Below are 114432 nucleotides of genomic sequence, written 5' to 3' on the forward strand. Positions count from 1 at the left end.
TGGCGAGCTGATGAAAAACTCCATGAACAAAGACATGGCGGCTGACTGGTTCGGTGCTCCGCCACCGGATCTTACGCTCGAAACCCGTCTGCGTGGCGAAGCGTGGGTATATTCCTACCTCCGCGGTTTCTACAAGGACGAGTCCCGTCCGCTGGGCGTTAATAACGTGGTATTCCCGAATGTCGGTATGCCCCATGTTCTGGTTGGTTTGCAGGGCCTCTGCGCCGTTGAACCGAAAATCGGAACGCCGGCCAGCGTTGAGCCGTTGAGTGGGAATATCAACAACGCGGATGCTTGCCCGGAGTACGCAATCGAAGGCAGCATGTCTGGAGCCGACTTCGACCAGGCGATGTACGACCTGACCAACTTCATGTCGTACATGGCGGATCCGGTCAAGCTCGAGCGTGAGCGTCTGGGGATCTTTGTTCTGATCTTTGTGGCCATCTTCTTCGTGTTCGCTTACCTGCTCAATCGTGAGTACTGGAAGGACGTACACTGAGAAATAGGGTATAATCCCGTCCCCTGAGTTCCAGCGGGCATAACCGGCCCGCTGGATTTTTGCGTTTTTTCAGGATCATTTCGGTTTGTTTACTCGTGAGGTAGTTCTATGGGCGTTGTGACCAAGCGGTCATCAATGACGTTTTTCTCGGATCCGGCCAGCCATTACAGCCACAGGGTGCGTATTGTTCTGGCAGAGAAGGGTGTTACCGTCGATATCGTTGATGTGGATCCGGATAACCCGCCGGCTGAACTGGCGGACCTGAACCCATACAACGCCCTGCCGACGCTGGTAGATCGTGATCTTGTGCTCTATGAGCCCAACATCATGATGGAATACCTCGACGAGCGTTTCCCGCATCCGCCTTTATTGCCGGTGTATCCTGTGGCGCGAGCCAACAGCCGTCTGATGATCCATCGGATCCAGAAAGACTGGTGTGGCCTGGTCGACCAGATTCTGGCTCAGCCGAACGCCAAGGCGTCCGACACAGCTCGCAAAGAGCTGAAGGAAAGTCTGTTGGCAACGGCGCCGCTGTTTGGTGAGATGCCATTTTTCCTGTCTGAAGAGTTCACCATTGTGGACTGTTGCATTGCTCCCATCCTGTGGCGTCTTCCGTCGCTGGGTATTGAGCTGAATGAGAAGCAGGCCAAGCCGCTGCAGAAGTACATGGAGAGCATCTTCAGTCGGGATGGCTTCAAGGCAAGCCTGTCCGATCTGGAAGAAGACATTCGCAGCTGATTTGGTAACGTTCCGCTTGCCGGAGCAGGAGAGTGGCAGTGGCTGAGAGTAAAAACACCATGACGTCCAGCCGTCCGTACCTGGTACGAGCATTCAATGAGTGGATTCTGGACAATGACTGTACCCCCTACATTGTAGTGGACGCAGGCATTCAGGGTGTGCAGGTGCCGACAGAGCATGTCGCGAACGGGCAGATTGTGCTGAATATCAGCCCGGGCGCCGTGCGCGGCCTGGTCATCGGGAATGGAGCGCTGGAATTCAGTGCCCGTTTCGGTGGCGTGCCCATGCAGGTGTTTATTCCGTTGCAGGCGGTGATGGCAATCTACGCCAAGGAAAACGGCGAGGGCATGGTCTTCGGCAGTGAGCCGGGCTCTCCCGATCCTGACGGTACCTCGAAGGAGCGCGATGGTGAGCAGGCGTCACCTGGTCAGGAGGATCGCCCCTCTGGCAGGCCTACCCTCAAGGTTGTGAAATAACGCCAGCGCACTCGTTTTGAAAAAGCCAGCTTACGCTGGCTTTTTTTATCCCCCGAAGATTTTTGCGTCGATAAGCCCGCAAAGGGCATTGATGATGAGCAGTAGCAGAGGTGTAGCCTCCGTGGGACTGAGATCGTTCAGGGCGATTTCGTGGTCCTCCGGATGCAACAAAGAGGTTATGTCCGATTTCTCCCTGGCACTGAGAACCACAACACTCATTTCCCGATCATGGGCAACCTGGATAGCCTGGATAAGATTTGCCTTGTGGCCATCGTCGACGATCACGAACAACAGGTCCCCGGGTTTGCCAATCGCCCGGACCTGACGCGAGAAGGTATCGTTGAAACGGTTATCCCGGCAGATGGCCGAATAGGTCGTTGCGTCGGCGCCGAGATTGATGGCGGGCAGTGCCGGCCTGTCCTGTTCGAAACGGTTCAGAAGCGCGGTACAGAAGTACTGGGCCAGAATGTTGGCATTACCGTTGGCGCAGGTAACTATTTTCCCGTCCTGGAGCAGAGTTTCCACGAAGGCGTTGGCAACCTCCTCGATAGCAGGGCCGGCAGTACTCGCGGCCTGCGCGGTATGCTCCATATGGCTTGCGAACCACTGGTTGATCTGGTGTTCGGTGTCGGTCATTTTCGGTATCACTATCCTGCCAGAATTGCATTCCTGATCCATTGTACCCGGTATTTTTTGACGGTACCCGGGCTGATGGCAACCACATCTATCCGTGAGAGGCTGTTCCAGAGCCCGTGCCTGTGCAGGTAAAACGAGACTGCACGAATCAGGCGTTTCTGTTTGGGGTAATTGATGGAGCTTGCAGGATCTACAAGGCTGCCAGCGCCCCGATAGCGGACCTCGAAGAATACGAGAGTCTCACCTTCCTGTCCGACGAGATCAATCTCGCCGCCGCGATTGTAGACGTTGCGCTCAATAATCCGGACGCCCCGACTGGCGAGGTAGCGGGCTGCAACGCCCTCAAAGTGGTTACCCAGGGTTTTGGTGCCATCCATGGCTACTGCCTTTCTCCTTCGGTGTTATTCGCTGAGAGGTGGGGCTTCCTCTTGAGCGCCTTCCATCTCTCCCTCTTCGGTTACCGGTTCAGGGATGAGTTCAGGAGCGCCGTTGCGGAACTGGGCCCAGAGTTGTTCCCGATGGATGCTGCCCTCGGGTGTCATGGTCAGCACACCTGTTTGGCCTGATATCGAGGCGCTTTCCACCTGTTTCAGCAACGGCAGGCGTTTGCTCAGGTGCCACGTATCGGCGCCCATGGCGAAAAGGCGCCCGGGCTGGCCACGGGTTCCGGACAGATTTTCGGTAGCTCGCGTACGCAGCTCATTGTCGTCGCCCAGTACCCAGGGAATATCAGTGAAAATAACGCCGTTCAGGTCACGGTCCCGTGAAGGTGCGGGTGTGCCCTCATAGATAATGGAAGGCGAGTACACAGGCAGGTCCCCGCCGAAATAGAAGGCGAAAAGCGGTTTGAACTGTCGGGCAACAGTGGGCTCTGCCACCATGACGATGGCGTCGGCATCCTGCCGGCGACGTGGCTCGAATTCGACATTCATGCCAATGGTGCGTTCAACCTGGATGGCCCGGTCGCGCGAAACGGTAATGCCCAGCAGGTCAGCCGTTACCGCCCTGAGGTTGTCTTCCCGATAGAAGCGCTCGATATCCAGGGCAACGCCTTCATGGGACGCCATGCGTTTCAGCAACGCAGCCTCAACGCGATCGCCCCATTCGCCGCCGGGGATAAGCACCAGAACCTGGCGCAGCTGTTCTGCGGCAAGCCGGTCGGCAATTTGCCGGGCCTCGTCCTCTGCCGAGAGACCGAACTGGTAGAGTCCGTCAGCGGGCTTGGTATCCGCCGGCAGGTAATTCAGCCCGAGAGCGGGTACGGGCAGCGTATTCATTGAACCCAGTCCGGCCAGTGCCTCTTTTTCCAGCGGGCCGACAATCAGGTCGATATCCTGTTCCGATAGTTGCTTGTAAAGTTCGCTGAAAGACGTGCCGGCGGTATCAAAGATCCGAATGTCGGTTTTGCCCCGGTCAGCAGTGTCATCCAGGTAGTACGCTGCCAGAAAGCCATCCCGGATGGCCTTGCCCGCCGTTGCCAGCGGGCCTTGGAGAGGCAGGGCAAGAGCGATTTTTTCCGGACGGCTGTCCGCCAGTGTAGCGATCAGTTGGAGTTCCGAGGGCAGAACCTGGGCGGCAGGATGGCCGGGCCAGTTGTTTTGCCAACCCCGGATGAGTCGGCCCTGCTCGTCTATGCCGGTTTCTGCAGTGCGCACCAGGTTTGCCAGCTCCAGCCAGCCCTGGGCCTCATAGCCAATCGCTTCAGCAGAGGCCGAGCTCAGCTCGGTGCCCGGTACCTTCTCCAGCAGGGACCAGATGCGGTTATGAATCTGTTGCGCATCCGCGGTGTTATCCGTCTGGGCCAGGAGGATAAGGGTCATGGCAGCAGGCATCGGCTTGCCCGCCAGGTCATAAGTGTCCGCCTGCAGGTTGGCGGCCCGTGCCATCAGGTCGGCCGGGTAGTCTATAAAGGTCGACGGCGTGAGTTCGGCGGCAAGCGCCTCTGCCCAGGATTCGTCCTCAAGGGCCTTGGCGCTTGCCATGGCTAGCAGGAGTTTCTGGTTGCCAAGGTCCGCAGCCGGTTGCGCCAGCTGCGAACTTTGAAGTAGCGTTCGTGCTGCCACGTGGTTGCCCTGGTCCTGGAACCTGCTGGCGATCCGGAGGAGGTAGGCCTGGGCGGTCTCTATATTATCTTCGTTGCCGGCAAGCTCGAGGGCCTGGTCGGCCGTTTGCGCGACGTGGGTTTCGAGATTGACGGTGGCGCAGCCCGCCGACAAAAGGGCGGCAGTAAACACGCTGGCCAGGGCTCGTTGATGAATACGGATATTTAACATGGCAGGCTCGACATACTCCGGATGATTGGGCTTGTAGCGCCAGACTAACGCTGGCAAGTTTAACAGCTCCGGGGTTAATTCACATGACGTAACTGTCACGCTCCCGGATACCCCATCACAGAGGCACACGCTTTGAAAAACGAGGTCAGCGATTACCCGTCGTCCGATAGCCGCAGGGATGAACCGGGCGGCACTCTTTACGTTGTTGCCACCCCGATTGGCAACCTTGATGATCTATCTCCAAGAGCAACCCGGACCCTCGCCCACGTGGACGTGGTCGCGGCAGAGGATACGCGCCACAGTGGCCGGCTATTGAGCCATCTGGGCATTCAGAAGCGAATGATCGCATTGCATGACCACAACGAAAAAGATCGCGCTGCCGGGATCCTCGCTGAGCTTAAGGCCGGGCGCGATGTGGCGCTGATCTCCGACGCCGGTACACCGCTTATCTCCGATCCCGGATACGTGCTGGTGCGAGACGCCAGGGCTGCGGGGTATCGGGTGAGCCCGATTCCGGGGCCCTGTGCACTGGTAGTGGCTCTGAGCGCGGCCGGCCTGCCGACGGACCGCTTTCTGTACGTGGGGTTTCTGCCTGCCAAGCGCTCGGGTCGCAGGGCCAGTCTTGAGCCGCTGGCCAGCGAGCCGGCCACTCTGGTGTTTTATGAATCGCCGCACAGGATTCTGGAGTCGGTACGGGACATTGCTGAGGTGCTGGGCGAGGATCGTGAGATGGTTCTGGGGCGGGAAATCACCAAGACCTTCGAAACCTTCTATTCCGGTTCGGTTGCGGAGGTTCTGGCAGAGTTGGAGCAGGATCCCCACGGAACCCGTGGGGAGTTCGTGGTCATGGTTCGAGGTGCGATGGCGCAACCTGGCAATGATGACGCGGCTACCATGGATGTGGACCGTGTGCTTCGGGTTTTGCTGGCAGAGCTTCCGGTGAAGAAGGTCGCCAAAATGGCCTCAGAACTGACCGGTCTGTCGAAAAATGAGCTGTACCAGCGCGCACTGGCGCTGAAAGACAGCTGAGTACAGTGGCGTTTTCCCTTGCAAGGCTTTGGGCGCAGGAGTATTGTCTCGCCCGAGCTCGCCAGACAGTCGCCGCCGGTTTTCCGGGGGAGGAAAGTCCGGGCTCCATAGGGCAAGGTGCCAGGTAACGCCTGGGCGGCGCGAGCCGACGGAAAGTGCAACAGAAAGTATACCGCCTAAGCGCCCTCGGGCGCCGGTAAGGGTGAAACGGTGCGGTAAGAGCGCACCGCGTGGCTGGCAACAGTCCACGGCGATGGTAAACCCCACCTGGAGCAAGACCAAATAGGAATCCAATGGCGTGGCCCGCGCTGGATTCGGGTAGGTTGCTTGAGGTCTGTGGTGACGCAGACCCTAGATGAATGACTGTCCAAGACAGAACCCGGCTTATCGGCGAGCTCGCTCTTTTCCCTTCCTGTGACATTCGTCATTCTCAACAGATGTCCTTTATAGCCAAAAAATCTTAAACCTCACTTGCAGTCTTCAGACTTTTTTGCAGGTATTTGATTTTACTTCTTTTCTTTTCCGTAATCTCACCATTTCATCGAATCCGCCTCCGTAACCTCTTGTCATAAAAGGAACTTTTGCAAGTGTGGCGCTGTTTGCGGCGCTTGCATTGTGTATTGCGTGTTTCTATAGTGTGCAGAAGTGGGAAAAAGTGGTTTCTAGTGGTTTTTTGTGGATATTGGGCACCCAGAGACAGCGTGAATGAGTAATTTTCTCGGCAGTCATGCCATCAATATGGATGCGAAGGGTCGCCTGGCGATCCCCTCCAAGGTGCGCGAAGAGCTCGCGCAGGCCTGTGGTGGGCGCATTGTATTGACAGCAAACGCTGACGAGGAGCGGTGTCTGCTGGTCTATCCGGAGCCCGAATGGGAAGTTCTACGGCCTAAAATCGAGGCGCTTCCCAACATGAATAAGGCGGCCCGGCGGCTGCAGCGCCTGATCCTGGGTAATGCTGCGCCCATGGAGCTGGATTCGGCCGGGCGCATTCTGATTCCACCAACTCTTAGAAGCTATGCCCATCTGGAGAAAAAGCTGATGTTGATCGGGCAAGGCAAGAAGCTAGAGCTCTGGAGTGAAGAGCGCTGGTTTGCCTGGCTGGATGAATCCTCTGATGACGAAGACATGCCGCCCGAGATGGAGGCGCTGTCCTTATGACCACCGATCGCAACCAGGAGGCCGGGGCAGCGTACTCGCATCGCTCGGTGCTCCTGGATTCGGCGGTCGACTATCTGGTCAACGACCCCGACGGTTATTACGTGGATGGCACCTTTGGACGGGGTGGTCACAGCCGCCTGATTCTCGGTCGCCTCGGCCCGTCGGCGCGGTTGCTGGGTATCGACAAGGATCCCGAGGCGATACGCGCGGCGAAGGAATTGGAAGCCCAGGATAACCGGTTCCACAGTTTCCACGGTTCGTTTGCGGAGCTGGGCGCTGCGGTGGTCGGTCAGGGTTGGCAGACAGTGAATGGTGTGTTGCTGGATCTCGGCGTGTCATCGCCGCAGCTTGATGATGCCTCCCGTGGATTCAGTTTCATGCGTGATGGTCCACTGGACATGCGCATGAATACCGAACAATCGCCCAGCGCCGCCGAATGGCTTGCAACAGCGGACGAGTCGGATATCGCAAACGTGATTTTCCGTTACGGCGAAGAGAAATTCTCGCGGCGCATTGCCCGGCTACTGGTCGAGCGTCGGCAGGAAGCGCCCGTCGAAACCACTCGCCAGTTGGCAGAGTTGGTCAGCGAGGCGGTCCCGAAAAAGGAAAAGCACAAGCATCCGGCTACCCGGACCTTTCAGGCAATCCGGATTTTTATCAACCGGGAGCTGGAAGATCTCGAAGTGGGTCTTCAGTCTGCTGTTGACCACCTCGCTCCTGGAGGGCGTCTGGTGGTCATCAGTTTTCATTCGCTGGAAGACCGGTTGGTCAAGCGGTTCATGAGGGATCTGGCGCGCGGGCCACAGCTGCCCAAAGGGGTGCCCGTAACCGCGGAACAGGAAGCCTCGGATTTCCGGCTCGTTGGCAAAGCCAGCAAGGCCGGCGCCGAAGAAGTAAGTGACAACGTACGTGCCCGCAGCGCAGTCATGCGGGTGCTCGAACGCACCGATATCAGGAAAAACTCGCAGGGGAGCGCGTAACCATGGGCGCTGTTGCCATTGAAGAGCCGGTAAAAACGGCGAAGCTCAACAAGCAGAAGGTCCGGGACGGTGTTGCAACCGCGGTCCGTATCTCAAGGCAGGTTTTCGCTGCCACGAAGCAGGGCAAGGTGCTTGTCTCGCTTGGTCTGGTCGCCGTGTTGCTGGCTTCCTCTATTGGCGTGGTGGTCAGTGCCCACGAGAACCGGGAGCTTTTCAACACGCTGTCGCAACTTCAGTCCGAGCGCGACCGTTATCAGAGCGAATGGAGCCAGCTTCTGCTCGAGCAGAGTGCGTTAAGCGCTCATGGCCGGGTCGAAAAGCTGGCGGCTGAGCGTTTCGGCATGGTGGTGCCGGGACGTCAGGATATTGTGCTGGTGCCACTGATGTCGCCGGTCACCAGCCGGTAATCAACGAGAACAACAACGATTCAGGGTGATCGACGTGTCCGATCAGGGAAAGAAGACAACATGGGGGCAGCGTTTGGCGTCCGGGCTGGCAGCCTGGCGTTTTGGCTCCGTCGTGGGCGTCTTCCTCCTGGTGGTGGGTGTGCTTGGCTGGCGCCTGGTCGACCTCCACGTCGTGGATAATGATTTCCTGCGCAAGCAGGGTGATGTCCGTACGATCCGGGTTGAGAGTATTGATGCTCATCGTGGTGTTGTCACCGATCGTTATGACGAGCCGCTGGCCGTCAGCACGCCAGTGCAGACCATCTGGGCGAATCCGTCTGAAGCCAATCCCTCCGAGGCGCGACTCACCAACCTTGCGCGGCTGCTCGATATCAATGAAGCCTCTCTCCGGCAGCGTCTCGAAGAATACTCCGGGCGGGAATTCATCTATCTGCGCCGCAAGGTTCAGCCGGATCTGGCCAGAAAGGTTCTCGAATTGGAGATTGACGGGATATACACCCGTCAGGAGTACCGTCGCTATTACCCCGCCGGCGAAGTGACTGCTCACGTTGTGGGCTTCACCGACATCGACGAACGCGGGCAGGAAGGGATCGAACTCGCCTACAACCAGTGGCTGTCCGGTGAAACCGGCCGGAAGCGGGTCCTGAAAGACAACCGCGGCCGGGTTATCAAGGATCTGACCCTGATTCGCGATGCCAGCCCCGGCCAGAACCTCGCCCTCAGCATCGACCTGCGCCTCCAGTACCTGGCCTATCGGGAACTCAAGGCTGTGGTGGCGGCTCATAATGCCAGAGGGGGTACGCTGGTCATGCTCGACGTGGATACCGGTGAGGTCCTGGCGATGGTCAACCAGGGGTCCTATAACCCCAATGACCGCAGTCAGCTCGCAGCGGAAAATCTTCGAAACAAGGCTATCACCGACCTGTTCGAGCCAGGCTCAACCATGAAGCCGATCACCATGGCGGCGGCTCTGGAATCCGGCAGCTACTCGGTTAACAGCACCATTGATACCAACCCGGGTTTTCGCCGTTTCGGTCGTTTCACCATCCGGGATCATCGCAACTATGGCGTCATGGATATGACCGAGATCATCGTCAAGTCCAGCAACGTCGGAATCAGCCGGATTGCTACCGACCTTGGCGGCGATGTGATTCGTGATCTCTACGCCCGTCTGGGACTTGGCCAGCCAACGGGGATCGGTTTTCCCGGCGAAGCCGTGGGCGTATTGCCATCGCCGCCCAAGTGGCGCCCCGTGGAAGAGGCGACACTGTCCTACGGATACGGTATGAGCGTGAACGCTCTTCAACTGGCCCAGGCCTATATGGTGATCGCCAATGGTGGCGTGCGCTATCCCCTGAGCCTGGTCCGGCAGGACAAGAAGCCGGAGGGGCAGCGAGTGCTCTCGGAGCAGGTCACCCTCCAGGTTCGCAATATGCTGCGCGAGGCCGTTTCAAGGGGTACCGGTAAGCGGGCCCAGCCTGGATTCTACTCGGCTGGCGGCAAGACTGGGACTGTTCATCTTGTTGGGGCCCAGGGTTACGAGGATAGCCAGTACAAGGCGATTTTTGCCGGTATGGCGCCTATTGATAACCCGAGGCTGGTTACGGTTGTGGCCGTTGATGCGCCGCAGTCCGGAGAATACTACGGTGGTGAAGTGGCCGCGCCAGTATTCTCACGGGTAATGAGTGACGCACTGCGACTGTTGAATGTGAAGCCTGAACTGGAAGTGGGAGAGGCCGAAATGGCTGCTTCTGCATCCGGAGAGCGAGGGTAGGCCTATGTGCATCACATCTCTCAGCACGTTATTGCAGGGTATCGTAGCGGTTCCGTCGGTGTTCGACGTGACCATCCACGGACTGAAAACCGACAGTCGGGAAGTCGCCTCCGGCGATGCCTTTATCGCCCTCTCGGGCGCCCGAACGCCGGCTGACTTCTATGTCGATAAGGCGATTGCAGCGGGCGCAACGGTCATCCTCCTGGAAGCGCAGCAGGCGGGAGAGTGCACCGAACACCACGGTGCCTTGATCGTACCTGTCGCTGGCCTACGCAGTCTGGTGGGGCGAATCGCTGATCGCTTTTTCGAGCATCCGTCGCAACGGCTTCGCCTGATTGGCGTGACCGGAACCAATGGCAAGACGTCGGTCTGCCAGTATGTCGCACAGCTGCTCAAGGAAACGGGAACGCCCTGCGGCATCCTCGGCACCCTGGGCTATGGCATGCCCGGCGCCCTGCAGCCTGCGACGCATACGACACCGGATGCGGTTCAGGTTAACCGGGTGCTGTCCCGGATCGTGAAACAGGAAGGTCGGGCAGCCGTGATGGAGGTGTCCTCCCATGCCCTTGACCAGGGCCGCGTGGATAACCTCTCGATGACCGGCGCTGTATTCACGAATCTGACCCGGGATCATCTGGATTACCACGGTTCCATGGAAGCCTATGGTGCCGCCAAGGCGCAGCTTTTCCAGCGCGAAGAGCTGCATTTTTCGGTAATCAACTTTGACGATCCATTTGGTCGACAGCTCTTCGAACAGCTGGACGGCAAATGTGATCGGGTGCGCTACAGCCTGCACGAGGCCCAGACCGAGCTCTGGTTACGGGAATTCCGACCAACCGACGAAGGCTTTGAAGCTGAGGTCGATGGCGAGTGGGGCCGGTTTGTTGTCTCGGTTCCGCTGATGGGAAGTTTCAACGCGAGCAATGTGTTGGCGGCTATGGCAACGGTTCTGACGCTTGGCGTGCCGATCGAGCGCGTGCAGCAGGCTGTGGGTCGGCTCACACCGCCACCGGGCAGGCTGGAGCGGTTTGTGGGTGCTAATGGTGTCAGGGTGGTGGTCGATTACGCCCACACCCCGGATGCCCTCGCCAATGCTCTGACAGCACTGCGTCCGCACGTTACCGGTGAACTGGTGTGCGTGTTTGGTTGCGGCGGTGACCGTGATGCCGGTAAACGTCCGGAAATGGCCCGGGAAGCCGAGAGGCTTGCAGATCGGGTGGTCGTTACTGATGACAATCCCCGCAGTGAGGACCCCGAAACAATTGCAGAGCACATCCTCGCCGGTTTCACGGACGCTGCCCGGGTCTCTGTTATCCATGACCGGGCCGAGGCCATTCGGTCGACGATCCGCTCGGCCACGCCGAACGACGTAGTTCTGATCGCAGGGAAAGGCCACGAGGCTTATCAGGAAATCGCCGGCCAGAAATACCCGTTCAGTGATGCGGAGCAGGTTCGCCACGTCTTGAAACTCAATGGGGGTGTGGCATGATGCGCGCCTTTTCGCTGGCGGAAGCCAAGGGTTGGCTGGGCGCCCAGTGCGCTTCGGGCGACCTTGCGTCGGTGAGCTTCGCCGGAGTTTCCACTGATACCCGCACTCTCGAGCCTGGCCAGCTGTTTGTGGCCCTGCGCGGCGAAAATTTCGACGGCCATCGTTTCCTGCAACAGGCCATGGATAAAGGCGCAGTTGGCCTGGTGGTCGATACGCCTGATACCAACCTGGCTCTGCCTCAGTTGGTAGTGAATGAAACGCTGGAGGCCCTTGCCCGGCTAGCGGCCGCCAATCGTGAAGAAAGCACAGCCGCCATCCTCGCGATCACTGGCAGCAGCGGCAAGACAACCGTCAAGGAGATGTGCGCCGCCATTCTCTCGCAGATGGGCAAGACGCTTTCAACGAAAGGCAACCTGAACAATCACATCGGCGTTCCGCTTACGCTGTTCGGCCTTTCTCCCGAACACCAGTACGGCGTGATTGAACTGGGTGCCAGTGGGCTGGGTGAAATTGCCCATACCGTCGCCCTGGCAAAGCCCCGCGTTGCCATTCTCACGAATGCTGGCGAGGCCCATCTGGAAGGGTTTGGCAGCTACGAGAATATTGTCCTGGCCAAGGGCGAAATCATTGACGGCGTCGCGTCAGACGGGCTGATGGTGCTCAACGGTGACGATCCGGCCTTCGCGCAGTGGCGCTCCCGTGCCGGGGCCCGCCGCGTCGCAGGTGTCAGCCGTCTCGGCGCCGAGGCGGATTATCACGCGGTCATTGATGGCCAGGACGCCGGAACCAGAACCTTTCAGGTGAGCGGCCCGGACGGCTGGCTATGCCGGGTCACGCTGGGCCTGGAGGGCGATCACAACATCACCAACATGCTGCTTGCCATCGCGGCCACCCGTGAGTTGGGTGCCAGTGATCAGGCGATTGTTGCAGGGCTGGCCAGTGTTGCGCCGGTGAAAGGGCGGCTTCAGGTCTTGGAGTTGTCGCCGGAAATGACGCTGATTGACGACAGTTACAACGCCAACCCGTCGTCCATGAAAGCTGCGCTCGGGGTGCTGGCCGGCCGTGCAGGTCAGAAGATTGCTGTACTCGGTGCCATGGCAGAGCTTGGCGCCAAGGCAAATGCGTTGCACAGGGAAGTTGGAGTGTGCGCCCGGGAGCATGGTATCGATCGACTGATTACCGTGGGGCCGGGTTGTGAAGGTTATGCCGACGGGTTTGGCGAGTCCACGGAACTCGGGCTGAGCCATGAGCAGGCCGTTGAATCGGCGATTGGGGATAAAAACACACCATTGACAGTGCTGGTCAAGGGTTCTCGCAGTTCCGCCATGGAGCGTGTGGTGGAGGGAATTAAAGAAAAGGTGAATAACTCATGCTGCTCTGGCTGACAGAGGTCCTATCACAGTATTTCTCCGCACTGACGGTGTTTCAGTACCTGACCCTGCGTGGAATTCTGGGCACACTCACCGCGCTGCTGATTTCGCTGATCATCGGCCCCGTGATGATCCGCAAGCTGAGCCAGTACCAGATTGGTCAGGCGGTGAGAGATGACGGTCCGCAAACCCATCTCAGCAAAGCTGGCACCCCGACTATGGGTGGCGCATTGATCCTGGTGGCCATTGGCATCAGTACGCTGCTCTGGGCGGATCTTGGTAACCGCTACGTCTGGGTCACCCTGCTGGTGACGCTCCTGTTCGGCGCAATCGGCTGGGTTGATGACTATCGCAAAGTGGTGGAACGTAACCCGCGGGGCCTGCCGGCCCGCTGGAAGTATTTCTGGCAGTCGGTTATCGGCGCTACGGCGGCCGTTGTGTTGTTCTTCAGTTCCGCCTTGCCCCAGGAGACGTCCCTGTATGTGCCCTTTGTAAAGCAGGTATCCCTCACCCTTGGCCCGGTGCTGTTCATTCTGCTCACCTATTTCGTGATCGTTGGCAGCAGCAATGCCGTCAACCTGACGGACGGCCTTGATGGCCTGGCAATCATGCCGACGGTGATGGTCGCCGGAGCGCTTGGTATCTTCGCTTACCTGTCCGGGCACGCCCAGTTCGCCAATTACCTGTTGATCCCGCATCTCCCGGGCACCGGGGAGCTTATCGTATTCTGCGGCGCACTCGTTGGCGCCGGGCTTGGTTTCCTCTGGTTCAACACCTACCCGGCCCAGGTCTTCATGGGGGATGTGGGTGCCTTGGCCCTAGGTGCCGCCCTGGGTGTGGTCGCGGTGATTGTTCGCCAGGAAATAGTGCTGTTCATCATGGGCGGTGTGTTCGTGATGGAAACCGTGTCGGTGATCCTGCAGGTAGCGTCCTTCCGTCTGACCGGGCGGCGGATATTCCGCATGGCGCCGCTGCATCACCACTTTGAACTGAAAGGCTGGCCGGAGCCACGAGTGATTGTCCGGTTCTGGGTTATCACGGTCGTTCTGGTCCTGATTGGCATTGCCAGTCTGAAACTGAGATAGGAAAGCGCTGCAACTATGAGTGTCATTGTTTCGGATCGTCGCACACTGGTCGTAGGGCTCGGTAAAACCGGGCTTTCCTGCGTGCGCTACCTGTCCGAACAGGGGCGGGACGTTGCTGTGGCCGATAGCCGCACGGCTCCTCCGGGTCTTGATCAGCTGAAGGCCGGTTGGCCGGATATTCCGGTACACCTCGGGACCTTTGACGCAGAGCTGTTTGCCGGTTTCAACGAACTGGTGGTCAGCCCGGGAATCAGCATTGCCGAACCAGCCATTGCAGCTGCCGCCCGCCAGGGAGCAAGAATCCGGGGTGACATTGATCTGTTCGCCGAGGCTGCCGATGCGCCGATCGTCGCGATCACTGGCTCCAATGGCAAAACCACCGTCACCACACTGGTGGGTGAGATGGCCAAAGCGGCGGGCCGGAACGTCGCCGTTGGCGGCAATATCGGTACCCCGGCCCTTGATCTTCTTGGCCAGGGCGCAGACCTGTATGTGCTCGAGCTTTCGAGTTTCCAGCTTGAGACCACGGACGAGCTGAACGCCCTTGCGGCAACGGTGCTCAACCTCAGTGACGACCACATGGACCGTTACCCCAACAAGATGGCGTATTTCCAGGCCAAGCAGCGGATATTCCGGGGTTGCAAGAACGCCATTGTCAATCTGGACGATGCCCTGAGCACCCCCATGGCAAGGGACAACCTGAGGTTCCTGTGTTTCGGCTTCCATCGGGTGAATCCCGAGACGTTCAGCACCCGAGACGATGACCAGGGCACCTGGATTACCTTCGGGTTCGATAACCTCTTGCTGGCCAGCGAGTTGAAGCTGATGGGGCATCACAACATCAGCAACGTGATGGCTGCTCTGGCACTGGGCCATGCCGCCGGGCTGCCCATGGATGTGATGCTCAGGGTAGCGCGGGAATTTCCGGGGCTGCCGCATCGCTGTGAATTCGTGCGCCGGCTGAACGATGTGGACTTCATCAACGATTCCAAGGGAACCAATGTCGGCGCCACGGTAGCCGCTATTGAAAGCCTCGCCCCGGACAAAGGCAAAGTGGTGCTGATTGCCGGTGGTGATGGCAAAGGGGCTGATTTTACCGCCCTGGAAGCGCCCATTGCCCTGCATTGCCGGGCCGTGCTGCTGATCGGACGTGATGCGCCGGCCATCGCCGATGTGCTGGGCAGCGGTATTCCCGTGCACCGGGTAGGTAGCCTTGCCGAGGCGGTTTCCCGCTCTGCCGAACTGGCCATGCCCGGAGACCGGGTGTTGCTCTCGCCGGCATGCGCCAGCTTTGACATGTTCCGCGACTATCTTGATCGCGGTGACCAGTTCCGTTCTCTGGTGGAGGCCCTGTGATGCACGCAGATCTTCCACTCCAGAACCGGAACCCGTGGCTGGGCGAGATACAGCCCCTGCCGATGTTGGTGATCAGCTCCGTGGCATTGCTGGTGATGGGTGTGGTCATGATTTCCTCGGCGTCCATGGATATGGCTGCCGAAACCATGGGTAACAGCTACCACTATGTGATCCGTCAGCTGATGTTTGCCGGTCTTGGTTGTCTGCTGGCCCTGGTAGCGGTGAACGTGCCGGTGGCCTGGTGGGAGCGCAGCGGCTGGCTGCTGCTGGGCATCGGTCTGTTGGTCCTGGTTCTGGTGTTGACGCCCCTGGGCCGTACCGTGAACGGCTCCACCCGCTGGATTCCGTTCGGCCTGTTCAACGTCCAGGTCTCGGAAGTGGCGAAACTCTGCCTGATTGCCTACTTGGCCGGCTACGTGGTCCGTCGCCGGGATGAACTGCTCAATACCTGGCTTGGTTTCCTGAAGCCGTTGGTCGTTCTCGGTTTGGCATCGGTTCTGCTGGTGATTCAGCCGGACTTCGGTGCCACCGTGGTGTTGGTGACGGCAGCGGCGGGGATGATTTTCCTGAGCGGTGTCCGGCTGAGCCGGTTCGTGCCCCTGATCGGCACGCTGGTGGTTCTGGGTGCCATTCTGATCGTTACCCAGCCTTACCGTCTGAAACGGGTTGTCAGCTATCTCGATCCCTGGAAAGACCAGTTCGACAGCGGTTACCAGTTGACCCAGTCCCTGATTGCCTTCGGTCGCGGAGACTGGGGTGGTGTCGGCCTGGGTAACTCCATCCAGAAGCTGTTCTATCTGCCGGAGGCCCACACCGACTTTATCTTCGCCATTATCGCCGAGGAATTCGGTCTCCTGGGATCCTTGCTGGTACTCAGTCTGTTCACCCTGCTGGTGGTGACCGGATTCGTCATTGCCCGCCGGGCCGAGAAGGCGGACATGCCGTTCGGCGCGTGTTTTGCCTATGGGCTGACCCTGCTGATTGGCCTGCAGGCAGGCATCAACATGGCGGTCAGCACCGGGCTTCTGCCAACCAAGGGGCTGACTCTGCCGCTGGTGAGCTACGGTGGATCCAGTCTGATGATTACCTGTATCTGCATTGGCGTTCTTGCCCGTGTGGAAATGGAGCGCCTGGATCAGGAAAAGCTGGCCCGAGAGAAAACCGGTCCGAAGGCGCGGGGAGGTGCGGTGTATGACTGAACAGCGTCGCTTCCTGATGATGGCCGGCGGTACCGGCGGGCACGTGTTCCCGGCCCTGGCAACGGCTCGGGCGCTTGAGGCTCGTGGTCACCAGGTGTACTGGCTCGGAGCCAGTGGCGGAATGGAACAGAGACTGATCGGCGAAACCGATATCCCGCTGTCACTGATTCATATTTCCGGTTTGCGGGGCAAGGGTAAGCTCGCTCTCTTGCTGGCGCCGTTCCGGCTGATGCGGGCGCTGGGTGAAGCCTTCACCATCCTGCGCCGGATTCGCCCGGATTGCGTTGTAGGCATGGGCGGATTTGTTACCGGGCCCGGTGGTGTTGCCGCCTGGCTGAACCGTACGCCGCTGGTGATTCATGAACAGAACGCGATCGCCGGAATGACCAACCGCATCCTGGTCAGGTTTGCAGAAACCGTGCTCGAGGCTTTTCCGGGTAGCTTCGGGCCGAAAGTGGTTACCCGCTGTACCGGCAATCCGGTGCGGGAAGACCTTGCCTCCTTGCCCGTTCCGGAAAAGCGCCTGGCGGACCGTGAAGGTGCTCTCAGGCTGCTGGTGATCGGCGGCAGTCTCGGCGCGCAGGTCTTTAATGAGCAGCTCCCCGAGGCGCTGGCCATGTTGCCGGAAGGTGATCGGCCCGTGGTCCGCCACCAGTGTGGTGAGCGCCATGCCGAGGCGGCGAAGCAGGCCTATGAGGAGCATGGCGTGGCGGCGGCCGTTGAGCCGTTCATCAAGGACATGGCCGAGGCCTATCAGTGGGCCGACCTGGTGCTGTGCCGGGCAGGCGCGTTGACCGTTTCGGAATTGTGCGCCGCGGGTATCGGCGCTGTGCTGGTGCCGTTTCCCCACGCCGTGGATGATCACCAGACGAAAAACGGGCAACAAATGGTGTCGGCGAAGGCAGCCATTCTGATTCCACAGGCAAAAATGACCCCGGCGGTGCTTGCGGAAACCCTGGGTGATCTGGCCCGGAATCGTGACCGGGTAAACGAAATGGCGAAGGCCGCCCGAACATTGGCCCGCCCTGATGCAACGGAGAGAGTCGTGAATTACTGTCTGGAGGCCGCCAATGGCTGATGCAAATAATCCGCCCCTGGTCTATCAGGTGCCTGAAATGCGCCGGATCCGTCACATCCACTTTGTGGGGATTGGTGGTGCGGGGATGAGCGGCATCGCCGAGGTTCTCAAGAATCAGGGCTACGACGTTTCCGGATCGGATCTGAAAGAAGGGGCGGTTACCGATCGTCTCAAGGGTATGGGCGTAGAAGTGCAGATCGGTCACCGGGAAGAGAACAGCGCCAGTGCCGATGTGGTTGTGGTGTCTTCAGCGGTATCTGCGGAAAACCCGGAAGTCGTGGCGGCCCGCAGTCGTCGGGTGCCGATTGTACCCAGGGCAGAAATGCTGGCGGAAATCATGCGCTATCGCCACGGCATCGCCGTTGCTGGAACCCATGGCAAGACCACAACCACCAGCCTGATTGCATCCATTCTGGGTGAGGCGGGCCTGGACCCGACTTTCGTGATTGGCGGCAAGCTGAACAGCGCCGGCACTAACGCTCAGTTGGGCGGTTCCCGCTATCTGGTGGCGGAGGCCGACGAAAGTGATGCGTCCTTCCTGCATCTGACGCCGGTGATTTCAGTGGTGACCAACATCGAAGCGGACCATATGGATACCTATGGCGGCGATGTCGAGAAGCTGAAGCAGACCTTTGTGGACTTTCTGCACAACCTGCCGTTTTACGGTGTTGCGGTGATGTGCGTCGATGACGGTTACGTTCAGGAGATCATCCCCCGGATATCCCGGGCCATCATCACCTACGGAATTGACAACCCGGAGGCGGATTACCGGGCCGAGAGCATCAATTCCGACGGTTTGCGGACCCACTTTGTGGTGAAGCGTCCGGCCGGGCGCAGCGACCTTACGGTCGAGCTGAAAATGCCGGGCCGTCATAACGTGCTGAACGCGCTGGCGGCCATAGCCGTGGCCACAGACGAAGGCGTCGCCGATGATGCGATCTGCCGCGGGCTGGCCGGATTTGCCGGTGTCGGCCGCCGGTTCCAGGTTTACGGCGATTACCAGACCCCCAAGGGCACGGTCACCCTGGTGGACGATTACGGTCACCACCCGACGGAGGTAGAGGCTGTTATCCGGGCTGCACATGATGCCTGGCCCGACCGGCGTCTGGTCATGCTTTACCAGCCGCACCGCTTTACGCGGACCCGCGACCTTTATGAAGACTTTGTCCGGGTGCTTTCGGAAGTGGACGGCCTGCTTTTAATGGACGTGTATTCCGCCGGCGAACCGGCGATTCCGGGGGCCGATGGTCGGGCCCTGTGTCGCAGTATTCGCCAGCGCGGGCAGGTGGAACCGGTATTTGTTGAGGACAACCTGGAAATCGAGTCCCTGCTGGCCAATGTGCTGCAGGACGGTGATCTGCTGATAACCCAGGGCGCCGGCGATATTGGCGGCGTGGCAGCGCGGCTGGCAGCCGCGGGAGTGATAGCTGGTGAGTGACATGCATCATGGGGAACCACAGGCTTATCAGGCCGACCCGGAGCTCGTTCGGTCGCTCGGTCGGGTGGCCGTGTTCATGGGTGGAGATTCCGCTGAACGGGAGGTGTCCCTGAAAAGTGGCAAGGCGGTACTGGCGGCGCTGGTGTCAGCCGGCGTGGATGCGTTTGCCGTGGACGTCCGCGGTTGCCTGCTGAGAACCGTCGACAACCCTGATTTTGACCGGGTGTTCATTGCGCTGCACGGTCGTGGAGGCGAGGACGGTACCTTGCAGGCCATCCTCTCGCAGGCCGGTATTCCCTACACCGGCAGCGATGTGCTGGCCTCGGCACTGGCCATGGACAAGCTGAGAACCAAGTACGTGTTCGAAGGCTGTGGCCTGCCAACGCCGAAGTTCCGCACCATGTCCGGAGCAGATCAGGCCGAACAGATCATTGATGAACTGCGGGCGCCCTTGAGTGTGAAACCTTCCCGGGAAGGCTCCAGCATCGGCATCCGCAAGGTACACACGGCGGCCGAACTGGCTCACGCCTACGAAGCCGCCGCCGCGCTGGACAACCTGGTGCTGGTGGAGGAGTGGATCGAAGGGCCGGAATTCACCGTCAGCCTGTTGCAGGATCGGGCACTTCCGGCCATTGGCCTGAGCGCAAGCACCGAGCACGTTTTTTACGATTACGAGGCCAAGTACCTGGCAGACGATACCCGGTATCGCATTCCCTGTGGTCTGGCGCCTGAAGACGAAGTCCGTCTTCAGCATCTGGCACTGGAGGCCTTCCGGGTTGTTGGCTGTCGGACCTGGGGCCGGGTCGACATCATGCAGGACAGCGACGGCAAGTTCTGGCTGCTGGAGGTCAATACCGTGCCCGGTATGACCGACCACAGTCTTGTGCCCATGGCTGCGAAGGCCGCAGGTATCAGCTTCGAAGAGCTGGTGGTCCGGATACTGAAAGACAGTCTGGAGGACGCCAATGCTTGAAACACTGCTGATCCGGAGCCGGGCGACTCCGTCCGAGCCCCCGCGACGCCGGGGGGCAACGTCCCTCGGTCCCGAGCGGGACCGGTTTGGCGTGTTGAAGGGTGTGCTGGCAGCTGTACCCTGGCTCCAGGTGGGCATGGGCGCGGTGATTGTGCTGTTGGCTGCACTGGTGCCCTGGGGCACTGGCAAGGTGTTGGGTGCTATGGATCAGCAGATCCTTGCCGTCGATGTGAAAGGAGAATTTGTGGGCGATAGCCGGGTCGCCATTGAGCGCGCCGCTGGCGACTGGATTGGCAAGAGCTATTTCGCCACGGATCTTTCGGAAATCAAAGACAGCCTGGAGCGTCGGCCCTGGGTTGAGTCCGCGGCGGTGCGTCGGGTATGGCCGGATCGCCTGGTGATCGATATCAGGGAGAAGAAACCCCTGGCTTACTGGACCGATGGACGTCTCGTAAGCCGCACCGGTGAGCTGTTCGCGCCGGCGAATCCCGAAGTTGCGGGTCGGTTGCCACGACTCGCAGGGCCGGATGAAAGGGTGCGGGATGTGATCGATATGGCGCGGGACATGAGCGACAAGCTGGTCGCCCGGGGGCTTGGATTTTCAGGCCTGACGCTGGAACACCGGGGTGCGTGGACCCTGCAGCTGGCCAACGGCATTGAGGTGGTGCTTGGCCGCGATCAGGTGGCGCAACGGTTTGATCGGTTTATCACGGTTTATGAAAACCGACTGGCAGCAAGGTCGGACGAAGTCAGTCGGGTAGATGCCCGCTACACCAACGGTGTGGCGGTCAAGTGGAAGGCTGTCGAGACAGCCTCCAGCCCAAAATCATAGCAACGCTTAATTCAGACCTACGGTTTGGTGGAACACATGTCATCGGTTGAAACGGAAAACATGATTGTCGGCCTCGATATCGGAACCTCGAAGGTGGTTGCGATTGTCGGCAAGCGCAAGATGGACGGCACCATCGAAGTGGTGGGCATTGGTTCCCATCCTTCCCGGGGCCTCAAGCGTGGAGTGGTGGTGAATATTGAAACCACCGTCCAGGCAATTCAGCGCGCGGTGGAAGAGGCGGAATTGATGGCCGGGTGCCGCATTCACTCGGTGTATGCGGGTATTGCCGGCAGCCACATCAAGAGCCTGAATTCCCACGGCATTGTTGCAATCCGTGACCGTGAGGTCACCCAGGCCGACATCGACCGGGTCATTGACGCCGCCCAGGCGGTTGCGATTCCTGCAGACCAGAAGATTCTCCATATTCTGCCCCAGGAGTTCGTGATCGACAGCCAGGAAGGCATCAAGGAACCCATGGGCATGTCCGGTGTGCGCCTGGAAGCAAAGGTTCATCTGGTGACCTGCGCGGTCAATGCCGCCCAGAACATAGAGAAATGCGTGAAGCGCTGCGGGCTTGAAGTGGATGACATCATCCTGGAGCAGCTGGCATCCAGCCACGCCATTCTCACCGAGGATGAGAAAGAGCTGGGTGTCTGCGTGGTGGATATCGGGGGTGGCACCACGGATATCGCCGTGTTTACCGGCGGTGCTATCAGACACACGGCGGTGATTCCGATCGCCGGCGACCAGGTGACCAACGACATTGCCATGGCGCTGCGCACACCGACCCAGAATGCCGAAGAAATCAAGATCAAGTATGCCTGTGCACTGACCCAGCTGGCCGGTGCGGATGAAACCATCAAGGTGCCCAGTGTTGGCGATCGCGCGCCACGGGACCTTTCCAGGCAGGCCCTGGCCGAGGTGGTGGAACCGCGCTACGAGGAGCTGTTCACCCTGGTTCAGTCAGAGTTGCGCCGGTCCGGATTTGAAGACCTCATTCCGGCAGGCATCGTGATAACCGGCGGTTCCTCCACCATGGAAGGCGTGGTGGAACTGGCCGAAGAGATCTTCCACATGCCGGTAAGGCTGGCCTGTCCGCAGGCGGTTTCCGGCATGACGGAGGTAGTCAACAATCCGATCTACGCCACTGGCGTTGGGTTGTTGATTCATGGTTTCCGCCAGATGGATCTGGGGCGGGCACCGGTGCTCAAGGGTGAAGATGCACCCTCGCTGTTTGAGCGCATGAAAGCCTGGTTTACCGGTCATTTCTGACGGGGCCGGGCGGGTAGTACACGAAGGTATCTCGAAAACACAATCTCGAACAAACAGCCCGGAACAAGGGCTGAAAACAGCACGAAGGAGTAGGGGAAATGTTTGAACTCGTCGATAATGTCCAGCAAAACGCTGTCATTAAAGTCGTCGGTGTAGGCGGTGGTGGCGGCAACGCCGTTCGCCATATGCTTAACAGCGACATCGAAGGTGTGGAATTCATCTGCGCCAACACGGACGCCCAGGCGCTGACCGATATGGACGCGCGTCAGATCATCCAGCTCGGTGGCAACATCACCAAGGGGCTGGGTGCCGGCGCCAATCCAGAAGTCGGTCGACAGTCTGCCCTGGAAGACCGCGATCGTATCGCCGAAGCCATCAAGGGCGCGGATATGGTCTTCATTACCGCGGGCATGGGCGGTGGTACCGGTACCGGTGCCGCGCCGATCGTAGCGGAAGTAGCCCGCGAACTGGGCATCCTGACCGTTGCCGTGGTAACCAAGCCTTTCATGTTCGAAGGCGGCAAGCGCATGAGCGTTGCTGAATCCGGTCTGAAAGAGCTGGAAGAAAGCGTCGACTCCCTGATTACCATTCCCAATGAAAAGCTGCTGGCGGTCATGGGCAAGAAAACCAGCCTGCTGGACGCATTTGCCGCAGCTAACGATGTGCTTCTGGGCGCAGTTCAGGGCATCGCTGATCTGATTACCCGCAACGGTATGATCAACGTCGACTTCGCCGACGTGAAGACGGTCATGTCCGAAATGGGTATGGCGATGATGGGCACCGCCCGTGCCACGGGTGAAAATCGTGCGCGGGAAGCCGCCGAAGCGGCCGTTCGCAGCCCGCTGCTCGAAGACATCAACCTGCAGGGTGCCAAGGGTATTCTGGTCAACATTACCGCGGGCATGGATCTCAACCTGGGCGAATTCTCCGAGGTTGGCGACATTGTGCGTGAGTTTGCTTCTGACTCTGCCACCGTTGTTGTCGGTACCGTTATTGATCCGGAAATGACCGACGAACTGAAGGTAACGGTTGTTGCGACCGGCCTGGGTGGTGATCGTGAGAAGCCGACCAAGGTGGTGGACAATACCCGCACTCTGGATGGAAAAACCGATTACAACCAGCTGGATCGTCCCGCTGTTCTGCGTCGCCGGGCCGTTTCCCATGGAAACGTGGCTATCGACCAGAGCAAGGATAGCGAGGAGCAGGGTGTCGACTATCTCGATATTCCCGCATTCCTCCGTCGCCAGGCTGACTGATAATCTGGTGCAATTGTGATCCGGTTGTGGTTCTTGTGCGAAACATGGAACCCGGTATCCGGTAAATACGTGCACTGATTGCCATGAGTTGGATGCTGGATGAACATTCAGCAACAACGGATTGGTTAAATGGTATTCAGTCTTATTTTCTGATATTCTCCGGGCAGATTTTTGCCTAGAATATCGCCTTTTTGTGACGGAATTATGTACCGATGATCAGACAACGGACACTTAAAAACACCATCCGTGCCACCGGTGTTGGCTTGCACTCGGGTGAGAAGGTCTACCTGACCCTCAAGCCTGCCCCGGTGGACTCCGGTATCATCTTCCGCCGTACCGATCTTGACCCGATGGTTGAGATTCGTGCCTGCGCGGAGAATGTAGGTGAGACCATGCTGTCCACGACGCTGGTAAAAAACGGTGTCCGTGTGGCGACTGTGGAGCATTTGCTCTCGGCCATGGCTGGTCTCGGGATTGATAACTGTTTCGTCGAACTAAGTGCCGCGGAAGTGCCCATCATGGACGGCTCTGCCGGTCCTTTTGTGTTCCTTCTGCAGTCCGCCGGCATTGCCGAGCAGGATGCAGCCAAGCGTTTCATCCGCATCAAGCGTGAGGTAACGGTTGAGGAAGGCGACAAGAAGGCCACCCTGCTGCCTTTCGAAGGCTTCAAGGTGAGCTTCGGTATCGACTTTGATCACCCCGTGTTCAAGGGCCGCGCCCAGACAGCAACCGTCGATTTTTCCAGCACCTCCTTTGTCAAGGAAGTGAGTCGCGCGCGGACTTTCGGGTTCATGCGTGACATCGAAAAATTGCGTGCCATGAACCTTGCTCTCGGCGGCAGTGTGGACAACGCCATCGTTGTTGATGACTACAAGATCCTCAACGAAGACGGTCTGCGCTATGACGACGAATTTGTGAAGCACAAGCTGCTTGATGCCATCGGCGATCTCTATCAGTTGGGCAACAGCCTGATTGGTGAGTTCCGGGGGATCAAATCCGGCCACGATCTGAACAATAAGCTGTTGCGCAAGCTCAGGGCAGAAGAGGATGCCTGGGAAGTGGTTACCTTTGATGACGAGGCCACTGCCCCGATTTCCTATATGAAGCCTGTGCTGGCGGCGGGCTGAAGCAGGACGCTTTAATCCCGGACGTGGCTAGCGAGTTTTTCGAGAACCTCGCGTAATGCTTTATCCTTCGTGTGCCCGGCCTCCTCTTTGAGGAGCCGGGCATTTTCTTTGCTCAAGGGTTCTTTTTTGAACACCGGTTTTTCCCGAAATCTGGGCGGTGCAACCTTGACCTTCAGTTTCCAGACGAACCGGAACAGTTCGTTCTCTCGCAGCTTTTCCATGATTTCGTGCTGGCGGAACCGGATCTGACTGGCTTTACCCGCGGTTTCCGTGGTCAGGACCAGCTCTCCGTCTTTGCAGCTGACAAAGCGTGTCCCGTTGACCAGCTCACTCGGCAGGGCGGCCAGGACTTCTCCTTCCGCATGTCGATGGAGCTCGGCCTTTGCCACAAGATCCTTCAGTACCGGGGTTCTGCCAAGCTTGTCGAAGGTCATTTTTTGCTCGCTTTTGCGTTTCATGGCGGCGTTTTTACTCGACGGCTGCGTTTACGATTGGTTACACTTCGGCACGGTTTATGCGTAGTGCCTGTATTACACTCGTTTTACATTGTGAGAAATGAGTATGTCTACCGGGCGCTGCAATTTTTTCAGTATGTAGCTGTTGCCAAAGGATGGCAGACCCCCTTCGGATTTTTCCGGGGCGCAACACTACAGGATGCGGTTGCGGCTCAACGATGAAACCAGATGATGATATGAACATTATTCTCGTTGGCAAACGCCACGGAAAGTCCCGTGTGCTGTCGATTAACAGCACGCTTGCTGCCGGCTTGCTGTTCCTCGTACTCTCCCTGCTGGTCGCGGCCGGCTGGGCAGGGTATCAAATGGCTGTGCAGCAGGTAGAGGCCAGAGAGCCCACCAACTCCGAGCTGGTCGCCGAGTGGAAGCAGAAGCTGGCAGACCAGAAGGCAGAACTGGCCAGTATCGAGGAGAACGTCCAGCAACAGGTGGATGCGCTGACTCTTCGTCTCGGCGAGATCCAGGGCCGTCTCCTGCGGCTGGATGCGCTGGGCCAGCGGTTTGTGGAATCCGGCCTGGTGGCCAGTGACGAATTCAACTTCGATCAGCCGGCTGCAGTCGGCGGGCCAGAAGATGCCTTGTCCGGGGATTCATTCTCCGCACCTGAGCTGACCCGGATGATTGAGGAAATGGAATGGCGAATCGAAGACCGCGAGCAGCAACTGCGGTTGCTCGATCAGCTGGCCTCCAGCAAGCGGCTCGAAGATGAGCTGTACCTGGAAGGCCGCCCGATCACCTGGGGCTGGCTGTCTTCGAAGTACGGTTACCGGTCCGATCCGTTTACCGGCAAGCGGACCTGGCATGCCGGTGTTGATCTGGCCGGCAAGGATGGCAGCGACATTATTTCGGTCGCCGGCGGTGTCGTTACCTATGCCGGAGAGCGCTATGGCTACGGTAACCTCGTGGAAGTCGACCATGGTGATGGTCTGATAACCCGCTATGCCCACTGCAAGACTATCAAGGTGAAGGTGGGCGATGTTGTCCAGAAAGGCCAGGTAGTCGCGCTGATGGGCAGCACAGGGCGTTCCACCGGGCCTCACGTGCACTTTGAAGTCATCCGGAATGGCAAGTCTGAAAACCCGGAAACCTATATCAAGCGGGCGAGCCGCTAATCCGGTTCCGGTCCGCAAGCCGTTGTCAGCACTTTCCCGCCAGTCGGCCTCCGGCCAGTTTTTATCCGTGAATCCGGTGCCTCATCAGCGACTTATTGCGCCTGTGTGAGACCTACCTTTTGTCCTGTTACAAAATAAGGTTAGAATGCCGGCTTCCTCCGTTTAATCAAAGAAGCAGTGGTCTATGTTCACAAAGCTTGCAACCAAGATGTTCGGCAGTAAAAACGCCAGAGAAATCAAGAGAATGCGCAAGACTGTCATGCGCATTAACGAGCTTGAAGAGCAATATGGCAATCTGTCCGACTCCGAGTTGCAGGGCAAGACCGCGGAGTTCCGTCGTCGGATCGACGAAGGCGAATCCCTGGATGCGCTTCTTGCGGAAGCCTTCGCAACCGTGCGTGAAGCGGGCCGCCGGGTTATGGGCATGCGTCATTACGACGTCCAGCTGATCGGTGGTATCACCCTGCACGAAGGCCGAATCGCGGAAATGAAGACCGGTGAGGGCAAGACGCTGGTTGCTACCGCTTCCGTGTACCTCAACGCGTTGTCCGGCAAGGGTGTCCACGTGGTTACCGTGAACGATTACCTGGCCCGTCGTGATGCCGACTGGATGGGCAAGCTCTATCGGTTCCTGGGCATGCAGGTGGGTGTCGTGGCCTCGGGCCAGCCAGCGGAGGAAAAGCGGGCAGCCTACCAGGCCGATATTACCTACGGTACCAACAACGAATTCGGCTTCGACTACCTGCGCGACAACATGGCGTTCAGTACCGAAGACAAGGTCCAGCGCGGGCTGAACTATGCGATCGTGGACGAGGTGGACTCTATCCTGATCGACGAAGCCAGAACGCCGCTGATTATCTCCGGGGCAGCCGAGGACAGTTCAAAGCTGTACCAGGCCATCAATGAACTGATCCCCAACCTCGAGAAGGGCGAGGTGCCTGAGGAAGGAGAGCCGACCGGTGATTTCACCATCGATGAGAAATCCCGCCAGGTCGAGCTGACAGAAAGCGGTCACGAGAAGGTTGAAGAGCTGCTGCTTGAGCGTGGCCTTCTGAAGGAAGGTGAGAGTCTCTATTCCGCCGCCAACCTCAGCCTGTTGCACCATGTGCACTCAGCATTGCGGGCCCACCACCTGTTCCAGAAAGACGTGGATTATATCGTCCAGGGCGGCCAGGTGGTCATCGTCGACGAGCATACCGGTCGTACCATGCCGGGTCGTCGCTGGAGTGAAGGTCTGCACCAGGCCGTTGAGGCCAAAGAGGGCGTCAAGATTCAGGCCGAAAGCCAGACGCTGGCATCCACCACCTTCCAGAATTATTTCCGGCTGTACGACAAGCTGGCCGGCATGACCGGTACGGCAGATACCGAAGCCTTCGAGTTTCGCCAGATCTACGGCCTCGATGTGGTGGTCATTCCTCCCAACAAGCCGATCCAGCGGACCGATTACAACGACTTGGTCTACCTGACCCAGGAAGAGAAATTCCACGCCATTATTGACGAGATCAAGGATGTCACTGCCGAAGGACGTCCGATCCTCGTCGGTACCGCCTCCATCGAGGCCTCCGAACTGCTCTCCATGCTGCTCAAGAAGGCGCGGATCGAACACAAGATCCTGAACGCCAAGCAGCACGAATCCGAAGCCCATATCATTGCCCAGGCGGGCCGCCCCGGGGCGGTCACCATCGCCACCAACATGGCCGGCCGTGGTACTGATATCGTGCTGGGCGGTAACTGGGAACACGAAGTTGCCGCCATGGACAATCCCTCCGAAGAGGAAATTGCCCGGGCCAAGGCCGAGTGGACCGAGCGTCACAATCAGGTGCTAGAGGCCGGCGGTCTGCACATCATTGGTACCGAGCGTCACGAATCCCGTCGAATTGACAACCAGCTTCGCGGTCGTGCCGGGCGTCAGGGTGATCCTGGCTCCTCAAGGTTCTTCCTGTCTCTGGAAGACAATCTCATGCGCATCTTTGCCCCCGACCGGGTCAAGAGCCTGATGCAGGCTATGGGCATGAAGAAAGGGGAGGCCATCGAGCACCGGATGGTGACCAACGCGATCGAGAAATCCCAGCGCAAGGTGGAAGGTCGCAACTTCGACATGCGTAAGACCCTGCTGGAATACGATGACGTGGCCAACGACCAGCGCACGGTTATCTACGACCAGCGCAACGAAGTCATGTCTTCCGACGACATTTCGGACATGGTGACGACCATTCGGGAAGACGTTGTCGACTCGCTGATCAGTGAATACATTCCGCCCCAGAGTATGCCGGAACAATGGGACGTCGCCGGGCTGGAAGCACAGCTCCAGTCGGAGATGGCGATTGATCTGCCGGTTCAGAAGTGGCTGGAAGAAGACAACAAGCTGTACGAAGAAAACCTGCGCCAGAAGATTCTCGACGAGATCGTGGCTGCCTACCAGGCCAAGGAAGAGATTGCCGGTTCCGAGGCCATGCGCAAGTTCGAGAAGCAGGTGTTCCTGCAGGTGCTCGATACCCTCTGGAAAGAGCATCTTTCCAACATGGACCATCTGCGCCGTGGTATCCATCTGCGGGGTTATGCCCAGAAGAACCCCAAGCAGGAGTACAAACGCGAGGCGTTCAACCTGTTTGAAACCATGCTTGATACCATGAAGCGGGATGTTACCCGGGTACTCTGCCACGTGCGTGTCCAGAGCCGTGAAGAGATGGAAGAAGTCGAGCGCCGTCGCAAACAGGAGCTGGAAGAAGAGCTTGCAAAGGCCCGTCTGCGCCATGACGAAACCAGCGCCACGGCCCAGAGCCAGGGTGAGGGTGAGGCTGACGAAGCCCGGCAGTCGACTCCGGAAACCTTCGTTCGACAGGAGCGCAAGGTGGGTCGAAACGAACCCTGCCCCTGCGGGTCCGGCAAGAAGTACAAGCAGTGTCATGGCAAGGTCAGCTGATTCAGAGCACTGACTGCACCATCGGAACCCGCACTCTGCCAGCCACAACTGGTGGGATGCGGGTTTTTTCGTTTTCAGCGGGTCGTGTGTTACCTCGAACGCACCCCCAGACAAGAGGAGTGGCAGAATGGCGGTAGGTCCGGGAACCTTACCTGAGTTTTATCCGGTAGCCGGAATCAAGGTCGGCATAGCCAGTGCCGGTATAAAGAAGCCGGGACGTAAGGACGTGGTTGTTTTCGAGCTGGCCCCGGAAAGCCGGGTTGCCGGTATCTTCACGAAAAACCAGTTCTGTGCAGCACCGGTTACCCTCAGCCGCCGGCATCTGGCCGAGACCTCGCCCCGGTACCTCTTGATCAACACGGGCAATGCCAACGCCGGTACTGGTGAGCAAGGTATGCGGGATGCTATGGCCTGTTGCCAGGCCCTGGCAAAGCAGGCGGGCGTCACGGAAGCCGAAATTCTGCCGTTTTCCACGGGGGTGATTGGCGAGCCGTTGCCGGTCCAGAAGATCGTTGGCGCGCTTCCGGAGGCTTTGGCGAACACTGCCGAGAATCGCTGGACTGAAGCTGCCAGTGGTATCATGACCACGGACACCCGCCCCAAGGGCGCTTCCTGTCAGGTTGGGCTGGATGGTCACACGGTAACCATCTCGGGCATCAGCAAGGGTGCGGGCATGATTCGTCCCAACATGGCGACGATGCTCGGTTTTATTGCCACCGATGCCCGGATTGCGCCGGAACTGTTGCAGACACTTGCCTCGGAATTGGGGGAGAAGTCCTTCAACCGCATCACTATCGATGGCGACACCTCTACCAATGACGCCTGCATGCTGATGGCCAGCGGCCAGTATTCCGGCCCAGAGATTACGGCCTCCAGCGCGGCGCTGCCGAAGCTGCGGGAGGCCTTGCAGGCAATCTATCTGGAACTGGCCCACGCCATTGTCCGCGACGGCGAAGGAGCAACCAAGTTTGTCACCATCGACGTCAGCGGAGCGGCCGGTCAGCAGGAGGCTCTGGACGTTGCCTATACCGTGGCGCATTCGCCGTTGGTCAAGACCGCACTGTTCGCCTCGGACCCCAATTGGGGCCGGATTCTGGCGGCGGTTGGTCGCGCCGGTGTCGAAGGACTGGACCTCAATGCCCTTGAAATCTATCTGGGCGATGTCTGCCTGGTCCGCAACGGTGGCCGGGCCGAGGATTACTCGGAAGCCCGCGGGCAGGCCGTGATGGACCGGGAAGAGATCACCATTGCCATCGACCTCAAGCGGGGTGATGTTCGGGAAACCGTGTGGACCTGTGATTTCTCCCACGATTACGTGACTATCAACGCCGAGTATCGTACCTGAGCATGTCTGCCAGAGAGACGCCGGTCAAAGAGGTTCACGTTGCTGTGGCGGTCATCGTCCGTGATGGCCGGGTGCTGATCGCCCGACGGCCAGACCACGTCCACCAGGGGGGCTTACTGGAGTTTCCCGGTGGCAAGGTGGAGCCTGGCGAGACGGTTCAGGCGGCGCTTGTGCGCGAAATTGCCGAGGAAACCGGTCTTCACGTGCCGGCGGGTTCCCTGGAGCCTGTTATCGGTATTCGGCACGATTATGGCGACAAGCGGGTTTTCCTGGACGTCTGGGAAACCAGCGCTGCCGAGGGCGAAGCAAGGGGATGTGAGGGGCAGCCCGTGGAATGGCTGACCCCGGAGCAGCTTCGGGATGAGGATTTCCCCGCCGCCAACCGGCCGATCATTCGCGCTCTGCGTCTACCCCGGCAGTTGGCAATCACCGGTTCCGAGAATGGCCTGGAGCCAGCCCTTGCGCACCTTCAGGAGGGGCTGAGCGCCGCTCGACCACCGCTGGTACTGCTCCGGGCTCCGGCGTTGAGTCCGCTGGCCTATCGGGAGTTGGCGGCGAACGCGTTGCCGGTTTGTGAAAAGACCGGAGCTACACTGATTGTGCACGGTGGACCGGAGGTATTCCGCGCCATACCCGGCGCCCATGGGCTGCACCTGCCCTGGCGCGAGGCGGCCAAGCTCTCGGCGAGACCGGTTCCGGAAGATGTCTGGCTGGGGGTTTCCTGCCATGACAGGCAGGAGATCGATCATGCGACGGCTATCGGAGCGGACTACGTGACCCTGGGGCCAGTCCAGCCGACAGAAAGCCATCCGGGTGCGCCGACCCTGGGATGGTCGGTCTTTGCCGACCTGGTGTCGGAAGCGGTGCTTCCGGTATTTGCCCTGGGCGGTTTGTCGCCCGGCGATCTCCGCGAGGCTCGCCAGCGGGGCGGTCAGGGCATCGCCGGTATCCGCTTCTGGTGGCCGCAAAGCTGACACTTGTCAGCGACGCCGTGGCCATGTCTGTTATGCTGTCGTTCCTGCATTTTTCACCATCTTGCACAACCGATTCCGGGAGAGACCGTGAGTAAACTGACCCATCTCGACGACAAGGGCGAAGCCCGCATGGTGGACGTGACCGACAAGGCGGCCACCGAACGCGAGGCCCGCGCTGAAGCTACCATCCGCATGGCGCCGGAAACCCTGAACATGATTATTGAGGGTGAGCATCCCAAAGGGGATGTCCTGGCTGTTGCCCGCATCGCCGGTATCATGGCCGCAAAGAAAACCCATGATCTGATTCCCTTGTGTCATGCGCTGAACCTGACGTCTGTGAAAGTTGAACTGACTCCGGGCGACGACGGGGCATCTGTACATATTCTGACCCGCTGCAAACTTTCCGGCCAGACCGGTGTCGAGATGGAGGCGTTAACCGCGGCAAGCGTGGCGGCACTGACGCTGTACGACATGTGCAAGGCGGTCGATCGTGGCATGGAGATTGATTCCGTGCGTCTGCTGGAGAAGAAAGGCGGCCGCAGTGGCCACTGGGTCGCCGATAAAGCCTGATCTGGCGGACCGCCGCGCTCGTAAGTGTTGGTTACCAAGACCACTCCGGAGGAGCGACAGTGCCGAGACTACGCCAAGCGGGCGGGCCCGTGATAGAATGCGCGGCCCGATTGACTGAACCACGAGGAAACACTGTGGCTGTTCGTTACATCCAGACCTGCCGGTTGCCGACCCCGTTCGGGGTATTTGATATGCACGGCTTTGAAGAACCGGACACCGGAAAGGAACACGTTGCCCTGACTCTGGGCGACCTGGATAGCGACGAACCCATGCTGGCCCGCACGCATTCCGAATGTCTGACCGGCGACGCCCTCTATAGCATGCGGTGTGATTGCGGCTACCAGCTGGAAGAGGCGCTGCGCAGCATTGCCCGGGAAGGTCGGGGTATCCTCATGTATCTGCGTCAGGAGGGTCGGGGAATCGGCCTGTTGAACAAGATCCGCGCCTACCATCTGCAGGATCAGGGCGCTGATACGGTAGAGGCCAATGAGCGCTTGGGTTTCGCGGCCGATCTTCGTGACTACAGCATGTGCAAGGACATGCTGGAGCATCTCGGTATCAGGAGCCTGAGGCTGATGACCAATAATCCCCGCAAGGTCAAAGCGCTCTCCTCCTACGGCATCGACATTACGGAAAGGGTACCTCTGCACGTGGGCCGCAACCCCCACAATGAACACTACCTCGATACCAAGCAGAGCAAGCTCGGCCACTGGCTGGAGACCCATCAGGACGACGATCCCGAAATCTGAGCTGGATTTGTCGCCACATACGAAAAAGCCCGCGAACTCCGCGGGCTTTTTGCATTCTCAGGTTTGTGTTCCGTCTATTTAACGGCTTTCAGGTTCTGGTGGCGCAGGGTCTCGATCCGCGTGCGGATAGACGATTCAATACCTGCGGCGTCCAGACCACATTCGGCCAGCAGCTCGCCGTGCTTGCCGTGGTCCATAAAGGTATCGGGCAGGCCCAGCTGAAGTACCGGCATGGTAACCAGGCGGCTGTTCAGAAATTCGGTCACGGCGCTGCCTGCACCACCGGCAATGGCGTTTTCTTCCAGGGTCACCAGCAGTTCATGCTGCTCGGCCAGCTCCAGCACCAGTTCTTCATCCAGGGGTTTGACGAAACGCATGTCTGCGACCGTCGCGCCGATGGCTTCTGCGGCCTCCAGAGCAGGCGCCAGCAGGGTGCCAAAGTTGAGGATGGCAACACCTTTGCCGTTGCGAATCCGGCGGCCCTTGCCAATCTCAAGCGGCGTCAGTTCCTGCTGAATTTCGGCACCGGGGCCTGTGCCACGCGGGTAGCGCACCGATGCCGGTCCTTCGTAGAGCATGCCGGTCTGGAGCATCTGGCGGGTTTCGTTTTCGTCCGACGGTGTCATCACCACCATGTTCGGCACGCAGCGCAGGTAGCTGATGTCGAAAGCGCCAGCGTGGGTCGGGCCGTCTTCACCGACCAGGCCTGCGCGATCAATCGCGAACAGCACATCCAGGTTCTGGATAGCGACATCGTGAATCAGTTGATCGTAAGCCCGCTGCAGGAACGTCGAGTAGATGGCGACCACCGGCTTGGCGCCGTCACAGGCGAGCCCTGCGGCCAGCGTGACTGCGTGCTGTTCGGCGATGGCGACATCGAAGTAGCGTTCCGGGAAGCGCTGTGAGAATGCCAGCAGATCCGAGCCTTCACACATGGCCGGGGTGATGCCCACCACACGCTCATCCTGTTCGGCGGAATCGCACAGCCATTGCCCGAAGACGTTGGCATATTTGGGCTTCTTCGGTTTCGGCTTGACCGGTTCGGGTTTACTGGGTGGAACCGGCTCGATCTTGTTGATGGCGTGATAGCCGATCGGATCGGCTTCGGCCGGGGCAAAACCCTTGCCTTTGGTCGTTACCACATGCAGGAACTGCGGACCTTCAAGTTCACGGATGTTCTCCAGGGTTTCAACCAGCAGGGGCAGGTCGTGGCCATCGATCGGGCCGATGTAGTTGAACCCCAGTTCCTCGAACAGCGTGCCAGGGGCAATCATGCCCTTGAAGTGTTCCTCGGTCTTCTTGGCCAGCGCCATCAGGTGTGGCGCTCCCTGCAGAACCTTCTTGCTGCTATCGCGAACCTGATTGTAGGTGCGACTGGACAGCAGTTTGGCAAAGTAGTTGGACAGTCCGCCAACGTTCCGGGAAATCGACATGTCATTGTCGTTGAGGATCACCAGCATGTCGGCGTGCAGGTGACCGGCGTGGTTCAGTGCCTCGAACGCCATGCCGGCGGTCATGGCGCCGTCACCAATAACGGCAATGCTCTTTCGACCGGTCTGCTGCAGACGTGCTGCGATCGCCATGCCCAGCGCTGCGCTGATGGAAGTGCTGGAATGGCCGACGCCAAAGGTGTCGTACTCGCTTTCGGCCCGTTTCGGGAAGCCGGCCAGACCGCCTTTGCGGCGGATGCTTCCCATGGACTCTTTCCGTCCGGTCAGGATCTTGTGGGGGTAGGCCTGATGGCCGACGTCCCACACCAGGCGGTCGCTCGGCGTATCAAAGACGTAGTGAAGGGCGACGGTAAGCTCAAGCACGCCCAGGCCGGCCCCGAAATGACCGCCAGTCTGGCCCACTGACCATAACAGAAAGGCCCTGAGCTCCCGGGCCAGCCGGGTCAGCTGTTCCGGGGCCAGCTCTCTGAGCTGGGCCGGTTCGTCAATCCGGTCCAGAAGCGGCGTATTGGGCCGCTGTGACGGGATTTCCTTGAAAATATAAGTGTCCTGCATCTGCTCGGGTCTTTTCCGGTACGTTCAGTAACTGACTGGCATTATAAGGGAACAGGGGAAGCTGTTTCACACAAAGCGGGCCAGTTGTTACGAAAATATTTACGGCCAGTGTGCGCCTTCGGAGCGCCGGGATTCAATGGGTTCTTGCCACCACGTAATCGGCCATTGCCCGCAGGGGGTCTGCTTCGGGACCAAACGCCTGCAAACTTTGCTGGGCCTGTTCCAGCAGATTGGCCAGGTGTTCCCTGGCGCCTTCCAGGCCAAGCAGGGCGGGGTAGGTGGGTTTGGCGCGGGCGGCATCCGAGCCCTGGGGTTTGCCAATGACCGTTGTATCGCCCTCGATGTCCAGAAGGTCATCCTGAACCTGGAAGGCCAGGCCCAGGGCTTTGGCATACTGGGTCAGGGAAGCCAGGGCCTGTTCGTCGACCGACGGCGCCGTCAGGGCGCCAATTCGCACGCTGGTTTCGATAAGGGCGCCAGTCTTGTGGCGGTGCATGGTTTCAAGTTGCGCCAGGGCCAGGGTTTTGCCGACGGACTCCAGATCGATGGCCTGGCCACCAACCATTCCTCCGTGGCCACTGGCCCGGGCCAGTTCCCGGACCATGATCAGGCGTACCGACTCAGACAGTCCCGGCGCTTCGGCAAGCCAGCCAAAAGCCAGTGCCTGCAGGGCATCGCCAGCAAGGATGGCGGTGGCTTCGTCGAAGGCAATGTGGGTAGTGGGCCGTCCGCGGCGCAATTCATCGTCATCCATGGCCGGCAGGTCATCGTGGATCAGCGAGTAGGCGTGGATCAGTTCCACTGAGCAGGCCGGGATCAAGGCCTCGTCACCGGTCTGTCCCATTGCCTTTGCCGCTGCAAGACACAGTGCCGGCCGGATTCGCTTGCCACCGCCCAGCACGCTGTAGCGCATGGCTTCCTGCAGCCGGCCAGAGGCGGAATCACGGGTAATGCACCGGTCCAGTTCCGCATCGACGCGGGCCCGGCAGGTTTCCAGAAAATCAGAGGCAAGCAGGTTCTTTCCGGACATCAGTCAGCATCATCCGGTGAGAACGGGCGGGTTTCCAGGGTGCCGTCGCTGTTCTGGACCAGTTGTTCGACCCGTTGCTCGGCGCTCTTCAACGCCTGCTGGCATTCACGGGTCAGCTTTACACCCCGCTCGAACGCCGTCAGGGACTGTTCCAGGGACAACTCGCCCTGCTCCAGATCGCGAACCAGCTTTTCCAGTTCATCAAGAGACTTCTCAAAATCAGCTATCGATGTGGCGCCTTGTTCACCGGCCATCAGGGGCCCTCCGATCGGGTGGCAGAATTTCGCGGATTATACCAGAGCCAGATCGCTATCGCCGCCAGTGGAAGTGACGTCGTTCACCGGTCCGGGCATCCGGACCCCAGTTCTGTTCCGTCACCTCGATTTCACCGCTGTCTGAAACGGTCACCACGGTGGTTGCCCGGGTGCCGTAGTCCGAACCCACGATGAATGGCGACGACAGAAAGCGTTCCGTCTCCAGGCCAACGCCTGTATCGGGCAGCATATGGTCTGGCGCGGGTGTGCTGTCCTGGAGCAGCGGAATCAGCTCGTTGTGCAGTGTTGCCGCATCCCGTCCGGCGGCGGCAATGGTATCTCCCGCAGCCTGCCGGAGGCGCAGAAGCTTGGGCCAGGGTGTCTGCAAAAGATGATTGCTCAGTCCGTAGACCCCACGGTGGATTTGTCGGCCCGGATGGGCATCCCGATTGCTGAAATACCATCCGTCTGCTGTGGTCAGCTGCACCAGGTTGAAGCCGGAAAACTGGTCGGCGGTGTCGAGCAGATAGCGTTCAAGATGCTCCCGGGAATCAGTGAGTGCCCGCAAAGGCAGTTCACCACGACTGATACGGCCGGTTTCCGGTGCCCCTTCCCGGACGTTGGTCACGGCGCTGACCTCTCCCGCGGTATTAATCGCAAGCCAGGTGCCACCGGAGAGCAGGTCACGGCCGGCAAGCACCCGGGTACCGGATTCGGTGGTCCACCAGTCCATGGCGGCCGTCGGGCGGCGGAAAAATTCATCCCGATTGGCGGCAACCACCAATGGGAAATGAGGGTTCTGGCCAACGGCGAAAGCGATCAGGCACATGGTGTAGGAGTGGGCTCCCGGATTTAATGAAGTTGACTCTTGCGCTGTGTATCATACCAGCCTTGGTTTCCCGGGTGCGGCTCAAACAATGACTCTGTTTTACGTAATAGCTTCTTATCTGGCCCTCGGTGCCCTGGCAGGCACCGTGGCGGGGCTGTTCGGCATTGGTGGCGGGCTGATCATCGTGCCCGTGTTGATGTTCACCTTTGGTCTGCAGGGAATCGACCCGGATATCATTCCCCATCTGGCCGTAGGCACCTCGCTCGCGACCATCGTGTTCACCTCGGTCAGCTCCATTCGCTCCCATAACAAGCACGGTGCGGTGCGCTGGGATCTGTTCCGGCCCATGACGGTCGGGATTATTGGCGGCGCCCTGGTTGGCGCCTGGACGGCATCCCTGATGAGCGGGCGCGCGCTCGAACTGGTCATCGGCATTTTTGTCATTCTGGTGGGGCTGAAAATGTTTTTCCAGGTTGACCCCAAGCCGGGTCGCGACGTTCCCGGGGTGGCAGGCCTCGGCGTCGCCGGTGGTTTTATCGGCTGGGGGTCGGCGATTTTCGGAATCGGCGGGGGAACCCTTACGGTGCCTTACCTGAGCTGGTGTAACGTGCGGATGCAGCAGGCGGTCGGTACATCTGCTGCCTGTGGCCTGCCCATCGCCGTGTCCGGTGCGCTGGGTAACATCTGGACCGGGTGGCATCATCCCGCAGTGCCGGAACTGAGCGCCGGCTTCATTTATCTGCCTGCGCTCATAGGTATCATTCTCACCAGCGTTTTCTTTGCCCGGGTGGGCGCCAATCTGGCCCATCGGCTGAACCCGCAGATTCTCAAGCGTACGTTCTCCATCATGCTCCTGCTGGTGGGTCTCCGTTTTCTCCTGAGCTGAGAGGTAGTTGATGCTGCAGCATCCCCAGATTGATCCGGTGGCAATTGCCATCGGCCCCCTCAAGATCCACTGGTACGGTCTGACTTATCTGTTCGGTTTTCTAGCCGGCTGGTGGCTTGGACGCATTCGCACCCGCAAGCCCTGGTCGCCTATCAACGAAGAGCAGATGGGCGACCTTCTGTTTTACCTGGCCCTGGGGGTCATCCTGGGCGGCCGCTTCGGCTATGTCCTGTTCTACAACTTTGACGCCTTCCTGGCGGACCCGCTCTGGCTGCTGCGGGTCTGGGAAGGGGGCATGTCTTTCCACGGCGGTTTGCTGGGCGTGATGTTCGCCATGTGGTGGTATGGCCGCAAGATGGGCAGCGGATTCTGGCGCCTGGCCGACTTCGTGGCGCCGCTGGTGCCCCTTGGACTCGGCGCAGGGCGGATCGGCAACTTTATAAACGGCGAGTTGTGGGGCAAGCCCACTGACGTTGCCTGGGGTATGGTGTTTCAAACGGCTCCGGATTCTCTAGCCCGTCATCCCTCCCAGCTTTACCAGTTTGCCCTGGAAGGCGTGGCCCTGTTCGTGATCCTGTGGTGGTTCTCATCCCGGCAGCGCCCGACCATGGCGGTTTCCGGTCTGTTCCTCATCTGCTACGGCGTGTTCCGCTTCCTGGTGGAATTCGTGCGTCAGCCGGATCAGCAGCTGGGCTATCTTGCCTTTGACTGGCTTACCATGGGACAGGTACTGTCCTTCCCGATGATCGTTGCCGGCGCCGCCCTGATGTTTATTGCCTACCGGAGACAAGCCCGATGAAAGCCTATCTCGACCTTATGCAAGACGTTGTTGATAACGGATTCGACAAGGGAGACCGCACCGGTGTCGGAACCCGGTCGGTGTTTGGCCGTCAGATTCGCTTCAACCTGCAGGAGGGCTTCCCTCTGGTAACTACCAAAAAGGTCCACCTGCGCAGTATCATCTACGAATTGCTCTGGTTTCTCCGCGGCTCCACTGACAACACCTGGCTTCAGGAGCGCAAAGTCTCGATCTGGAACGAGTGGGCATTGGAAAATGGTGATCTCGGGCCGATCTATGGCAAACAATGGCGCAGCTGGCAGTGCCCCAATGGCGAGGTGGTTGACCAGATCAGCGAAGTGATCGAGCAGATTCGCACCAAACCGAATTCCCGCAGGCTGATCGTGTCCGCCTGGAACCCCGCTGAGCTTCCGGATGAGTCCATCGGTCCCCAGGATAACGTTCGCGAGGGCCGAATGGCGCTGGCGCCCTGTCACTGCCTTTTTCAGTTCTACGTGGTGGACGGCAAGCTCTCCTGCCAGCTTTACCAGCGAAGCGCCGATCTGTTCCTGGGCGTGCCTTTTAATATTGCCTCGTACGCCTTGCTGACGCACATGATTGCCCAGCAGTGTGACCTGGATGTCGGTGAGTTTGTGCATACCTTCGGCGACTGTCACCTCTACCAGAACCATCTGACCGATGACATCGTCTTCGAACAGTTGAAGCGCGAGCCCCGCGCGTTGCCGACGTTGGTGATCAAACGCAAACCCGCGAGTATCTTCGAGTATGAACTGGAAGACTTCGACTTTGAGGGCTATGACCCCTACCCGGGCATCAAGGCGCCGATTGCCATCTGACCGAACCCCGAAGAGGCCAGTACATGAGAAAAGCCCTGATCGTTGCCATGTCCCGTAACCGGGTCATCGGCCGCAATAACAATCTGCCCTGGTATCTGCCGGGTGACCTCCGTTATTTCAAGCAGGCCACCATGGGCAAGCCCATTATCATGGGTCGGAAGACCTGGGATTCCATCGGTCGGCCGCTGCCGGGGCGGATGAACGTGGTGATCTCGCGCAATGAAGCCTGGGAAGCGCCAACCGGAACAGTGGCTGCGAAGTCTTTGCCCGAAGCGCTGGTGAAGGCCGAGGCGCAGGCGGAGCTGGAAGGTGGTGACGAAGTGATGATTATCGGTGGCGGGCAGATCTACGCCGAGGCATTGCCGATGGTTGATCGGATGTACATCACCCAGGTGCACGCTGAGGTGGACGGCGATGCGTTTTTTCCGGAAGTAAACTGGGATGAGTGGGAAGAAATCGGACGGGAGGATTTCTCCGCGTCCGATAACAACCCTTACGACTACAGTTTCGTGGTCTATCAGCGTCAGGCTTAAGCCTGACGAGGCGGGCGCTTGCCTGCGGGCTTGCTGCCGCCCTTGCCGGGCGGTTTGCCTCGACCACCGGGGCCGCCACGACCCTTCGGGCCACCTTTCTTGAAACCGCCTTTCGGGCCCTTGCGATTCTCGCCCGGACGACCGCCGCCACCTTTACGATCACGGCGGGGAGGTGTTGCCGACACGGTTGGCAAGGCCTCTGGTTGCTCGAGGGGCAGGGAGCCTGGCTGAGCTGCTTCCATCCAGCATGCGAGGGCGCCGGCTACCATGGCCATGTCCATGTCATTGCGCTCGGCGATTTCGTCCAGCAGCGACATCGCCTTTGCCAACTTCTTGTCTTCCGCAAAGCCCAGCAGTTGGGACTCGAACTGCTGTTCCCTCATTTTCTTGAGCTCAACGGGAGACGGCAACTCGTAAGCTTCCATCGGCGAGTTTGTTGCGCGTTCAAGCGTTCGCAGCCAACTGCGCTCGCGCGGTGTTACCAGCAGGATCGCCTTCCCTTCGCGACCGGCACGACCAGTGCGGCCAACCCGATGGATGTACGCTTCAGTGTCGTAGGGAACGTCGTAGTTGATGACGTGTGTGATACGGGACACGTCCAGACCGCGTGCTGCCACGTCGGTGGCAATGATAATGTCTTTCTTCCCGCGCTTCAGGTCTTCAACCGTTTGTTCACGCTGGCGTTGGTTCAGGTCACCGCTCAGGGGCGCGACCGCGTGGCCCCGTGCAGAAAGCTTTTCGGCCAGCATGGTGGTTTCCGCTTTGGTGCGCACGAAAATAATGGCGGCATCAATCGGCTCGACTTCCAGAATGCGGGTCAGGGCATCCAGCTTGCGCTCAGCATAGACCGGCAGAACGAACTGGGAGATACGCTCGACCGTGCGGGTTTCGCTTTCAATGCGAACTTCTGTGGCGTTGCGCAGGTAGGTCTGGGCCACTTTCTTGATCTGCGGCGGCATGGTGGCCGAGAACAATGCCCGTTGGCAGTTCTCCGGCGTCTTCGCCAGGATCGCTTCCACGTCGTCGATAAAGCCCATACGCAGCATTTCGTCGGCTTCATCAAGAACCAGCGCTTTCAGGCTGTCCAGTTTCAGGGTGCCTTTGCGCAGGTGGTCGAGCATCCGGCCCGGCGTGCCTACGATCACCTGGGCACCGCGACGCAGACCCTTGATCTGTGGATAAAAGTCCTGGCCACCGTAAATGGGCAAAACGTGGAAATTCCGGAACTTGCTGGCGTAGGTGGTAAACGCTTCCGCCACCTGGATGGCAAGTTCCCGTGTTGGGGCCAGAACCAGAATCTGGGGATCGGTAACAGAGGCGTCAATCCGGCTCAGCAGGGGCAATGCAAATGCCGCGGTCTTACCGGTTCCGGTCTGGGCAACGCCCAGCAGATGGTTACCGGCCAGCAGCGCGGGGATCGCCTGGGCCTGGATGGGTGACGGGGTTTCGTAGCCAACGGCGGACACAGCTTCAAGTACGGCTGGATCCAGCCCCAGTTCGGCAAAGGACAATTCAGACATTGATTCACTCGGAATTCGGGAGGTAGAGCATTGCCGGGCAATGCATGTTGTGTCGACATTATAGCGGCTTTGTTGCTGCTTTAATACGCAAAACCCCGGCGAGGCTATAGGTAGTTGCCGGGGACAGGCCATTGCGTTGCCATCCGATCTTGGGCACTCTTCGTAGCTATCCCGATAGGTTGCTAACAGGAACTCGAAATGACCTTTGACGAATTATTGCGGGCGGCTCGTGGCAGTGAGGAGCTGACCATGCCCGAGAGCTGGTCCCAGGGCAGAGCCACCTTTGGCGGTCTCACGGCAGCGTTGATGTTTGAGCGCATGGAAAAGCTTGTCGCCGAGGGCCGTGCGATGAGGTCATTGCAAGTATCATTCGTGGGGCCGGTGGAGCCGGAAGTCCCCGCCAGTTTCGAGGCCGAGATTCTGCGTGAGGGAAAAGCGGTCAGTCAGGTACAGGGCCGCATTGTCCAGAAGGGTGAAACCCGGCTGGTCTGCCTGGCCAGCTTTGGCGGAGACCGGGACTCGCAGGTGCAGGTGGATGCCCTGCCAGCGCCCGAGGCAAACCCGGTCAGCCAGTGCCCGGGGCTGGACTACATCGAGGGTGTTACCCCGGAATTCATTCGGCAGATTGAGATGCGCTGGGCCTTCGGTAACCTGCCGTTCAGCGGCAAGGGGGGCCGGGAGCTCGGCGGCTGGATGCAGTTCCGGACACCGCCGGAAACGTTCTCTGATGCCCACATTATTGCTCTGGTGGACGCCTGGCCACCGGCGGTTCTGCCCTATGTAAAACAGCGGGTGCGGACCAGTTCCCTGAGCTGGGCGCTGGATATTGTACATCCGAGGCCGGTTATGGAGCCGGGTGACTGGCTCCTGTACAAGGTTTCCATTGATCAGGCGGGTGCCGGTTATGGTCACACCCAGGCCGGAATCTGGACCGCCAGAGGCGAGCTCGTGGCGCTGAGTCGCCAGACGGTAACGGTCTTCGGTTGACGGAAATGGCGGCTCAGGCCGCCATTTCCGATTTCAGAGCATCGATGATGATACGGGCGAAATCTTCCGGTGAATCTTCCTGGAGAAAGTGCCCGCCTCTGAGTGTGATATGAGGTTGTCCGTGGGCACCGGGAATCCGGCGCTGCATGTGCCTGTCGCCGCCCCGGGTAATCGGGTCGCCACTGCTGAAGCAGGTGATGAAGGGCTTCTTCCACTTCTCCAGGACCTGCCAGGCCGCCTTGTTGGCGTCGCTGTCCGGTGTATCCGGTTCCGTCGGAACCAGTTTTGGAAACGCCCTGGCTCCGGCCTTGAACTCTGCTGACGGGAATGGGGCTTCGTAAGCGGCAATTTCAGCTTTGCTCAGGGTGCGATCGGTGCCCAGTTGCACGATACGACCGACCGGGAACCAGGGGCTGTGGGTGGCAAATGCCTTCCACATGGAAAATACCGCTGGAACAGGCGTTTCGCCGGTCGGCAGCATGCCGTTTCCGACGATGATTCGGCTGAATCGCTGACGGTGTTCCGCGGCCAGTCGCAGGCCCAGCAACGATCCCCAGTTCTGGCACACAAGGGTGATATTGGTCAGGTTGAGCTGTTCAAGCCAACTGGCCAGCCACGTGAGATGGCGGCCGTAACTGTAGTCTGTAACCGACGCCGGCTTGTCGGATTTGCCGAAGCCGATCAGATCCGGGGCCAACACCCGGTGACCGGCCTCGGCCACCAGAGGGATCATGTGCCGGTACAGGTAGGACCAGGATGGTTCGCCGTGGAGCATGAGAACCGGCGAGGCGTTTCTAGGGCCTTCGTCAACGTAGTGCATCCGGAGACCCGGTTCTACGTCAAGATGGTTTGGAGCAAAGGGGTAATCCGGAAGACCTGCGAAGCGGGCTTCATCGGTTCTCAGAATACGCATGCCATCGACTGTCCTGACTGATTGGTTGCGTGATTGCCGGGCGGCATCCGGTGCTCATAGTGCCCTACTACAATCGTCGAAGATCAGGATAAAGCAGATGGAAATTTTGTGTGTTTGAGTTGCGTAACAGAGCGTTGTGGCTTTGAATCAGGACGCAATGCCAAACAGGCGTTCGGGGTTGTCAACGCGGGCCAGAGCGTCATCGCAACAATTGACGGCGCCGCAATCGTCGGCTGAGCAAAGGCCAATGGTCTGGCACTCCATGTTCTGGTGCTGGTCGCCCTCATTCCGGAAAATCCGGGCCCTGGAGAGAATCGAGTGGCAGTGGCCACAAAGGAGTGTGGGAACCGCGCTGCCTTCAGCAAGAAGTGCTGTGTATTGATGTTGTTCAGTCATAAATATCCTCCTGATACTGCCCAACATATGGGCCAAGTATGACATTTCAAAGTCGGGATGCCGGTGTTATACGGCTTAACTGTCAGGATCGACCAGTGGCCGACGGTTGGAGCGCTTGTCATCCCAGTCAAGCTCCTTGGGGTCATACCAGCCGATTGCCCCCAGCACTCTCTCCCGAGTCTGTGGCGACAGGGTAGGCCACAGCTCCTGGAAGTCCTCGAGGCCGAGCTCCCTCTGCTTCATCTGCTTGCTCTGGAGCCGGTTGATAATGCGTGGTAGCTGCAGGGCCTCGCCTAGCTGACCCGGCACCATGACTTCCTGACCCATCACTTTGCGCCGGTGCGTTCGGGCGGCCAGAACCTTGCGCAACTCGGTGGCCGCATCCAGGGCTGTTTCGATGGTGAAGGTTTCCAGTTCCAACAACATGACCTGTCTATTAGTTGATCAACAACCGTCCACTATAACCCGAAGACAGCTACAGTGGCCACGCCAGCGTGGTAGGGTAGAATGACTCGTTATATCGCAGAACCAACATCAGGGAACCGCATAATCTATGTACGCAAAACTTGAAACACGGACTTTTCTGGCGTTGCTGGTCGGCGTTTCCCTTGCCTTTGTTTTTCTTATGAAGCCCTTTTTCGGGCCCATATTCTGGGCGGTCGCCATCGCCCTGATTTTCCACCCGGTGCAGCAACTGCTGGAGCGGAAACTCGGGGACAGGCCCAATGTAAATGCACTTATTACCCTGTGTATCTGCATGTTCATCGTGGTTATCCCGGTTCTGGTACTGGTGACCTCATTGGTTGCCGAGGGCGTCGCCCTTTATCAGCAGATCCAGAGTGGTGAAATACGCCCCGGGGAATACATAGATCGGGTCAACCAGTCGTTCCCCGCCATCCAGGCCTTCCTGGCACAGTTTGATATCAGCTTTGCCGAGCTGAGGGACCGAGCCGTGAGTATCTTTGTCGGAGGAAGCCAGTTCCTGGGCAGGCAGGCGCTGGGCGTGGGCCAGAATACCTTCCAGTTTTTCCTGGGCCTGGCCTTGATGGTGTATCTGGCGTTCTTTCTGCTTCGGGATGGCCGTGCGCTGGTCGAGCTGATGATTCGGGCTCTGCCGCTGGGCGATGAGCGGGAGCGGTTGCTGTTTGCCAAGTTTGCGGAGGTGACCCGCGCGACCGTCAAGGGCAACCTGCTGATTGCCATCATCCAGGGGGCTCTGGGCGGGCTGATTTTCTGGATCCTGGGCATCAGCGGTGCGTTGCTCTGGGGTGTGGTTATGGCGATCGTATCGCTGTTGCCGGCTGTGGGTGCGGCGTTGGTCTGGGTGCCGGCAGCCATCTACCTGGCGGCCGTGGGCGATGTTGTCGAAGCGGTGGTGCTGACAGCCTTTGGTGTGGTGGTTATCGGGCTGGCGGACAACCTGCTGCGACCGGTACTGGTTGGTCGTGATACCAAGCTGCCGGACTACATTGTTCTGTTGTCGACCCTTGGGGGCATTGTCATGTTCGGTATCAACGGATTCGTAATGGGACCGCTGGTAGCTGCACTGTTTATGGCGTTCTGGGGCATTTTCATCCGCGAATTCAGCGAAGAAGCCCACCGCCCAGCCGCTTCTGCGGACGAAGAGACCCATGCGCAAAGCAAGAAAACGGGACATGATGTCCCGTAAGGCGACATGCGACAAAAGTATGGTAGTCTTTTAACCGTTTGCCCCAGCCTGTGGAGATAGGCACCACACAACAAGAAAGAAACGGATATCGATGAGATATCAGGAGTTAGCAGGTGAGTACCATGAGAAACGCAACAACCCGATTGGGACGCCTGGCCGCAGCGGCCGGATTGGCGGTCACACTGGGCTTTGCCCCTGCAGCCTTCGCGGATGAGATCGTTGCACTCAAGAACGCGCTCTACGGAGCAGGATACGACATTACCAATGTCAGCCCGCAGATGGATGACTCAACCCGGTCCGCGCTAACCCGGTTCCAGCAGGATAATGGTCTTCAGGCCACGGGAAATCTGGACGATCCGACCAAGGAAGCCTTGGGTATGATATCGGTTCAGGTTGCCGCTTCGGCACCGTCACAGTCCGCCGCAGCCAGCAGCGCGCCGGCTCAGGAGTCGGCTTCTTCCGCGGCAGAAACCTCGGCCCCGGAGCCTGAGCAGGATGACGCCATTGAAGAAGAGGAAGATGGCGGCTGGTCGCTCTGGTAATCGGAGTTTCCTGAACAAAAAAGCCCGGCGAGATGTCCCGCCGGGCTTTTTTGTTGGTTCAGGATCTCAGTGCTCAGTCGAGTTTTTCGAGATCCCGAACGGCGCCCTTATCGGCGCTCGTGGCCAGTAGCGCATAGGCTTTCAGGGCTGCAGACACCTTGCGGTCCCGTGGCAGTTCCGGTTTCCAGCCCTTGGCGTCCCTGGCTTCCCGGCGACGATCCAGTTCGTGCTGATCCAGCTCCACGTTGATGCTCCGGTTCGGAATGTCGATGCGGATTGTGTCGCCATTTTCGATCAGGCCAATGGCTCCGCCGGCGGCCGCTTCCGGCGACGCGTGGCCGATGGACAGGCCCGACGTGCCGCCAGAGAAACGTCCGTCCGTCAGTAGCGCGCAGTCTTTGCCGAGTCCCTTGGATTTCAGGTAGCTGGTCGGATACAGCATTTCCTGCATGCCCGGTCCGCCACGGGGCCCTTCGTAACGGATGATGACAACTTCGCCAGGCTTGACCTCGTCAGAGAGAATTCCGGCAACGGCGGAATCCTGGCTCTCGAATACTCTTGCCTTGCCTTCGAACACGAAGATGCTCTCGTCTACGCCCGCAGTCTTGACCACGCAGCCGTCCAGGGCAATATTGCCATAGAGTACGGCCAGGCCGCCTTCGGAGCTATAGGCATTCTCAACCGAACGGATGCAGCCGGTTTCCCGGTCACCGTCCAGGGTTGGCCAGCGGGTGCTCTGGGAGAAGGCGGTCTGCGTGGGAATGCCGGCGGGACCGGCCTTGTAGAACTCGACCACTTCGGTGGGCGGCGACCTCATGATGTCCCAGGTCTCGAGCGCTTCTCGCATGGTCTTGCTGTGCACGGTGGGAAGGTCGGTATTGATCAGGCCGCCCCGTTCCAGCTCGCCGAGAATGCCCATGATACCGCCGGCCCGGTGCACATCTTCCATGTGATATTTGGGTGAGTTCGGAGCCACCTTGCAGAGTTGCGGAACACGACGTGACAGCTGGTCGATCTCGTTCAGGGTGAACGGAACACCGCCTTCCTGGGCAGCCGCCAGCAAGTGAAGGATGGTGTTCGTTGAGCCGCCCATGGCGATGTCCATGACCATGGCGTTTTCAAAAGCCGCCATTGAAGCAATGCTCAACGGCAGTACGCTGGCGTCATCCTCCTCGTAATAGCGCCGCGCATTCTCCACAATCTGTCGACCGGCTTTGAGGAACAGCTGCTCCCGATCGGCGTGCGTTGCCAGGAGTGAACCGTTGCCCGGCAGCGCCAGACCGATGGCTTCGGTGAGGCAGTTCATGGAGTTGGCGGTGAACATGCCGGAACAGGAGCCACAGGTCGGACAGGCGTTGCGCTCATACTCTTCCACCTGTTCGTCGGAGGCATTGGGATCTGCAGCAATGACCATAGCGTCCACCAGGTCGAGCTTGTGCTCCGACAGTTTGGTCTTGCCTGCTTCCATGGGGCCGCCGGAGACGAAAATCGTGGGGATGTTGAGGCGCATGGCAGCCATCAGCATGCCCGGGGTGATCTTGTCGCAGTTGGAAATACACACAAGCGCATCGGCACAGTGGGCATTGACCATGTACTCTACGGAGTCGGCGATGATTTCCCGGGATGGCAGGGAGTACAGCATGCCGTCATGGCCCATGGCGATGCCGTCGTCGACCGCGATGGTGTTGAATTCCTTGGCAACACCCCCGGCGGACTCGATTTCGCGGCACACCAGTTGCCCGAGGTCCTTAAGGTGCACGTGGCCGGGCACGAACTGGGTGAAAGAGTTGGCAACCGCGATGATCGGTTTGCCGAAGTCGCCGTCTTTCATGCCGGTGGCGCGCCAGAGGGCACGGGCGCCGGCCATGTTGCGGCCTGCGGTGGAGGTCCGCGAACGATACTGAGGCATGGGGTTCTTTTCTCTCTGTTGTTACCTGATGACGTTGATCAAAAAAAACAGAGGATACCAGATTAGACTCCAGGCGCATGGTTGTTTTCAGAGCCTCTGTTTACAATAGTTAACACAGTTGCCAACTTATTTTCCGGTTTGATCCGACAAGGAGTATGCCTATGGCCGGCCAGGAAAGCCTGCCGCTTCGTCGCCTTAAAGAGTTCCAGCCTTTGAACCGGCTGACCGATGACCAGTTGGTTTTGCTTGCCAGCCGGGCCGAGCGTCGTACCCATGGGCCCGGGCAGAGGGTTCTGGAACGCGGTGTCCGTGACGGTCTCGATTTTTTCCTGGTGGCAGGAAAGATTGAGCTTGAGTCCGTGGATGGCCGAAAAACGATCATCGAAGCCGAAACAGAGAAAGCTCAAAACCCGATTGCCAGACTCCAGCCACGGATGTACGACGTTACAGCCGTCAAACCCTCGGAATTCCTGGTCGTTGAGCAGGACATCCTTAACCAGTTGCTGCGATCGGCGCCTGTCGAACAGGTTGAGATGGATTCAGGTGAAGGCAATGGAGGGCTCGAGAGCGAGGAACATCACCTGCTGATGGAATTCCTGTCGGAGCTGAGATCGAACCAGGTGAAGCTTCCCAGTGTGCCGGATGTGGCCTGGAAGGTCCGGCGGGCGGTAGATCGCGAGGAGTCGACGGCGGATCAGGTGGCTCTTGCCGTATCGGCCGACCCGGCGATGGCGGCCAAGCTCGTTCGCGCCTGTAACAGCCCGCTATATCGCGGATTCAGTGATGTCCGGAATGTCCGGGAAGCAGTGGTCCGTTTGGGCATGCGCACTACCCGCCAGCTGGTGACGGTGTTTTCCATGCGTGAGGTGTTCAAGACTCGTCAGGCGTCGCTTCAGAAAGAGATGGAAAAGCTTTGGCGTCACTCTCGTGAAGTGGCTGCGCTTTGCTGGGTGCTGGCGGATCACGCCACCAAACTGAATCCGGAGGAGGCGTTGCTGGCGGGGCTGCTCCATGATATCGGCGTGGTACCGATCCTGGTCCAGGCGGAACATCATGTGAATCTCTTTGCCGATGAGGCCAACCTCAGCCATGCAATCCGCGAACTCAGGGCGGATGTGGGTACGGCGGTTCTGGAGAACTGGTCGTTCCCGCCGGCGTTCGTTGAGGCGGTCCGTCATGCCGAGGACTGGGGCTATGAATGCCGAGAGACATCACCCCAATTGGTGGATGTGGTTATCGTGGCGCAATTGCATTCGATGATCGGTTCCAGCCAGAATGCCGAGCTTCCCCCGTTCGACCAGGTGCCGGCGTATCGGCGTCTGGGCGAGCTTGAACTCAATGCTTCTCGCAGTTTGCAGCTTCTGACGGAGGCCAGGGCCCGGGTCGACGAAGTTCAGCAATTGCTGTCCATCCGGTGATTGTCCGGGCTGTGTAAACTGTGGAGTCTGCTTTCCGGTGACTGTTGCACTTATGAATGTACCTTTATTCCCCCTGAATTCCATCGTCCTGCCCAGGGGGAGGATTCCCTTGCAGCTGTTTGAGCCGCGCTACATCGACATGCTGACCCGTTGTCTCAAGGAGGATCGTGGGTTCGTTGTGGTGCTGTTGCAGGAAGGCGGAGAGGCCGGGCGCACCGCCGCCTTCTACGATATCGGCACCTATGTACGTATTATTGATTTCCAGCAGCTGGAAAACGGCCTTCTGGGGATTACCGTTGAAGGCGAATCCAAGGTCTCCGTGGTCCGCAGCTGGCAGCAGGAAGACGGCCTGAATGTGGGGGACGTCGAGTGCCTGATTGAAGAGGCAGAGAGTGAGGTGCCGGAGCGTTTCAGCGAGTTGCCCTCGGTTCTGAAGGCGTTGTTTCGTCATCCGGTCATCCGGGACCTGAACATGGACATTGACTATGGTGATGCCCGGGATGTTGGCTGGCGGCTCACCGAACTTCTGCCATTGGACAAGCAGGAGAAACAGAAGCTGGTGGAATTGCAGGACCCTCTGGAGCGGCTCACCCGGCTTCAGGGGCTCCTGGAAGCGCTGGAAGAAGGCTAGGTTCCAGCAACCGGCCTGAAGTTCAGAACCGCCTGATCCCAGGACAGCAGGATGTAGGCTCCCGTAAGGATTAACCACACCACCGCTGCACCAACGATGGTGATATCCGGCGCCAACGGAACCTTGTCATAGCGGCTGTAACTGGCCCGCACCGCACCGGTAACGGCCAGGGCAAGCAGTAGTCCTCCAATCACATCGGTGAACCAGTGCACCCCAAGGTAGAGCCGGCTCAAAGCCACGGGCACCAGTGGCAGCGAGAGCAGCACGTAGTATTGCCAACGTCTCCGATGCCTGCTTTCGCCGGCGACGAAACTTGCCAGCAGCGTCACTAGCAGGGTGATGCCCGCCGTGTGGCCACTGGGAAAAGCGCCGGAATTCGGCGGGCCCATGACTTCATCCGGCCGGGGCACGCCCAGCATCGCCTTCAGGCCCCAGACCAGAACCACCGTCACTGCGATAGCCGCCAGAACATGGATGGCCGCGGCGTAATAGCCCCGGAATAGCAGTGCCGCGCAGGCGAGCACACCGGCGGTCATTAACACCGGCGCGTCACCCAGCAGGGTAATGGCAATGAAGGGACCGTCCAGCAGAGGTTGCCGGAGTTGCTCAAACCAGAGAAGGGTGGCCTGATCGAATCCATCCAGGAGGCTGGTGGCGGTAGCCAACTGCCCCCAGATCAGAAGTAGTGCGGAGGCACCCAGCGCCAGCATGAATGAGGCCAGCGGGAATTCGCCCTCCCGGGCCGGTCGTTGATTCGTGTACAAGCGCCAGAAACGGTTCGTAGCCTCGTATTGCGCCATCCACTGCTTCAGCCAGCGGTAGAAACGGCTGTCCTCCCCGAGCCCCAGCTGAAACCTCAACAGCACGAAATAGACCACCGTCAGGGCCGCGAGGCTGATGCCGATGACCGCGTAAAAATGCGCCGGAGGCCTGATATCACTGGCCAGGGCACTGCCCACCAGGAACCCCGGGAAGATGTAGACTGGCGCCCAGGCAACTGCGGAGCCGATGTTGAAAGCCAGAAAGCGTCGCCAGGACATCATCAGGGCCCCGGCCACGAGCGGGATGATCGGTCTGACCGGGCCGACGAAGCGGCCGATGATCACACTCTTGCCGCCGTGACGCTTGAAGAAGCGCTCCCCGGTACCGATGATTTTTGGATAACGGCTCAGTGGCCAGGCGGTTGTCAGGCGCCCCTGCAGCAGTCGCCCCAGGCCAAAACTTGCCGTGTCGCCGGCGATGGCCCCAAGGCCCGCCCAAAGCAGTGCTTCCGCAAGCGGCATACCGGTCTCCCCCGCCAATACGGCGACGGCAAACAGGATGGCGACACCCGGGACAATAATGCCGGCTATAGCGAGTGATTCGATGAAGGCAGTCGAAAACAGGGCTGTTGCCAGCCAGCCGGGATGCAGGCTGAGCCATGCCGACAGATCGTTCAGCCAGGCACTGCTCATGTTTCGATGGTTTCTCCCGGGCTGAACCAGACCGAATCCGTACCGCGTCTGCGAGCTTCTTCCATGGCCTGGTGGGCCCGGTCCCTGAGTGTGTCGGTACGGGTGTCGCCACTGCCGCGGGTGGTGCAGCCGAGGCTTACTGTGGCTTTGCCAACCACCGGCCAGTGGTGTTCGGCAATGGTGCGGCGAATCCGCTCGGCAATCACTCGCACGCCTTCTTCCGGGGTAAACGGCAGGATCAGGAAAAACTCCGAGTCTTTCAGTGTGTACAGGGTATCGCCGGCCCGAATCACGCCGAAGAGGTGCTCGGTCATATCCCTGAACAGGCCCTGAACCTGGTCCCTGCCGTGAAGGTCGGCCACTTCGTCGGCGTAATCAATGCTCAGGTCGATGACGGACAGGCAATGCCCCGTGGCGATGGCACGGCTGATCTCTTTCTGAAGGGTTTCATCCAGAAAGCGGGCATTATGGGCGCCAGTCACCGGATCGGTAATGGCGAGGTCCTCTGCCGACTGGGCCATGTGGTCATAGTGCCAGATGTACAGTGCTGCAACCGCCAGAAGGATGAACAGGCCCCCCGTGATGGCAATGGCGTCAGCCGGTGCCTTTTCGAGGAACAGGATGATCGACATGGGTACCAGCAGCAGAAGCGATAGCCCGACGCCCTGACGCAGGGGCAGGATAAGCAGGTTCAGCACCAGCAGGGGCATGGCCCAGTGGCTGATGCCCGGGGCGTCCATGGTCAGCAGCGCTGCCAGCATGCCACTGTTCAGGCCGGAGAGGATGACCAGGTGCCCGGGGGCCGACAGCTGGTGCCGGCGGCAAATGATGGTGTAAACGGCACCCGCGAGGGTCAGAACCGCCATCCCTGAGGCCAGGTAAAAGAGTTCGTAGAAACCATAGCGGAGGTTCTGCATCGCCAGGGTGAAAATGAACAGGCAGGCGATGCCGTAGCCAAAGGCATGGGTCCAGGTTCTCAGTCGGGTCTCTGTCATGCCACTGGCCCCTCTGCCCGAGGCTGGCTTGGTTGTGCCGGCTGCGACCATGAACTGTAGGCCTGGCTTCGGTTGCCTCCCTGCTGCTGGGCCCGGCGCAGGGCATTCGCGGCACTCTGCTGCAGACTGTTGGCATCGTCACCGATATTCAGGCCGGCGATCCCGGTGCTGACGGTCAGGTTCATGCCGTGGGATTCCAGAAGCGTTGCCAGGCCCTTGCGGATCGTCTCGGCGCGGGCGATCGCGTCGCTGGTGGAAATGCCCGGCAGGATCACCAGAAACTGCAGGTCCGCGACCCGGTAGTAGGTGTCGAAATCACGGATCTGGGAATGCAGGTAGCGACCAATGCGGGGAAGAATCGAGCGGATGTCCTCATCCGGTTCGTCATCGCTCAAATGGGTGTCCAGCCCGATCATGATAATCGACATATCGGTGCCCTCCCGCTCACTGCGCTGGATTTCCTTGTGCAGGTCGGCAGACAGGTATTCCCGGCTGGCCGCCTGGGTCAGTTCGTCGGTACGGCGCAATGGCGCAAGTTGACGGGTCTTGTAGTCCCGCAGGAAGACCAGCAACGCCGAAAGCAGCAGGGTAAGAAGAAAGGCGCTGATCATCTGGTGGCGGTCGGCAAGGCCTACCGCCCATTGTGTCGCGATCATTGCCAATACAGCGATGATCAGTGTTACCACGGCTGCGGCCGCTGGCGGAACCAGGGCGAAAGCAACCAGAGGCAGCGCGTAAAGCCAGTGACTCAGGATCCATGGGCCAGTCCAGAAACTGGCCAGCAGTATCAGCAGAAGCACGACAAAGAAAGCCTGCTGGATTCTCGGCCAGGGCTGGTGGACCCGGTTGGGGTGGAACGTCTTTCCGGCAATGACAATACCTGCCGCGGCAGCCGCGGCTGCGGCAACCATGGGTTCGCCCAGCACGGCGCAAAGGGTCGCAATGGCGATCAGGGCCACGAAGCCCGCTCGCGACAACTTGCTCAACAGGAATTTTTCGGCCATCTGGGCCATGGTGTCCTTCCTTTTCCCGAACTCCCTTGAAAAACCGTCCCCGGGGAACCTTTATAGGTCCGAGTATGGCATATCGCAGCGGTATAATATCTGTTTGGGATGCGTACTTGAAACGGGAAAGGTAAAGTTAGGCCCTGATTCCCGATTCCGCTTGAAAACAGAAAGGTATTTGAATGGATATTGCAGCGTACATGGCTGAGGTTGGGCAGCAGGCCCGTGCAGCGGCAACCGGAGTGGCTCGTTCGACCACCGCCGTGCGTAATCAGGCGCTCCTGGCGACGGCCGAGGCCCTGGATGCAGCCCGGGAAGAACTGGCCCTCGCCAATGGCAAGGATCTGCAGATGGGCCGGGAAAATGGCCTGGATGCGGCGATGCTTGACCGGCTGGAGCTGACACCCCAGCGAATCGATACCATGATTGAGGGCCTGCGCCAGGTGGCCTCCCTGCCAGACCCGATCGGTGCCATCACCGACATGAACTACCGGCCCTCCGGTATCCAGGTGGGCAAGATGCGTGTTCCGTTAGGCGTCATCGGTATTATTTACGAGTCCCGTCCCAACGTGACGGTCGAGGCTGCGAGTCTGTGCCTCAAGTCGGGCAATGCGACCATTCTCCGGGGCGGCTCAGAGTCCATTCATTCCAACCAGGCCATTGCCCGCTGTCTTTCCGCGGGGCTCGCCAAAGCGGGACTGCCCGAGAATGCGGTGCAGGTGATCAAGACAACGGACCGCGCTGCGGTCGGAGAGTTGATCACCATGCCGGACTACGTTGATGTGATTGTGCCCAGGGGCGGCAAGGGGCTGATCGAGCGCATCAGCCGCGATGCCCGGGTGCCTGTCATCAAACACCTTGATGGCGTCTGCCATGTCTACATCGATAGCCATGCCGATCCGGAAAAGGCGCTGAAGGTGGCGATCAACGCCAAAACCCACCGGTACGGAACCTGCAACACCATGGAAACCCTGTTGGTGGATGCAGAAATCGCCGAGGATATCCTGCCTCTGCTGGCCCAGGCTTTTGTTGAAAAAGGCGTGGAATTGCGGGGCTGCGAGCGAACACGGGCCATCGTCGAAGGCGTGGTAGAAGCTACCGAGGCAGACTGGGAAGCCGAATATCTGGCTCCGGTCCTGGCAGTGCGTGTGGTTGACGGCCTGGAAGGCGCCATTGCCCATATCAACCGCTACAGCTCCCAGCATACCGACAGCATCATTACCGAGAACTACACGCGGGCACGGCGCTTCATCACGGAGGTGGATTCCAGTTCGGTGATGGTCAATGCCTCCACGCGCTTCGCCGATGGGTTCGAGTATGGTCTGGGGGCCGAAATCGGCATCTCCACTGACAAGATCCACGCCCGGGGACCGGTGGGGCTGGAAGGCCTCACATCCCAGAAATACGTGGTCTTCGGTGACGGGCACATCCGGACCTGATGCCCATGCATGTCATTTATGGAGGGACCTTCGATCCGGTGCATCATGGCCATCTCAGGCTTGCACTGGAAATCAGCGATCGTCTTGGCGTGGATTACGTCAGCCTGGTGCCCTGTCATATTCCGCCTCACCGGGGGCAAACCGGGGCGTCTTCCAGTCAGCGCCTGGAGTTGTTGAGGCTGGCAGTGGCCGGTGAGCCCCAGTTGCGGATTGACGACCGTGAGCTCTCACGGGAAGGAGCGTCCTACACCGCCGATACCCTTCGCCAACTCCGGGCCGAGCTTGGCCCGGATGAACCCCTGGTGATGGTGGTTGGCACGGACGCATTTGCTGGCTTCGATCGCTGGCGGGAATGGCAGCAGATTCCGGGTCTGGCGCATGTGGTTGTGGTCCGTCGGCCGGGCCCGGCATTGGACCCATCCTCCGAACCGGCCCGATTACTGGCAGAGCGTGGTGTGGAAAGCCCGGAGGCCCTGCATGACAGCCCCTGCGGCTGCGTTCTCGAGCTGGATCCACCCTTGCTGGATGTTTCCGCGACCGGTATTCGGGAGCGTATCGGTGACGGCCGTTCGCCACGCTATCTGGTGCCTGACTCGGTCTGGACAGAAATTCGCCGCCAGGGGCTCTATGGAGCATGCCCTGACGGGAACTTTTAGTGCTACAATCGCGTCTGAATATGACATTTCGGGCGGCCATACCGGCAAACGCCCGTCCAACAGGGTGATTATGCAGGCAGAGCAACTGAAAGATCTGGTAATTAATGCGCTTGAAGATGTGAAAGCACAGGACATCAGCGTGATCGATGTCCGTGACCGCACCAGTGTCACCGACTTCATGGTTCTGGCATCCGGAACGTCCAACCGACATGTAAAATCCCTGGCAGACTCCGTCGTGGTCGAAGCGAAGGAGAAGGGCGTGCGCGCGAGCAATGTTGAAGGTGCCGGCGTCAGCGACTGGATTCTCGTGGATCTGGGCGATGTGGTTGTTCACGTTATGATGCCTGCCACACGAGAATTTTACGATCTGGAGCGCTTCTGGCGTGATGCTCCGGATCTTGGTGTTGCGGGCAGCGAATAATCATGCGGTTACGCCTGATCTGTGTGGGGCAGAAAATGCCCGACTGGGTCAGTACCGGATTCGGAGATTACGCCCGCCGCATGCCGCCGGAGCTACCCGTGGAACTGGTTGAAATCCCCGTCGCCCATCGGGGCAAGAATCCCGATATCCCCAGGCTGATGCAGCGAGAAAGTGACGCCATTCTGGCGGCCACCGGCGCGAAAGACCGGGTCATCGCGCTGGAGGTTGGTGGGCGGCCGTGGTCGACCGAAAAGCTTGCGGCGCAGCTGGAGAACTGGCAACAGGATGGCCGGGACGTCAGCTTTCTGGTGGGCGGCCCGGATGGCCTCGCCGACGATTGCCGCAAACGGGCCGACCAGCAATGGTCGCTGTCGCCCCTGACCCTGCCTCATCCCCTGGTGCGTATTGTTCTGGCAGAGCAGCTCTATCGGGCCTGGTCGATCACCCGCAATCACCCGTACCACCGGGCCTAGGGGGACGTTATGCCATGGGGTGAGTTCAAGGATACGGCAGCGGAACGCCGGCTTTTCCAGCGGCGGAGCCTGGTCATGCTGGTGCTTGTCATGCTCGCTATCGGTGGCCTGATTGCCCGGATGTACCAGCTTCAGGTCGTGGAACATGAGATATACACCACGCTCTCAGACAAGAATCGCGTCCAGGTCCAGTCCGTGCCTCCTCCCCGGGGGCTGGTATACGACCGCAATAACACCCTGCTGGCGGAGAACCGCCCCGTTTTCAGTGTGACGCTTGTGCCCGAGCGGGTACAGGGCATGGACGATACCCTGGCGCAGCTTGACGCGATCCTGGAGATCTCCGAGGAAGACCGCGAACGGTTTCAGCGTCGGCTTCAGGAGCCCCGCCGACCCTTCCAGGAAATCCCCCTTCGCTATGACCTGAATGAGCAGGAGATGGCACGCCTCGCCGTGCATCGCCACGAGCTTCCGGGCGTCGAGGTCAAGGCTGAGCTGGTACGGTATTACCCCCACAGTGAGCTGACGGCCCATGCCCTGGGATTTGTCGGGCGTATCAATCGGGATGAGTTGCAGAGGATCGATCCGGTCAACTACGCAGGCACCAACTACATCGGCAAGTCGGGCATTGAGCGGTTCTACGAGGAAATCCTCCACGGCCAGGTCGGCTACCAGCATGTCGAAACCAATGCCCGTGGCCGGACTCTCAGGGTTCTGGAACGTGAGAACCCGGTTCCCGGGGAGGATCTGCAGCTGCATCTGGATCTCAGGCTGCAACAGCGTGCCCACGAGCTTCTTGATGGTCGTCGGGGCGCCATCATTGCCATAGAACCGGATACCGGCGGCATTCTCGCGCTGGCCAGCGTGCCGGGGTTTGACGCCAACAAATTCGTCACCGGTATCAGCGTCAACGATTATCGGGAATTGAGCGACAGCAAAGACAAGCCCCTGTTCAACCGTGCCTTGCGCGGTCAGTACCCGCCAGGCTCAACCCTCAAGCCCATGCTTGCGGTCGCCGCCCTAGACAGTGGCGCGACCACCCGGGATTACACCATCTGGGATCCGGGGCATTTCCGGCTGAATCAGGGTGGCCGGGTCTGGCGCGACTGGAAGCGGACGGGGCACGGCTGGGTCGATCTCAAGGACGCTGTGGCCGAATCCTGTGACGTCTACTTCTACGAGGCGGCGGTCGAAATGGGCGTGGATACCATGCACAGCTACCTGTCTCATTTTGGCTTCGGGGAAGACGCGACGCTTGATGTCTCCGGGGCCCTGAGCGGCTTGCTTCCCTCCAGAGACTGGAAAAGGGCAGTGCGCAATGAACCCTGGTATCCGGGAGATTCCGTGAACCTGGGTATTGGCCAGGGCTTCATGTTGGCAACACCGTTGCAACTGGCGACAGCGACCGCCCTAATCGCCAATCGAGGCGAGTGGGTCGAGCCGAGGTTACTGAAAGATATCAAGGGGGATCGCCCGGTCGAGGAGTTCCTGCCGGCCGAAACCCACGAGCCGCTCAAGTTGAAGAACCCGGACGACTGGGAGTATGTGGTGGAAACCATGGTTGAAGTCATGCACGGAGCGAAGGGCACTGCCCGGGGTGCTGGCCGTGGTGCCCCCTACAAGATGGCAGGCAAGACAGGAACTGCCCAGGTCTTCAGTCTGGCCGAGGATGAAGAATACGATGAGGAAGAAATCCGCGAGCGGCTTCGGGATCATGCGCTTTTCGTGGGTTTTGCGCCGGTAGATAACCCGAAAATTGCCGTCGCCGTTATTGTCGAGAACGGCGGCAGCGGCAGTGGCACCGCGGCACCGGTCGCGCGGGCGCTGTTTGACTCCTGGTTGCTGGATTATGGCCAGGGGGATAGCGCATTGGTCAGTGGTGTCGGCGAGGTGGCTGACTGATGGCGTTCAAGGCGTTACTGGATTCAACCGCAAGCAATCCTCTTGGCCGGCATCGGAGCATCTGGACAGCGCTGCATCTGGATCCAATCCTGTTGCTGCTGTTACTCCTGCTGGTTTCCGGCGGGCTGTTCGTGCTCTACAGCGGTGCAGACCGGAACCTCGAGGTCGTCAAGGCTCAGGGCATCCGGCTGGGCGTGGCGTTTGTCGTGATGCTGGTATTTGCCCAGCTGGATCCCTCGGTGTTTCGCCGTTGGGCGCCGTGGCTTTACGGCGCCGGTATTGTGGCCCTGATTGCGGTTCTGCTGGTGGGCGTTGGTGCCAAGGGTGCGCAACGATGGCTGGCGATCCCGGGACTCCCACGTTTCCAGCCATCGGAATTGATGAAGCTGGTGGTTCCCATGATGGCGGCCTGGTATCTGTCCAGGCATTTCCTGCCGCCCAGATTCCGGCATGTGACCGTCGGGCTGGCGATCGTTCTGGTGCCCATGGTCATGATCATGCAGCAGCCGGACCTGGGGACCTCGCTGCTGGTCGGCATGGCCGGTATCTTCGTGGTGTTTTTTGCGGGCATCAGCTGGAAACTGATCACGGCGTTCGTGGCCATGGTGTCCGTTTCGGCCCCGCTGATGTGGTTCTTCGTCATGAGGGAATACCAGAAACAGCGTGTGTTGACGCTTCTGGACCCTCAAAGTGACCCCCTTGGCGCCGGCTGGAACATCATCCAGTCCAAGACCGCCATCGGTTCCGGTGGCGTGGATGGCAAGGGCTGGCTTCAGGGAACCCAGTCGCACCTGGAGTTTCTGCCAGAGAGCCATACCGACTTCATCGTCGCAGTGCTGGCTGAAGAGTTCGGGTTCGTGGGCATGCTGATCCTGATGACAGTGTATTTCCTGATCATACTGCGGTGTCTGTATATTGCCGCGACGGCCCAGGATTCGTTCAGCCGCCTTCTCGCGGGTGCGCTCACCATGACGTTCTTCATCTACATCTTCGTAAATGTCGGGATGGTAAGTGGACTTTTGCCAATCGTTGGTGTGCCATTGCCCCTGATCAGCTACGGTGGGACATCGGGGGTCACCCTGATGGCAGCCTTTGGTGTTTTGATGTCGATTCATACCCATCGGCGAATGATTGGCGCCTGATTCGGTCAATCAAACCATGGCCACAGGGTAATGGTGATTCCGTCGGAGAACCCGTTACAATGAAGGCTGGACCACCGGGAACCTGATACTGGTGGCCAGTGTAGTCAAGAGGAATTCCGGACAGTGAACTGCAAGCCCTCATTCTCCCTCCTGCTGTCGGTGGTTGTGTCGCTGGTACTCGGCGGCTGCGCGTCGGCCCCGGAAACGGACCATTCGTCCCGCTATACCCTGGCAACCGACAGGGCCCCTTCGGGTAACTTCGATGTGTCCGGTCTTGACGATGCGATTCCGGTTTACGAGGCCCCCAGGAGGGCGGGCAATAAATCGCCCTACCAGGTCTGGGGCAAGCAGTACCACGTGCTCGACAGCAACGACGGTTATGTCGCCCGGGGTACGGCGAGCTGGTACGGCGAGAAATTTCATGGCCACAAGACCTCCAACGGCGAAACCTTTAACATGTACACCATGTCCGCCGCGCACAAATCCCTGCGGATCCCCGGCTATGCACGTGTAACGAACCTTGATAACGGTCGCTCGGTGATTGTCCGTGTCAACGACCGCGGTCCCTTTCACAGCGACAGGATCATCGACCTGTCATACGCCGCTGCCAAGAAGCTGGGGTACCAGGCCAGGGGCACGGCCCGTGTGGAGGTGGCTGCGATCACCGTCAGGCCGGATGGCGCCATGTTCATTGCCGGCGAGCCTTATTCCCCGGGAGATCCGGCCGGCTACGCTGAAAGCCGGGTGGAGGCAAGCGGTGACATGGCCATGACCAACCGGTCATTGTTTGTGCAGCTGGGGTCCTTCAGCAGCCGGGATCCGGCTGAAAAACTGCTCAGCCAGGTGAGGGCGGTGCTGGAGAATCCGATGCGCGTTCGGGCAGTGGATACCTCCGCGGGGCGCTTTCATCGGGTTCAGGTGGGCCCCTTCAATGACGAAGACAGCGCCAGGCGTACCCAAAGCCTGCTGGAAGCCCGTGGTTTCGATCAGTCCATCCTGCTGACCGATACGCACTGAATAAACCGAACACGACATATTTAAAAAAATACACTTAACGACGAATGAATGGACCCATGGCCTTAAACTCTGCTTTTCGAACTCTCTCCGTTGTCCTTGTGCTGATGCTTGCCCTGACAGGCAAGGCAATGTCCCAGTCGGTGCTGATTCCGTCGCCGCCGCAGATTGCCGGCAGCTCCTACGTGTTGATGGATCCCAAGAGCGGACGGATCATCATGGAGGAGAACAGCCACGAGCGTTTGCCTCCGGCCAGTCTGACCAAAATGATGACGGCCTATATTGTCGAGCGTGAGCTTGATGAGGGCCGCATTGCCATGTCCGACATGGTTCCCATCAGCGTCAATGCCTGGAAGACCGAAGGTTCGCGCACCTTTGTTCGGGAAGGCACCCAGGTTTCGGTCGAAGATCTGCTCAGGGGAGTCATCATTCAGTCGGGCAACGACGCCTCTGTTGCCCTGGCGGAATTTGTTGCAGGCAGTGAAGGAGCCTTCGTTGACATCATGAACCAGCAGGCCCAGCTGCTGGGAATGAAAGACACCAATTTTGTGAACGCGACCGGCCTGCCCTCGCCGGAGCATTTCTCAACAGCGTATGACCTGGCGATGCTGGCCCGCGCGATCATCAACGATTACCCGGAGAACTATCCGCTCTACGCTGAAAAACATTTCACCTACAACAACATTCGCCAGCCGAACCGGAACAGTCTGCTCTGGCGCGATGACAGTGTCGACGGCCTGAAAACAGGCCATACCGAGGAGGCGGGTTATTGCCTTGTTGCCTCTGCCAAACGCAACGACACCCGTTTTATTGCCGTGGTTATGGGCACCAACAGTTCAGAAGCACGGGCCCAGGAAATCCAGAAAATGCTGAACTACGGCTTCCGCTACTATGAGAGCGAACGCCTGTTCCGGTCGGGCCAGGAGCTCATCGAAGCCCGTGTCTGGGGCGGTCAGGCTGATCAGCTCTCCGTTGGCATGACTGAGGATGTCTACGTGACCATTCCACGGGGTTCCCGAAACGATCTTGAATCGACGGTCGACCTTGATTCTGTGATCAAGGCACCCATTAAAGTCGGGGACGAGCTGGGACGGGTCAAGGTCTCCTATAACGGCGAGGTACTGGTTGATCAGCCGGTGTTGGCCCTGACCGAGGTTCCCGAAGGTGGCTTTTTCAAACGCATCTGGGACGCCATCAAGCTCTTTTTCGTTCAGTTATTTCAGTAGGGTGATGTTGATCCCGGGGAGTAAAACGGCATGAGTGAGCCGAAAGCACCAAAAATTGAGTTTCCTTGCGACTATGTGATCAAGGTGATTGGCAATGCGGCCCCGGATTTCACCGAGTTCGTGGTCGAGGTTGTGGAGCAGCATGCCCCCGGAATCAGCGAGACCGATATCACCGTTAACGACAGCAGCAAAGGCCGCTTTTCCTCGGTTCAACTGAAGATTGTGGCCACGGGCGAAGCGCAACTGAAGGCCTTGTTCGAGGATCTCAAGGCCAGTGGCCGCGTACACATGGTGCTCTGAGCCTGATGCCTGACCTGATTGTCCGATCCCTGGGTGAGCAGCCCTATCTGGAAACCTGGGAGGCCATGAAGGCCTTCACCGCTGACCGCGATGACAGTGTGGCGGATGAACTCTGGTGTTTGCAGCATCCGCGGGTTTATACCCAGGGCCAGGCGGGGAAGGCCGAACATATTCTTGCCCCGGGCGACATCCCGGTGATCCCGGTGGATCGGGGCGGGCAGGTGACCTACCACGGTCCCGGCCAGCTCGTGATTTACCTGATGATCAATCTGACTCGCAAAAAACTTGGTGTACGTTCTCTGGTGGACGAGATCGAACAGGCCATCGTCCGCACGCTTGCAGAATTGGGCGTTGAGGCCGCTCCGAGACCGGACGCCCCGGGCGTTTACGTGGGCGACGCCAAGATTGCCTCGCTCGGACTGAGGGTTCGCCGGGGTTGTTCCTTTCATGGCCTGGCGCTGAATGTGGATATGGACATGGAGCCTTTTCAGCGCATAAACCCCTGCGGCTACGCCGGAATGGCCATGTGTCAGGTTCGCGACTTTGTTCCCGGTGTGACACTGGCTGACGTGCAGCAGCGGTTGTCGCAGCAGCTGGTCAGTGGCCTGGCTCACCACGATGTCGATTTCCGCGAGGGCTGGTAGCTCAGGCCGCGGCTTCATTCTCGTAACCGCATGCGCGGTTACGTCCCTCGGATTTCGCCCGATACAGGGCTTCGTCTGACCGCTGCAGCAGGCGATCAATGGATTCCGAGCCACGGATCGACGCCACCCCCACACTGATGGTTGCCTGAATCGGGCCCTGCTCCGTGCTCACGGATCTGACGGCAAAAGCTTCACGGATCCGGTTTGCGGATGCCAGCGCCTCCCCGGTATTGGTTTCGGGCAGCAGAACCAGGTACTCCTCACCGCCCCATCGGGCCAGCGTATCAACTTTGCGGCATTGTTCCCGAAGGGTCCTGGCCACCAAAATGATCAACTCGTCACCCACATGGTGCCCGTAGTTGTCGTTAACGCTCTTGAACAGGTCAATGTCCATCAGCAGCACCGAAAAGGGCCGGGCGTTGCGAAGATAGCGCTGATACTCGATGTCCAGTTGCTCAAGCGCTTCGCGGCGATTGGCCAGGCCGGTCAGGGCATCGTGCTTGGCGGCATACTCGAATTCCGCGGCCAGCTTCAGCAACCCCAGCTTGCTGCGCCGACGGCTCTGGTCAAGGATGTAACAGGTGACCATTTCAAAACCCAGCACCGCTATCATGGTGATTCTGAAACTGGTGCTGTGCGGCGGCTCGAACAGGAAATCCCCCAGTGGGCTGAACAGGAAGATGACGGCGGCGAACCCGCCACAGCAGGCGAGCAACCCAACCCGGGATTCGCTGATGTAAAAAATGATGGGCGGGTAGGCAAACAACCAGATAATGGCGGAACCGTCCTCTACCGCGTTGATAGCCAGGTAGGTGAACAGCACCGTAATCAGGGTTATGAAGCCGCGACGCTGCAGGGTCTTGTTACCGAAGAGCAGGTAGCTCACAGAGTTGACGGCAAGAAGAACGGCGAAGCCAACCAGTAGTGGCGGCGTGATCGGGTCGTTCTGCAGGCTGGAGCGCCAGGCAAAGAAACAGAGCAGGGGAACGGCAACAGCGGTCAGCCAGTTGATCAGGATCGGGACAGGAATCTCGCCCTTGACCCGGAACTGCGACAGCTCCGTATCCGGCGTTTTTCTTGCTGTTTGCGGCATTTTCAGATCTTGTTGTTGTGATAGTCGTTGTTGGACCTTACGTATCTAGAAATACTAGACCGGTTTCCCGGCGAAAACTGTGTCGAAACGTAAACGATCCGGTTGTGCAGATGTAAACCGGCAACGGGGCTGGCGCATTGGCCCCGTGGCCGCGGCAGGCCGGTCGACTCGGTTAGGTCAGCTCCCCTGACTATCCGTATAATGGTGTAAGCCGCCAAACGTGGTGAAATTCTCTGATCCGAACAGGTCACTATGTCTTCCAGACGTTCAGGAAATTCGGTTTCCCGCATCAAGACAGGCAGTTTCGAGCGCAGGCTGAGTCTGACCCGTGCCGGGTTGTTTGCCGGTACCCGTATGGCCTCACACATGGCAACCAACTGGTTCAGCACTCGGGAAAACCGGGAAAAACGTCACCGCGCCATGCTTTCGAGCCAGGCCCGGTTCCTGGTGGATGAACTGGGCAAGTTAAAGGGCAGCGTGGTCAAGATTGGCCAGGTTATGGCTCTGTACGGCGAGCATTTTTTGCCCGAGGAAGTCACCGAAGCGCTCCACACCCTGGAAGATCAGACCACTTCTCTGGAATGGCCGGCTATCGAGCGTGTGCTGAAAGACGAGCTGGGCGCGGAGCGTCTGGCGCAACTGGATGTAGAGCCCGAGCCTATTGGCGCTGCATCGCTGGGGCAGGTCCACCGGGCCTGGCGCCGCAGTGACGGCCTGGAGCTGGTGCTGAAGGTGCAATACCCGGGCGTTGCCGACGCGGTAGACAGCGACCTGAATGCTGTCGCCCAGTTGCTGCGAGTGGCCAGGCTGGTCAGTTTTGGCCCCGAGTTCAATGACTGGCTGGAGGAAGTCCGGCAGATGATGCATCGGGAGGTGGACTATCGCCTTGAGGCGAAGACCACCGAGAAATTCCGCAACATGCTGGCATCGGATCCGAGGTTCATTGTGCCCAGGGTCCTGCCGGAGTTTTCAACCGAGCACGTTATCTGTTCAACCTACGAACACGGGCATTCGGTCAGTTCCCAGTCGGTCAGGGACCTCCCGCTGGAACGTCGCAGTGCCCTTGGCAAGGCCGCCCTGGAGCTGTTTTTCCGGGAATTGTTCATCTGGGGCGAAATACAGACCGATCCTAACTTCGGCAACTACCGCATCCGGATTGCCGGGGAAAAAGGGGATGACCCGGGGTACGACCGTATCGTCCTCCTCGATTTCGGCGCCGTGCAGTCCTACTCGGACGAGTTTCTCAAACCGGTCATCCAGATGATCAAGGCATCCTACGAGAACGACCTCGATGCGGTAATCGATGGTGGCGTGAAGCTGCGTTTCATGAGCACCGAGTGGCCGGAGGAGGTACTGGAGAAGTTTGGCCAGGTCTGCATGTCGGTGCTTGAACCGCTCTCCAGCGACAAGGATTCCTGGCCAGACTATGCAGTAAACAGCCATGGCCAGTATCGTTGGAAGCAGAGTGAACTGCCGTCCCGGGTGGCGCGTCAGGCGGCCCGGTCGGCGATCAGTCGCTATTTCCGCGTGCCCCCGAAGGAGTTCGTGTTCCTTAACCGTAAACTGATCGGGGTCTACACATTCGTTGCGGTTCTGAATTCCGAATTTAACGGCGAGCCGCTGCTTCGGAAATACCTCTACGGTGAAGGTGACGATGCACCGGACGCCTCCGCGACGAGCCAGAGCACAAAGGCGTAGCGGGCCCCCTTGCCAATTCCTACCAGTATCACAAAATTGAGCCACGGCACGCGCATGATCCCGCCAACCAGGGTCAGCGCGTCGCCGCCCAGAGGCAGCCAGCCCATCAGCAGAGACCATTGGCCATATCGGTTAAAGCGGTTCCTCGCCTTGTGCAATTGCATCTCGCTGATCGGAAACCAGCGTTTATGCTTAAAGCGATCTACCTGCCGGCCGATAACTCCATTAACGACCGAGCCCAGCGTGTTACCCAGTGTTGCCCAGAACCACAGCCACCACCAGGAGTAACCCTGTGTTATCAGCGTGCCCAGCAGAACTTCCGAGTAAGCGGGCAGCAGCGTGGCAGCGGCGAACGCGGTCAGAAATAGCGTCAGGTAGGCCACCGGCCCCTCCGTGCTCTAAAATAGAATGAACCTCCAACTCCCCGCAGGTCCGCCTTCACCATGAAACAGTTATCGCTCCGCTTCAAGCTCTACGCCCTCGTTGTGTCCCTGCTTCTGATAATGGGCATCAGTATCGTGGTGACTGCCCAGCTGTCTCTCGGAGCCATGGAGAAGAGGTTGAGTGTCGAGACCCGGGATACGGTGCAGGGCATTGTAATGGATCAGCTCAGCGCAACCGCTGGCAAGTTCGGCGAGCTGGTCAGTGGTCAGTTTGCAACTGCCTTTCGGACCCCGGAAGTCGTCCGCAATGTCATTACCCGAAATATTCAGTCCGACAGTTCCGGTCGAATCAGCAGGACGGCCCTACAGGAGACTGTTGGCGCCGTGCTTGAGGAGCAGAAAAGTCTGAGCTCGATATACGCCCAGTTCGAGCCGGATGGCTATGATGGGCAGGATCGCTATTTCACCGGTGGTGTTGAGGAGCACAGCAGCGACGAGGGTACCCTGGAAATCTATTACTACCGGGATCCGGAGGGCAAGGTTCACTTCAGCCGCACCGAGGACCCGGCTACGAAGTATCTGGATAGTCTGAACGAATTCGGGATTCGGGAAGCCGAGTGGTATCTGTGCTCGCGGGACACCAGGGCACCCTGCATCATGGAGCCCTATGATTACGAAATCAGTGAGGGCTATTCCGAGCTGATGACCAGCCTGGTGGTTCCGATTCTGGACGACGGGGCATTCGCCGGCGTGGTGGGCGTCGATATCAATCTCTCGACACTGCAAAGAACCATTTCCGGTGTCAGCAAGGAACTGTTTGACGGCAAGTCCCGGGTCACGCTGATCAGCGAGCAGGGTCTTATCGCGGCATCCAGTCATTATGAGGCTCATCTTGGTCGGCCCCTCCAGGAAGCTTTGCCGGAGCATGGCGATACCTTCTCAGGACTGCATCAGGGTGGGGGGACCTTCGATGACGGCCAGACCCTGGCCGTGGCCTATCCCGTCGAAATCAGTCTGCCCGATGCCGAGTGGTCGTTGTTGATTGAACTGCCAAGAGATGCCGCGCTTGCCAGCGTTTCCGAAATCACGGGCCTGCTGTCAGACGAAGTGGCCGCAACCGCGACCCGCCAGACCCTGGTAGGCATCGGTGTCGTGGTTCTTGCTGTTGTCGCCCTCGTTCTCCTGGTCCGCTCGGTGACCCGCCCGCTGGATGAGATCCGGGATCGCATGAAGAACCTGGCCAGTGCCGAAGGGGACCTTACCCGTGAGCTGGAAATCGACACCCACGCCGAGCTGATCGAGCTGGCTGGCGGATTCAATGCCTTCCTGGCGAGGCTGAGAGAGATGATCAACGACCTGAAGGACGTAAACGCCAAGGTCCGCGAACAGGCCAGGGATGTCGGAAGTATTGCGGTTGAGACCGATGAGCAGACCGGCAGGCAACATCAGGACATCGACAGCGTGGTGACCGCCATGAACGAAATGTCTGTCGCTGCCGGTGAGGTCGCGGGATTTGCCGGCGAGGCGGCGGACAATGCCCGGATGGCCCAGGACGGCATCCGCTTTACCCAGGACACCTTGTCGTCCGCAGTCAACGGCGTGAGCGCGGTGGCCAATGATATGGGCGAGGCCAGCACTGCGATCGGCCAGGTGGCCAATCGCAGTGAGGACATCAACCGGATCCTGGATGTCATCCGTGGCGTCGCAGAACAGACCAACCTGCTGGCGCTTAACGCCGCCATTGAGGCGGCAAGGGCCGGTGAGCAGGGGCGCGGCTTTGCCGTTGTCGCCGATGAGGTCCGAACCCTTGCCTCCCGGACGCGGGAATCCACCGATGAAATCAGCACCATGATCGACGGTCTCAAGCAGGATGTGAACGGGGCGGTTTCGGTGATCCAGAGCGGTGTTGATCGCGCCACCTCGGCGGTGGATGGCACCCAGGAGGCGGCCCATTCCCTGGCCACGGTTGTCGAGCGGATCGGAACCATTGTCGAACACGTGACCCAGGTGGCGACCGCAGCGGAAGAGCAAAGCTCGGTGAGCGAGGAAATCAATCGCAACCTCACTCATATCGGTGACGCCGCCAACGATCTCCGGGAACTTGCTGGTCGCGTCAAAGGCAGTGGTCAGGCCCTGGACAATGAAGTGCAGGTTCTGGAGCGGGAGCTCGGTCGCCTGAGGACATGATGGGCGGCTACTATGGTGGCGATTCAAAGCATCAATTTTAAATTAGCGTGCGCCGTGCCATCATTCAGCCATAGGATTTCAGTCCTGAAACATACAGCCAGAGACTTTAGGGAGGTGTTTATGGAGCAGGTCACGATTTATGGCCGCTCGAGTTGTGGTTTCTGCGTTCAGGCAAAGCGCCTGTGTGAGGCCAGGAACATTCCCTACGTCTGGGTCGATATGATCGAGAAGGGCATGAGCAAGCAGGATATCGCGGACAAGATTGGCCGGCCGGTTTATACCGTGCCGCAGATCCTGGTGGGCAACCAGTACGTGGGTGGGTTTGATCAGTTCTACGCCTACATGCGCGACCAGCAATCGGAGCTGGCCCGCTAATCATCTGCGTGTAGTGTCTGAACAATGAAAAAGCCTGACAGAGCTACTCTGTCAGGCTTTTTTTGCTTTCCGGTACGCTGTTCGTTCGGCTACAGCTGGAACTCGGTCTTCAGTTTCTTCTCGGTCAGCGTGTTCTGGAGTTTGGCAACACGCGGCAGGCCGTTATCGAATGGCGGGAAACTCTCACCGGCAATCAGAGGTTCCAGGTAGTCCCGGCAGTCCTGGGTGATACCAAAGCCATCGTCGGTGATGAAGTGGATCGGCATCTTTTTCTCCTGGTTTGCCACTTCGCTCAGCGGGGCCTCACCGATCTTCCAGACGTAAGGTTTGCCCTGTTCGCGGACGATCGTGGGCATCAGAGCCTGCTTGCCGTCGAGTGCCATTTCCACGGCGGCCTTGCCAACCGCATAGGCCTGCTCCACGTCGGTGGCGGAGGCAATGTGGCGGGCACTGCGCTGAAGGTAGTCGGCAACGGCCCAGTGGTATTTATGGCCCAGGGCCTGCTTGACCATATTGGCCAGGGCCGGAGCAACACCGCCCAGCTGGGTGTGGCCAAACGCGTCCTTGGCTCCGGCGTCCGCCAGGAAGCGACCATCTTCGTACTGGGCACCTTCGGAGGCCACGACTACACAGTAGCCATATTCCTTCACACAATGATCCACGCGCTCAAGGAAGGCGTCGCGATTAAAAGGGATTTCCGGGAACAGGATGACGTGGGGCGGTTCGCCCTCGCCCTGTCCGGCCAGGCCGCCGGATGCGGCAATCCAGCCGGCGTGGCGCCCCATTACTTCCAGGATGAACACCTTGGTGGACGTTTCGCACATGGACTTGATGTCCAGGCTGGCTTCCAGGGTGGACGTGGCAATGTATTTGGCAACCGACCCGAAGCCCGGGCAGCAGTCGGTGAACGGCAGATCGTTGTCCACGGTCTTGGGCACGCCGATGCAGGTAATTGGGTAGCCCATCTTGTCGGCAATCTGGGAAACCTTGTAGGCGGTGTCCTGTGAATCCCCACCGCCGTTGTAGAAGAAGTAGCCAATGTCGTGGGCCCGGAACACCTCGATCAGGCGTTCGTACTCGCGCCGGTTCTCGGAAATGTTCTTGAGCTTGTGACGGCAGGAGCCGAAGGCGCCGCCCGGGGTGTGAATCAGTGCCTGGATGGCATCGTCGCTTTCGAGGCTGGTATCAATCAGTTCTTCCTTCAGCGCCCCGATAATGCCGTTGCGTCCGGCAAACAACTTGCCGATTTTGTCCGGATGCTTGCGGGCGGTCTGGATGACGCCACAGGCACTGGCATTGATGACGGCGGTGACACCGCCGGACTGAGCGTAGAATGCATTCTTGATGGCCATCTCGGGCTGGAGCCTCCTGCTGGTTCGACAATGGCGCAGATGATACGCCAATCGACGGCAATTTTCATGAGCAGGATTGCGGATAGCGTGGCTCTTGACGGGGTGGGGCGGATACGGGAGGCTTGTCGGGTTTCAACTCAGAGGGCAGTTGCGGAATGCACATTCATATCCTCGGAATCTGTGGCACTTTCATGGGCAGCCTGGCCGTTCTGGCCCGGGAACTCGGCCATACCGTGACAGGCTCCGATCAGGGTGTTTATCCACCCATGAGCACCCAGCTGGAGGCTCAGGGTATCAGTCTGATGGAAGGGTATAGCCCGGATCACCTGGAGCCGAAACCGGACCTGGTGCTCATCGGTAACGCCATGTCCCGCGGCAATCCGGAAGTCGAAGCGGTGCTCAACCGCAATATCGACTACATGTCCGGGCCCGAGTGGCTGAGCCGCGAGGTGCTTAGGCACCGTTGGGTCATGGCGGTAGCCGGTACCCACGGCAAGACCACAACCACGTCCATGCTGCTCTGGATCCTGGATCAGGCCGGGTTTGAACCAGGATACCTGGTGGGCGGTGTTCCCCGGGACTTTCCCGTGTCGGCGCGTCTGGGCAACAGCGACTTTTTTGTGATCGAGGCGGACGAGTACGACAGCGCCTTTTTCGACAAGCGCTCCAAGTTCGTCCATTACCGCCCCCATACCCTGATCCTGAATAATCTGGAATTTGATCACGCCGATATTTTCGAAAACGTCGAGGCCATCGAGCGGCAGTTTCATCATCTGGTCCGGACCGTCCCTTCCCAGGGCCTGATTATCCGTCCCGCGGTGGATGGCCACCTGGACAATGCCCTGGCACTGGGTTGTTGGAGCCCGGTTCAGGACACCGCCATTGGCAGCGAGACCCCGCGCATGTCGGACTGGCGGGCCGAGCTGCTATCGGAGGATGGCAGCCGGTTTCTGGTGATTCACCACGAACAGCCGGTGGCAACGCTGAAGTGGGATCAGACCGGTCTTCATAATGTCCGCAATGCTCTTTCTGCCATTGCTGCCGCCCGTCACGTGGGCGTCACCCCAGACCATGCGGTGGCCGCCCTGTGCCGGTTCTCCGGCGTCAAACGGCGGATGGAGTTGCTGGCGGACATAGACGGGGTGCGCGTATACGACGACTTTGCCCATCATCCCACCGCCATTGCCACCACACTTGAGGGCTTGCGCAACCAGGTGGGTGATGAACCTATCCTGGCATTGATCGAGCCTCGTTCGAACACCATGAAGCAGGGCGTCCACCAGCAGACACTGCTGCCCAGCGCGGAAATCGCGGACCGGGTTCTGTGGGCGAACCTGAATGACATGGAGTGGCTGCCCGAACTGATTGCCGGTTGGCAGGCGCTGAATGCCGGTTCCGATCGACACCGGGTGGAGGCCACAGTGGAAGATTTGCTGGCGCGCACCCTGGAAGATCTTCCCAGCCCCTGCCACATTGTGATCATGAGCAACGGCGGCTTTGGTGGTATTCACGGTAAACTTATTGCCGAGCTTGAGCGTATCCGTGGCTGATCCGGCGCAACCGGCGACTCCCCCTGACTGACAAGTGGCGATATTCATGACCAACGACCATAACCGGCCAACGACCGTAAACCTGGCCTTCACTGGCGCGTCCGGTGCCCAGTATGGCCTGCGCCTGTTGCAGTGCCTGGTCTCAGCAGGCTGCCGGGTGAATGTGATGGTCAGCCGGGCTGCGCAGGTGGTGATCGCCACGGAAACCGATCTGAAACTGCCGGGAACGCCGCCGGCGATGCAGGAAACATTGTCTGCCTACTCGGGCGCTGAACCGGGGCAGGTTCTGGTGTTTGGTCGGGAAGACTGGTTTGCACCGCCGGCTTCGGGCTCCGGGGAGAAAGCGCCACTGGTGGTCTGCCCCTGTAGTACCGGAACGCTCTCGGCCCTGGCGACCGGTGCCAGTAACAACCTGATTGAGCGGGCCGGAGACGTTGCGCTGAAAGAGCGTCGTACGCTCATTCTGGTTCCCAGGGAGGCACCTTTCTCCGAGGTGCATCTGGAGAATATGCTGAAACTGACCCGCATGGGTGCCGTCATCATGCCGGCGAGCCCCGGCTTCTATCACAAGCCCCAGTCGCTCGAGGATCTGGTGGATTTTATTGTTGCCCGGATCCTTGATCATCTGAACCTGCCCCAGGACCTGATGCCCCGATGGGGCGAAGCCCGGGCCGAGGACAAGCGCAAGGGCTGAGGCTGCTCTAAGCGATGGTTTTGGCCAGCCCGATTGATGCTTTTCATCATTGAGCAAACCGGGCTCCGGGCAGAGACTTGGTGAACGACAATCACAACACAGGTTATTCACCGAGGTTCACCATGATTCCACGCACTCTCTTCGACGCCGACCTTGAAGGCTTTCGCGATTCTGTCCGCAAGTTCCTGGAGCAAGAGGCAACGCCTTACCATGATCAGTGGGAGAAAGACGGCCAGGTTAGCCGCGAGCTCTGGCAGAAAGCTGGTGAGCTGGGCTTCCTTTGCCCATGCCTGCCGGAAGAGTTTGGCGGTGTTGGCGCGGATTTCCGGTACAGCGCGGTGTTGATCGAAGAGGTAGCCAGGGCCGGCTTGACGGGCATAGGCTGGGGCCTGCACTCTGACATTGTTGCGCCTTACGTGCTCAACTACGGCTCCGACGAGCTGAAAAATCATTATCTGCCCAAACTGGCCAGCGGCGAAATGATTGGCGCCATTGCCATGACGGAGCCGGGTGCCGGCTCGGACCTGCAGGGCGTGAAAACGACGGCGGTGAAAAACGGCGATCATTACGTGCTGAACGGTTCCAAGACCTTCATCACCAACGGCCAGCTTGCTGACGTGGTTATTGTTGTTGCCAAGACCGACCCCAAGGAAGGGGCCAAAGGCATCAGCCTGTTCATGGTGGAAACCGCGTGGGAAGGTTTCGAGAAAGGCCAGAACCTGAACAAGGTGGGCATGAAGGCCCAGGACACCTCCGAGCTGTTCTTCCAGGATGTGAAAGTACCTGAGAAGAATCTGATCGGTCCGGGCGAAGGCCAGGGCTTTTTCCAGCTGATGCAGGAGCTTGCGGCCGAGCGCCTTCAGGTGGCCCTGGGTGCTGTTGCCGCAGCCGAAGCCGCCTGGCAGTGGACCCTGGATTACGTCAAGGAGCGCAACGCCTTCGGCAAGCCGGTGATTGCGTTTCAGAATACCCGCTTCAAGATGGCGGAAATGAAGGCGGAAATTACCGCTGCCCGGGTGTTCACTGATCGGTGCCTGGAGCTGCATCTGGACAAGAAGCTCGACATCCCCACCGCGGCGATGCTGAAGCAGCTCACCACAGACCTGCAGTGCAAGGTGATGGATGAGTGTGTTCAACTTCACGGCGGCTACGGCTACATGTGGGAATACCCGATCGCACGGGCCTGGGCGGACTCAAGGGTGCAGCGGATCTACGCCGGCACCAATGAAATCATGAAGGAAATCGTTGCCCGTTCATTCTGAACCCTCGCCACGGGGGCTGGTCATAAGGGCAAGTGAGGGCAGTGCTGGCACTGCCCGTTTCCTTTGATCAGGAGAGGCACAGATGAACAAGCCGTTGTCGCGAGAACCCCGTTTCGAAGTGACCAACCTCGAAGAACTTGCACCGATGGCAGACTATTCCCTCATGGATAGTCTGAACTGTGATCCGGATGCCACTCCCGATGGTGTGGATCATCAGCCAAGGCAGGTTTATTCGGGACATTATGTGCCGGTCAGGCCCACGGCCATCGAAACCCCTGAATACGTTGCCCACAGTGAGGATTTGTTCCGCGAACTGGGCTTTGCCGACAGCCTGGCCCAGTCCGACGACTTTATCCGGATGTTCTCCGGCGACCTCTCGCTTGTACCGGAGCCGATGCGAAAACTGGGCTGGGCCTCTGGCTACGCGCTTTCCATCTACGGCAACGAATACACCCAACAGTGCCCGTTTCAGACCGGCAACGGCTACGGAGACGGTCGTGCCATTTCGGTACTCGAAGCCGTTTTCAACGGTCGGCGCTGGGAAATGCAGCTCAAGGGTGGCGGGCAGACCCCGTATTGTCGCGGTGGCGATGGCCGCGCCGTTCTGCGTTCCAGCGTTCGTGAATTCCTGGCGCAAGAGCACATGCACGCCCTGGGTGTGCCAACCTCGCGATCACTGAGCCTCTATGTCTCGAAAACGGAGCGGGTGCGACGTCCCTGGTACTCCGAGGGTTCACATTCCCGGGATCCCGACCAGCTCGTTTCGGAGCCGGTTGCCATTTCCACCCGCGTTGCGCCTTCCTTCATCCGGGTTGGCCAGCTTGAACTCTTTGGTCGCAGGGCCAGAAAACAGGAGCATCCTCGAGCAATCGAAGAGCTCGAACAGCTGGTGCTGCACCTGATTGATCGGGAGTACAGCGGGGTCATTGACCAGACGCTCGCGACTCCCACCAAAGTCGTCATGCTTGCACAGGCGTTCCGCGGCCGCCTTGCCTCGCTGGTCGCAAGCTGGATCCGAGTTGGCTATTGCCAGGGCAATTTCAACAGCGACAACTGCGCCGCTGGCGGCTTCACACTGGATTACGGGCCTTTCGGCTTCTGCGAAGTGTTTGAGCCGTTTTATCAACCGTGGACCGGTGGCGGACAACACTTTGCTTTCCTGAATCAACCGGCGGCCGCCGAGCAGAACTTCAAGAGTTTCTGCTCGGCCCTCCGTCCACTGCTCAATGGCCATGAAGAGGAACTGGCTCAGCTCGATGAGATTCAGAAGGGTTTTCCGGAGGTGATGCAGGCGGAAATGGAACGGATGTGGTCAGCGAAACTGGGGCTGAAAGGTTTTGACGCCGAACTTTTCCGGGAGCTGATGATGCTGATGACCCGTACCCCGGTGGATTACACCATTTTCTTTCGTGAGCTGTCCTCGGTACCCGACGATATTGAGCCACTAAAGCAGAGCTTTTACAGGTCACTGGATGAAGCAGGTGGAACTGATTCGGAAGGGCTTCTCAAGCGGTGGTCCGAATGGCTTGCCAAGTGGAAATGCCAGATTGAAATCGACGGAGCGGGCAACGGTTCCCGGCTCCGCGAGGAGCTCTCCCGGGACATGAAACTCGTGAACCCGAAATACACCATGCGCGAGTGGTTCGTGGTTCCGGCCTATCAGCAAGCTGCTGACGGTGATTATCTGCCACTGAGGGAACTGCAAAAAGTATTGAATCAACCCTATGACGAGCAATCGGATGGGGTTGAGCATCGCTACAACCGTCTAAAGCCTTTCGAGCTGTTCGATCTCGGCGGGTTTTCCCATTACAGCTGTTCGTCGTGAAGAGTGTCCCGTCTGGTTACCAAACTTTACAAATTGCCAAACCTATCAAGGTCTCCGGCCACCACATCCCCTAAAGTAGCGGCACAACCTCTAACAAGGATAAACGGTTGCCGCGATGAAACGCCTGATAGGTTTCTCTGTGTCTGTTCTCTCCCTCGCTCTGGCCGGTTGCGGCGAGGAATCCGATGAACTGCCCGTGGACGGGCGGGATTTTGATGGTGTGGAGTACAGTGAGCCGGCGCCCTATACCGGCAAGGTTATCGACGGATACCTGAACAACGCCCGGGTCTGGCTGGATATGGATGGCGACAGCCAGTTTACGCCGGGGCCCCTGGTCATCGAACTGGATAACGGGGCAGAAGTCACCCTTGCCTCGGGTGAGCCCACGGCAATGAGCGGTACCGGTGGCCGTTTCACAATCGACATCTCGGAGTTGGTTCTACCCCCTTCCGTGGGCCCGGACCTGGATCCCAGGGACTATCCGTTACATGCCGTAGCCCTGCCGGGTAAAACCCTTGAGGAAACACGCAACGGCGAGGTGCCGGTGGCCAGCGCCTATCTGATGTCGGCGCCTCCCGGTGTCCGCAATATCACGCCACTGACAACACTGGCCCGTTACCGGGGCGTTGTCGGGCTGGGTTCGTTCCTGGAAACGCCACCTGGCGTTGCTGCCAGCCTGGCGGACCTGAATCTGGTGCGGGATTACATTCTCGCCCAGGACGACCGCTCACACGCCTACGCCAGGGCATTGGCAAGATTCATGGCCAGTCAGATCCCCGCGGCCTACAACGACCTGCTGGCAGCAGAGAACAGTGACGGCACGGAGCGATTCCTGAGCAGGGAAGCGGCGTTTCTGCTGGGCGTCTCTCTGATTCAGAATGCCGCGGACGTTATTGCGGTGGTCGATACTGCTGCTCAGGGTGACTTTGCCAATGTCGATGCCGACGCCCTGACCCTGCCCGAAGTGGATGTGGAATTGAGCGATCCCGTGCTGCTCACCGGCCAGAAGGTATACGCCGAGCCTTCCAACCAGGACACCCTGCCTGCCAATCGTTCAGGCCTGCAGATCTCCGCCGAGCTGGCCTTCGATTACAGTGAGAGCGGGCGTCTGCTATCCGTCTCGGCGAATGGCTGTCTGTCACCGTCCATGCCGGAGTTGGCGCGCCTGATCGGTGTAAATGGTTATATGGCGAACCTGCACACCCAGTGGCTACCCTCTGCCGCACTGTCGGAGCAGAGCCGCTTGAATTTCGATGAAGACGGAACGGATGAGCGTCTGATTTTCGACTGGGACAACCGCCTTGCCTATTTCGAAACCAGTACCACCTGCCATCAGTATCGCGGGATTTCAGCAGGCTCGACTGAGCTCGGCGGTAACCCCGAGGTAACCTACAGCTGGACAAAGGACAGTGGTGAGCTGGCCGAGCTGGTTGCAGAGTATGGCGCCGGCAAGACCCGCACGCTGGTTCCGGACATGGCGAATTCGTCTTCTGTGTTTCCGGGTTACCGGCTTTCAGAGCAGGGCAGTGAGGTGGAGGCCGTGACGTTTGCGGTCGGCATCAGTAACTGCACCCCGCAAGAGGATGCCGTGGACGCGAATCAGGTTGTCACTGGCGTTCAGCCTTACCAGTTTTCGGGCTACGACCCTCAGCCCGAGGGTTTTACCGATACCGTCCTGGAATTCGACCGCAGGGAGTTTTCCGGCCCGGAGCAACCGGATCTTCGACTGCTGCGATACGGATTCCTCGATCCCGATCGTCTTGGGCTAGACAGGGTAACCGGGGATGGCAGTTTCGAGTGGGTGATGAATTACCCGACAGCAGGCGGGCCGGGCTTCGTTGCTGAACAACCGAATCTTATTCGTGATGCCTACCTGACACGATACAGTGCGGGCGGTGACTGTGGCCGCGAGTTCGAGGGCATTCCCAGCTCCGCGTATGCGCGGGTGGAGTATAGCTACCAGCGTTTGTCTGAGTATCTGGTTGAACTGCTGGAATAGGTACTATTGAACCGGATTCTTTTCTGGCTGCAGGGAGCGCGTGCACGGGAGTTACAGGAGTTGGCTGTGCTTCAAAGGGAGTCAACATGTGGCCGGTTGGCCAATTTACCACTTCCTGAGGGAGGAAATGGTGCCGAGGAGAGGACTTGAACCTCCACGGGGTTGCCCCCACTAGCACCTGAAGCTAGCGTGTCTACCAATTTCACCACCTCGGCAGGTGATTTGCAGAACCTTAGCTTGTTGAAAACTAAACGTTTCTGCCAAGGTTGAGGTGTGTGCCTCAACCGATGGCGCGTACTTTAATAATTCCGGCCTGGGCTGTCAAACATTTTTTCGCAAAAAGAATGGCAGGTATTTATGCCTATTCCGGGCAGGTTGATAGGCAGGACCTCCATCCCAACGTTATACTCGTTGCAAACGAATCTATACTGTGCCGCGTTGGTGCAGCCTCAGGACAAGGATCCGAATGGTTTCCAGGAAGAAAAACGACCGGGATCCTCACGCCAGCCGTGAGGCCCAAAAATACGATAATCCTATTCAAAGCCGGGAATTTATCCTCTCGCATCTCAAGGATCGCGGGGCTCCCGCAACACATGAAACATTGTGTTCCGAGCTTGGTCAGTCTTCGGAGGAGGGTATTGAAGCCCTTCGGCGGCGTTTGATCGCCATGTGCCGGGATGGACAACTGATCTGCAATCGCCGTGGCGCCTACCTGCCCATTGAAGAAGCGGATCTGGTTACCGGTCGCGTGATCGGACACAAGGATGGCTTCGGGTTTCTGGTGCCGGACGATGGCGGCTCCGACCTGTTTCTTACAGCCCGCCAGATGCGACAGGTGTTTCACGGTGACCGGGTGGCTGCCCGGGTAGATCGGGTGGATGACCGCGGTCGACGTGAGGGTGTGATTGTCGAGGTTCTTGAATACCGGACCAGCCAGACAGTAGGGCGTTTTTTCCAGGAGAGCGGTATCAGCTTCGTGGTTCCGGAAAATGCGCGGATCAACCATGAGGTGCTCATTCCCCAGGAAAATTGCGGCAACGCCCGTCATGGCCAGTACGTGGTGGTGGATATTGTTCGTCAGCCTACCGTACGCACCCAGCCATTGGGCAAGGTTGTTGAGGTGCTGGGAGAGCATATGGCGCCGGGAATGGAGATTGACGTTGCCATTCGTTCCTACGACATTCCCCATAGCTGGCCACCCGCCGTGGGTGAGCAAACAGCCGCAATTCCGGAAGAAGTCACTGAAAAAGACAAGGTCAACCGGAAGGATATCCGCAATCTCAGGCTGGTAACGATCGACGACGAGACGGCACGGGATTTTGATGATGCCGTGTATTGCGAGCCAAGGGCCCGTGGTGGCTATCGTCTGCTGGTCGCGATTGCCGATGTTTCCCACTACGTCCGTCCAGGTACACCATTGGACGAAGAGGCGGTAAACCGCAGTACGTCGGTTTATTTCCCGGATCACGTTGTGCCAATGCTGCCGGAAAAGCTGTCCAACGGCCTGTGTTCGCTGAACCCGGGGGTCGACCGCCTCTGCATGGTGGCCGATATGACCATCAGCGCCGCTGGCAATATCAGCAGCTACAGTTTTTATCAAGCGGTCATGTTCAGTCATGCTCGGCTTACCTATAACAAGGTAAGCACCATGCTGGAGCACCCGGACACCGAACAGGGCTACAAGCTGTGTGAGCAATACGCCAACGTGCTCCCGCAGTTGCACAATCTTTATGGCCTCTACCAGTTGTTGCGCAAGGCCCGTACCGAGCGTGGTGCAATTGACTTCGAAACCACCGAAACCAAGATTGTGTTTGACGCCGACCGGAAGATAGAAGAGATCGTTCCGGTGCAGCGCAACGACGCCCACAAGATCATCGAGGAGTGCATGCTGTGTGCGAACGTTGCCACAGCGCGATTCCTGAAAAAACACAAACTGCCGGCACTCTACCGGGTCCATGATGGCCCGTCAGAAGAGCGACTTAATGCAGTGCGGCTGTTCCTGGGTGAGCTGGGTCTGCAATTGGGGGGTGGCGATAGCCCCACGTCTGCGGACTATCAGGAGCTGCTGAACAGTATCAAGGATCGCTCGGATGCCAATGTGATCCAAACGGTAATGCTGCGTTCGCTCAGCCAGGCCGTCTACAGTCCGGAAGAGGGTGGCCATTTTGGCCTTGGCTATGCAGGCTATGCCCACTTTACGTCGCCGATCCGGCGTTATCCGGACCTCATTAATCACCGGGCCATCAAGTCGGTTATTCACGGCGGGCAGCCTTCCAAGGATGTAGTTCCGCCACCGAAGCCGGATCCCGAGCTTGCCGAATATCCTTACGATATGGCCCGGATGGAGCAGCTGGGTGAGCATACCTCGATGGCAGAGCGCCGTGCCGATGATGCCACCCGTGACGTCATGGCCTGGCTGAAGTGTGAGTACCTCAGTGATCATGTCGGTGAGGAGTACGACGGTGTCATTGCGTCCGTTGTGCCCTTCGGTTTCTTTGTGGAGCTTTCTGGCGTCTACATAGAGGGGCTGGTGCACGTGTCGACGCTCAGCGGTGACTTCTTCCATCACGATTCAGCCAAGCATCGCCTCATCGGTGAGCGCACGGCAATGAGCTTCCGGCTTGGTGATGAGGTTCGTGTGAAGGTCGTTCGGGTTGGGATGGAAGATCGCAAGATCGACCTGGAGCTGATCAGTGAGCCCGTGCATCGACAGGCAGATCGTGACGCGCTCAAGGTTCCAGATAAAGGCGAGCGAGGAAAGGGCAAGCGCGGCCCCGGCAAAGGTGGCAAGCCGCCCGGCAGAACCAAGCCTGGCCAGAAGAGTGCGTCACCCGGCGAGCCTGGCCTGAAGCGCCCGAGGAAACGCCCGGCGTCGGCGTCATCGAAGAAAAAGGGGCCTGAGGCCTTCGATGATAATGAAACGCCATCTGCCAGAGATGAGCTGGTTGCAAAGGCTGCGAAACTTGCCCTGAAAAAAGGCAAGAAGGGCAGTGGCGCTGGCAAAGACGACAAGAAAGCCAAGCCGCGAAAATCAGGCAAGTAACAGGAATCAGAACCAGTGTCCGGAGAGTTTGTGTTTGGCTGGCACGCGGTTGAGGCTGTCCTCAAGCGCGAGCCTGAGCGTTTTCAGCAGGTCTGGATTCAGACCGGCCGGCAGGATAAGCGGGTCAAGAGCATTACCGATACCCTGGACGGCCTTGGGGTGAAATGGAAGGTCGTGCACCGGAAGGAGCTTGATGAGCGGGTGTCCGGTGTCCATCAGGGTGTTGTGGCGGCTGTCAGTGAAAGCCGGGAATGGACCGAAGATGATCTGCTGGCCCAGTTGGCCGCCAGTGACAAACCGCCGTTCCTCCTAGTACTTGATGGCGTAACCGATCCTCACAATCTTGGTGCCTGCATGCGCACCGCAGATGCGGCTGGTGTTCAGGCGGTTATCGTGCCCAAGGACAAGTCTGCGTCACTGACGCCGGTTGCCCGAAAGGTCGCCTGTGGGGCTGCCGAAACGGTGCCCTTTGTGCGAGTCACCAACCTTGCCCGCTTTCTGCGCAGTTTGCAGGATCAGGGTGTCTGGCTGATTGGCACCGCCGGTGAGGCGGACGCCACCCTTTACCAAGCCGATTTCAAAGGGCCGGTAGCGCTAGTGATGGGCGCCGAAGGCAAGGGTATGCGCCGGCTCACCCGCGAGCACTGCGATCAGCTGATCAATATCCCCATGCTCGGCCACGTAGACAGCCTCAACGTCTCTGTGGCTACGGGTGTTTGCCTATACGAAGCACTGCGCCAGCGGCTTGGTTAACCCTTGCACACAGGGCCTTCCCCGCCTAGAATACGTGACCCCTTTTTTAAGGGGTGGTTTTGTATTGCCTGATTGCAGGCAATACCGGGCCAAGCTTTTGATCAAGCCTTTCTTGTAAAGCCTTATTGATAAAGCAAAAAGAAACCGGCAGCAGCAGCTGTCAACTCCTTGCTTTCATGTTTGTCGGTCGCGGGTTCAACGCCGTACCGGTAAAAAGGAAGCTGTTTAAACCGTAGGGAGAACTCATGCGTCACTACGAAATCGTTTTTATGGTACATCCGGATCAGAGCGAGCAGGTGCCCGCGATGATCGAGCGTTATACCGGCGTCATCACTGAAGATGGCGGCAAGGTACATCGCCTGGAAGATTGGGGCCGTCGTCACCTGGCATACCCGATCAACAAGATTCACAAGGCTCACTACGTACTGATGAACGTTGAATGTTCACAGGCCGCGATGGACGAGCTGACTCACAACTTCCGTTTCAACGATGCAATCATCCGCGACATGATCCTGCGCCGTGATGGTGCGGATACAGACCTGTCCCCGATGAAAGCTTCCGAGTCCCGTGAAGACCGTCGTGGCGGCGATGATCGCCCGCGTCGTTCAGCCGAATCTGACGAGCCACGTCAGCGTGCTGAAACCCAGGACGAAGAAGAGTAATTAACCGGAGTTGAGGAGTTAAGTTATGGCTCGTTTTTTCAGACGTCGTAAGTTCTGCCGCTTCACGGCAGAGGGTGTTAAGGAGATCGATTACAAAGATCTGGACACCCTGAAAGGCTACATCACTGAAACCGGCAAAATCGTGCCCAGCCGCATCACCGGCACCAAAGCACGTTATCAGCGTCAGCTGGCTACCGCTATCAAGCGTGCCCGCTACCTGGCACTGCTGCCGTACTCGGACAGCCACGATAACTAAGTAACAGAAACACAGGACTTGGGACCATGCGTGCACTTGCACAGTATGTAATGCGCGGTCCCTTCCAGGCCGGCGGGGTAGCAGCAGTCACGACTGCAGTGCCCTTGTTGTTCTGGATTGGCGCAGCCGTTGTCGGCCTGGTTATTCTCAGGCTTGGCATCAGTCAGGGGCTCAATATCGGGCTCTGGGCATTACTTCCGGCGCTTGGCTGGAGCATTTTCGGGCAGGACCCGACCGCTCTGGCTGTATTGCTCCAGGTGATGCTCATGGCGTCGCTGATCAGAACTACGCAGTCCTGGGAAAAAGCCCTGCTTGCGGGAAGCTTTCTCGCAATCGTCACAGGCCTGATGTTGCCTGTGGTCTACCCGGGCTTGCTGGATGATCTGGTCCAGGCCGGGGTAAGCTTTTACCAACAGTACAATGCCGAAATCGCGCAGAGTCTCGGCGATGACCTCGACAGGGTTATCCGCGACACGATGAACGCGAGTATGGCCGGCACCTACCTGGCAACGGGTGTGGGCATGACCATGCTGGCGCGCTCCTGGCAGGCGGGGCTTTATAACCCCGGCGGGTTCCGCAAGGAATTCCATAGCCTGCGGCTGTCGGCGCCGATTGCGGTGTTGTGTGCAGTGACCATGGTGGTTGGTCCGATCCTCGGGCTGAATTCCATGTTGCTTGCCTGGGCTGCGGGAACACCGCTGTTCCTGGCCAGCCTGGCACTGGTGCACGGCGTTGTTGGTTTGAAAAAGCTCAGTGGGAACTGGTTGGCGATGTTTTATGTAGCGCTGATCCTTTTGGGCCCAAGCCTGATGATTCTGTTAGTGGTTCTGGCTTTTGTGGATAGCTGGCTGGATATCCGGAGGCGTATAAGCCCTGCCGGGCCGGCTGAATAAAGCACGAAGAGGTTAACGAGATGGAAGTTATTCTGCTCGAGAAAGTTGCAAACCTTGGCTCCCTGGGTGACAAGGTAAAGGTTAAGGCCGGTTACGGTCGTAATTTCCTGCTTCCTTATGGCAAGGCTGTACCTGCCACTGAAGCAAACCTGAAGGCGTTCGAAGAGCGTCGTGCCGAGCTTGAGAAAGCAGCTGCTGAGAAGCTGTCTGCTGCCCAGGCTCGCGCCGAGGCCCTCGAGGGTGCCGCTTTCACCATCAGCTCCAAGGCCGGTGAAGAAGGCAAGCTGTTCGGTTCTATCGGTGTGCGCGACATCGCTGACGCGATCACTGCCGGTGGTACCGAAGTAGAGAAGAGCGAAGTTCGTCTGCCGGAAGGCCCGATCCGGGTGACTGGCGAGTACGAGATCGAGCTTCAGCTGCACTCCGACGTTGAAGTAAGCGTCAAGCTGGCGGTTGTTGCCGAGTAAGCCGTTTTCTCTGGAAACGGTGCTGGGGTTGACCCGGCTCTGGTAATACGCTGGTGGCCCCACTGCCTCTTTGGAGGCTGGTGCCGGCCAACCTGACAGGCCCGAACCGCATCTTGCGGCTTTCGGGCCTGTTGCTTTCTGGTATGCTGTTAAGTCCCTGTAACCCCCTCCCATTGCTTCGGCAGGTCGCTTAAACTGTCGTGGTTATGATGTGCAACTGAAGATGTGTTCATGGCCAAGCCCAATCTGAAGCCCGCGAGTACCGATCTCGAAACCAGCCGGATCAAGGTTCCCCCTCATTCTGTCGAAGCAGAGCAGGCAGTCCTGGGTGGCCTGATGCTGGACAATCGCCGGTTTGACGAGATCTCCGAGGTGATTTCGGCCGCCGATTTTTACCGACAGGACCACCGGCTGATCTTTGGCGCCGTGGAGCGCCTTGCCAGTGAGAGTGAGCCGCTGGATGTGGTAACCCTTGCCGAATTCCTCGAGCGGGCCGGTGATATCGAAGATGCCGGTGGTTTGTCCTATCTGGCCGAGCTGGCCGAGAAAACCCCGGGCGCCGCAAACATCCGTGCCTACGCCGATATCGTCCGGGAACGCTCCATTCTGCGCCAGCTGGTGGAGGTGTCCGGCAAGATTTCCGATTCGGCCTTTAATCCACTCGGGCGAAACAGCAATGAGATTCTGGATGAGGCTGAGCGCAGCGTTTTCCAGATTGCCGAAGCGCGGGTCAAGGAGGGTTCCGGGCCGCAGGCCATCAACCCCATTCTGGCCAAGACCCTGAGCCGGATTGAGGAACTTTTTGAGTCGGGTGAGCAGACCACCGGCCTGACCACCGGCTTCAAGGATCTGGATGAGCAGACCTCGGGCATGCAGCCCTCGGACCTGATCATCGTGGCGGGTCGCCCCTCCATGGGTAAGACGACCTTTGCGATGAATATTGTCGAGAACGCCCTGATCAGCACCGGCACGCCGGTTCTGGTGTTCAGTATGGAGATGCCGGCGGATGCCCTTGCCATGCGTATGCTCTCGTCGCTCGGGCGCATTGACCAGACCAAGGTTCGCGGCGGCAAGCTGGAAGAAGACGACTGGCCCCGGCTGACGTCGGCTGTGAGCCTTCTGAAAGACAAGCCGCTTTATATCGACGATACGCCGGGCCTGAGCCCCACCGAGATGCGTTCCCGGGCGCGCCGTATTGCCCGGGAAAACGACGGCAAGATTGGCCTGATCATGGTCGACTACCTGCAGCTTATGCGGGTGCCCGGCAACACCGAGGGTCGGACCGCTGAGATCTCGGAAATTTCCCGGTCACTGAAGGGTATCGCCAAAGAGTTGAGTTGCCCGGTGGTGGCCCTGTCCCAGCTTAACCGGAGTCTTGAGCAGCGGCCGAACAAGCGCCCGGTGAACTCGGATTTGCGGGAATCCGGCGCCATCGAGCAGGACGCCGACGTCATCATGTTTGTGTACCGGGATGAAGTCTACAACGAGGACACCCCGGACAAGGGCATTGCCGAGATCATTATTGGTAAGCAGCGGAATGGCCCCATCGGCACTATACGGCTTGCGTTTATCGGCAAGTACACGAAATTCGAAGATCTGGCCCACGGCGATTACAGCGACTACGGCGGGGAGTATTGATGCCCCGCAGTACGATTGCCAGGATCGATCTGGACGCCTTGCGCCGGAACTTCCAGACCGCCCAGCGGCGGGCAGGCGGGGCCAGGGTGATGGCCGTGGTGAAAGCCGATGGCTATGGACACGGCATCGGGCCGGTGGCTTCGGCGCTGGATAGCCTGGCGCCGAAATACGCAGTGGCTTGCCTGGAAGAGGCGCGTGCCATTCGGGAAACAGGTCTGATACAGTCGGTCGTTCTGCTGCAGGGTGTCCACGCTGAAGCGGATATCGATGAATGCGCCCGGAGTGGCTTTGAGCCGGTTTTCCACAGTTTCCAGCAACTGGCGTGGCTGGAGCGTCTGGATACATGGCCCGCTTTCTGGCTGAAAGTGAACAGCGGTATGAATCGTCTCGGCTTTCATCCGGACGAACTGGCCGGGGTGATGAGCCGGTTACAGGCCATGAGCGCTGATACAGAACTCCTGGGGTTCGTCACGCATTTTGCGTGCGCCGACGATCCCGACAGCGCAATGACGGCGCAGCAGACTGCGGTGTTCGAAAAGGCCACGTCTTCGTTCCCGGATTTAATGAAGAGCGTTGCCAATTCGGCCGCCCATTTTCGACCGGGCCAGCCGATGTTTGACTGGAGCCGCCCCGGAATCATGTTGTATGGCGGCTCACCAATGGTGGGCACGACCGGTCCCGAGCTTGGCCTCGAGCCGGTTATGTCGCTTGAGGCGCCGTTGATCAGCACCCGGATGGTGCCGGCGGGCGAGTCTGTTGGCTATGGGGCCAGCTGGGTTGCCGATCGGGACACCCGGATGGGCATGGTCGCGATCGGTTACGGTGATGGCTACCCCCGGCATGCCGGCACCAATACGCCTGCGGCGATCAACGGCCAGCGGATCAGACTGATTGGCCGGGTATCCATGGACATGCTGGCGGTGGACCTCACCAATGCACCCGATGCGAAGGAGGGTGACAGCGTTGAACTCTGGGGTCGCACCGTGGGGGTCGATGAGGTAGCCGCCTGTGCCGGCACCATCTCCTACGAGTTGATGACCGGCATCACCGGGCGGGTACCGCGGCAATACCGGTAGCGTTGTGGCGCGCTTTTTCAGCCCGGTTCCGGTTCGTGAATGATTTCCTCGATAAAGTCGAGAATGGCAGCGAGGCTGCGGCCGTCCAGCTTTTTGAGCACCTTGTGCACGACCATCTTGCTGCCTTTAAGCATGCTGCTGATGCCCATTTTGGCCATGCCCATCATCATGCTGCCGGCATGCAGGCGGCGAAGCGGCTCCAGGAAAAAGAAGTCCAGACCTTCTTCGGTCATGTCCACAATCAGGTTGAAGAGTTTGTCGATGGCTTCCTTGTCGGCCTTGCCGCGTTCGCGCAGTTCGCCGACGGTATACAGGGCCCGGGTTCGCAACTCATCAGGGATCGGCGCCACAATGTGGCTCTGTTGTTTCAGCATGACAGTTCCTGTTGTTGTATGCTCTTGAAAGAAATAGCAAAGCATTAAATTCAGACTGCATCAGTGTAGGCGCCGGAATCCAGAAGCCATTGGCCAGACCGGTTCCGAAATAACGTCACATCGGTGATATCGGGAGGCATTGAATCCTCGTGCATGTACTTGTTGTTCACGATTACGGCCCTTTGGGGAAGGTTTTGCTGGAGCGCTTGCGGGCAACGCACCTGCACGTCAGCCCTTTGCTTGTCAGCGATCCCTCCAACGCCGATCTTGATGCACTGGAGAACTGGATTCCCGAAGATACCGACCTGATCGTAAATGCACTCTGGATGGCCGATCCGGAGGTCGCCGAGAATGATCCTGAGGGCGTCCATATGGCGGCATTCTCGCTACCGGTGGCCATGGCCGAGTTTGCACGTGATCGTGGTATGGCACTGCTCCAGCTGTCCTCCTGCTACGTGTTCGATGGCCGGAAGCAAAGCGGGTACATCACTTCCAATCCGGGGCAGCCGGTGAATGAGCTGGGTAACTGGCAATGGGAGTGCGAGCAGGCCCTGCGGACCCTGTTGCCTCGGCATATTATCCTGCGGACCGGCTGGAGCCTGGCACGGTTCATCCGGAAGGTGCAGGCCAGTACGGCTGCCGGTGAAATACTGTCACTACCCGGACGATGCCGGGGGCAACCCGTATCGGTCCGTGATCTGGCCCGGGTAATCGAGGCTGTGGTTCTGCAACTTGATTGCGGGGCCGAGGTCTGGGGCACCTATCAGTACGCCGGTGCTGAGGAAATCAATCTTTACGAGCTGGGCCTGGCGATTGCCGGGCTGCCCGGCATTCCCGAAGGGATCCGGGTGGTGGACGAGGTGCCCGAGTGGGGCCATCTTGAGCCGGTCAATACCACGCTGATCTGCACCAAGATCCGCAATACCTTCGGCATCAAGCAGATGCCCTGGCGCTCCGGCCTGGTGGATGAGCTGACGATGCTGAAAAAGAATAACGGCAGGGAAGTGGAGAGTGAGCCCGCCGGCTAGTGGCAACGGCGGGCAAAACGCAGTTTCTCAGTTATTGCACTGGCGGGAGAATTCCCGGCTGACCATTTGCAGGGCTTCGATATCCAGAAGTTCGACTTCCCGGCCCCGGGCCTTGATGATGCCCTGATTCTGAAAGCGCGTGAATACCCGGCTTACCGTTTCAACGGCGAGGCCCAGGAAGTTTGCGATGTCGTTCCGTGCCATGGGCAGACTGAAGTTGGTCGGCGACATACGGCGGCGCTGGAATCGGCTGGACAGCGACAAGAGCAGTGCAGCAATGCGCTCTTCAGCGGTGTTCTTGCTTAGCAGCATGGCCAGTTGATGGCTGTTCTGGATCTCCTGGCTCATCAGGTGATACATGTGGTGCTGCAACTCGGGCAGTTTGCCGGTCAGCTCCTCCAGTTTCTCCATCGGGAACTCACACACGCTGGTCCGTTCCAGAGCCTTGGCGGTGCACGCATAGTGTTCACTGCCAATGCTGTCCAGGCCCACTAGCTCCCCGGGCATGAAAAAGCCGGTCACCTGTTCCTCGCCATTCTCGGTAATGATCGACGTCTTTATGGAGCCGCTTTTTACCGCAAAACAGGAGCGGTAGGGCGTGCTCTGGTCGAAGATGTGTTCACCACGGTTGAAGATCCGCCCCTGCTGGACAATGTCTTCCAGCCGGTCGAGGTCATTCTCTTCAATTGCCAGGGGCAGGCACAGGTTGCTCAGACTGCACTGGTGGCAGGACGCCTTGAGGGGAGATGCCTGACGAAACGGAATTGCTTGAGCCATACGTGATAATCCGTCCGATTTGATCCATGTCAACTATGTACCTTAATACGGATGGCCGTCTTTGCCAATAATCAAGCTGGATGATCTTAGAATATATTTTTAAAAAATAAGGGCCCGCAGGCCCTTATGCATCGCGGTTTCAGAGCTTCTCGAATACCAGGGACGCGTTGGTTCCGCCGAATCCGAAACTGTTGGACATCACGGTGTTCAGCGAGGCTTCCCGACCTTCAGGGCCTACAATAGGAATATCGCTGATTTTCTCGTCCGGATTGTTCAGGTTCTTGGTGCCGGCAATGAACCCGTTCTGCAGCATCAGCAGCGAGTAGATGGCCTCCTGAACACCGGCAGCGCCGAGCGAATGACCAGAGAGTGATTTGGTTGAGGAAATGGCCGGGATGTCGGAACCGAAGGTGGCCCGCACCGCGCCCATCTCGGCAACGTCGCCAACCGGGGTGCTGGTGCCGTGGGCATTGATGTAGTCAATCTTGCCCCGGATGGTAGCCATCGCCTGCTTCATACAGCGCTGGGCACCTTCGCCGGAAGGCGCGACCATGTCATAGCCGTCCGAGGTGGCGCCGTAGCCGGTCAGCTCGGCAATGATGTTGGCGCCGCGTTTCTTCGCGTGTTCCAGTTCTTCCAGCACCATCATGCCGCCACCGCCGGCAATCACGAAACCGTCACGGCCGGCATCGAAGGGGCGGGAAGCCGTTTCAGGGGCGTCGTTGTATTTGGTGGACAGCGCTCCCATGGCATCGAACATCATGGTCAGGCTCCAGTCCTCTTCCTCACCGCCGCCGGCGAACACGATGTCCTGCTTGCCAGCCTGGATCTGCTCCATGGCGTGGCCGATGCAGTGGGCGCTGGTGGCACAGGCCGAAGACATGGAGTAGTTCACGCCACGGATCTTGTAGGCGGTGGCCAGGCAGGCAGACACTGTGCTGGTCATGATGCGGGGGACCATATAGGGCCCGATGCGCTTCACGCCTTTCTCGCGCATGATGTCGGTGGCTTCTACCTGGCTTGAGCAGGATGCGCCTCCGGAGCCGGCAATCAGGCCGGTGCGGTCGTTGGAGATCAGGTCTTCTGTCAGCCCCGCCTGGGCAATGGCCTGCTCCATGGACAGAAAACTGTACATGGCGGATGGGCCCATGAACCGGCGGATTTTGCGGTCGATAACGGATGTGTCCACATCCACCGAGCCTGCAATCTGGCTCCGGAAGCCCATTTCCTTATAGGTTTCGTTGAAGCGGATGCCTGATTTTCCATTCTTCAGGCTCTGGGTGACCTCGTCCAGTGAGTTTCCGAGGCAGGACACAATGCCCATGCCGGTGACGACGACGCGTCTCATAAGTTCCTCCTTACCGACCGGCCGAAATGGCCGATCCTGCGATCAATAACGTTATTTGACAGTCTAGGCGCTTTGGCCCGGATACGATATTTGACCTTGGTAAGGGGAGAAGGCCGGATATGGCGCCATAGAGTGTTTAGCGCTTGCCGCTTCGACCCTTTCTGGCCCCCTTCTTTGATCCGCTGGCCTCCTCGCGAGCGGCCTTCTCAGCCGCGGCTGCCTCGGCTTCCCGGGCTTCGCGCTCGACCATCTCAGGGGTTTCCAGCGAGATGCGTCCCAGAGTTCCGGCCCGGAATTCGTTGAGCAACACCTCCGACACCTTGTGCAGATCCGGGATGCCACCGCGGCCAAAGAATCTTCGCTTCTCGGCAATGCCGTCCATCAGCGCCAGGGCATCTTTCGGTAGTTCCGCGAAGCCGTAGCGGGTCCTGACCAAGTCCGGGTAGGCTTCCAGCAGGTACTCGGCCTCGAACATGGCCACATCCTCAAAGTCCAGAACCGCGCTTCGAATCGCCCCGGTAACCGCCAGACGGTAACCGCAGGCTTCGGGGGACAGCTTAGGCCAGAGAAAGCCGGGGGTGTCGTAGAGCAGAATATTGTTGGGCAGCTTGATAGCTTGCTGGGCCCTGGTTACTGCCGGTTCGTTCCCGGTTTTGGCCGCAGGTCGTCCCGCCAGTGTGTTGATCAGGGTGGACTTGCCGACGTTCGGAATGCCCAGGATCATCACTCGCAATGCGCTCTTCTGGCGATCGTGACCGGGCGTCATCTCTTCCGCCAGCTTCAGGATGGACAGTGCTTCATTGCGCTGGTTATGGGTAAGCGTGATGGCGCGAACCCCTCGTTCTTTCTCGATCCAGGCTAACCACTGCTCGGTAATTTCTGGATCCGCCAGGTCGCGCTTGTTCAATACCTTGATCAGTGGCGTATCACCACGAAGGGCCGGCACGAGCGGGTTTTCGCTACTGAAAGGAATACGCGCGTCAACCACTTCGATGATGAGATCCATCTGCGGCATGACTTTTTTGATCTCCTTGCGGGCCTTGTGCATATGCCCTGGAAACCAGTTAATGGCCATCTTGTCTGCTCCGGATGTGGTTAAACGGCGCCATTATGAAGGGGAATGACCAAACTTTCACATTTGTTTGAATCCGCGTGTGTGGCGGCTTTTGGCGCGGGATACTGAGAAGTATGTACAAAAAGAGGGCTGATCGGGGTGAAAAACAGTATCCGTATGTTTTAGGGTGTAGTCCCTGAACGATGAAACCAATGTATGTCGGTGGTATTCAGATTGTGGCCACCCTGTTAACGGAGACATTTATGAAGCTCGTAAAACTGTTTGGTACTGCCCTGGTAGCCCTCAGCCTGTCGGTCCCGGCCATGGCCCAGCAATCCGGTGGCCAGCCGGATCAGGTAGATCAACTGGCACAGATGGTGGGGCTGACCGAAGATCAGCAAACTGAAATCCGTGCCATCATCGACGAGATGCAGGGCGAAATCGGAGAACTCCGTCAGGAAGCCCGTGCGCTGCAGCAGCAGATGCAAGGTGAGATCAAATCAGACTTTGATGAAGCCGCTATTCGCGAGCAGGCCAAAGAACTGGGTGATGTGACCGGCGAGATCGCGGCTCTGTCCACTCTGATGCAGGCGAAGGTCGACAGCGTGTTTACCCAAGAGCAGCGCGACGAGTTGGATAAGCGCATGCAGCAGATGCAACAGCAAATGCAGCAGCGTCGTCAGATGCAACAACAGATGCAGCAGGGACAAGGCCAGGGCATGCAGTGATCCTGCTTTCACTTTAGCTGGGTTGGAGAAGGGCCGCATCTTTTGGTGTGGCCCTTTTTTTGTGCCCCTAGCCTGCTGGTTTGGCGGGAGGAACAGGGGTGTGGAGCCCTCCCAAAAACCGCTACGAGCACGTCCATGTGCGCTTGGCCGTGGCCATCCCTGGCCACAGACATTTTTGGGAGGGCTCCACACCCCTGTTCTTCAGACGGTTTAGTAATCGCTTACTGATCATAAGGTTGGCTGAAAGATTTGGCGCGGAGTGTCTTCCTATAACTCCTATTTCTGATGCTTGGCAGGTGTAGGCCTTTGCCAGAATGTCGGCGGCCAAGGATGGCCGACGTCAAGCGCACATGGATGTGCTCGGAGCGGTTCTGGCAAAGGCCTACACCTACCGAGCCACCCCAAAACCTAGAAGGCTAGGAGCCCAGCCCAAACCTACACTCCCGAGCCAAAGGGCTTAACGAGAACAATGAGCCGAGGAAGCAGCGTAAGCGCCCCCACCAGAGCCATGAACATGGCGAACCCCGTAAACAACCCGAAGTAGATGGTCGGGATGAAGTTGGACAGCACCAGTATCGAGAACCCGGAGATGATGGTCAGCGAGGTGAAAAACATGGCCTGGCCGATGCTTCGGTGGCAGCGGTGCATGGTGGCGATATAGTCGCCGTCTTTCTGGAACTCGGTTTTGAAGCGGTGGATGTAGTGGATGGTGTCGTCCACGGCGATGCCGACGGTGATGGCCGCCACGGTGATGGTCATCATATCCAGGGGAATGCCCAGCCAGCCCATCAGGCCGAGTACGGAGCCGGCGGCGATGAGGTTCGGGGCGATGCCGATCAGGGCCAGTTTCAGTGAGCGGAACAGGATCAGGAACATCAACATGATGGCGGCGAAGACTACGCCGATGGTTTTGATCTGGGAATCGAACAGGCTTTGCAGCATGTTGTTGTACATCACCGTCATGCCGGCAAAGAGTACCTGATCTTTCGAGTACCCCAGTTCCGTTGTCAGATGTTCATGGATGCGGTTCAAGAGCTCCTGTCGACGCAGTTCCGGCATGGTTTCCAGGATCCGGATGCTGAATCGGGCCTGGTCGTGCTCCTCGGAAATGTAAGGCGTCAGCAGGGTATCCTGCAGGTCGTCGGGAACGGCAGCGGGCACAAACGCCAGTTCCAGGGCGTCCAGAGGCTCGCCCTGGTTGATTTGGGCGAGGATATCCAGCGTGGTATTGATCGAGAGCACCTTGCCGGTCTCCGGTAGTCCGTCCAGGTAGTCGTGAACCGCCTCCAGTTGTTCCATTTTCTGGTAGGTGTACCAGGTATCGCGGTATTCCTCTCCGGCACCGCAGTCTTCCACGAACGGGTCGCAGTCACTGGCAAACGGGTCGCCGCCGCTCGCGCCTTCCGGTGGCGGATCGTCGGTGATAACCACGTCCAGGGGCGTGGTACCGCCCAGGCGGTTGTCGATGGTGATCATGCCCTGATGGATTTCGGTGGACGATTTGAAATAGTCGATAAAGCTGTTTTCCACCGTCAGCTTGTTCAGGCCGACTACGCAGAGCACTGCAATCAGGCCGGAGCCGACCAACACTGTCTTGCCGAAGTGTTCCGTGAACCGCGCAAAGGCATCGGTGAAGGGAACCCTGTCAGAGGTAACCCGGCTGTCCAGTGGTGGTGGCAACAGGGTGAGCAGGGCCGGGAAAACAATAAAGGTGATGAGAAAAGCCACGGTCAGGCCCAGGGTCATCATCCAGCCGAAATCGATGACCGGGCGAATGCCGCTGAAGGTGAGCGAGCCGAAGGCGACAATGGTAGTGATGGCCATGTAGAAGCAGGGCTTGATCATCGCCATTACGGTGTTGCGCAGGGTGTCTTTGGGGCTGGCTTCGGGCTCGTCGTGCTGGAATTCCCGGTAGCGCACGATCAGGTGGATGGTGAGCGACAGAGTCATGATCAGCAGCAGGGAAATGAAGTTGGAGGAGATAACCGTCACCGGCCACTGGGCCCAGCCCAGAAAGCCGACCATCAGCCAGACGGTGAAGCTGCAGCACAACAGTGGCACCAGAACCCAGCGCCACTGCCGAAAAATAATGGCCAGGGTGAGCAGCAGAAACGCAAGGACGCCGAGCCCGAAGGTAGACAGGTCGTTCTCGATGAAGCGGATCATGTCCGCCACAATCATGGGCACCCCACCCAAGTGGATGTCTGCGCCGTCGCGGTAGGTGTCGAGAATGGAGCGAACCGTGCGGATGGTGGCATCGCGCTCGACCCCGAGGGTTTCGGTAAAGTCGATGAAATCCTGTTTTACCTGTTCCAGTTCGGCCAACTCGGCCTCGGAGGCTTTGCCGGCATCGGCCTTGTCTCTCAGATCGTTGCGCTTTCTCAGCAGCTCAAAATAGCGATCCGGCGTGGGCAGGTTGACCTGTATGGCAGTGGTTCGCCCGTCTTCGCTGATCAGCAGGTTGGGGTAGAGCGGATTGTTCAGAAGCGCCTGGCGGGCTGTGTCCGGCGTTACATCGTGGTCGTCCAGGGTCTTGATCTCGCTGTCCACGGTATCCAGCGTCAGATCCGGGCTGTGGAGCAGGGGTACGTTCAGGATGCTGTTGGTTGAGCCCACGGATTCCAGGCCTTGCAGTTCATCCCGCAACGCGCCCAGTCTGGCCAGCCCATCTTCGGAGAACAGTTCACCTTCGGGGGTATAGGTGACGATCAGGAAATCGTCCGAGGTGGTAAAGCGACGGTTTACCTGGCGGTATTGTTCGAGGGAACGGTCGTTTTCCAGTACCAGCGATTCGGCGGAAGCATCCAGGCGGAATTCGCCGAATTTGATAGCGGCGATGGCTAGAAGGAGGCCAAAACCCGCAAGGATAATAACGGGATGCGGAAAAATCAGGCGGTCATACAGGGCGCGAAGACGATTCATGAACAACTACTCTGCCAGTTCAAACGAGTGCAGAGTGTGCCATAAACCTCAGTTAACCGTGACCTTTGACGAAGCTTCTTCCAGGGAATCGATCAGCTTTTTCAGGCGGCGGCTCATATCCGCGCTCTCGGCAAGCTGGGTCACCATGTTCTGGGTGGTCTCGCGAATGCCCTGAACGTTAGCCAGCACATCGTCGGTGCCGGCGGTCTGGTCTGCCGACACGTTGGCGATTTCCTGGTTGGTATGATCGATCCGGCTGACCACCTCGTTGATGGCTTCCAGGGCTCGGCGGCCTTCCTCGGATTCCTCGACGCAGCGGGTGGCATCCTCAGAACTTCCGGTCATCTGATTTACGGCGGTGTTGATGGCGCTTAGAAGCCGATCGATCGTGCCCTGAATCTGATCGGTGGAGTCCTGGACCCGTTGGGCCAGTTTACGGACTTCATCAGCCACGACGGCAAACCCTCGGCCCTGTTCGCCAGCTCTGGCCGCCTCGATGGCCGCGTTCAGGGCCAGCAAATTGGTCTGCTCGGCAATGCCCCGGATTTCGGTGATGGCGTGGCTGATTTCATGGCTGTTTTCGGCCAGGGCTTCGACGCTGCTGGCGGAATTGCGCACCACATCGGCAAGCTTGCGGATGCTGTCGGCGCTCTGTCCGACACGGGTGCTGCCGTCGCGAGCGGCATCGCTCGCCTCGTGGGAGAGAGTCTTGGCTATTCCGGCCTGTTCGGCGATGCCGGTGAAGCTCTGCAGCATGGTTTCGATGACTTCCGCGGACCGGTCGGCGCCCTGTTGTTGGCGACCGAGGTCATCCCGACGGGCTTCGGCGGCCGCGGTCAGTTCCTCGACTTCCCGGTGTAGTCGTTCGATGGCTTCCTTCATGCTACGGACCACGCCCACGGTACGGTCCTGCATGGCGTTGAAGGCGCTGGCCATCTCGCCGATTTCGTCGGTGGAATCCACCACCGCCCGCTGGCTAAGATTGCCCGAAGCCTGAACGTCGACCATGGTGTTTTTCAGGCGATTCACGTGGCGTTCGATAAACGAGATCAGCAGCTGGGACCCGGCCATCTCGAGCACCATGAGTATTGCCACAACCAGCGCGAATCCGGGTGCCGTATCAGCGAAGACCTCGTTGAACGACCGGCCGGTCTGCCCGGCAATCGTGTTCATGGCATAGAGAACGAGCAAGCAGAGAACAGCAAAAACGACAATGTTCAGCAACCAGAATTTGTACTTCAGCCGGGCATTTCGCAGCAGTGTCAGCATGTATGTTCTCAGTCGATGGCCTTCACCGGAATCTGCATGGCATTGGAGGCTTGGGGAACCTCGGGCACGGCGAGACCCAGATTGTTTTTATCGAAGACTTTGTCAGCCCGGTAGCTGGAGCGGACCATGGGGCCGGATGGCACTTCCATGAAACCCTTCTCCAGGCCGATTTCCCGGTAACGGTTGAACTCTTCGGGGGTGACGTAGCGTTCTACCGGCAGGTGATTCGGAGTAGGGCGCAGGTACTGGCCCAGAGTCAGGATATCCACACCGATGGCGCGCAGATCGTCCATGGTTTCCAGGATTTCCTCTTCGGTTTCGCCCAGCCCCAGCATCAGGCTGGTCTTGGTAAGCACGTCCGGACGGTGCTTCTTGGCGTGCTCCAGGACCCGGAGGGTTTTTTCATACCCGGCACGCGGATCACGAACCCGACTGGTCAGCCGCTTGACGGTTTCCACGTTCTGGGCAAAGACATCCAGCCCGGAATCCACTACCTTCTCAACGTCCGCCATCACCGCATCAAAATCCGGCGTCAGAGCCTCAACGGCGACTTCCGGCGTGCGCTGTTTGATGGCAGAGACGCAAGCGGCATAGTGTGCAGCGCCGCCGTCGTCCAGGTCGTCACGGTCTACCGAGGTAAGCACGATATAACGAAGGCCCATCAGCTCTACGGACTTGGCCGTGTTCTCTGGCTCTTCATGATCGAGCCAGCCTTTCGGGTTGCCGGTGTCCACCGCGCAGAATTTGCAGGCCCGGGTACACACAGACCCCATCACCATGATGGTGGCCGTGCCGGCGGTCCAGCACTCACCGATATTGGGGCAATGAGATTCCTGGCAAACGGTGCTCAATCGGTGCTCACTGACGTTCTTGCGCACCGCCTCATAGCGCTCGCCCCCGGGCATGCGTGCCCGGAGCCATTTAGGCTTCGGCTCTCGCTTTTCCGCTGTTGTGGCTTCCTGCTTCGATGACCGCTTGACGCCATCCTTGATGGCCGAGAAGCCATGCTCATTGCGGAATTTGGAACCACTGGTAATGCGGGTTTTTGCGCTTTCGCTCATTGCAACCGGACTCTCGATTCGGGCATGGGGAACACTAAAGAGTAATGGCCTGGCGGGGGAGTTACAAGACAGATAGGGGCAATCACGAGGGTGCCGGGCACGACATTGGTCGTACCCGGTTGACCGCTATCAGGCCTGGGCTTTGTCCAGGGCCTGGGTAATGTCGGCAATGATGTCGTCGACATGCTCGATACCGATGGACAGCCGCACCAGATCCTCGCTCACACCGGCGCTCTTCAGCTCTTCCGGGTTGAGCTGGCGGTGGGTGGTGGTGGCCGGGTGGCAGGCCAGGGACTTGGCGTCACCGATGTTCACCAGACGCAGGATCAATTCCAGGGCATCGATGAACTTTGCCCCGGCTTCCCGGCCACCCTTGATGCCGAAGCTCAGGATGCCGGACGCTTTCCCGCCGGAAATCTTCTCGCAGGTCGCCTTGTACGGGCTGTTGGCCAGGGTCGCGTAGTTGACCCATTCAACAGACGGGTGCTCCTGCAGGAAGTTCGCGACTTTCTCGGCGTTCTCGCAATGACGTTCCATGCGCAGCGCCAGGGTTTCCAGACCCTGCATGATCAGGAACGCATTGAACGGAGCAAGGGCGGCACCGGTGTTGCGCAGCGGAACCACTCGGCAGCGGCCGATGAAGGCAGCAGGGCCCAGGGCGTCTGTGTAGACCACGCCGTGGTAGGACGGATCCGGTTCGTTCAGCATCGGGAACTTGTCAGCACTGGCTTTCCAGTCGAACTTTCCGGAATCCACGACAACGCCTGCGACGGTGGTGCCGTGGCCACCGATGTACTTGGTGAGCGAGTGAATCACGATATCGGCGCCGTGCTCGATCGGGCGGCACAGGAACGGCGTGGCAACCGTGTTGTCCACCATCAGCGGGATGCCGTGTTTGTGCGCAATTTCGGCCCAGCGTTGGATATCGACCACGTTGCCTGCCGGGTTGCCGATGGACTCGCAGAACAGGGCGCGGGTGTTCTCATCAATAGCCTTTTCCACGGCATCGAAATCGTCATGGCGAACCATCTTGCACTCAATGCCCTGGTTCGGCAGCGAGTGCGCGAACAGGTTGTAGGTGCCGCCGTATAGCTGACTGGTGCTGACGATGTTGTTACCCACCTTGCAGATGGTCTGCAGCGCATAGGTGATGGCCGCCATGCCAGAGGCCACGGCCAGGGCGCCAACACCGCCTTCCAGTTCTGCCATCCGCTCTTCGAGAACCGCGTTGGTCGGGTTCATGATACGGGTGTAGATGTTGCCCTGAACCTTCAGGTCAAACAGATCGGCACCGTGCTGGGTGTCATCGAAGGTGTAGGACGTGGTCTGGTAGATCGGGGTGGTAGCGGCCCGGGTAGTGGGATCGCTTTTGAAGCCTGCGTGCAGCGCTAGGGTTTCCGGTTTCATGTCAACGGTCCTTGCTGGTGTGTTGTTCTTTATGGGTTTCAGCCCGTGAGTATGCCACAGAGTTTGTCTTTAGAGGATCGTCCCGCTCCCTCCTTGCAGACCTGAGATAGTCACTGATGGATGGGTAGAAGAATATCCCCAGGCAGACCCAGAAAACACTGATCGACAGGATGGCCGCCTTCACGCTCGCGCCGGCGAACCCAAGGGCAATGGGAACCAGAACAACGGCCAGGAACACGGTGAGCGCGTGGCGGGATTTCATAATGCGATACAACCTTAAAACGCATTCGGGCGGAGTTTCTATCCTATCCGACTCTCCCCTCTGGAATTGTCAAAGTTTGTTTAGGTGGCGTTGGATTTCTTGGCGTCCGTGTCAGGAAATATTGTGTCGTAACACCAGGTGAATACGAACGCATACACCAGATAGAACACCACGAACGCCACATCTACGATCAGCGCTTGCAACAGGCCAATGCCCATCCACCAGGCAATGATCGGCAGGAAGATGAGCATCAGGCCCAACTCGAAACTCACCGCATGCAGGAAACGGATCCGCAGGGATTTTCGGGTTGAGCCATTGAAGTGCTTCAGGCCGTGATCGAATCCCAGGTTGAACAGGTAGTTCCAGATGGTCGCGATGGTGGCGCCAACTACACCAAGAACTCCGGTTCTTCCTATATCGAATCCGAAGGTTACGGCAGCGAGGGGAACGGAAAGCAGGAGGCCGATAACCTCAAAGGAAATCGCCTGTCGAACTCTGTCTCTGGTTGATCTCATAGAATGATTTGTACGGAGGCGGGTCGTCCCGCGTTCACTGCCCGGGAAGGGTGGGGTCGTCCCCAGAAGCTCAGGAGCCCGGCGCTTTTGCGACGGGCTTGCCAGAATACTGGTAGCAAGGGGCGGAGTCTAACCGTTGCCCGATAAAGACGACAACGCAAAGGGCTGGAAAAGATGGGCACGGTGCCGATATGACAACTACTATAAAAAAAGCGCTTGGTGTTGTGTGTTAGTCAATGTCACGTTTTTTCGCTTAAATGCCTTAAAAGGTATGCACTGTATTCGCATGCTTGGGAGGTGGGACATGCAAAGGCTCGTATGGCTGAAGCTTTTTCCTTTCTTTTTGTTCCTGTTTTTTTCTCTGTCCCTGTCCGCTGATTCAAAACGTCACCATATTGTCGGGGTCTTTGCAGATATAGAACGCGAAATTTCTGTAGAAAATGGAAAACTCGTGGGTCGTTTTGCGCCCTATTATCATTGCGTCTTTAGCCGCGTAGACGGCGATTTCAGGTTCGTTAACATGCCGTTGGCCCAGATACTTCGCCAACTTGAAAAAGGTGGTATTTCAATTGGGTTGCCGTTAATTCAAACGGTAGAAAGGGATCAGTATGCGGACTTTGGCGGTACTTTGTTCCAATTGGAATATGTGTATCTCATGGTTCAGGATTTGCCGCAGCTAGAGAGCATGACGGGGCTCAGGTTTGGATTTGTCCGAAAGTTTGCGGGTTTAGAGCTTTTAAAAGGTGATAGCCCTCAAGTAACGCATGTCTCTGATTGGGAGCAGGCTGTCCGAATGCTCAGGCTCGGTCGGGTAGATGTCGTGGTTCTACCCAAGATCATGATGGACCTGTATCTCAAGGACTATCAAGGGGCTTATTATGACCGAACCGCAGCCTGGATAGATTTGTCCATGTACATTTCTCACAGTGTAGAGGATAACGGTCTCAAGGAAGACTTCAGGGATGCCATAAGAACCTGCCGCTTGATTGGCGAGAAAAATCATGAGGCCTGGGATATCCCCGGGAGACAGCGAGATCCAGAAGACTGACCTGGCGTCAGTGAATTTGCCGCCTATCGATAAAAGTACGGCGCTCTGGGGCAGCTTACAAACGACGTGGTTTCTCCGCCCCCCGCAACACTTGATTCATATTCCTAGTCACACCTTCGCCAGTTGTCCGCTCAATCACACTTTAGAGGCATTCGTAAAATACTGTGTAATCGATTGAGTAATCCTTCCTATTGATTGCGGATGTGATATATCTTGCACTTTGTTGGTGCGTGGCATGTTTTCAGTTCTGGTGTGAAAGTCGGGAGAATCAGCCTGAAAAAGTTGCCAGTGCAGGTATTCGGAGGTCTTTAGGGTGAGATTCGTCATTTTAACGTGTGTGCTGCATGTTTTTTCTATGACCTACGCACACTCTTCAGAACGTCTGTCTGTTGGTGTCATTGATGATACTGTCGGATGGATCGGCGTTGAGGAGGGGCAGCTCACTGGCGATTTATCCAAACCTTACCATTGCGTATTTGACCACTCCGGGTTGGAGATCGAAGCGATTTCTGTCTCATTGAATCGTGGCCTGGTTGAGCTTGAGCTAGGCAGGCTCGATATCGTGCTACCGATAGCTAGAACATCACAAAGGGACGAGAAAGCCGATTTCGCTGGTCCTTTGTACAGCGCCGGGTTTTCGATCGTAAGCTTACGATCATCGCAGCTTGATGCGGCTTTTGCCGAAACGCCCAGGCTACGATATGGGATCGTTTTGGGCTTTGTCGGCAAACAGTTTATTCCAGAGTCCGCGGGTAGAGTCGAAGAAGTATCAGATTGGTCGCAGTTAGTGGAGATGCTCAAGCTGCAGCGAATCGATGTTGCTGTAATGCCATCAGGTATGGCGAAGCGTTTTCTCGACAGCGAGCGGGAGGTACTTTCTGCCTGGGAGGTCGGCGTGATTCCTGTTTCCTTATACATGTCGAAAAAGTTGCGGGACACCGACGTTCAGCGCGCTCTGATGCTGGCGATCCAGCGCTGCAAAATAGAAGAGGCTATCAATACGGAGTTTGTTGGCGTTGACTCGCACTCCCCGTCCTCGATGTAGACAACTTGTATTCAGCCAATAAAAAGGGTCACGACCTACGCCGCAACCCTTTAAATCTTGGTGGCAAGGGGCGGAGTACTCGAGCCTGCGGCCCTGACCCTTAGGGCCGTTCCTTAACAGCTCACCCAGATTCTTCGGCACACCTTCGCCAGTCACTACATGATGAATTGGGGTGGCATCCATACGCTTCAGCGGATTCTTGGGCACGGCAACGTGACCATGATCATGAAGTATGCCCATCTGTCACCAGATCACCTGTAGTCTGCTGTTCGGCCGTCTTCCGCAACTTCACTTAGTCCTGGTCACGTTCCTCGTTCTTCGTGATGTAACGTTTGATGTCATTGAAAAGAAAATGCCAAGGGCTAACCAGAAGATCCCGATCGAAGCGGCAGCGGTTTTTCCTGTCTGTCCTGCGAACGCAAGTGCGACTGGTACCAAAACCAACGCCATGAATACCGGAATGATCTTTCTTGTGCTCACTGTCGGATACAACCTCGGAATCGCGCATAGAGACAAGCCAACCAGCCTATCCGAATACCTCGTAGGCAACTGTCAAAGATTGTTTAACCTGCCTGCGGTGTGACAATGACCGTTTTTGAGCAATTAGGAGATCTTGTTACTACTATTAGAAGTACATTCTGTAGAGGTTCAGTCGGATATGCCTACATTAACGGCAGCGAAAATCGCGAAATGCAGTAAAAACACGCACTGGATCCGCGTGCCTTGGAGGTGGATCATGGAACGGGCATTTTTGCTCAGGCTTCTCCAAATCCTTTGGTTGTCTCTGTTCTCAGTATCCCTGCTTGCTGATTCCAAACGCACCCACGTAATCGGCGTCTTTGATGATATCGATCGGGAAATTGCGGTTGAGAACGGAAAGCTTGTGGGCCGTTTCGCGCCCTACTATCGATGCGTTTTTAATCGCGTGGAGGGAGATTTTAAATTCGTTGAAATGCCCTTGGCTCAAATGCTTTACCGCTTGAGGAAAGGTGGCATATCTGCCGGCTTGCCCCTGGTGCAGACGCCGGAAAGGGATGAATACGCGGACTTTGGCGGCTTATTGTTCCAGACCGAGTATGTCTATCTGCTCCTGCGAGATCTCCCACCGTTGGATAGTCTGACTGGTCTTCGGTTCGCGTTCGTCCGGAAGTTTGTTGGTGGCAAGCTTTTGAGAGGAGAGGATCCACAAGTGACTGACGTGTCTGATTGGGGGCAGGCAGTTGAACTGCTCAAAAATAATCGCGTCGATGTGGTTGTTCTGCCTTGGGTGCTGATCGACACTTACATGAACAAATACGATAAGCCCTATTATAATCGGACAGCGGCCTGGGTAGATCTCTCGATGTACATTTCTCACAAAGTGAATGACAGTCGCTTTACTGAGGATCTCCGGAAGGCAATCAGAGAGTGTCGTTCCATTGCGCACCAGAACCAAGTTTCTTGGGATACTCCTACGAGACCATAGCCGTTGCGGAGCTGACACCCCCCTGTAGGCAACTTTTAGTCAAACAATAAAAAAGGGTCACGACTTGCGTCGCAACCCTTTGAATCTTGGTAGCAAGGGGCGGAGTCGAACCGCCGACCCCAGCATTATGAGTGCTACCAGCAAACGTAACCGGTTGATTTTATTGTAGCTGAAAGCATTGCCCTCGCCCACATTTGTCTATTTGCGCGCATCCGTGGCTATGGTGTGGCCGCAAAATGCCCACACGGCCTTTCAGAGGATCGATTAAAAACCCCTGCACCCCATATATGGGCGCGAAGCAGGGCAGGGCATTGATATAAAAGGAAAAGCGGGTATTTTGTGTGCCGAGAAAATCGGGAATTTCAGACTTTATAAATCAATGCCTTAGATTATGGTTTTGGTTGCCAAAATGCTCATAGGGTTTTGCTCTATCGGGTTATTGGGGCGTCTCGGCGTTGATGGATATCCGGTACCCACCGGAGTCGATCGCATGCGTCACTTTGGTCACCAGCCAATCACCATTCACCCCGGGCCGAACGCCAGAAATCGCCAGCCGTGACTCCGCAATGATGTCGGTTCTTCCTGGAAGCGAAGCTGACAGCTTGGCATTACCCCTGTCGGCCTTTCGCTTCTCTGCGTTGGCGGCCGCCTGGGCTTCCTCAGCGGTTCGGAATTGCCCCCTGAGTATCTTCACCGGTTCACCGGACCCGGCGGTCACGGTCTTTTCCTCGGCGGCGTCCTTGTCGTGCCAGTGGGCCTGGATGGTTCCGAAGGATTCACGCTCTTCGATGGACACGGACCAATCCGTCAGATCCTTCCTGGCAAGACTGATCGCGGGTAATGGATCACCGCTCACGGTCTGAGATTCTGCCCGCTTGGTAATAATCAGCTGTCCGCCAGCCGGCTTTGCGATGGCATCGTAGGTCTTGGCTACCCTGGTCAAGAGATTCATGTCGGACTCCCCGACCTGGTCATAGTGCGGCAACACCTCTGTGGCCAGATCGGTGGGTACCGCAGCCGTCATGTTGTGCTCTGTGGCGATCGTCTGCACCAGGCCGCCCAGCGTGAGCCCGGCATCCCATGATCGGGTCTTTCTGGTCTGCAGGGCGGTTTTCCCGCCAGCACTCTGCTTCTGTGGTGCCGCCTTGGCCTTGATGACCATGGAGTCGGGCGGGCCGCTCAGGTCGATTCCGGAAACTACAAACAACCCCATCCGTGTGGCGGCATCATCGTACCCAATCCAGACTTCCAGCTCTGCGCCAGTGGGCGGAATAATGATCGGGTTGTCCCGGTCATGATCGGAGAGCGAGATTCGGAGGGAATCCGAGGTGACGCCGGCCACATCGGTGATGGTCATCGAGCGGAAACGGGACCGGATGGCCTCGGTGATGTCGCTGTTGTTGGCCTGGATCCGGAAAGACGGCTTCAATCCCACAGCCTGACCCCTTGCTGTTGCTCAGGCTCCGGTACCGGAGGCAGTTTGATCTCGATTCCAGCCGGAAGGGTGGGACCATAGTCCGCCAGCCCGGGGTTCTCGCTGAAAATGGTTTCAACGATCTGGCCATCCTGCCGGCCGTAGTGCTTCCAGACCACGAAGTCGACTGTGTCCCCGGCCTTGGTGTTGTATTTAAGCGCCATCGTCGTACTTCCTGAGCTGCATTCTGAAATTCTGCTTTCGAGGAGCGCCAGCTGCAGCGAACACGCCTTGTTCTTCCTCGACGCGCTCGATCACCCAACGGCCATGAACCCGCCCCCGGCCATCGACCAAAATCAGCGGCTTCCGCTTTCCGGCCTCGGAGCGCATGGTGTCAATCTGACCCAGGCCGCCCTTGTGAGCTGGATAGATCACGCCCTGTAGATTGATAGTGTCGCTTCCAGGGCCAACGTCCTGGAGTGCTGGGCTCTGGCCAATCCGGTCCTGCTGTGCCCAGCGGTATTCGGTGACCCTGTTCAGGCTCTGGTAGGCAGCAGTATCGACGCTGAACGTGAACTGGCCCAGCTTCATCATTACATCCGCCATCAGTACGCTCCTGCCGGCTGATCATATAGGGCACCGCTGCCTTCCTCGTTACGGCGCTGCTCGATGATTCTGGCGACTCGCTGGGCCAGACCCTCGGCATCTTCGCCTGGCTGCTGGGTGATGCTGATGTTGAATGTGTCGCCGCCTCGCATGTTCCGGGTATTGCTGGTACTGCCACTCATCGCAGCTGCCTGCTGTTCTGCCTGGGCAATGGGAGGTGGCCCCGGACGGGGTGCGTAGCTACCGCCAGCCGAGGCGCTTCCCGCGTCATCGTCACCGATCCCGAAGAAGCTGGCGACCTTGCCGGCAGCTTTACCCACCCAGGACAGTTTCTCTCCGATCCAATCGAAAGCCGCAGAGGCTGCGCTGGTGATGCCGCTCCACAAATCCGAGAAGAACTCGCTGATCGGCTCCCAGTACTTGTAAACCAGGAAGGCAGCCCCGGCGATCGCGGTGACGATCAGGCCAATCGGGTTAGCCGCCAACGCAACACCAATGGCTTTTATACCAGTGGCCACCATGGGCAGTGCGGTTGCCAGTGAGCCAAGGGCGCCGACCAGTTTCACAGCAGAGATTACCAGGGGCGCAAACTTGATCCCGATAAGGACGATTGCCAGGTTGTCAAAGCCACCCACCAGATTGGCGAGCTTCGACGTCAGACGGCCTACGGTCATCATCATTTCGCCGATGCCTTTGGCAGCACCAATGATAGCGGGCAAGGCGGATTCGGTTTTCTCTGCAATCGTCTGAGCCCAGCCGGATATCTTGTCCCGGTTCTCCACGACAAAGGAGGTGAACCGGTTGAAGAATTTGGACATCACGGGCATCAGTTCCGCGCCGATGAGCTTGCCAACACCGCCCAGGGTGGCTTGCATGTTGGTCATTTCATCGGTGAACTTTTCAGCGGCCGCCAGGTCATCGTCACCCAGCACATAGCCAAGCTCCTGAGCGCGCTGGCGCAACCGCTGGATTTCCTCGGAGGAGGACTGGGCAATCAGGCCCATCTTCAGGCCGGCCCGGCTGAATGCGGCGGAAGCCATGGCGTTACGTTCGCTGGCATCTGTGGCTTCCCGCATCGCCTGGGTGTAGATCTCGAAGGCTTCCTGTGTGGATTCTGTGGCCTCCAGTGTTTCGTACAGGGCCGGGTTCATTTCCTTCAGCTGAGTGGCGAGGGCACCGCTGCCCCGGGTCTTCAGTTCGCCCAGGCGCTTGCCGAAGGCCAGCAGGGATTGGTTGAACGTCTCCTGACTGACGCCAACCCGATCGGCCGCAAACTGGTATTCCTGATAGGCCTGAGCGTTGAACTCGATAGCCCGGGAAGTCTTGGCGACGGCGTCACCGGTGCTGGCGACTTTGTTGGTCAGGCCGACCATGGCCGTTCCGGCACCAATGGCTGCGATCGAAGCGTTCCGAAGGGTGGTGACCGACTTGCCAACCTGTCCGGTGAAATTGGAATAGGCACCGGAAACACGTTGACGCGCCTTTTCAACCCGGAGCAGCTGTTCCTGTTTCCTGCGCAGCGTATCGAGCTGGCCGGTCAGTTGACCATACTCACGGCGGAGGCCATCCACGTTCCGGCCCATCCGGCCGAAGGTGTCGATGGATTTGCCCAGGGTCTTCTGGCGCTTTTCAACGGTGCGGATCGAATCACCGACCTCACCCAGCCGGGCTTTGGTGGAGGTGAGGCCTTTGGTCAGGGTCCGGCCAACGCCACCGCCGATCGTGATTGTTGCGTTCAGCCTTTTATTTGCCATCGCGCTTCGGTAATCCGTTCAGCCACCAGTAAAACTGGCTGGTTCTCATGGCCGTTATTTCCGCCAGCGACCAGCCGGTGAAGGACGCCAGGGTCAGAACGTCCGCTCTTAGAACCTCGCCCCTTACTCGGTAAAAGCCTCCATTGCCTCCTGAACACGCCGGTAATTGCGCATTGTCATCTTCTTGATGTCGTCAGGAGTGACTTCACACAGGTTTGCCAGGAGGGTCACTTCCTTGGTCGCAGCGGAGCCCTTCAGCTGGTCGACGTCGAGCTGGTCCTGAACGGTCGGCTCCCGCATGGTGAGCGTGCTGACCTCGGCACCGTCGATATCGATTGGGGCTTTCAGCGTGATCTTGATACCGGTCTCGGTTTCTTCCAGGTAGTCAGGGAGTGTCTGTTCCGACATGGGTTATCTCTCGTTGAAAAGGGAAAAAAGGCGGGCCTGGCCCGCCGAGGTTATACGCCCAACGCTTCCCGAATTTCCGCCAGCCGGTCGGTTCCGTTGATGATCCGGATCATCCGGCGAGTGTCGATTTCGTGCACGGTCTGGCCATCATGCTCGAGGCTGTAGAAGTTGAGCCGCATGGTGACCTGCATCGGGGACATCTGGCCGGGTTGCCAGGTGCCGGAGTCGATGCTGGTGATCTTGCCGCGCATCTTGTGGATGACTTGCTTTACAGTGCCGTCCACGGATTCCAGAGCGCCTCGGGCAGTAAGAGGGATCTCGTTACCCTCGGCCATGCCAAACTGGTTCAGGATGTCCCGGTCGTAGGAGATCAGGTTGAAGCTGGCTTCCAGTGGTTCCATCCCCATATCCAGCGCCTCGGGGGTGTCCATGCCACCACCGCGCCAGTCTTCGGTCTGGACGGTCAGGACCGGAGGTGTGTAATCCTGGATCTGACCGGCATAGCCCCGGCCATCCACGAACAGGTTAAGGTTCTTCAGTACGTCGCGAGCGGCCATTATTCAAACACCTCTGTTACGTAGTCGTTGACCAGCATGGAGCGGAAGGTGATGTGCTCTGCCGGGTAGGGCGGAGTGAATTCGAAGTTGAAGTAAACCTTGCCCAGCTGGATATTCTCCGGGGTGTTCAGATCCGGATCTGGCCAGCAACGGCCACCGAGCAGGGCACCCTGCGCAACCAGGCTGGCTATGTAGGCGTTCACGCCATCGGTCACATCCTCGACATAGGTCTTGGTGATGTTCCGATCGACCGCCCACAGGTGCGCCCGCTGAATGCTGTCGTTGATCATGTCCGCGGTGCGGCGGACGGACAGAAAGATCCACTTGGTGTCATCGGTCAGGCTGCGGTTACCCCATAGGCGATAGCCGTCCTGCCGGATGATGGTGGCAATGCCGCCCTCGTTCAGCAGATTGGCCCGGGAGTTGGCATCCCCAAGCTTGAAGTCCACAGGGCGGGCAGTGCCGACAATGCCGTTGATGGGCTTGTTGGAGGGAGACCACCAGAAGCCCTGGTCGTTATCGATCTTGGCGATCACGCCGGCGACTCGGCCGGAACCGGGCTCAGCGGCATAGCTGCCGTCTGACTGCAGCACGGTGGGCCAGGGATCAACCAGGTAAACCCGGGAGCTCCCGAAGTCGTTGGCGTATTGCTGCGCGGCATCGTCCGTGGTGTTCGGACCATCGGCTACGATCACGGCCCGCAAACGTTCGGCAATACCCAGAAGCTCGGCCACTACCGCATTACGCTGACCGGACTCACGTTGGTGGGTGTAGCCCGGCGCACACAGAATCCGGGGAGAGAACCCGACGACCGATTCAGCGCCGAGCAGGGCATGGACGCCTTCAAGATTTCCGGTAGTTGCGTTGACGCCGCCCACCACATTGGCAGTGGTTTCGGGATCATCCTGCCCTTCCTCTACGCGGATGACGATGACCACGGCGCCCACCTGGTCAAAGATGCCATCCATCGCATCCGGCAGGGTGCCGGTGGTACCGAGTCGGGCCGCTTCTCCACGGGAGCCAGCCACCAGAACCGGGGTGTTCAGCGGGAAGGGTTCGGCTGCACCACCAGAGAGCGATTCATAAGCGCGGGCCTGCAGAACACCGGTGCCGTCACTACCATCCACAGCGGCCGCAGTGACCAGGGCTGAAGCGTTGGCATCTCCATTGATGCCAGTGATCAGGTCGGCGGCGGTGGTGGTGATGTTGCTGTCGACATCGGTTGCCAGACTGGCCGTAATGTCGTTGCCGTCGACGGTAAAGGTCAGGGAAGCGGAAGCGGTGCCGGGGTCAACCAGCCGGATTCGAGTGTTGTTGCCGTCAGTGCCGCCAGCCACCGCAGTGAATAAAATGCCGGTGTTGGCTGGGGCGTTACCAATTGTGAGAGTGGCTGCAGTGGCGCCTTCGGCCTCCGGCGCGGTGCCGACAATGCCGATCACGCCGGAGCGCACGGTCTGGATGGGACGCGGGCCGGTATCGATCTCGAGAACCTCGACCCCGTGCAGGAATTTCGCCATTGCTTGTGCCTCTTAGCTGATCAGTGGTATTCCAAGCTGTAGGCACAGAATGGCCCGCCAGCGGTAGACCCTCCGCTGGCAGTGGTTCCCCTATGTCTTGATAATCGCGTTCAACGCCAGGAAAGGCGGCATGTTGTTATGCGCCTGCCCGCTGCCTGCGGTACCACTCTGCACGGTGCCGGTACCGGTGCCGGTGTCGGCCAGCACATTGCCATCACTGCCGGCGGTGCCGATGGTTTCGGTGTCCAGGGCGTGGCCGTGTTCGGGCATTTCGGCTTCGGTCAGCGTGTGCTCTTCCTCGCCACCGGTATCACCCAGGGTGCGGGCGGTCAGGCTTGGCCCGGCTCCGGCGCCAATGAACGATCGGCCACGGGCATCGGGGAGCAGAGGGTTTCCGATGCCGTCGTCGCCGTAGGGGTTGCCATCGGCGATGAGCTTGTCACGCAGCACGTCGGCGGTACCGGCCAGCAGGGCGCTGCCATCGCACAGCAACCAGCCGGCCGGGGCGGTGCTCAGGGCGTGGGGCAGGACGGTTCCGGTCATGCCCTCCCACATCTGCAATACTCGGCTCATGGGGTTCTCCTCAGTTGTTCAGCAGGGCGGCGACGTCCGGATTGTCATCCAGGAAGGCTTTCAGTTTCTCGACCGGGTCATCCACTTCGCCAGGGTTGGGGCGGTTGACCATTTCCCACTCGGTGCCGTTCCAGCGTGGCCACTTGTCGTCCGGGATGTCTTCCGGGGGCGGTGTTTCGGTGCAGCGGGCCGGGATGTGGTAGACGCCGGGCTCCAGGGGGGATTCGTCCGCCTGGGTTGGGTTCTGGTAGAGCCCGGCTAGGTCGTATTGGTAGACGGTTTTGGTGTTCACGTTTGTCTCCTAGTACGCGATGCAGGCCAGCAGGGCGACGTTCTTCATGCGGGTTTCAGATCCGCCGGTGTTGTTGGTGTCAAGGCCGTGGCGGTGAATGCCGGCGGTGGACGTGTTTGGAGATTGGGCGTTGTCGGTGAAGTTACCGAACTGAAAGCCCAAACGGGTTGGTCCGCCGAGCCCGTAGGGGAAACGGCTGCCGTCATAAAAGCGGTAAATCGGAGCCCCCGAAAGGTGGCTGTGGTCACCGGCGTAATCCGTCTGGCCTGAGTGTTTGTGCGACTTGATGTCATCGGCCTGATAGCTGCCAAAGGCTCGGCCCGAATCAAGTCCGCGACCGTCATCCCAGCCCCGAACAGCCACACCCCGTAGATCAGGCAGGTTGAATGTGTTGAAGCCGTCACCCTCACCGAATGTCGTTCCGATCGCCGCGAACAGGGCAGCGTATGCCGTCCGGCTCACTGCCGCGCCATTGGCCTTCATCCCTCTTGGGCCAGGGGTTTGTGCTGCGGTGAAATAAATGTCGCCTGGCTGGCGAGTCCGGGCATTCACCTCCGACTTGCTGTAAACGTCCATATTGGTACGGGCAGTCGGCTTGCTCTGCAGATCTTCCAGGTTCTTACTGCGCTCCAGCGGTGCCGGGGCACTGCCTGAAGGCTCGTTCTGCACCAAGTAAATCTCGGTACCGGCCGGGTAGGCCTTGCCCAGGGTGAGGCGGGTTTCGATGGTCGGGTCCGGATCCCACTGATCGGTACCGGCGCCCCGGTTGATGCGCACGCCCTCGATGTAAACGGCCAGGCCATAGGTGGTGGTGCTCACCAGATCCACCTGGGTCTGGCCATCGGCCAGGGTCTGGATCTCATCGACGATGTCCACGGTGACGTTCTGGACATCCGGATCCTGCCACACCACGTCGCCATCCGCGTTGGAAGCCTTGACCAGCTGCTGGCCGGTGGTGCCGCCCGGAATCAGGGTGCCTGCGGTGACGTTATTGGAAATCCACGACTGCGTGGCTACCGCCACGTTCGGATCCACCTGCAGGCTCACGATGTCCGCATTGCTGACCAGGAACTCCACCCGGACCACGGTATCCGCAAACGACCCCTCAGCCGCCGCCGGCTTGTAGGTGTCCGGCAGGTTGCCCACCACAAACAGCCCGCCCTGGTCATCGAACACGCCCACTTCGCGCAGCGTGAAGCCACCCTCGGAGGCAGGGATTACCAGTTCAGCAGTGAAGCGGGTGTTGTCCGCCGGGTCCTGGTAAACGCGGTTGACCTCCGCCCGGAAAATCTCCCGGACCAGCTCGGTCTGGTTCTCCGCCGGCTCCACCGGGTTGCCGTTGCCATCGCCCACGGCCATGTGGGTGAGGTTGATGGGCGTGCCGGTGGATTCGGCTTCGGAGAGGCGGGTTAGGCCGTAGTTGGTGTGGATGGTTTTGAAGGTCATTGGCTAATCTCCTGCGTTAGGACGAGCATGGCCTCGTCATACCACCGGCGGGATTCATAAATTCTTGGCCTTAAAATGGACTCATAATCAATATCCTGTATGGCACCGCCAATTTCTTTTCGGGTTGATGCGATAACGCCAGCGGCCTGGGCAAGCTGCATCGAAGATACCTCCATCCGGATCTGCCCGTTTGCGGCATGGGTCGCACTTATGACAAAGCTGGACGTAAGATTTTCACACTCGGATTTCTTTGGAACCATGATCTCAACCGGCATCGGCGTTCCACCATCAGCACCGCCATAGGTCTGATCAAAGAAGCCACCGTCCAACGCCACGCGATCACCATTTCCAAAATCACGAACTGTGGCTCTAACCACATGGCTATCTAGCGGATAAGAAGACATGCCTACTGTCTTGGTGGACAGAATAGGCACCAGCTCCTTCAGGTGGTCCGCCGTCATGATCAACTCGCCGACGAGTCGCCGACCCGCCCGTACATAGAGCTGCTTGGGGAAGAATAACGGGTCACTGCCATAGGGCCCCTCGTAGGGATCAAGGTTCTCGGACCCGGCCCAGGACCAAAGTTGCGCATCAGCGCGTAGACTGGCTGGAACTCGGGGCGAAGGGTCGTGGCGAGAAAGATAGATCAATCCCAGCGTGAAGTTTTTGTGGTCGTTCCACAGCGTTGCTCGGGCGGAATAATCGGCTTCGGGGTAAGCGAAGTTCTGCCCCATCCAGTCCGACGATGGGCGCGACGTCGAGTTAATGTCTCGAATCATGCCGTAGGCAGCCACGCCGGGCGAAGATGTGCGGCTGAGAATGCCCTGGTCGGCAACCACGGTATTTGTCGAGTCGCCGATAAAATCCATACCCCCCGGGTTGTCCGCCTCACGAGCTTCCCAGTAGCGCAGATACAGTTCGTAGTCCGCGATGTCGTAGCCCGGGGGAGGATTAGTGTCGAAGTCAACCGCGCGGCGCGGATCTGTGGTCATCGACATTCGAAAGTTGTATGGCTGAGTGGTTACCGGGGTCCCGGAGTTGTACACCTCAACGCCGTCGATGTACTCGGCATAGTCGGCATCGCCGATGGCCAGCGCAGGGGCCGGCGAAACCCAAGGAATCAGCCCTGAGCCTGAATCGCCTGGCGTGTTGTAGGGATCAACCTTGGTATCATAGTAGGGGTTGTAGCCGTTCAAGGCCTCGCCCGCCAATTCTCCGGCTGCCTCACGCCCGATGCGATAGCGCACGCCCGCGCGGGCGATCAGGTCGCCCTCGTAGCTGCCGTCATGGAAAGTCGCCGCGCGAAATGTGCGGCCGTCCACGGTGGTGATGCTGACGATCTCGGCGCCGTCCTTCTGCACCGTATCCACGCCATCCGACCAGTAGACGGTGATGGCCTGCCCATGCTTGCGCTTGGGGTCGAGCATCGAGCGGAAGGCGCCCTCGGCCACATGTGGCTCACAATTACGCTGGACAACGTTGGAAGCGCTGCGCACCTCACCATTGAGCCGGGTCTGAGTGTCCACTACCCAGTCCGAAAGACCGCCGACGAGCGCATCCAGGCCGATGTCCAGGTGGTTGAGGCCCGCCGCCATCATGCCGCCCAGGTGGCGATCACGCCAGCCGCCGACGAGCGCCACCCGCAGGCCCTGCCGAGCCGCCTCGTAGGCGGCGACGATACCGCCCGGCGTGGCGCCATAGCTGACAACGTCCGCCTCGACTTCATGGGGCGCGGTGCCGGCGTCACGAATATCGGGGCAGCCGTAGCGGATTGCCAGCCACAGGGTACGCGTGATGGCGTAATACTGCTGCGCCTCGGCCGCCGTCATAGAGCTACCCACTGAAGCAAAGGTCAGCAGCTGATCGGTGGCGCCGCTGGCCGCCCCCTCGAAATTGGCGCAGCCGATGTAGAGCGGGCGCGACACTACGGTGCCGGTGGGGCTGTAAACACTGTCGAGCGTCTTGCCATTTCGATCCAGGCGCACGTTGGACGCGCTATCCCGAACAGCGATTAAGAAGCCACGGCCGTCCGCCACGTCTTGCGCAGAGTCCGTGGTTTTTAAGCTGGCCGCCATGCGCACCCGGCCTTGGGCCGGTGCCAGCGTATAGCCCTCGCTCGCGTCGTAAGCGCCAATAGCTGTGGCGGTGTTGCTGGACACATCCTCGCACATCAGCGCCAAGTGGCTGTCCTCGGCCGTGAGGTCACCCGAGAGAAGCCCCGTGTCGAAATAGTTGTCATCGGTGAATCGGCAACCTTCGTGGCGGATGATCTTCGGACTGCCTGCTGCAGTCAGGTCATAGGTGCCTGGGGCCACCAGATTGATTGGCACTAGCGCCGGATCAACGCTGGCCAGCATCCAGGCTCCCTGCACTTTGCCAAGCAGCCCCTGTGCCTTCATGCGCTTGTACCAGCGGTTATAGGCGTACTTCTCACCCACTGCCAGATCATAGCCTCGACCCTTGGCGGCCGCGAAGAACGCCAATGCTTCGGGCTCGTAGGCCAGGCCCGGCAGGGGGCCCATCACTTTGCCCCGCTGCATGGCGGGTAGGTGTGCGCGATTGATGCTCATAGGCCGAGTCGCTCCCTGTAATATTGGTGGATTTCGTCCCGCTCTCTTGGTGTCGGCTTGGCATAGAAAACAGCGCCGCCATAGAAGCGCATGACCTGGGCGGCTCCGCTTGTCAGGCTGTTGGCATTGAGCCCAATGCCGGCGCCGGTCGCCTCAACGCCACCGGTGAAGGGACTTAGTCCGCTCAGCTCCAGGTCGCCGATACGCACATCCATGGCGCCGTCGATCAGCTGTGCGCTTATGACTTCGATTTCATCGAGTGGCCACGGATCTATGTTTGGTAGTACGCTGGCAACGGCACCGGAGGCGTAGCGTGCAACATTTGCCGCCCGCTGGCCGCTGGATACGTTGTTAATCCCGGCATAGTTGCCGCTATCCTTGATCAGCCGGAACAGAGGCAAGCCCGCCGCCGCTGATCGGGAAACAGCAGCGACGATGAACATCGGGCCCTTAATCACAAGCGTGGCATCGCTGACCATCAGATCACCAGAGGCCGTGACGAGATGAGGCCGCCCGGAAGCGTCAAGGTCATAGGTCGGTCTTTTGGTGTCCTGCGGGGCGGCCAGGTGGTGTTGCCCTCTCGCACCCACGATGCGCCCAGCAGGCTCGCCGGCATTGGCGGGGACGGTGCCCGCCAGGTCGGAAAACACGCTGCCTCCATCGCCCGGGTTAAAGACATCGCCATCAGAGCCGGCGGCATACCATCGGAGTAGGTCATCGGGCGCATCAAGTGGGCGTCTGCCCCCATGGAAACGCCTTGCAGCAGTCGGAGCAGTCATATCAGTCCTGATCTACGTCGAGAGTGAAGTCGAAGGTGATGCCAACGTTGGGCGCCGCCCAGGCGGCCGTGGTCTGGACCAGGCCTCGCAGATGCGTAACGCCCAGGGGGTCAAGATCAAACGGCGCGAACTGCCGCGGACTAATCGGAGCTGTTTGATAAAGCAGCGGGCCTGAACCCGTGTTGCCACCTTGCCGGTTGCGCCAGCCGAGATCGGAGAAGCGGATGACAGCGACCAACTGGGCCATTTGAGGGGCGGTTAAGTACAATGCAGCGTTGTCAGCAGGGTAAAGACCATCCCCATAAGGGATATCGCCTTGCGGCCTGAACAAAAGCAGATCGAACTGAGGCAACGGGTTCAACGATCCTGATGCGGCTTCAAGCACGCATGTCGCGCCGCTTATCCGTCCAGATCCAGAAGGTTGCCTTGCAACTTCAAAAACCAGCGGTGTCACTTCCGTGGCGGTCTGGCTATTAGCGATAAGGTCGCCCGCCGAATACGCGGTTAGGTCTCCGGGGCGAACGAACCCGGCCATTGGTCGCCGTGTAG

109 protein-coding genes, 2 tRNA genes, 1 other RNA gene and 1 pseudogene (2 of these 113 running past the window's edge) are annotated in these 114432 nt (G+C 58.9%); 69 read left to right on the plus strand and 44 right to left on the minus strand.

Annotated elements, in window-relative coordinates:
• From HP15_RS02745 to HP15_RS02755, 3 genes are all read left to right on the plus strand, one after another.
• Nucleotides 1-499, plus strand: partial view of a cytochrome c1 gene (locus HP15_RS02745; protein WP_014576090.1) — the 3' portion only. The gene continues 257 nt to the left of window position 1, outside the view; the window shows 499 of its 756 coding nt (coding positions 258-756); its start codon lies beyond the left edge, outside the window; it ends in the stop codon at nt 497-499.
• Nucleotides 500-607: 108 nt separating this feature from the next.
• Complete coding sequence (locus tag HP15_RS02750) at nt 608-1237, plus strand: glutathione S-transferase N-terminal domain-containing protein (protein WP_014576091.1); 630 nt, start codon at nt 608-610, stop codon at nt 1235-1237.
• A gap of 59 nt (nt 1238-1296) precedes the next feature.
• Nucleotides 1297-1713 (plus strand): ClpXP protease specificity-enhancing factor, encoded by a 417-nt coding sequence (locus tag HP15_RS02755; RefSeq protein WP_169702205.1) that lies wholly within the window; start codon nt 1297-1299, stop codon nt 1711-1713.
• 45 nt (nt 1714-1758) lie between these two features.
• Here HP15_RS02755 and HP15_RS02760 read toward each other — a convergent pair whose 3' ends face one another.
• From HP15_RS02760 to HP15_RS02770, 3 genes are read right to left on the minus strand one after another with little or no spacing between them, the layout of a single operon-like run.
• Complete coding sequence (locus HP15_RS02760) at nt 1759-2349, minus strand: D-sedoheptulose-7-phosphate isomerase (protein ID WP_008176542.1); 591 nt, start codon at nt 2347-2349, stop codon at nt 1759-1761.
• 11 nt (nt 2350-2360) lie between these two features.
• The gene (locus HP15_RS02765; RefSeq protein ID WP_008176539.1) at nt 2361-2726 is read right to left on the minus strand and encodes a YraN family protein; all 366 of its coding nucleotides are present in this window, start codon (nt 2724-2726) and stop codon (nt 2361-2363) included.
• 24 nt (nt 2727-2750) lie between these two features.
• Nucleotides 2751-4679 carry a penicillin-binding protein activator gene (locus tag HP15_RS02770; RefSeq protein ID WP_227499690.1) on the minus strand — a complete coding sequence of 643 codons (1929 nt, stop codon included), beginning with the start codon at nt 4677-4679 and terminating at the stop codon, nt 2751-2753.
• Nucleotides 4680-4754: 75 nt separating this feature from the next.
• Between HP15_RS02770 and rsmI the strand changes: the two genes are divergently transcribed.
• The 18 genes from rsmI to lpxC all read left to right on the plus strand — a co-directional run bounded on the left by rsmI (nt 4755) and on the right by lpxC (nt 24445).
• Nucleotides 4755-5651 carry a 16S rRNA (cytidine(1402)-2'-O)-methyltransferase gene (rsmI, locus tag HP15_RS02775; protein ID WP_014576096.1) on the plus strand — a complete coding sequence of 299 codons (897 nt, stop codon included), beginning with the start codon at nt 4755-4757 and terminating at the stop codon, nt 5649-5651.
• 53 nt (nt 5652-5704) lie between these two features.
• An RNA gene (gene rnpB, locus HP15_RS21760) (RNase P RNA component class A) lies at nt 5705-6054 on the plus strand.
• Between the two features lie 302 nt (nt 6055-6356).
• Nucleotides 6357-6809 (plus strand): division/cell wall cluster transcriptional repressor MraZ, encoded by a 453-nt coding sequence (gene mraZ, locus HP15_RS02780; RefSeq protein WP_008176533.1) that lies wholly within the window; start codon nt 6357-6359, stop codon nt 6807-6809.
• Complete coding sequence (gene rsmH / locus HP15_RS02785; protein ID WP_014576097.1) at nt 6806-7789, plus strand: 16S rRNA (cytosine(1402)-N(4))-methyltransferase RsmH; 984 nt, start codon at nt 6806-6808, stop codon at nt 7787-7789. The genes mraZ and rsmH overlap by 4 nt, the downstream gene beginning before the upstream one ends.
• A 2-nt stretch (nt 7790-7791) precedes the next feature.
• Nucleotides 7792-8196, plus strand: a complete 405-nt coding sequence (ftsL, locus tag HP15_RS02790; protein WP_014576098.1) for a cell division protein FtsL — start codon at nt 7792-7794, stop codon at nt 8194-8196.
• 34 nt (nt 8197-8230) lie between these two features.
• Nucleotides 8231-9970, plus strand: coding sequence for a peptidoglycan D,D-transpeptidase FtsI family protein (locus HP15_RS02795; RefSeq protein ID WP_041644965.1), 1740 nt, complete (start codon nt 8231-8233; stop codon nt 9968-9970).
• A 4-nt stretch (nt 9971-9974) separates the two neighbouring features.
• Nucleotides 9975-11459 carry a UDP-N-acetylmuramoyl-L-alanyl-D-glutamate--2,6-diaminopimelate ligase gene (locus HP15_RS02800; RefSeq protein ID WP_041644967.1) on the plus strand — a complete coding sequence of 495 codons (1485 nt, stop codon included), beginning with the start codon at nt 9975-9977 and terminating at the stop codon, nt 11457-11459.
• A complete protein-coding gene (locus HP15_RS02805; protein WP_014576101.1) occupies nt 11456-12844 on the plus strand; it encodes a UDP-N-acetylmuramoyl-tripeptide--D-alanyl-D-alanine ligase in 1389 nt (462 codons plus the stop codon). Before HP15_RS02800 ends, HP15_RS02805 begins: the two co-directional genes overlap by 4 nt.
• Complete coding sequence (gene mraY / locus HP15_RS02810; RefSeq protein WP_008176520.1) at nt 12829-13914, plus strand: phospho-N-acetylmuramoyl-pentapeptide-transferase; 1086 nt, start codon at nt 12829-12831, stop codon at nt 13912-13914. Before HP15_RS02805 ends, mraY begins: the two co-directional genes overlap by 16 nt.
• Nucleotides 13915-13929: 15 nt before the next feature.
• The gene (murD, locus tag HP15_RS02815) at nt 13930-15270 is read left to right on the plus strand and encodes a UDP-N-acetylmuramoyl-L-alanine--D-glutamate ligase (RefSeq protein ID WP_014576102.1); all 1341 of its coding nucleotides are present in this window, start codon (nt 13930-13932) and stop codon (nt 15268-15270) included.
• The gene (gene ftsW / locus HP15_RS02820; protein WP_014576103.1) at nt 15270-16469 is read left to right on the plus strand and encodes a putative lipid II flippase FtsW; all 1200 of its coding nucleotides are present in this window, start codon (nt 15270-15272) and stop codon (nt 16467-16469) included. The genes murD and ftsW overlap by 1 nt, the downstream gene beginning before the upstream one ends.
• Nucleotides 16462-17547: an undecaprenyldiphospho-muramoylpentapeptide beta-N-acetylglucosaminyltransferase gene (gene murG, locus HP15_RS02825; RefSeq protein ID WP_014576104.1), complete on the plus strand. Its 1086-nt coding sequence runs from the start codon at nt 16462-16464 to the stop codon at nt 17545-17547. The genes ftsW and murG overlap by 8 nt, the downstream gene beginning before the upstream one ends.
• Nucleotides 17540-18985: a UDP-N-acetylmuramate--L-alanine ligase gene (gene murC, locus HP15_RS02830; protein WP_008176511.1), complete on the plus strand. Its 1446-nt coding sequence runs from the start codon at nt 17540-17542 to the stop codon at nt 18983-18985. Before murG ends, murC begins: the two co-directional genes overlap by 8 nt.
• A gap of 1 nt (nt 18986) precedes the next feature.
• Entirely contained in the window at nt 18987-19958 is a 972-nt protein-coding gene (locus HP15_RS02835) for a D-alanine--D-alanine ligase (protein ID WP_014576105.1), read from the plus strand.
• Entirely contained in the window at nt 19951-20790 is an 840-nt protein-coding gene (locus HP15_RS02840; RefSeq protein WP_008176507.1) for a cell division protein FtsQ/DivIB, read from the plus strand. Before HP15_RS02835 ends, HP15_RS02840 begins: the two co-directional genes overlap by 8 nt.
• A 36-nt stretch (nt 20791-20826) precedes the next feature.
• Nucleotides 20827-22062 (plus strand): cell division protein FtsA, encoded by a 1236-nt coding sequence (gene ftsA, locus HP15_RS02845; protein ID WP_008176504.1) that lies wholly within the window; start codon nt 20827-20829, stop codon nt 22060-22062.
• Nucleotides 22063-22160: 98 nt separating this feature from the next.
• Nucleotides 22161-23318 carry a cell division protein FtsZ gene (ftsZ, locus tag HP15_RS02850; protein ID WP_008176500.1) on the plus strand — a complete coding sequence of 386 codons (1158 nt, stop codon included), beginning with the start codon at nt 22161-22163 and terminating at the stop codon, nt 23316-23318.
• Between the two features lie 212 nt (nt 23319-23530).
• Complete coding sequence (lpxC, locus tag HP15_RS02855; RefSeq protein WP_008176497.1) at nt 23531-24445, plus strand: UDP-3-O-acyl-N-acetylglucosamine deacetylase; 915 nt, start codon at nt 23531-23533, stop codon at nt 24443-24445.
• Between the two features lie 11 nt (nt 24446-24456).
• On the opposite strand, the gene HP15_RS02860 is transcribed toward lpxC, so the two are convergent.
• Nucleotides 24457-24903: a DUF721 domain-containing protein gene (locus HP15_RS02860; protein ID WP_014576109.1), complete on the minus strand. Its 447-nt coding sequence runs from the start codon at nt 24901-24903 to the stop codon at nt 24457-24459.
• A 215-nt stretch (nt 24904-25118) separates the two neighbouring features.
• Between HP15_RS02860 and HP15_RS02865 the strand changes: the two genes are divergently transcribed.
• The 6 genes from HP15_RS02865 to ribA all read left to right on the plus strand — a co-directional run bounded on the left by HP15_RS02865 (nt 25119) and on the right by ribA (nt 32633).
• Complete coding sequence (locus HP15_RS02865) at nt 25119-26072, plus strand: M23 family metallopeptidase (RefSeq protein ID WP_014576111.1); 954 nt, start codon at nt 25119-25121, stop codon at nt 26070-26072.
• Nucleotides 26073-26256: 184 nt separating this feature from the next.
• Complete coding sequence (gene secA, locus HP15_RS02870) at nt 26257-28995, plus strand: preprotein translocase subunit SecA (RefSeq protein WP_008176491.1); 2739 nt, start codon at nt 26257-26259, stop codon at nt 28993-28995.
• Nucleotides 28996-29122: 127 nt separating this feature from the next.
• The gene (gene argJ / locus HP15_RS02875; protein WP_014576112.1) at nt 29123-30340 is read left to right on the plus strand and encodes a bifunctional glutamate N-acetyltransferase/amino-acid acetyltransferase ArgJ; all 1218 of its coding nucleotides are present in this window, start codon (nt 29123-29125) and stop codon (nt 30338-30340) included.
• 2 nt (nt 30341-30342) lie between these two features.
• The gene (locus HP15_RS02880; protein ID WP_014576113.1) at nt 30343-31314 is read left to right on the plus strand and encodes a Nudix family hydrolase; all 972 of its coding nucleotides are present in this window, start codon (nt 30343-30345) and stop codon (nt 31312-31314) included.
• An 87-nt stretch (nt 31315-31401) separates the two neighbouring features.
• Nucleotides 31402-31884 carry a cyclic pyranopterin monophosphate synthase MoaC gene (moaC, locus tag HP15_RS02885; RefSeq protein WP_008176486.1) on the plus strand — a complete coding sequence of 161 codons (483 nt, stop codon included), beginning with the start codon at nt 31402-31404 and terminating at the stop codon, nt 31882-31884.
• Nucleotides 31885-32018: 134 nt separating this feature from the next.
• The gene (gene ribA / locus HP15_RS02890; protein ID WP_008176485.1) at nt 32019-32633 is read left to right on the plus strand and encodes a GTP cyclohydrolase II; all 615 of its coding nucleotides are present in this window, start codon (nt 32019-32021) and stop codon (nt 32631-32633) included.
• A 74-nt stretch (nt 32634-32707) separates the two neighbouring features.
• On the opposite strand, the gene dxs is transcribed toward ribA, so the two are convergent.
• The 4 genes from dxs to HP15_RS02910 all read right to left on the minus strand — a co-directional run bounded on the left by dxs (nt 32708) and on the right by HP15_RS02910 (nt 36752).
• Nucleotides 32708-34639, minus strand: a complete 1932-nt coding sequence (gene dxs, locus HP15_RS02895; RefSeq protein WP_014576114.1) for a 1-deoxy-D-xylulose-5-phosphate synthase — start codon at nt 34637-34639, stop codon at nt 32708-32710.
• 133 nt (nt 34640-34772) lie between these two features.
• A complete protein-coding gene (ispA, locus tag HP15_RS02900; RefSeq protein ID WP_014576115.1) occupies nt 34773-35669 on the minus strand; it encodes a (2E,6E)-farnesyl diphosphate synthase in 897 nt (298 codons plus the stop codon).
• On the minus strand, nt 35669-35923 hold the full coding sequence (locus HP15_RS02905) for an exodeoxyribonuclease VII small subunit (RefSeq protein ID WP_008176478.1): 255 nt from the start codon (nt 35921-35923) through the stop codon (nt 35669-35671). The genes ispA and HP15_RS02905 overlap by 1 nt, the downstream gene beginning before the upstream one ends.
• A gap of 55 nt (nt 35924-35978) precedes the next feature.
• Nucleotides 35979-36752, minus strand: coding sequence for an NRDE family protein (locus HP15_RS02910; protein ID WP_014576116.1), 774 nt, complete (start codon nt 36750-36752; stop codon nt 35979-35981).
• An 88-nt stretch (nt 36753-36840) separates the two neighbouring features.
• Here HP15_RS02910 and HP15_RS02915 point away from each other — a divergent pair, with 88 nt between their 5' ends.
• The 4 genes from HP15_RS02915 to HP15_RS02930 are packed head-to-tail and all read left to right on the plus strand — an operon-like array spanning nt 36841 to nt 39806.
• Nucleotides 36841-37638: a sulfite exporter TauE/SafE family protein gene (locus tag HP15_RS02915; protein WP_041646103.1), complete on the plus strand. Its 798-nt coding sequence runs from the start codon at nt 36841-36843 to the stop codon at nt 37636-37638.
• Nucleotides 37639-37648: 10 nt separating this feature from the next.
• Nucleotides 37649-38437, plus strand: a complete 789-nt coding sequence (gene lgt / locus HP15_RS02920) for a prolipoprotein diacylglyceryl transferase (protein WP_014576118.1) — start codon at nt 37649-37651, stop codon at nt 38435-38437.
• Nucleotides 38434-39273: a thymidylate synthase gene (locus tag HP15_RS02925; RefSeq protein ID WP_014576119.1), complete on the plus strand. Its 840-nt coding sequence runs from the start codon at nt 38434-38436 to the stop codon at nt 39271-39273. The genes lgt and HP15_RS02925 overlap by 4 nt, the downstream gene beginning before the upstream one ends.
• A gap of 23 nt (nt 39274-39296) precedes the next feature.
• A complete protein-coding gene (locus HP15_RS02930) occupies nt 39297-39806 on the plus strand; it encodes a dihydrofolate reductase (RefSeq protein ID WP_014576120.1) in 510 nt (169 codons plus the stop codon).
• Here HP15_RS02930 and HP15_RS02935 read toward each other — a convergent pair.
• A complete protein-coding gene (locus HP15_RS02935; RefSeq protein ID WP_014576121.1) occupies nt 39803-41326 on the minus strand; it encodes a DEAD/DEAH box helicase in 1524 nt (507 codons plus the stop codon). The two genes, HP15_RS02930 and HP15_RS02935, sit on opposite strands and share 4 nt — an antisense overlap.
• A 198-nt stretch (nt 41327-41524) precedes the next feature.
• Here HP15_RS02935 and HP15_RS02940 point away from each other — a divergent pair, with 198 nt between their 5' ends.
• Nucleotides 41525-42313 (plus strand): acyl-CoA thioesterase, encoded by a 789-nt coding sequence (locus HP15_RS02940; RefSeq protein WP_014576122.1) that lies wholly within the window; start codon nt 41525-41527, stop codon nt 42311-42313.
• A gap of 13 nt (nt 42314-42326) precedes the next feature.
• On the opposite strand, the gene HP15_RS02945 is transcribed toward HP15_RS02940, so the two are convergent.
• The 3 genes from HP15_RS02945 to HP15_RS02955 all read right to left on the minus strand — a co-directional run bounded on the left by HP15_RS02945 (nt 42327) and on the right by HP15_RS02955 (nt 44048).
• Nucleotides 42327-43226 (minus strand): haloalkane dehalogenase, encoded by a 900-nt coding sequence (locus tag HP15_RS02945; protein WP_008176462.1) that lies wholly within the window; start codon nt 43224-43226, stop codon nt 42327-42329.
• Nucleotides 43227-43373: 147 nt separating this feature from the next.
• Nucleotides 43374-43622, minus strand: a complete 249-nt coding sequence (locus tag HP15_RS02950; RefSeq protein ID WP_008176460.1) for a hypothetical protein — start codon at nt 43620-43622, stop codon at nt 43374-43376.
• 75 nt (nt 43623-43697) lie between these two features.
• Entirely contained in the window at nt 43698-44048 is a 351-nt protein-coding gene (locus HP15_RS02955) for a hypothetical protein (RefSeq protein WP_008176458.1), read from the minus strand.
• A 127-nt stretch (nt 44049-44175) separates the two neighbouring features.
• Between HP15_RS02955 and HP15_RS02960 the strand changes: the two genes are divergently transcribed.
• Nucleotides 44176-45291 carry an AI-2E family transporter gene (locus tag HP15_RS02960; protein WP_014576123.1) on the plus strand — a complete coding sequence of 372 codons (1116 nt, stop codon included), beginning with the start codon at nt 44176-44178 and terminating at the stop codon, nt 45289-45291.
• 122 nt (nt 45292-45413) lie between these two features.
• Complete coding sequence (locus HP15_RS02965) at nt 45414-45833, plus strand: peptidoglycan-binding domain-containing protein (RefSeq protein WP_008176454.1); 420 nt, start codon at nt 45414-45416, stop codon at nt 45831-45833.
• A gap of 73 nt (nt 45834-45906) precedes the next feature.
• Here the strand turns inward: HP15_RS02965 and ilvD are convergent, their stop codons facing one another.
• The gene (gene ilvD / locus HP15_RS02970; protein WP_041644970.1) at nt 45907-47742 is read right to left on the minus strand and encodes a dihydroxy-acid dehydratase; all 1836 of its coding nucleotides are present in this window, start codon (nt 47740-47742) and stop codon (nt 45907-45909) included.
• A 161-nt stretch (nt 47743-47903) separates the two neighbouring features.
• On the opposite strand from ilvD, the gene HP15_RS02975 reads away from it, so the two are divergent.
• Both HP15_RS02975 and HP15_RS02980 read left to right on the plus strand, forming a co-directional pair.
• The gene (locus HP15_RS02975; RefSeq protein ID WP_008176449.1) at nt 47904-49160 is read left to right on the plus strand and encodes an HDOD domain-containing protein; all 1257 of its coding nucleotides are present in this window, start codon (nt 47904-47906) and stop codon (nt 49158-49160) included.
• Nucleotides 49161-49212: 52 nt separating this feature from the next.
• A complete protein-coding gene (locus tag HP15_RS02980) occupies nt 49213-49791 on the plus strand; it encodes an LON peptidase substrate-binding domain-containing protein (protein WP_039882136.1) in 579 nt (192 codons plus the stop codon).
• On the opposite strand, the gene HP15_RS02985 is transcribed toward HP15_RS02980, so the two are convergent.
• Genes HP15_RS02985 through HP15_RS02995 form a run of 3 tightly spaced genes read right to left on the minus strand, consistent with a single transcriptional unit; the run spans nt 49788 to nt 53253 of the window.
• Nucleotides 49788-51245 carry a bifunctional DedA family/phosphatase PAP2 family protein gene (locus HP15_RS02985; RefSeq protein WP_014576125.1) on the minus strand — a complete coding sequence of 486 codons (1458 nt, stop codon included), beginning with the start codon at nt 51243-51245 and terminating at the stop codon, nt 49788-49790. The genes HP15_RS02980 and HP15_RS02985 overlap by 4 nt on opposite strands.
• The gene (locus HP15_RS02990) at nt 51242-52240 is read right to left on the minus strand and encodes a GGDEF domain-containing protein (RefSeq protein ID WP_008176443.1); all 999 of its coding nucleotides are present in this window, start codon (nt 52238-52240) and stop codon (nt 51242-51244) included. The genes HP15_RS02985 and HP15_RS02990 overlap by 4 nt, the downstream gene beginning before the upstream one ends.
• Complete coding sequence (locus HP15_RS02995; RefSeq protein WP_014576126.1) at nt 52237-53253, minus strand: GGDEF domain-containing protein; 1017 nt, start codon at nt 53251-53253, stop codon at nt 52237-52239. The genes HP15_RS02990 and HP15_RS02995 overlap by 4 nt, the downstream gene beginning before the upstream one ends.
• Before the next feature lie 173 nt (nt 53254-53426).
• Between HP15_RS02995 and HP15_RS03000 the strand changes: the two genes are divergently transcribed.
• The 10 genes from HP15_RS03000 (at nt 53427) to lipB (ending at nt 62458) form a co-directional block, all read left to right on the plus strand.
• Complete coding sequence (locus HP15_RS03000; RefSeq protein ID WP_008176439.1) at nt 53427-54683, plus strand: glutamate-5-semialdehyde dehydrogenase; 1257 nt, start codon at nt 53427-53429, stop codon at nt 54681-54683.
• Nucleotides 54684-54688: 5 nt separating this feature from the next.
• Entirely contained in the window at nt 54689-55339 is a 651-nt protein-coding gene (nadD, locus tag HP15_RS03005) for a nicotinate-nucleotide adenylyltransferase (protein WP_014576127.1), read from the plus strand.
• A 70-nt stretch (nt 55340-55409) separates the two neighbouring features.
• The gene (gene rsfS / locus HP15_RS03010) at nt 55410-55760 is read left to right on the plus strand and encodes a ribosome silencing factor (RefSeq protein ID WP_008176434.1); all 351 of its coding nucleotides are present in this window, start codon (nt 55410-55412) and stop codon (nt 55758-55760) included.
• A 2-nt stretch (nt 55761-55762) separates the two neighbouring features.
• Nucleotides 55763-56233 (plus strand): 23S rRNA (pseudouridine(1915)-N(3))-methyltransferase RlmH, encoded by a 471-nt coding sequence (gene rlmH, locus HP15_RS03015; RefSeq protein ID WP_008176432.1) that lies wholly within the window; start codon nt 55763-55765, stop codon nt 56231-56233.
• A 9-nt stretch (nt 56234-56242) separates the two neighbouring features.
• Nucleotides 56243-58132 (plus strand): penicillin-binding protein 2, encoded by a 1890-nt coding sequence (gene mrdA / locus HP15_RS03020; RefSeq protein ID WP_014576128.1) that lies wholly within the window; start codon nt 56243-56245, stop codon nt 58130-58132.
• Nucleotides 58132-59274, plus strand: a complete 1143-nt coding sequence (gene rodA / locus HP15_RS03025; protein ID WP_008176427.1) for a rod shape-determining protein RodA — start codon at nt 58132-58134, stop codon at nt 59272-59274. The genes mrdA and rodA overlap by 1 nt, the downstream gene beginning before the upstream one ends.
• Before the next feature lie 123 nt (nt 59275-59397).
• On the plus strand, nt 59398-60291 hold the full coding sequence (locus HP15_RS22800; RefSeq protein WP_014576129.1) for a septal ring lytic transglycosylase RlpA family protein: 894 nt from the start codon (nt 59398-59400) through the stop codon (nt 60289-60291).
• Between the two features lie 56 nt (nt 60292-60347).
• Complete coding sequence (locus tag HP15_RS03035) at nt 60348-61514, plus strand: D-alanyl-D-alanine carboxypeptidase family protein (RefSeq protein WP_041644971.1); 1167 nt, start codon at nt 60348-60350, stop codon at nt 61512-61514.
• Nucleotides 61515-61544: 30 nt separating this feature from the next.
• Nucleotides 61545-61814, plus strand: coding sequence for an HP0495 family protein (locus HP15_RS03040; protein ID WP_008176421.1), 270 nt, complete (start codon nt 61545-61547; stop codon nt 61812-61814).
• A gap of 5 nt (nt 61815-61819) precedes the next feature.
• Entirely contained in the window at nt 61820-62458 is a 639-nt protein-coding gene (gene lipB, locus HP15_RS03045) for a lipoyl(octanoyl) transferase LipB (RefSeq protein WP_014576131.1), read from the plus strand.
• A 1-nt stretch (nt 62459) separates the two neighbouring features.
• Here the strand turns inward: lipB and HP15_RS03050 are convergent, their stop codons facing one another.
• Nucleotides 62460-63551 (minus strand): GGDEF domain-containing protein, encoded by a 1092-nt coding sequence (locus HP15_RS03050; protein ID WP_014576132.1) that lies wholly within the window; start codon nt 63549-63551, stop codon nt 62460-62462.
• A gap of 252 nt (nt 63552-63803) precedes the next feature.
• Between HP15_RS03050 and HP15_RS03055 the strand changes: the two genes are divergently transcribed.
• Nucleotides 63804-65249: an ABC1 kinase family protein gene (locus HP15_RS03055; protein ID WP_014576133.1), complete on the plus strand. Its 1446-nt coding sequence runs from the start codon at nt 63804-63806 to the stop codon at nt 65247-65249.
• Here the strand turns inward: HP15_RS03055 and HP15_RS03060 are convergent.
• A complete protein-coding gene (locus HP15_RS03060; protein WP_041644973.1) occupies nt 65189-65632 on the minus strand; it encodes a YqaA family protein in 444 nt (147 codons plus the stop codon). The genes HP15_RS03055 and HP15_RS03060 overlap by 61 nt on opposite strands.
• A 60-nt stretch (nt 65633-65692) precedes the next feature.
• Here HP15_RS03060 and HP15_RS03065 point away from each other — a divergent pair, with 60 nt between their 5' ends.
• Together HP15_RS03065 and HP15_RS03070 are read left to right on the plus strand one after the other, a co-directional pair.
• Nucleotides 65693-67819, plus strand: a complete 2127-nt coding sequence (locus HP15_RS03065) for a methyl-accepting chemotaxis protein (RefSeq protein ID WP_014576134.1) — start codon at nt 65693-65695, stop codon at nt 67817-67819.
• Between the two features lie 120 nt (nt 67820-67939).
• Nucleotides 67940-68194, plus strand: a complete 255-nt coding sequence (locus HP15_RS03070) for a GrxA family glutaredoxin (RefSeq protein ID WP_008176407.1) — start codon at nt 67940-67942, stop codon at nt 68192-68194.
• A gap of 89 nt (nt 68195-68283) precedes the next feature.
• On the opposite strand, the gene HP15_RS03075 is transcribed toward HP15_RS03070, so the two are convergent.
• Complete coding sequence (locus HP15_RS03075) at nt 68284-69546, minus strand: 6-phosphofructokinase (protein ID WP_014576136.1); 1263 nt, start codon at nt 69544-69546, stop codon at nt 68284-68286.
• Nucleotides 69547-69701: 155 nt separating this feature from the next.
• On the opposite strand from HP15_RS03075, the gene mpl reads away from it, so the two are divergent.
• The 5 genes from mpl (at nt 69702) to HP15_RS03100 (ending at nt 76876) form a co-directional block, all read left to right on the plus strand.
• Entirely contained in the window at nt 69702-71096 is a 1395-nt protein-coding gene (gene mpl / locus HP15_RS03080) for a UDP-N-acetylmuramate:L-alanyl-gamma-D-glutamyl-meso-diaminopimelate ligase (RefSeq protein WP_014576137.1), read from the plus strand.
• 46 nt (nt 71097-71142) lie between these two features.
• On the plus strand, nt 71143-71790 hold the full coding sequence (locus HP15_RS03085; RefSeq protein ID WP_014576138.1) for a flavin prenyltransferase UbiX: 648 nt from the start codon (nt 71143-71145) through the stop codon (nt 71788-71790).
• A gap of 122 nt (nt 71791-71912) precedes the next feature.
• Entirely contained in the window at nt 71913-73052 is a 1140-nt protein-coding gene (locus tag HP15_RS03090; protein ID WP_008176400.1) for an acyl-CoA dehydrogenase family protein, read from the plus strand.
• A gap of 82 nt (nt 73053-73134) precedes the next feature.
• On the plus strand, nt 73135-74877 hold the full coding sequence (locus HP15_RS03095) for a protein adenylyltransferase SelO (RefSeq protein ID WP_014576140.1): 1743 nt from the start codon (nt 73135-73137) through the stop codon (nt 74875-74877).
• A 115-nt stretch (nt 74878-74992) separates the two neighbouring features.
• Nucleotides 74993-76876: a hypothetical protein gene (locus HP15_RS03100; RefSeq protein ID WP_014576141.1), complete on the plus strand. Its 1884-nt coding sequence runs from the start codon at nt 74993-74995 to the stop codon at nt 76874-76876.
• Nucleotides 76877-77004: 128 nt separating this feature from the next.
• Here the strand turns inward: HP15_RS03100 and HP15_RS03105 are convergent.
• Nucleotides 77005-77091 (minus strand) — tRNA-Leu (locus HP15_RS03105).
• 251 nt (nt 77092-77342) lie between these two features.
• Between HP15_RS03105 and rnr the strand changes: the two genes are divergently transcribed.
• The 8 genes from rnr (at nt 77343) to alr (ending at nt 85664) form a co-directional block, all read left to right on the plus strand.
• Nucleotides 77343-79919: a ribonuclease R gene (gene rnr / locus HP15_RS03110; protein ID WP_041644974.1), complete on the plus strand. Its 2577-nt coding sequence runs from the start codon at nt 77343-77345 to the stop codon at nt 79917-79919.
• Nucleotides 79920-79934: 15 nt separating this feature from the next.
• A complete protein-coding gene (gene rlmB / locus HP15_RS03115; RefSeq protein WP_014576144.1) occupies nt 79935-80672 on the plus strand; it encodes a 23S rRNA (guanosine(2251)-2'-O)-methyltransferase RlmB in 738 nt (245 codons plus the stop codon).
• A 245-nt stretch (nt 80673-80917) separates the two neighbouring features.
• A complete protein-coding gene (gene rpsF, locus HP15_RS03120; RefSeq protein ID WP_008176389.1) occupies nt 80918-81334 on the plus strand; it encodes a 30S ribosomal protein S6 in 417 nt (138 codons plus the stop codon).
• Nucleotides 81335-81359: 25 nt separating this feature from the next.
• Complete coding sequence (gene rpsR, locus HP15_RS03125) at nt 81360-81590, plus strand: 30S ribosomal protein S18 (protein WP_007154918.1); 231 nt, start codon at nt 81360-81362, stop codon at nt 81588-81590.
• 26 nt (nt 81591-81616) lie between these two features.
• Nucleotides 81617-82483, plus strand: a complete 867-nt coding sequence (locus HP15_RS03130; RefSeq protein WP_008176381.1) for a hypothetical protein — start codon at nt 81617-81619, stop codon at nt 82481-82483.
• Nucleotides 82484-82503: 20 nt separating this feature from the next.
• Nucleotides 82504-82950, plus strand: coding sequence for a 50S ribosomal protein L9 (gene rplI / locus HP15_RS03135; protein WP_008176379.1), 447 nt, complete (start codon nt 82504-82506; stop codon nt 82948-82950).
• Between the two features lie 231 nt (nt 82951-83181).
• The gene (dnaB, locus tag HP15_RS03140; RefSeq protein ID WP_041644976.1) at nt 83182-84588 is read left to right on the plus strand and encodes a replicative DNA helicase; all 1407 of its coding nucleotides are present in this window, start codon (nt 83182-83184) and stop codon (nt 84586-84588) included.
• Nucleotides 84588-85664 (plus strand): alanine racemase, encoded by a 1077-nt coding sequence (gene alr, locus HP15_RS03145; protein WP_014576149.1) that lies wholly within the window; start codon nt 84588-84590, stop codon nt 85662-85664. The genes dnaB and alr overlap by 1 nt, the downstream gene beginning before the upstream one ends.
• A gap of 17 nt (nt 85665-85681) precedes the next feature.
• Here alr and HP15_RS03150 read toward each other — a convergent pair whose 3' ends face one another.
• A complete protein-coding gene (locus HP15_RS03150) occupies nt 85682-86038 on the minus strand; it encodes a hypothetical protein (RefSeq protein ID WP_014576150.1) in 357 nt (118 codons plus the stop codon).
• A gap of 149 nt (nt 86039-86187) precedes the next feature.
• Here HP15_RS03150 and HP15_RS03155 point away from each other — a divergent pair, with 149 nt between their 5' ends.
• Nucleotides 86188-87066, plus strand: coding sequence for an SDR family oxidoreductase (locus HP15_RS03155; RefSeq protein WP_008176370.1), 879 nt, complete (start codon nt 86188-86190; stop codon nt 87064-87066).
• A 27-nt stretch (nt 87067-87093) separates the two neighbouring features.
• On the opposite strand, the gene fnr is transcribed toward HP15_RS03155, so the two are convergent.
• The 3 genes from fnr to ylqF form a co-directional block, all read right to left on the minus strand.
• Nucleotides 87094-87843 (minus strand): fumarate/nitrate reduction transcriptional regulator Fnr, encoded by a 750-nt coding sequence (gene fnr, locus HP15_RS03160; protein ID WP_014576153.1) that lies wholly within the window; start codon nt 87841-87843, stop codon nt 87094-87096.
• 139 nt (nt 87844-87982) lie between these two features.
• Nucleotides 87983-89191: a beta-ketoacyl-ACP synthase I gene (fabB, locus tag HP15_RS03165; protein WP_041644978.1), complete on the minus strand. Its 1209-nt coding sequence runs from the start codon at nt 89189-89191 to the stop codon at nt 87983-87985.
• Between the two features lie 136 nt (nt 89192-89327).
• Complete coding sequence (gene ylqF / locus HP15_RS03170; RefSeq protein ID WP_014576155.1) at nt 89328-90266, minus strand: ribosome biogenesis GTPase YlqF; 939 nt, start codon at nt 90264-90266, stop codon at nt 89328-89330.
• A 242-nt stretch (nt 90267-90508) separates the two neighbouring features.
• Here ylqF and HP15_RS03175 point away from each other — a divergent pair, with 242 nt between their 5' ends.
• Entirely contained in the window at nt 90509-90973 is a 465-nt protein-coding gene (locus HP15_RS03175) for a Spy/CpxP family protein refolding chaperone (protein ID WP_227499692.1), read from the plus strand.
• Nucleotides 90974-91408: 435 nt separating this feature from the next.
• Here the strand turns inward: HP15_RS03175 and HP15_RS03180 are convergent, their stop codons facing one another.
• The 6 genes from HP15_RS03180 to HP15_RS03205 all read right to left on the minus strand — a co-directional run bounded on the left by HP15_RS03180 (nt 91409) and on the right by HP15_RS03205 (nt 98409).
• Nucleotides 91409-93895, minus strand: a complete 2487-nt coding sequence (locus tag HP15_RS03180; protein WP_014576157.1) for an efflux RND transporter permease subunit — start codon at nt 93893-93895, stop codon at nt 91409-91411.
• A gap of 48 nt (nt 93896-93943) precedes the next feature.
• Nucleotides 93944-95164, minus strand: coding sequence for a methyl-accepting chemotaxis protein (locus HP15_RS22980; protein ID WP_014576158.1), 1221 nt, complete (start codon nt 95162-95164; stop codon nt 93944-93946).
• Between the two features lie 8 nt (nt 95165-95172).
• The gene (gene lipA / locus HP15_RS03190; RefSeq protein WP_014576159.1) at nt 95173-96225 is read right to left on the minus strand and encodes a lipoyl synthase; all 1053 of its coding nucleotides are present in this window, start codon (nt 96223-96225) and stop codon (nt 95173-95175) included.
• Nucleotides 96226-96354: 129 nt separating this feature from the next.
• Nucleotides 96355-97632: an O-acetylhomoserine aminocarboxypropyltransferase/cysteine synthase family protein gene (locus HP15_RS03195; protein WP_008176355.1), complete on the minus strand. Its 1278-nt coding sequence runs from the start codon at nt 97630-97632 to the stop codon at nt 96355-96357.
• 1 nt (nt 97633) lies between these two features.
• Nucleotides 97634-97894, minus strand: a complete 261-nt coding sequence (locus HP15_RS03200) for a hypothetical protein (protein WP_008176354.1) — start codon at nt 97892-97894, stop codon at nt 97634-97636.
• Nucleotides 97895-97974: 80 nt separating this feature from the next.
• A complete protein-coding gene (locus HP15_RS03205) occupies nt 97975-98409 on the minus strand; it encodes a PACE efflux transporter (protein WP_014576160.1) in 435 nt (144 codons plus the stop codon).
• 136 nt (nt 98410-98545) lie between these two features.
• Between HP15_RS03205 and HP15_RS03210 the strand changes: the two genes are divergently transcribed.
• From HP15_RS03210 to HP15_RS03225, 5 genes and pseudogenes are all read left to right on the plus strand, one after another.
• Nucleotides 98546-99457, plus strand: coding sequence for a substrate-binding periplasmic protein (locus tag HP15_RS03210; RefSeq protein WP_227499693.1), 912 nt, complete (start codon nt 98546-98548; stop codon nt 99455-99457).
• A 313-nt stretch (nt 99458-99770) separates the two neighbouring features.
• Complete coding sequence (locus HP15_RS03215; RefSeq protein WP_041644979.1) at nt 99771-100502, plus strand: substrate-binding periplasmic protein; 732 nt, start codon at nt 99771-99773, stop codon at nt 100500-100502.
• 117 nt (nt 100503-100619) lie between these two features.
• A pseudogene (locus HP15_RS22455) lies at nt 100620-100763 on the plus strand (tyrosine-type recombinase/integrase); the annotation flags it as partial.
• Nucleotides 100735-101085, plus strand: coding sequence for a hypothetical protein (locus HP15_RS22270; protein WP_014576163.1), 351 nt, complete (start codon nt 100735-100737; stop codon nt 101083-101085). The pseudogene HP15_RS22455 and the gene HP15_RS22270, both read left to right, overlap by 29 nt.
• 153 nt (nt 101086-101238) lie before the next feature.
• On the plus strand, nt 101239-101967 hold the full coding sequence (locus HP15_RS03225; RefSeq protein WP_014576164.1) for a type 2 periplasmic-binding domain-containing protein: 729 nt from the start codon (nt 101239-101241) through the stop codon (nt 101965-101967).
• Nucleotides 101968-102054: 87 nt separating this feature from the next.
• Here the strand turns inward: HP15_RS03225 and HP15_RS22275 are convergent.
• From HP15_RS22275 to HP15_RS03290, 14 genes are all read right to left on the minus strand, one after another.
• Nucleotides 102055-102156: transfer RNA gene (locus HP15_RS22275), tRNA-Met, on the minus strand.
• A 247-nt stretch (nt 102157-102403) separates the two neighbouring features.
• Nucleotides 102404-103402 (minus strand): phage late control D family protein, encoded by a 999-nt coding sequence (locus HP15_RS03230; protein WP_014576165.1) that lies wholly within the window; start codon nt 103400-103402, stop codon nt 102404-102406.
• On the minus strand, nt 103393-103605 hold the full coding sequence (locus tag HP15_RS03235) for a tail protein X (protein WP_014576166.1): 213 nt from the start codon (nt 103603-103605) through the stop codon (nt 103393-103395). The genes HP15_RS03230 and HP15_RS03235 overlap by 10 nt, the downstream gene beginning before the upstream one ends.
• Nucleotides 103595-103987 (minus strand): phage tail protein, encoded by a 393-nt coding sequence (locus HP15_RS03240; protein WP_014576167.1) that lies wholly within the window; start codon nt 103985-103987, stop codon nt 103595-103597. Before HP15_RS03240 ends, HP15_RS03235 begins: the two co-directional genes overlap by 11 nt.
• On the minus strand, nt 103987-105741 hold the full coding sequence (locus HP15_RS03245) for a phage tail tape measure protein (protein WP_014576168.1): 1755 nt from the start codon (nt 105739-105741) through the stop codon (nt 103987-103989). Before HP15_RS03245 ends, HP15_RS03240 begins: the two co-directional genes overlap by 1 nt.
• A 123-nt stretch (nt 105742-105864) precedes the next feature.
• Nucleotides 105865-106149, minus strand: coding sequence for a phage tail assembly protein (locus HP15_RS03250; protein WP_014576169.1), 285 nt, complete (start codon nt 106147-106149; stop codon nt 105865-105867).
• Between the two features lie 50 nt (nt 106150-106199).
• The gene (locus HP15_RS03255; protein ID WP_014576170.1) at nt 106200-106706 is read right to left on the minus strand and encodes a phage major tail tube protein; all 507 of its coding nucleotides are present in this window, start codon (nt 106704-106706) and stop codon (nt 106200-106202) included.
• Complete coding sequence (locus HP15_RS03260; RefSeq protein ID WP_014576171.1) at nt 106706-108223, minus strand: phage tail sheath subtilisin-like domain-containing protein; 1518 nt, start codon at nt 108221-108223, stop codon at nt 106706-106708. The genes HP15_RS03255 and HP15_RS03260 overlap by 1 nt, the downstream gene beginning before the upstream one ends.
• A 90-nt stretch (nt 108224-108313) precedes the next feature.
• Nucleotides 108314-108796 (minus strand): phage tail protein, encoded by a 483-nt coding sequence (locus HP15_RS03265; RefSeq protein WP_041644982.1) that lies wholly within the window; start codon nt 108794-108796, stop codon nt 108314-108316.
• Nucleotides 108797-108806: 10 nt separating this feature from the next.
• Complete coding sequence (locus HP15_RS03270; protein ID WP_014576173.1) at nt 108807-109088, minus strand: hypothetical protein; 282 nt, start codon at nt 109086-109088, stop codon at nt 108807-108809.
• Nucleotides 109089-109097: 9 nt separating this feature from the next.
• Nucleotides 109098-110534 carry a phage tail-collar fiber domain-containing protein gene (locus tag HP15_RS03275; protein WP_014576174.1) on the minus strand — a complete coding sequence of 479 codons (1437 nt, stop codon included), beginning with the start codon at nt 110532-110534 and terminating at the stop codon, nt 109098-109100.
• On the minus strand, nt 110531-113104 hold the full coding sequence (locus HP15_RS03280; protein ID WP_014576175.1) for an FAD-dependent oxidoreductase: 2574 nt from the start codon (nt 113102-113104) through the stop codon (nt 110531-110533). Before HP15_RS03280 ends, HP15_RS03275 begins: the two co-directional genes overlap by 4 nt.
• Nucleotides 113101-113883, minus strand: a complete 783-nt coding sequence (locus tag HP15_RS03285; protein ID WP_014576176.1) for a hypothetical protein — start codon at nt 113881-113883, stop codon at nt 113101-113103. The genes HP15_RS03280 and HP15_RS03285 overlap by 4 nt, the downstream gene beginning before the upstream one ends.
• A gap of 1 nt (nt 113884) precedes the next feature.
• Nucleotides 113885-114432 carry the 3' portion of a hypothetical protein gene (locus tag HP15_RS03290; protein ID WP_041644985.1) on the minus strand. 151 nt of this gene lie beyond the right edge of the window, so 548 of the gene's 699 nt are visible here — the last part of the coding sequence; its start codon lies off the right edge, out of view — the gene reads right to left on this strand; the stop codon is at nt 113885-113887.

The sequence above is a fragment of the Marinobacter adhaerens HP15 genome (assembly GCF_000166295.1).
In the GTDB taxonomy this organism is placed as follows: domain Bacteria; phylum Pseudomonadota; class Gammaproteobacteria; order Pseudomonadales; family Oleiphilaceae; genus Marinobacter; species Marinobacter adhaerens.

Coding starts and splice junctions, on each gene's coding strand:
- rpsF (WP_008176389.1), top strand. CDS start 80,918: ATGCGTCACTACGAAATCGTTTTTATGGTACATCCGGATCAGAGCGAG.
- murC (WP_008176511.1), top strand. CDS start 17,540: ATGGCTGATGCAAATAATCCGCCCCTGGTCTATCAGGTGCCTGAAATG.
- HP15_RS03245 (WP_014576168.1), bottom strand. CDS start 105,741: ATGGCAAATAAAAGGCTGAACGCAACAATCACGATCGGCGGTGGCGTT.
- HP15_RS02915 (WP_041646103.1), top strand. CDS start 36,841: ATGACTCTGTTTTACGTAATAGCTTCTTATCTGGCCCTCGGTGCCCTG.
- HP15_RS03205 (WP_014576160.1), bottom strand. CDS start 98,409: ATGAGATCAACCAGAGACAGAGTTCGACAGGCGATTTCCTTTGAGGTT.
- HP15_RS02930 (WP_014576120.1), top strand. CDS start 39,297: ATGAGAAAAGCCCTGATCGTTGCCATGTCCCGTAACCGGGTCATCGGC.
- mpl (WP_014576137.1), top strand. CDS start 69,702: ATGCACATTCATATCCTCGGAATCTGTGGCACTTTCATGGGCAGCCTG.
- rpsR (WP_007154918.1), top strand. CDS start 81,360: ATGGCTCGTTTTTTCAGACGTCGTAAGTTCTGCCGCTTCACGGCAGAG.
- HP15_RS03085 (WP_014576138.1), top strand. CDS start 71,143: ATGACCAACGACCATAACCGGCCAACGACCGTAAACCTGGCCTTCACT.
- alr (WP_014576149.1), top strand. CDS start 84,588: ATGCCCCGCAGTACGATTGCCAGGATCGATCTGGACGCCTTGCGCCGG.
- HP15_RS02975 (WP_008176449.1), top strand. CDS start 47,904: ATGGCCGGCCAGGAAAGCCTGCCGCTTCGTCGCCTTAAAGAGTTCCAG.
- fnr (WP_014576153.1), bottom strand. CDS start 87,843: ATGGCTCAAGCAATTCCGTTTCGTCAGGCATCTCCCCTCAAGGCGTCC.
- HP15_RS02940 (WP_014576122.1), top strand. CDS start 41,525: ATGACCTTTGACGAATTATTGCGGGCGGCTCGTGGCAGTGAGGAGCTG.
- rplI (WP_008176379.1), top strand. CDS start 82,504: ATGGAAGTTATTCTGCTCGAGAAAGTTGCAAACCTTGGCTCCCTGGGT.
- mraZ (WP_008176533.1), top strand. CDS start 6,357: ATGAGTAATTTTCTCGGCAGTCATGCCATCAATATGGATGCGAAGGGT.
- lipA (WP_014576159.1), bottom strand. CDS start 96,225: ATGAGCGAAAGCGCAAAAACCCGCATTACCAGTGGTTCCAAATTCCGC.
- murG (WP_014576104.1), top strand. CDS start 16,462: ATGACTGAACAGCGTCGCTTCCTGATGATGGCCGGCGGTACCGGCGGG.
- HP15_RS03035 (WP_041644971.1), top strand. CDS start 60,348: ATGGCCTTAAACTCTGCTTTTCGAACTCTCTCCGTTGTCCTTGTGCTG.
- HP15_RS02860 (WP_014576109.1), bottom strand. CDS start 24,903: ATGAAACGCAAAAGCGAGCAAAAAATGACCTTCGACAAGCTTGGCAGA.
- HP15_RS02955 (WP_008176458.1), bottom strand. CDS start 44,048: ATGTTGTTGGAACTGGAAACCTTCACCATCGAAACAGCCCTGGATGCG.
- HP15_RS03235 (WP_014576166.1), bottom strand. CDS start 103,605: ATGGCGCTTAAATACAACACCAAGGCCGGGGACACAGTCGACTTCGTG.
- HP15_RS02800 (WP_041644967.1), top strand. CDS start 9,975: ATGTGCATCACATCTCTCAGCACGTTATTGCAGGGTATCGTAGCGGTT.
- lpxC (WP_008176497.1), top strand. CDS start 23,531: ATGATCAGACAACGGACACTTAAAAACACCATCCGTGCCACCGGTGTT.
- HP15_RS22980 (WP_014576158.1), bottom strand. CDS start 95,164: ATGCTGACACTGCTGCGAAATGCCCGGCTGAAGTACAAATTCTGGTTG.
- HP15_RS02935 (WP_014576121.1), bottom strand. CDS start 41,326: ATGTCTGAATTGTCCTTTGCCGAACTGGGGCTGGATCCAGCCGTACTT.
- HP15_RS22270 (WP_014576163.1), top strand. CDS start 100,735: ATGCCCATCTGTCACCAGATCACCTGTAGTCTGCTGTTCGGCCGTCTT.
- mraY (WP_008176520.1), top strand. CDS start 12,829: ATGCTGCTCTGGCTGACAGAGGTCCTATCACAGTATTTCTCCGCACTG.
- HP15_RS03075 (WP_014576136.1), bottom strand. CDS start 69,546: ATGGCCATCAAGAATGCATTCTACGCTCAGTCCGGCGGTGTCACCGCC.
- HP15_RS03175 (WP_227499692.1), top strand. CDS start 90,509: ATGAAGCTCGTAAAACTGTTTGGTACTGCCCTGGTAGCCCTCAGCCTG.
- HP15_RS03285 (WP_014576176.1), bottom strand. CDS start 113,883: ATGACTGCTCCGACTGCTGCAAGGCGTTTCCATGGGGGCAGACGCCCA.
- fabB (WP_041644978.1), bottom strand. CDS start 89,191: ATGAGACGCGTCGTCGTCACCGGCATGGGCATTGTGTCCTGCCTCGGA.
- HP15_RS03255 (WP_014576170.1), bottom strand. CDS start 106,706: ATGGCCGCTCGCGACGTACTGAAGAACCTTAACCTGTTCGTGGATGGC.
- rsmH (WP_014576097.1), top strand. CDS start 6,806: ATGACCACCGATCGCAACCAGGAGGCCGGGGCAGCGTACTCGCATCGC.
- HP15_RS03240 (WP_014576167.1), bottom strand. CDS start 103,987: ATGGCGGATGTAATGATGAAGCTGGGCCAGTTCACGTTCAGCGTCGAT.
- HP15_RS03195 (WP_008176355.1), bottom strand. CDS start 97,632: ATGAAACCGGAAACCCTAGCGCTGCACGCAGGCTTCAAAAGCGATCCC.
- HP15_RS02985 (WP_014576125.1), bottom strand. CDS start 51,245: ATGAGCAGTGCCTGGCTGAACGATCTGTCGGCATGGCTCAGCCTGCAT.
- HP15_RS02765 (WP_008176539.1), bottom strand. CDS start 2,726: ATGGATGGCACCAAAACCCTGGGTAACCACTTTGAGGGCGTTGCAGCC.
- HP15_RS03095 (WP_014576140.1), top strand. CDS start 73,135: ATGAACAAGCCGTTGTCGCGAGAACCCCGTTTCGAAGTGACCAACCTC.
- HP15_RS02755 (WP_169702205.1), top strand. CDS start 1,297: ATGACGTCCAGCCGTCCGTACCTGGTACGAGCATTCAATGAGTGGATT.
- HP15_RS02750 (WP_014576091.1), top strand. CDS start 608: ATGGGCGTTGTGACCAAGCGGTCATCAATGACGTTTTTCTCGGATCCG.
- mrdA (WP_014576128.1), top strand. CDS start 56,243: ATGCCATGGGGTGAGTTCAAGGATACGGCAGCGGAACGCCGGCTTTTC.
- HP15_RS03225 (WP_014576164.1), top strand. CDS start 101,239: ATGGAACGGGCATTTTTGCTCAGGCTTCTCCAAATCCTTTGGTTGTCT.
- HP15_RS03070 (WP_008176407.1), top strand. CDS start 67,940: ATGGAGCAGGTCACGATTTATGGCCGCTCGAGTTGTGGTTTCTGCGTT.
- HP15_RS02865 (WP_014576111.1), top strand. CDS start 25,119: ATGAAACCAGATGATGATATGAACATTATTCTCGTTGGCAAACGCCAC.
- HP15_RS03250 (WP_014576169.1), bottom strand. CDS start 106,149: ATGTCGGAACAGACACTCCCTGACTACCTGGAAGAAACCGAGACCGGT.
- HP15_RS03280 (WP_014576175.1), bottom strand. CDS start 113,104: ATGAGCATCAATCGCGCACACCTACCCGCCATGCAGCGGGGCAAAGTG.
- HP15_RS03180 (WP_014576157.1), bottom strand. CDS start 93,895: ATGAATCGTCTTCGCGCCCTGTATGACCGCCTGATTTTTCCGCATCCC.
- HP15_RS03150 (WP_014576150.1), bottom strand. CDS start 86,038: ATGCTGAAACAACAGAGCCACATTGTGGCGCCGATCCCTGATGAGTTG.
- ftsL (WP_014576098.1), top strand. CDS start 7,792: ATGGGCGCTGTTGCCATTGAAGAGCCGGTAAAAACGGCGAAGCTCAAC.
- HP15_RS02945 (WP_008176462.1), bottom strand. CDS start 43,226: ATGCGTATTCTGAGAACCGATGAAGCCCGCTTCGCAGGTCTTCCGGAT.
- HP15_RS03100 (WP_014576141.1), top strand. CDS start 74,993: ATGAAACGCCTGATAGGTTTCTCTGTGTCTGTTCTCTCCCTCGCTCTG.
- rsfS (WP_008176434.1), top strand. CDS start 55,410: ATGCAGGCAGAGCAACTGAAAGATCTGGTAATTAATGCGCTTGAAGAT.
- HP15_RS02995 (WP_014576126.1), bottom strand. CDS start 53,253: ATGGCCCAGATGGCCGAAAAATTCCTGTTGAGCAAGTTGTCGCGAGCG.
- HP15_RS02925 (WP_014576119.1), top strand. CDS start 38,434: ATGAAAGCCTATCTCGACCTTATGCAAGACGTTGTTGATAACGGATTC.
- HP15_RS03055 (WP_014576133.1), top strand. CDS start 63,804: ATGTCTTCCAGACGTTCAGGAAATTCGGTTTCCCGCATCAAGACAGGC.
- nadD (WP_014576127.1), top strand. CDS start 54,689: ATGCATGTCATTTATGGAGGGACCTTCGATCCGGTGCATCATGGCCAT.
- HP15_RS03265 (WP_041644982.1), bottom strand. CDS start 108,796: ATGAGCCGAGTATTGCAGATGTGGGAGGGCATGACCGGAACCGTCCTG.
- HP15_RS03260 (WP_014576171.1), bottom strand. CDS start 108,223: ATGGCGAAATTCCTGCACGGGGTCGAGGTTCTCGAGATCGATACCGGC.
- HP15_RS03000 (WP_008176439.1), top strand. CDS start 53,427: ATGGATATTGCAGCGTACATGGCTGAGGTTGGGCAGCAGGCCCGTGCA.
- ylqF (WP_014576155.1), bottom strand. CDS start 90,266: ATGGCCATTAACTGGTTTCCAGGGCATATGCACAAGGCCCGCAAGGAG.
- HP15_RS03275 (WP_014576174.1), bottom strand. CDS start 110,534: ATGACCTTCAAAACCATCCACACCAACTACGGCCTAACCCGCCTCTCC.
- HP15_RS02835 (WP_014576105.1), top strand. CDS start 18,987: ATGCATCATGGGGAACCACAGGCTTATCAGGCCGACCCGGAGCTCGTT.
- HP15_RS02910 (WP_014576116.1), bottom strand. CDS start 36,752: ATGTGCCTGATCGCTTTCGCCGTTGGCCAGAACCCTCATTTCCCATTG.
- HP15_RS02990 (WP_008176443.1), bottom strand. CDS start 52,240: ATGACAGAGACCCGACTGAGAACCTGGACCCATGCCTTTGGCTACGGC.
- HP15_RS02980 (WP_039882136.1), top strand. CDS start 49,213: ATGAATGTACCTTTATTCCCCCTGAATTCCATCGTCCTGCCCAGGGGG.
- rlmH (WP_008176432.1), top strand. CDS start 55,763: ATGCGGTTACGCCTGATCTGTGTGGGGCAGAAAATGCCCGACTGGGTC.
- ispA (WP_014576115.1), bottom strand. CDS start 35,669: ATGTCCGGAAAGAACCTGCTTGCCTCTGATTTTCTGGAAACCTGCCGG.
- lgt (WP_014576118.1), top strand. CDS start 37,649: ATGCTGCAGCATCCCCAGATTGATCCGGTGGCAATTGCCATCGGCCCC.
- secA (WP_008176491.1), top strand. CDS start 26,257: ATGTTCACAAAGCTTGCAACCAAGATGTTCGGCAGTAAAAACGCCAGA.
- HP15_RS02905 (WP_008176478.1), bottom strand. CDS start 35,923: ATGGCCGGTGAACAAGGCGCCACATCGATAGCTGATTTTGAGAAGTCT.
- dxs (WP_014576114.1), bottom strand. CDS start 34,639: ATGCAGGACACTTATATTTTCAAGGAAATCCCGTCACAGCGGCCCAAT.
- murD (WP_014576102.1), top strand. CDS start 13,930: ATGAGTGTCATTGTTTCGGATCGTCGCACACTGGTCGTAGGGCTCGGT.
- HP15_RS03090 (WP_008176400.1), top strand. CDS start 71,913: ATGATTCCACGCACTCTCTTCGACGCCGACCTTGAAGGCTTTCGCGAT.
- HP15_RS03050 (WP_014576132.1), bottom strand. CDS start 63,551: ATGCCGCAAACAGCAAGAAAAACGCCGGATACGGAGCTGTCGCAGTTC.
- ftsZ (WP_008176500.1), top strand. CDS start 22,161: ATGTTTGAACTCGTCGATAATGTCCAGCAAAACGCTGTCATTAAAGTC.
- HP15_RS02950 (WP_008176460.1), bottom strand. CDS start 43,622: ATGACTGAACAACATCAATACACAGCACTTCTTGCTGAAGGCAGCGCG.
- HP15_RS03130 (WP_008176381.1), top strand. CDS start 81,617: ATGCGTGCACTTGCACAGTATGTAATGCGCGGTCCCTTCCAGGCCGGC.
- HP15_RS02960 (WP_014576123.1), top strand. CDS start 44,176: ATGTACGCAAAACTTGAAACACGGACTTTTCTGGCGTTGCTGGTCGGC.
- ftsW (WP_014576103.1), top strand. CDS start 15,270: ATGCACGCAGATCTTCCACTCCAGAACCGGAACCCGTGGCTGGGCGAG.
- HP15_RS02965 (WP_008176454.1), top strand. CDS start 45,414: ATGAGAAACGCAACAACCCGATTGGGACGCCTGGCCGCAGCGGCCGGA.
- HP15_RS03065 (WP_014576134.1), top strand. CDS start 65,693: ATGAAACAGTTATCGCTCCGCTTCAAGCTCTACGCCCTCGTTGTGTCC.
- rodA (WP_008176427.1), top strand. CDS start 58,132: ATGGCGTTCAAGGCGTTACTGGATTCAACCGCAAGCAATCCTCTTGGC.
- HP15_RS02840 (WP_008176507.1), top strand. CDS start 19,951: ATGCTTGAAACACTGCTGATCCGGAGCCGGGCGACTCCGTCCGAGCCC.
- HP15_RS03200 (WP_008176354.1), bottom strand. CDS start 97,894: ATGAAATCCCGCCACGCGCTCACCGTGTTCCTGGCCGTTGTTCTGGTT.
- ftsA (WP_008176504.1), top strand. CDS start 20,827: ATGTCATCGGTTGAAACGGAAAACATGATTGTCGGCCTCGATATCGGA.
- HP15_RS03040 (WP_008176421.1), top strand. CDS start 61,545: ATGAGTGAGCCGAAAGCACCAAAAATTGAGTTTCCTTGCGACTATGTG.
- ilvD (WP_041644970.1), bottom strand. CDS start 47,742: ATGCCTCAGTATCGTTCGCGGACCTCCACCGCAGGCCGCAACATGGCC.
- HP15_RS02805 (WP_014576101.1), top strand. CDS start 11,456: ATGATGCGCGCCTTTTCGCTGGCGGAAGCCAAGGGTTGGCTGGGCGCC.
- argJ (WP_014576112.1), top strand. CDS start 29,123: ATGGCGGTAGGTCCGGGAACCTTACCTGAGTTTTATCCGGTAGCCGGA.
- lipB (WP_014576131.1), top strand. CDS start 61,820: ATGCCTGACCTGATTGTCCGATCCCTGGGTGAGCAGCCCTATCTGGAA.
- dnaB (WP_041644976.1), top strand. CDS start 83,182: ATGGCCAAGCCCAATCTGAAGCCCGCGAGTACCGATCTCGAAACCAGC.
- rnr (WP_041644974.1), top strand. CDS start 77,343: ATGGTTTCCAGGAAGAAAAACGACCGGGATCCTCACGCCAGCCGTGAG.
- HP15_RS02760 (WP_008176542.1), bottom strand. CDS start 2,349: ATGACCGACACCGAACACCAGATCAACCAGTGGTTCGCAAGCCATATG.
- HP15_RS02880 (WP_014576113.1), top strand. CDS start 30,343: ATGTCTGCCAGAGAGACGCCGGTCAAAGAGGTTCACGTTGCTGTGGCG.